The following is an 82183-nucleotide window of genomic DNA, read 5'->3' on the forward strand; positions in this document are numbered from 1 at the left end:
CCTCACCCCTGCTATACCTCTATTGCTACTTTGACCAAGTAAAGCGAAAAGTGGCTCCTTGACCTTCTTGAGACGCAAGATAGATGCGTCCTCCTTGACTTTCTACAATTTTTTTGACAATCGCAAGACCAACCCCAGTGTTTTCGACTTTATCACGCGCTTCTAAGGTTTGAAAGATGCCAAACACTTTTTCGTGATACACTGCTGCGATGCCTGGACCATCATCTGCTACTGTAAATTCGTAAAAATCTCCTCGATCTGTTGCAGAGATCGCGATATTGCCATCAAGTCGATCGTGATGTTTAATCGCATTACTGATGAGATTGCTGAACACTTGAAATAGTGGCATCTTTTGAGTACGCAGTGCGGGTAAATCCTTGGCGATCGCGATTGTAAATTCTGGTGGTGGTGCAAGCATTATTAGCACTTCATTGAGTAAGTTTTTCACACTGACAAATTCAGTAGGTGTTGCTATGCGTCCTACACGGGAGTACTGCAATAAACCATCAATTAATGCTTCAAGTCGATGTACGCGCCCGCGTAACAACTCCATCTGACGCCGGTTTTCGGCACTGAGTTGCTCTGCAATATCATCCTCAATCCACTGCGACAGATTAGCGATCGCTCTTAAGGGTGCTTTCAAATCGTGGGAGGCGACATAAGCAAATTGATCCAACTCTTGGTTGCGCTTTTCTAAAGCAGTATTTGTCGTTGCTAACATTTTTGTTAAATAAGTCAGTTCCTCGGCACGATGTCTCAGCGCTTCTTCATTAGATTTACGTTCAGTAATATCAATACAAGAGCCTATGTATCCCGTGAAATCGCCACTCGGTGTAAAGCGCGGTACGCCAGTATCAACTAACCAGCGATACTCGCCATCTGCACGTTGAAAGCGATATTCCATCTCAAAGCGCTGACGGGTTGCAAATGCTTTGAGGTAAATATTGAGGCAAGGTTCTTTGTCTTCAGGATGAACTCTTTGTACCCAGCCATCACCAACTTCTTCCTCCATCTTCCGTCCTGTAAACTCTAGCCACGGTTGATTGAACCAATTACATTGCGTATCAGTTCCAGATACCCAAATCATGACTGGCGCATTGTCTGCCATACTCCGGAAGCGGGCTTCACTTTCTGTGAGGGCTTCCTCGAAGCGTTTGCGATCGTCAATGTCTGTTGCAGTTCCTACCCAAGACAAGATTTGTTCGTTAGTATCGCGTACAGGTAAAGCTCTTCCTAAGTGCCAGCGATAGACACCATCTTTACGCCGAAAACGATATTCAATTTCATAAAAGGTTCCAGTACTGACAGCATGATGCCAACGATGGAGACACTCAGGTAAATCATCAGGATGAATAATTGCTTGCCACTGCGAACCTGTGTTTTGCTCAGGGGTCAATCCGGTATAGTCAAACCACCATTGATTGTAATAATCTATTGTGCCATCTGGTTGTGCTGTCCACACAATCAAAGGCATTGCATTTGCTAAATCACGGTAGCGTTTTTCACTTTTTTTGAGTTCTTCCTCCACCTGCTTGCGTTCGTGAATGTCCGCACAAATACCTACCCATTCGCGGATGGAGCCGTCTTCGGCAATAACTGGGACGCCCCGCGCCCAAAAATAACGATAGTTGCCATCAGCACCACGAATGCGATATTCAGTGTCGTAAAGCGTTTTGTGCTGTACTGCACTATTCCACGTTTGCGCAGTGCGATCGCGGTCTTCAGGATGCACTGCACTTATCCAACTCCAACCTTGAACTTCGGCAACAGTTTGACCTGTATACGCCCGCCAAGCTGGCATATCGTCTACTTTACCTCCAGCATCAGTTGTCCAAACGATTTGTGATGTTGCAATAACTAACGAACGATATCGCTGTTCGCTTTCTTGCAAAGCTTTTAAGGGTTCTTCTAATCCATTCTCCTTGTCAACAGGAGTGCAACTGACTATCCAATCTTGAATTTGACCTGCTGCAATGACAGGTGTACCTTGTTCGCTGAACCAGTGATAGTGACCATCCGCAGCTAGTAATCGGTATTTAATTTCGTATGGTTGCCCTTGTGCGATCGCAGAGGTACGTTGAGTTATCCGGTGTTGATCTTCTGGATGTAGTGCTTTAACAAAACCCCACAGCTGATCTTTTGCGCCTAACTTATCACTGTCTTCTTGTCGAGTATCCATATGTCATGTTGTTAATTTATGCAACAATATTTTGCGGTACTGGCATTTCTAAACCACTTTTTGGAGTCATGTTCTACTTTTATAAATAACGCTGCTGATACTCGCTGGCAGGTTGAGTGTGAAGCTCTAAGAAACTACTACATTTGGCATTAACAAAGTAGGATAGCGAACAATACAACATAGACGCCCGCTTGCTTCTCTTGAATACTGAAATCTGAGCCTCTCCAATTGATACAATAATCTCCACAACCCTTAGTCGCAAACATAAGAGCCTTATTAAAAATTAACTATGGCGAATTGAGATTATTCCACAAATTGAGCTAATGAATTGACGATGTTAGACAAGCCTCATGTGTTTGTGTACTTGTATGTATAGCTAGGAGTAACAAAGTATACATTTTTCTGGTTTTTTTGAGCAGAGATTTTAAGCGATCGCTTATTGAGGAGACGTTTCAGAAAAACTAAAAAAATTTGCCATTAAATTGCTTTAGATTAGAGAAATCTCTACTTCTGTTAATGGGTGATCTTAACTAAACTAATCCTGTCAGATTAGTAAACTCGGTTTTAAATTTAAGAATTGTACAAGCGGTTATTGACAATGAATAAAATTCGTGTTGCTTTAATTGAAGACCATGACCTCACCCGTGTAGGTATTCGTACAGCCCTGCAACAGCGGCAAGAGATTGAAGTGGTTGGGGAAGCTGCTAATGCTAGTGAAGGGTTGAAATTATTACAAATCAGCCATCCTGATATCGCAATTGTTGATATTGGCTTACCTGATAAAGATGGCATTGAACTGACACGGCAAATTAAAGCAAATCAAGACGGTGATGATGATAGCAACACCAAAGTATTGATTTTAACGTTACGCGATAACAAAGAAGCTGTGCTAGCAGCGTTTGCTGCGGGTGCTGACTCTTACTGTATGAAGGATATTAGTTTTGACAACTTACTAGAAGCATTACGAGTGACACATGGTGGTAACTCTTGGATTGATCCTGCGATCGCACGGATTGTTCTCCAACAAGCCAAAGAAACTCCTGAAGCTATAGAGCCAGTCACTATAGATAGTAAAACAGTTGCAATTAATGCTGCTGATGCAGAATATGACCAAATGATTGCTGCTTACCCCCTCACAGAAAGAGAACTTGAGGTGTTACAACTGATTGTTGAAGGTTGCAGTAATGCAGTAATTGCAGAAAAGCTGTATATCACTGTAGGTACAGTGAAAACTCATGTACGCAATATCCTCAATAAGCTTTGTGCCGACGATCGTACTCAAGCTGCCGTTCGCGCATTACGTTCTGGTTTAGTAGGATAATACGATTAGGACGATCAGCAGAGTTGTGTGGGCAGGCAAGACGCCTATCCCACATCTCCTATTAATTTTTTTTTAATCTAGTTAGATACAGTATGAGAGTTTAAAGTTTTCCTTTGCTTTTGCTAACTAGCTCTGTTTCTATCTCTCCGTATAGCTTTCTTAAGCTTTTAGGTCACTATTTATTAGAATAAGTTTTCTATATTACAGTGACTCTTTATTAATTATTATTATAACTTTTATTAAAAAGAGTTTATAAACACAAGTTTTTATTGAAAACTTGATCTTAATAGTTACACGGTATGGTAAAAAACGTCTTTTCCATAAAAAGAAAAATTTGCTTTACCTGCGGTTGGTTGTAGATCGAGTTCATTAAAGCTTTTGTTATGACACCATCAATTTCTTTAGCACCTCGTTATCGTCTGGATGATGAATTGCCTTGGTTAGTAGGAATTGACCCAGCACGGTACTACTGGATTACAGTCAATGGTGATGTAAATACACCGGTTGCACTTCCAGGATTAATGGTGTCTCCGGTCAGTGAGTTGAAACAGACAATTCGCAGATTTCGTTCGTTGCAACCGCAACAGCAAATGCAAGTAGCGCGGACGGCTAGCAGCTTTACAATTCACTGTATTAACTCAAACTGCTATGCAGTAGAAGTTGATGGTGAAATACCTGTGTGGCATTTGTTTGACCAAGAAACCCTAGAAAGTTTATTAATGAGTGCCCATCCCGACTGGCAATGTGCAGAGCGAGATATCGATCTCGGACGTCAGATGCTCATGCGATCGCTCGAACAATCACTTGTAGCTTAAGAATAAAAAAATGTGGGCTGATTATTTCATCAACTTTGAGGGCGCTGCATATTGAGTAATTCTTGGGGTGAAGCAAGAAGTTTTACTGTAGCTGCAAGAATTTCACGTTGTTGATTGAGTAAAAATATCCAAGAGACGTTAACACCACACCAAGAAGTTTGTACTTTTCCAGCAACTTGAACTTTAAATGCGTCGTCTTGTGGCTCAATGATGCCTTGAGTGGGTGCAAGACTCATGCCTTGTGCTTCTTGATGAAGGTAAGCAGCGATCGCCTCTTGCCCTACAATAGGAGATTCAAAAGGTGCTTTGAGTGTTCCATCAACAGCAAACAATGCGGCTGTTTCATCAAACTTACTTGCGTTTAAAGTTTCAAAGTAATTTAATATCGTTGGCTCAGTAATACCTTCAATCCGCATCGAGTGTTCAATAGAACCTTGGGTTGAAGAGGGAAATTTAGGGTTCATAAGCAGGCAGTCTAGGAGCAAGGTAATACAAAAAAGAACAGGATAGTAACCTGCTCTTTTAAAAGATTGTATTAGAGAACAGTAATGGAAAGGGAAGAAAATTAACGTTACATCAAGTTAGTCGGCTAAAGGATCGACCCCCATGTCAACTACTGTGTTACGAAGCACTGTAATTTGTTGACCAAAATCAAGACTCTTGATAGCCTCTAGAACTTCTGTTACATCTGAGGAAGGTTGGTATCCAGGGGGCATCGGGATAACAATGCCTTGTTCCATCAGCACAGAAAGCTCGTACCAAAAAGCTAGCTTAGTATTTGTGCTCAAAACTCCGTAGCCACGGCTGATTGCAGTATTTCTATTGGCTGCCAAATCGCGCATGACCTGCAACTGCTCAGCATGGGACATTTTTTTGATCTGACTTAGTAGACCTTCAGCTAACTGCAAACGCGCAGCACCAGGGGCTGCAGGTGTGATTGAGCCTCCCATTTCAGTGTACGCGTACCAAAGCAGTGCTAGCTGATCGTCCACACTGAGGCGCTTAAATAAAGCTACGGTGGCAGGCACGGCGTCAGCGAACTGAGTGCTGGAATCGAAGCGGTTAGAGAAAGTTGTTGAAGCTGACTCTGTTGTGTATGTCATGTCTGCTCTAGAGATTCTTGACAAGAGTTGGTTCGTATGCATGAATCTCTCCTCCTTGATTTCTAGTATGCAACGTTTCTTTACAAATTGCAAATAAAATTTACCAATCAAACTATTAGGCAATGTTAAACAGACAAACAAAGCTTGCAATCTAGCACAAGGGAACTTATGAACTGGAAAATATTGGCTCTTTATTGATTAGCAAAATGAATCAATCTCCAATTTCTTTTCTCTTTCAGTCTCCCAGTCTCATTTGTAGCAACTTGCAAGCAAAACAGTATGAGATGATAGCGTGGATGTAAGGCTTTGATATAGGAGAAGGTTGATATAGATACGTCTTGGATCAAGCAGAAAGCCTTAGAGTTAGGATTTCATCGAGTCGGCATTGCCTCTGTTGACGATGACGCAACAGAGAGTCAACGTTTACAAGCATGGCTAGCACTTGGGTATCAAGCAGATATGGCATGGATGGCAAACCCTAAGCGACAAAATATCCAATTAGTTATGCCAGACGTGCGATCGCTAATTTGTGTTGCATTAAACTACTACACTCCACACCAGCGCCCTCTAGATCCTAAATATGCCAAGCTATCCCGTTACGGCTGGGGTAGGGATTATCATAAAGTTTTACACAAAAAGCTAAAGTTGCTGAGTCATTGGTTAGAAGCACAAGTACAAGGAATTCAAGTACGATACTATGCCGATACAGGTCCAGTACAAGATAAAGTCTGGGCACAGAAAGCAGGGATTGGTTGGATTGCCAAGAATGGCAATGTGATTACACGCGAATACGGTTCTTGGGTGTTTCTGGGCGAAATCTTGACCAACTTAAACTTAACTCCAGATCGCCCTCACACAGAACATTGCGGCAACTGCACCCGCTGTATTGATGCTTGTCCGACAGGTGCAATTACACAGCCGTTTGTTGTAGATGCAAATCGTTGTATCGCTTATCATACAATTGAGAATCGGAGTGAAAAATTACCTGAGGCAGTAGCATCGCAACTCAACGGTTGGGTTGCAGGTTGTGATATCTGCCAAGACGTTTGCCCCTGGAATCAGCGTTTTGCTAAAGAAACAGATGTAGCAGAATTTCAGCCTTATCCCTGGAATATTGCCCCTACATTAGCAGAACTTGCTGAGATTTCTGATACCGAGTGGAACAAGCAATTTCCAGCTTCAGCACTACGGCGTATTAAACCAGAAATGTTACGGCGAAACGCTAAAGCAAATCTGCAGGGCACAGCGAGAATGTCCACAAGCCAACAATAAATGCGCCCTACAATGACAGCAAAAGTGATTATTTTTGATTTTGATGGTACATTAGCCAACACGATTGACGTTATTGTTGATATTACAAATCGTTTGGCATTGGAGTTTGGCTATAAACAAACAACTCAAGTCGAACTTGAACAACTAAAAAAATTGAGTTCCAGAGAAATTGTCAAGCACTCAGGAATATCAATTTTAAAGCTACCTTTTCTGATTAGAAAAGTTAGAGCAGAACTTAATAAGGAAATTAAGAACATTAGACCAATCTGTGAAATTACAGACATCTTGAGCGAGTTAAGTTCTATGGGACATCGATTGGGAATTATTACGTCTAATTCAAAAGAGAATATTGTAGAGTTTCTCGAAAAAAACGATTGGCAACACTTATTTGATTTTATTTACTCAGAAACAACTCTTTTCGGTAAGAGCAAAGTAATTAATAATCTTATTAAACAGGAAGACCTTAACCGCGAACATATTGTTTATATAGGCGACGAGACAAGAGATATTGAAGCAGCGAGAAAGAGTAACATTAAGGCGATCGCCGTGGCTTGGGGATTTAATTCTCCAGATGTTTTAGCACAACAAAACCCAGATTTTTTAGTGCATCAACCACAAGAATTATTATCAGCAGTCATAGCCTTAAATTCTAGCGAGATTCAGTTAAATTCTGATTTGAGTAATCAAGGCACATTGAAGATATAGCTACATTATTTCTTTTACATAAAGTAGCTCTCTTACACAAATATTGAAAAGCCCCCTTTCCCCTACGCTAGTTTCTACAACGGGAGAAACTAATCCTTTAAAAGTCTCCCTCTTAGTTCCCCTTAATTCTGGTGGGGATGACAAGGGAGAAGATCTGTTCGCGAGGTTAGGGGGCTTTAATTCATGCAGGAAATCTGATTAATGCTCAACTACAGTCAGTTGAGCAAAAGATTATAAGCTGTGATATCGATATAGTTTGATAAAAAGATTCACTATGAATTCCCAGCTTTACCCTTCTCCATAGCTTTCTTCATTAAATCGTCAGAAACTTCTGTTACAGGTTCAGCTACACTTTCTTGTGCCATCTGCTTGTAATCATCTGGATTACCTGTCGTTGCTTCAGTATTAGTTTCTTCTTGTTGAGACACTTCAAATTGTGGTGCTGTTGCTTTTTGTGCAGCCTGTGCTCCTGCTTCTGTACGATCTACATCACTCACACTCATTTGCTGCGCAGCTGCGTAATCGGCATCAAAATCTATATTTGTTGCTTTCTCTTTGCCTGCAGCTATGTTTTCTGCTGCAAGTTGTGCTTCTTGAGTGGTTGCTTGCTCAGGGTTAGATTTGATTTCTTCGTCAGCCATAAGTGTCTCCTATGGAATTTTTTTATTTATGCTGCGATCGTATCAGAGGGCGACTACACTGCCATAACCTCATTGAGATAGATCTTGCATCTCTGTTATAAGAAGTATTCGCAATTAATAACTCACAAAACTAAACTCTCTCTCTTGGAGGGCGAATTAAAGTTGCAAACTTTGATACTCCTGATAGCTAGAACGTTTTCTCTGGAGATAAGCTATGACTTCTAGCCCAAATACCAATCAGCCCCAAGCATTGAGTGATGAAACACAAAAAGTTGTTCAAGCTTTCGATGGGTTAGAAACTGATGCAAAACTAGCTTGGTTTTACCTGGTTTATAAAAAAATGGGTAGTTCTATTACTCCCGCTGCGCCAGCCGCAACTGATCCAGAATTAGCACCAATGCTACTAGGAGACTACTATGAGTTATCGGATAATGAGCAACTTGCTGTTATGCGGCAAATTGTCAACCGAGAGGAGTCAGAATATTCACGTGCTTACGGTGCATTAAAAGAAAACAATCAACTGATGGTTTGGTATGCTTGGGCACAAGCTATGGGCGATAGTGTAGTAGGAATGCCTAACGACTATCAACCAACGGAAGCTATTAACAGCTTGTTGTCGCAAATTGAAGGGCTTGATTTTGACGATCAAATTTCAATTTTCCGAACAATTGCTAGCCAAATGGGTTACACCGACGTCAAACCAATTGAAACTCAAGCACAAACTGGAAAAACGTCAAGCCTTTAAACTAGTGAGATTTAAGTCACAACTAGTACTTGCGTTTGAGCTTAAGCCCGTGTCAGCGGGCTTAGCTTGTATTTAAAAACATATTGATTTGTACTGAATATGAAGTTTGTGGTTTGACTCTAGAAAAAACATTAGCCACTAGTAAATATGCGATTAAGATGAGCGACGAGTAATCAATGATAATGACCGTGCAAGGTAAAACGCAATTTTGGATAACTCAAATTGCAGCTATTGAACAGATGTCAACTTCTGAATATAACCTATCCAACTTTTCTGGTTCACAAGGTTTTTTAGTTTTAATTGCAGGAGTATTACTAGCTTTTGCCTTTCAAATATTGCTAAGTAATTTCTTCATTGCTTTAGGAATTTCCTATTCAGACTCAACACCGTTAGATTCTGATGTTAACAATGACTCAAGCTTAGACAACAAGATAGATAAGATTGGCACGGTAGTTGGGCTGAGGACTTTAGGAACTATCAGCATTACACTATTCGCAGCTTGTTTTTTGGCAGTCAAACTCAGCTTCACACACGATCAGTTCTTGGGAGTGATTCTTGGGCTGATTATTTGGGCAGCTTACTTATCGTTACTTATCTGGGTTAGTTCAACTACTGTCAGCTCTGTCATTGGTACACTTCTTAAAACAGCAACTTCGGGTTTGCAAGGTATTGTAGGAACAGCAGCAGTAGCTATTGGTGCTAAAAATGTTAGCGAGCAGCTTGTTTCCACAGCAGAAACTGCTGCTACTGTTATTAGACAAGAGTTGAGCTTAGCGGTAGATGCAATCAGTCGCCGCGAGGCAATCGACAACTATCTCAAAAAGTTACAGTTGCCAGAGGCAGATCGCGAAGAAATTCAAGAACAATTTGAAAGATTAGTTGCTGATCCAGCGATGAAATCTATTGCCAGAGAAAATCATTTGCGACAAATGGGTCGTCAAACTTTTGTAGACTTAGTAAATAGCCGTACAGAATTCTCAAAACAATCTATTCATCAGGCTTTAGACACTTGGGAAGGTTTTTGGCAGCAAGCTTGGAGTCAGCAACAACCGCAAGGATTTCACAGTGGATTTTTAGATGAACTCAAGTCTTCGCAATTAGAATCAAAGCCTAGTCAATTAACTCCTAAGCTAGAACAATTGATCGAAGCTACTCGCAAACAACAAGCCCAACAACAAGTAGAAGCGGCTCAAAAAGTTGCAAAAACTGCAGCTTGGTGGTTATTTGGCACAATATTTTTTTCTGCAGCTGCCTCAGCGATCGCCGGATCTCTAGCAGTTTTACACTAACGCGATCGCTTGGCGACTAAAGTCGCGGTTAAACGAACGTAGACGTGAAACGGCCTCCCGCAGGGTAGTCCACCGACGTGGACTAATAACAGGGGTTAGAAAATAACCCTAAACTTGACTTCTTGTCTAGGATGTTGCCACTCTATTAATATCAGATGGAGTCAGATGGGAGTGAATAACTTGACCATCTTTAAACCAGACAATGCGTTGAGTTTTACGAGCTACATCAGGTTCATGCGTTACCATGACAATCGTGATCCCACTGGCATTAAGTTCGCCAAAAATTTCTAAGACTTCTTGAGTTGTTTTAGAGTCGAGTGCGCCTGTAGGTTCATCTGCAAGCAGTAGCACGGGTTGATTGACAATTGCTCTTGCGATCGCAACTCGTTGCTGTTGTCCACCAGAAAGCTGATTTGGTTGATTGTTCAGGCGATTTCCTAAGCCGACGCGTTGTAATGCTTCAGTAGCGCGATCGCGTCTTTCTGATGTCGAAATCCCTGCATAAACCATCGGCAGCATCACGTTTTCTAAGGCTGTTGATTGAGGGAGTAAGTGAAATTGTTGAAAGACAAATCCAATTTTGCGGTTGCGGATGTGCGCTAACTCGGTATCATTTAAATTTGCAACATCAACGCCATCTAAGTAGTAGTGACCTTTAGTTGGGCGATCGAGACAGCCGATGATATTCATTGCTGTCGATTTGCCAGAACCTGACGCACCCATGATCGCGCAATACTCACCTTGTTCTACGGTCAAACTAACATCTGCTAATGCTTGAACTTCAGTTTCTCCAGCACCATAGATTTTAAAGACATTTTCTAGGCGTACTATCGTAGTTGCTACAGCATCGTCATCACGCTGGGCAATTCCTATAGGAGAGTGTGAGGAGTAGTGTTCCATGCAGAGTACTTATCCTAAACGCTAAATTAATGAGTTGAAATCTTCTCAAAATCAAAATTGGTAAAGCTGTTCTCTATTTCCTTGCCCCTTTTATTGCCTACGATCGCCAACGCAGAACTTGGGTTTTAACTGGGTTGTTAAAAGGGCGTTCTTCGGCTGTAGCGCGGGCAAACTCAGCTTTTAACTGATAGTACCAACGTGCTTGAGTATCCGCATCGCGAATGAGTAGTAAAGTCGGATCGTATTTCAAGCCCTCTTGCTGCTTAATCACGACTTGACGATCTTGATCGAGAAAGGCACGGACAAAAGGTCTAATCAGTGGTTTAATTGCTGTAATCCAGGGTGTTGTCCAATAAAGCAGAGTTGTCACCTCTGTTTCGGTTTCCGATATGGGAGTAACTGCTGTTAGGTTACAGACATTATGGTGTGCTGTACTAACGTGTTCAATTCGTACACCAGGAAGACGAAACGAGATTTCAGTTTCTGGTGCGCCACCACCAATGAGTCGATAGCCCAGTGCGACATTAGGAATTTGATGCCGCCGCATGGTAAAGCCATAAGGCGAAGGATCAAAAGCTTTGACTTCTTCAAATTGCGATCGCCCTGATTTCCACCACCAGGAACGATGGACATACGGTAGATGCGCTGGGTCCATTAAACCAATAATGGCATGATCCACATAACAGGGGAAATGTAGTGTGACGACCATTTGATAGGATTTGTCACCAAAAAAAGGAACGACAGGAACTTCCATATTTGGTTCCTGCGGTGCATTTCGCTCATTGGATGTCATATAAATCCAAATGTTGCCCTGCACCTCCCGCACAGGATACTGCTTAACTTGAAAGCGACTGAGATCGAGTGGATCGCCTTCAACTAAGGCGGGAATCTCAGTACAGCGTCCTGTTTGATCGAAACGCCAACCATGATAACAACACTCAATTTCTTGTCCGTCGAACCGCCCACAGCTTAGCGGTACTGCACGATGAGGGCAGATGTTGCGTAGCGCAAACACTTTACCTTCACGGCTACGTGCAAAAACCACTGGTTCACCTAGCAAAGTCTTTGCCACCATAGCTCCCCGTTTGAGTAAGCCTCCAGGTAAAGCGTAGTACCAAACATTGCGTAAGAAATCGTTTTTTGCCATCACAGGTTGAAGTAATTTACTAATCAGTGCTCATCCAGAATCTAGAATTGTATGGCTAGGCGCTTCTTAGGGCAACAATTGGATCGAGTTGAGCAGCGCGACGGGCAGGAACTACACCAAAAATAATGCCAATACCACCAGAAACACCAACCGCAAGGGCGATCGCAATTGGTGAAACTCCAGCTTGAAACGGTGTAAAGGCTCCAATCAAAAGGACTCCACCAACTCCTAGGGCTGTACCGAGTAAGCCCCCAGCTGCCGAAAGAATCACAGCTTCAATCAAAAACTGAATTAAAACATCATCCTGAGTCGCACCAATTGCTTTACGCAGCCCGATTTCTTGCGTTCTTTCAGTGACAGACACGAGCATAATATTCATCACGCCAATACCACCTACTAACAAGGAAATACCAGCGATCGCCGCTAACATAATCGTCAAAGCACCTGTTACTGTTCCTGCAATCTCTAAAACGTCTTTTTGGCTTTCCACGCTAAAGTCATCTTCGCGCGTAATCTTGTGCCGTAACCGTAGCAAGTTTGTAATTTGAAACTGCGCTGCATCAACACTTGCTTCATTTTGTGCCGACACCGAAATAAAAGTTAAATTTACGCCATAAGGAGAATTTTTACCGATAATTCGGCTTGCCATTGTGGTAATGGGAATGTAAGCACTGTCGTCATAGTTTGTCCCTAAGACTGAGCCTTTCGCCTCCATCACACCGATGACTAAGAAACTAACATTTCTGATTCTGATCTGCTGACCAATTGGATCTTGATTTCCAAAGAGGCGTTCGGCTAAATCGACACCCAAGGTAACAACTTGGTTATTTCGCTTAACGTCAAGGTCGGTGATAAATCTACCACGCTCAGTATCAAAACTACGTACGATAGAAAAGTCTGGGTTTGTTCCCACCATCAAGCTGTATGTATTGCGGTTGCGGTAGGTGACGAGTTCGCGAGAGTGTAATTGCGGTGCAACTGCGGCGACTGTTGGGACCTGTGTGGCGATCGCTTCAGCGTCTTCTAAAACTAAAGTTCTTGGCAAATCAACAGTTGTCCGCTGCGCGTCACGGTTCCCTGGAACGATAAACAATACATTAGTTCCTAGAGATTCAAACTGTCCTGAAACGAATCGCTGAGCGCCTTCACCGATACCCACCATTGCAATCACCGACGCGTTACCGATGATTATGCCTAGCATTGTGAGTGTACTGCGTAGCTTATTTGCTAGCAGCGTTTTTGATGCCATTTTGACGCTTTCTAAAATATCCATTACTGATAATTTGATAATTTTGAGTGTTGAGTTTAAGAGAGTCGTGAAGTGTTGAGTTATAAAAAGTCTTTTAATTCAAAATTCAAAACTCTTTCACTAGCCACTATTCACTCAACACTGATTCATCTTGTCTTTGTTGTTGCCTTTCTGGGAGGTCGATAAATACGCGATCGCCTTCGTCTAAACCGGATAAAACTTGCGTGCGATCTTGAAGGCTTGGTCCAATTGTTACCGGACGAAAGAGCGGCTGATTGTTTTGCCCTGGAACAAGGACACCAGTTTCACCACGTTCTGTGACAATCGCCACCGTAGGAACCATCAGGGCATCAGATAGTTGTTCGCCAAGAAAGGTGACATCTACATTCATCCCTGAACGTAACTCTTGCGTGCCAGTTTCCAAGGCAACTCTTACTTGAAACGAAGTCACATTTTGTTCAACAACGGCTTCTGGAGCAATTAAACGAACGCGACCTTGAAAAACCTGCTCAGGGTAAGCATCAGCGATAATTTCCACCGGTTGCCCTTGCTTAATTTGTCCGACGTCTACTTCAGGAACTTGTGCCAAGATTTCTAAACCTCTGGCGATCGCAACAATCGATGTTGAGGTCGCTGATGCAGTGCTAGAAGCTGAGGTTGTTGGCGTGACAAAAGCTCCTTCGGTTGCGTATTTTTGGGTGACAATCCCATCAAATGGCGCGCGAATGATCGTGTCTTCTAGTTGTACTTGAATTGCTTGGACTTGACTAGCAGATGCAGCAACTGTGGCGCGGCGTTGGGCAATTTCTTCCGGACGCGAACCACTTTGAGCCTGTTGAAGGGCGGCGCGGGCTTCATTCACTGCGGCTTGACGCTGAGTGATTTCCTCAGAACGGCTACCACTTTGTAATTGTGCTAATCGCCTTTGGGCTTCTTGTAATGCAGCTTGCGCACTACGATCATCGGCGATCACCTCATCGAGACGATCTTGTGATATTGCTCCTTCTTGAGATAATACGCGATTGCGTTGAACTCGGCTACTTGTCAAACTAACCCTAGCTTGGGCTGCATCTACTTGAGCTTGGGCTTGGGCAATTTCTTCTGGACGATTTCCAGTACGCGCTTGGGCAAGTTGGGCTTCGGCTTGAGCTAGACGCGCTCTTGCTTGAGCAATTTCTTCAGGTCGGCTACCCGCAAGTGCTTGGTCGAGTTGGGCTTGAGATTGAGCTAAGTTAGCACGCGCTTGGGCAAGTTGAGCTTGAAGTTCGGCGTTATCCATCCGCGCAATAATTTGTCCTTGTTTAACTGAATCGCCTTGTTCAACACTCAACTCTGTAAGCCGCCCAGAGGTTTTGGGGCTGAGGTTCACACTCTGAAAAGGAACAACTTTACCGCTGGCAGTGATGCGTAATGTTACATTTTGTGATTCTACGGGTACAGTCAGTTCTGCAACATTAATTCTTGGTGTTGTTCGACTCATAACTGCATAAGTACCACCGCTGACCACAACACCAGTTGCTAATAGCCCCATTAGCCAGCGACGTGGATGCTTGACTTTGCCAATTAAGGGAATTTCCATGTATGTGGTCATATGAGTGGGCAGATTATGCCAAGTAATAAGAAGGTCATCTTCGTTAAGTTGTTGCGAGCGATCGCGCTGACAAGCTAAAAATTGATAATAAACTTAATCTTTCTTGATCTTAACGACTAGCAGCCGGCTCTAGACAATTTTTAAAGTAGTATTTCCCTCCCAATAACCGATTTAGTCACAGTTAAGATGAGGGTGCAGAGGAAACTGGGGGAGGCGAGGAGTTATGAGAATTCTTTTAATAAATGAAATGCCTCCGGCACCTTTGTTCGCTTTCCAAAACTTAAAATTCAAAACTCATCATTAGCTACTCGCTTTGTGTAATTAAAATTCTTGCTATTACCAGTGAGGCGGGTAAACTTGCTTAAGATATCCACATCAACAGCTATACAAGATGAACACACTGATACCTGTGATTTTAGCTGGGGGTAAAGGAGAGCGATTTTGGCCCCTCAGTCGCAAACAACGTCCTAAACAGTTTTTAAGCTTGGACGGCAGCGGAAAAAGCTTGTTACAAGCAACTGCCGATCGACTTTTACCATTAGCAGGAGATTGGCAAAATCTCTGGGTGGTGACTTCTAGTCAACTTGTACAAGGTGTGCATGAACAGCTACCAGATTTGCCAACGCTAAATTTATTAGCAGAACCTGAAGGACGTGATACAGCCGCAGCTGTGGCATGGAGTACACTAGAAGTTGCCAAGCGTTACGGAGAAGACGCAGTTATTGGCTTTTTTCCCGCCGATCCTTGGATTGACAACCAAGCCAACTTTCACAAAACGCTTTGTGCTGCGACATTATTAGCATCGTCAGAAAAGGCGATCGCAACTTTAGGTGTTAAGCCTACCTATCCTGCGACAGGTTACGGTTACATTGAGCAAGGAGATTTGGCTGGTTCCTTTGGAGGTTTACCCGTCTACCGCATCAATCGGTTTACTGAAAAACCGGATCGCGAAACAGCCGAGTCTTTCTTAGTGACAAATCGTTTTAGCTGGAATAGCGGCATGTTTGTTTTTCGTGCTGGTGTTGTGCTAGAAGAACTACGGACATACGCTCCAGAAATGATGCGATTACTAGAAACTGAAGGAGTATCGGCTTACGCACATTTACCAAAAATCAGTATTGATTACGCTTTGATGGAGAAAACCCAAATTGCCTATGTTTTGCCCGTCGATTTTGGTTGGGATGATTTGGGAGATTGGAATGCAATTGAGCGATTACTCAAAAAAGACGCCCTGAACGTTGAGTTAGCCAATCACATTGGGTTAGATACTAAAGATACGCTGCTTTATGCCACGAGTGACGATGATGTGATTGTTACTATTGGATTAGAAGATGTCGTGGTGGTGCGCGATCGCAATGTCACTCTGATTGCGAGAAAAGATCGCACTCAAGACATTAAACAAGCACTCAAACTTTTGCAGGATAACCCCAAATTCACGGATCTGTTATAAAACGTCTGCACTACCTTATAAAAAGCTGTGTTTCTAACTCAAACAACATCTCGGCAAAGAGAAATTCTGGAAGTTTTCCTGCGTAACGGCTGGGACTATATGCGACGGCTGTTGACTGGAGGAAAAACTGATGAACCCCAATTACCTACTCCTGCTGTTCTGCGAAACATCTTGGTCGATCTTGGACCTGTATACGTTAAGTTTGGGCAGTTACTAAGTACTCGCCCTGACTTGCTTCCTGCAGCTTACATTGATGAACTGTCAATGCTGCAAGATGATGTACCACCCGTTAATTGGGCAGATATTGAAGTTGTCATTCGTCAGCAACTACCGCAGTCACTTGAATCTACCTTTACCACAATTGATCCGCGACCTGTTGCAGCAGGATCAATTGCTCAAACACACAAAGCTATCTTAATTGATGGGCGAGAAGTTGCAATTAAAGTTCAACGCCCTGGAATTGATGCGATTGTTGCACAAGATATCTCACTCATTCGCGGTGTAGCCGACTTGGTATCGCGAACTGAGTTTGGGCAAATGTACGATATCGACTCTTTGGCTGAAGAATTTACCAAAGCGTTAGAGGCAGAGCTAGACTTTATTCGGGAAGCAAGTTTTACAGATCAATTACGGCGTAATCTTACTAATAGTCGCTGGTTTGATTCTTCGCAGTTAGTCGTAGCAGAAATCTACTGGGACTTAACAACAGCCAAGTTGCTTGTTATGGAGTGGCTCGATGGAGTGCCAATTCTCTCAGGAGATTTTGGGAGCGCGCAAAATGGTCAAGATCCCTATAAAAAACGAGCTGCTGTGACAAGCTTGTTGTTTCGTGCGTTCTTCCAGCAGGTTTATATTGATGGCTTCTTTCACGCTGACCCGCACCCAGGCAATCTATTTTACCTCAGAGATGGTCGCGTTGCATTGCTCGATTGCGGCATGGTAGGACGTTTAGATCCGCGATCGCAGCAAATTTTGACGGAAATGTTACTAGCGATCGTTGATTTAGACGCCCAAAGATGTGCGCAATTAACGTTGCAACTTGCTGATTCTGCCCAACCAGTGATTTTATCGCGTTTGGAGAATGATTATGACCGAATGCTACGCAAATATTACAATTTAAGCTTGTCACAAATTAACTTTAGTCAAGTATTTTATGAAGTATTACAAGTAGCACGTAACAACAAGATTCGTTTACCAAGTAATTTGGGTTTATATGCAAAAACATTAGCAAATTTAGAGGGAGTTGCTCGTTTAGTTAACCCAGAAATTAATCTTTTAGATGAAATCAAACCACTGATTACAGACTTGTTTCGACGTCAGTTATTCGGTGCTAATCCTGTGCAATCTTTGTTAAGAACTGCACTAGATTTGAAAAGTCTGTCGCTACAATCACCTCGCCAAATTGAGTTACTTTTAGATCGAGTAACGTCAGAAACACTTCAGTGGAATTTATCAGTACGCGGTTTAGACAACATACGCCGTACAATGGACGAGGCAGCTAATCGTCTGTCATTCAGTATTTTAGTTGGCTCTTTAATTATTGGTGCAGCACTTATTTCCAATAATGCCCAAACTACTGAATTATCTTGGTTGAGTACTATTTTATTTGCTACTGCCAGTTTGTTGGGACTGTGGCTAGTTTTTAGTACAATTCGTTCAGGAAGGTTGAAGTAAGTTACTAATGAGTATGATCGAGAGCTTCCATCCAAATTCTGTCAAAAGAAGATAGTTTTTGAGTTTGCTCTTGTAACCAAGCTGTAAATAGTTCCTGTAATAACTTCCGGCGCATCATCTCGTCTAATTGTGCCGGAATTATCCTTTCTAATCGCACAATAAAAGACCATTCTCCTAATAATATAGGGCGCAATAGCTTTCCTGGTTGACTTGTTTTGAGTATTTTTGACAACTGTGGATGCAGTGTACCTAACTCTACTGGACCAACGATACCTCCAGTTTGTGCTTCTAGTCCTACAGAGAATTTCTTTGCTAATTCCGTAAATGATTGCTCTTTTTCATAAATTCGGAAATAAATCTCTTCAGCAATTCCTCCATCCTGAACTCTAATCAACGAACAAATGACTCGATCTAACTGTCCTTTACGCTGGAGAAAGTAAGTTTCTAATTTACTACCCCAAGTTAATTGTTTAAATTTTTCAATTTTGAGTTGGCGTGTTGCCATAGAGATTAATTGCCTTTGAGTTATACCATAATGCTCTAGCCAAGCTTGCTGTTTAGCAACGCTATCAAGGTGATGTTGCTGATAAAATTGCTGACAAGCACTCATAGTTTCCTCTGGAGTACAATCAATAGCGGCGATCGCCTGCTCAATAATCTTCTCACGCCACAATTGTGGCAATATTTGGCAACTCTTTACTAAAGACATGATTTCTTCAGCAGTGATGTCGGTTTCATTAGCGTGTAAAGTAGTTGTCATCGCTACTAAATCTTCTTTGCTCTATTCGACAATAGAAAAATATCTCTACAGTTTGTATCAATGCAGCCAGTTGATAAACAGTTGACTGCATTAAATACTCTCACTGTCGTCTTAAACGAGGAAGGTGGACGTATCAACAGGAGATGGAGGTAAAGTTTGGTCGTACACCAGTGTATAAGTACCAGTACTTCCGATCGCATCAGCAACCCCAATGTAGTATGTCCCGCTAGTGGGTGCAGTAAATTGCAGCATAGGGTCATAACCCAATGCCCAGCTGTCGTCTTGATAAGCTAATAAGTTACCAGCACTATCAAAGATGCCAACTACAGGATCTGCTAAAGTTCCACCAGCATTTGAGGCACCAAGTACTGATATTGTGTAATCCACTTCTCCAATAAACTCTACAGGAAAGAAATCCACTTCATCAGAGGTGCTAATACTATCTACAAAACTTGCCATGTCGTTTCTCCTGAAATAGGTGTTCTATGCGAGTATCCTATTGAAGCAACAACGGCAAAACTTTTCAGATTTAGATAATTAATTTAAATGACCTACTTTGGTCGAGTTCTTTGCACTTCTGTGCAATTAGCTTCTCTACTAGCATCGATGGCGTACAAGGTCAAATGACTCTGATGCTATCACTTGAGTCTTTCCTTTCAGAATGTTAGTTATACGAAATATGAAACATGGACAATTCAATAGTAAAAAACATACTCTTTCCGTAGCAAATTGATAATTTACTGATTCAATTTAAATTGAAAATTATAAATAGATGACTTCGCTAAAAATAAATCTCTTGCAGAAATCACAGATGCTCTTCAAATAAAGTCAAAGCTACTCAAAGGCAGTGCGCAGAAACACAATTTTGGTAAGAGTTTTATAGTAAGTTCATAAAGGTAGGTAGAGTTTATTTAGTTGCAAATTTATTTATGATGGCATTCATACAAGCTGTCTAATGTACAAATGGGAAGTCTTAAATTTACTGGATAAAGTGATATCTAACTTAGCCCTAATTTTGATGATAAATCACACACAATCGCAAATTTAATGCTAATAGCGCTACCCTTCCATTTGGATAATTGAGTTAAAGACTATAGAATTGCTCCCAAAATGCAACCAATGGTCAAAATCAACGTGGTAATCTTTATTTTGGGTAATAAGAGTAGTCATATGCCTTTTAGTAGAGATAGTAACAAGCTTGTTAATGCTTAGGAAAAGGTAAGATAACTAAAGACAGCGATCGCGATGTAAGCAATATGACTACAAGTTTGTTAAAAAAAGAAAATACAATTTTCACAAAAGTTACGGTTAGTCGTTTGGATGAGAGTTATTTCATTTGCCTGCAGTAACCAAGGTAAGCTGTAAACAACTTTCACGAAAAACAATTAACTATCTCTAGTATAGAGATGCTTTTTTTGATAAATTTTTAGTAAGTAAAAGTTAGCCCATATGTTTTTTTAAATAAAGATTTCATGAAGCAACTGCTAAATTTTTAAAGAAAGTTTAAAGTTTAAGCAAATCAATTAAGTTGCGTTAGTGTTCTTTTTTGGGGTTAGCATCTCTGGCAAATGTAGGAAATTATAATGGCTAAATTTGCACTACTTATTGGAGTTAGCCGCCACGGTACTGGCTTTAACACCTTACCTGGTGCAGTAAAAGATGTCGAGGCAATGCAACGTGTTCTGCAAAACCCAGATTTAGGATTTGATGAAGTAGAAATTCTACAAAACCCTGAACCTCTGAGCATGCAAGCAGCACTTGAGGCTTTATTTCGAGATAAGGCGCGTCAAAGTGATGATTTAGTATTACTTTATTTTTCTGGCTACTGTATCAGAGACTACAGTAATAAATTATATTTTGCGACAAATAGTACTAGTAAAAATCCTCAAAGGGAACTTATTAAATCAACAGTAGTACCGGCTGGTTTTATTCAAGATGTTATGAATGACAGCCGAGCGACGCAGCAAGTAGTTATTTTGGATTGTTGCTTTATTCAAGCTGCAGTGAATGTCGTTGCAGCACAGGCTCGTATCTCTGATGATGTTGCTAGGCAACTTGGAGGTAACAATAGAACTATTTTCTTATCTTCTGTAACTCAATCATTCTTTCAAAATAAAGGAAATGACCTTTCTACTTATACGCGTTACCTTGTTGAAGGTTTAGAAGGTGCGGCTGATTTAGATGGCGATCGCCAGATTGCAGTTGATGAGTTGCACGAATATGTCAGTCGCAAAGCAGAAGCAACTGCAGCTAATATAGAACCAGTAATTCTGAGTACACACAATAGCAGAATCTTACTTGTCCCTATATCAGAGATACACTCACGCCGCGAAGAACTACAAATACATCAAGCTAGTAGGGCAATCTTTGCACCAATACTCCAACATAGAAGCATCCGCCTGCTTTTAGGGGTTAGCTTGACAACGCTTGTCACTTTAGTGGGAGCAACCTATATTCTGCAACGACAACAATTGTTACAGTTGCCTTTTGGTGAATCTCTCGTTGCTGCACCCAGAGACTACAATCAAACTGCTCAAACACGCCTCGATCACTCCAAGACTGTTTGGTCACTGGCGACAACTCAGGATGGTCAAACCCTCGTCAGCAGCAGCGGCGACACAACAATTAGAATTTGGCATTTGCCAAGTGGCAGACCATTGCGTACGTTATCTGGACATACTGCTGCAGTTTGGTCAGTTGCGATCGCTCCTGATGGTAAATCATTAGTGAGTGGTAGTGGCGATAAAACAATTAAAGTATGGAACCTGGAAACAGGTGAACTGATCCGAACTATGAATGGATCGCAAGATACCGTTTGGGCAGTTTCAATTAGCCAAGATGGTAATACTCTATTGAGCGCTGATGGTAATAACACTATCAAAGTTTGGAATTTACAGTCTGGAGAGTTACTGCGAAGCTTTGCAGCAGAGACACCGCGGTTGAGAACAATTGCACTGAGTCCTGACGGACAAACCTTAGCGAGTGGCGGTCAAGGTCAAGACATTAACATTTGGGATGTTAATACAGGTAAACTAATTCGCACTCTGGCTGCACACAAAAGTAAGATTATTACTGTTGCCATTAGCCCTGATGGACAAACATTAATCAGTGGTAGTAATGACGAAACTGTTGAAGTTTGGAACATACACACAGGTAAATTAGTACGAACTTTGCACGGACATACAGATCATGTAAACTCAGTAGCAATTAGCGCTGATGGTCAGTTTCTAGTCAGTGGTGCTGAAGATCGCGAAGTCAAATTGTGGAGTTTGCGTACAGGTCAGTTATTACATACCTTTCAAGGACATCCTGAGGATGTTTACTCTGTGGCAATTAGCCCTGACGATCAAACGATAATTAGTGGCGACAAGGAAGGTCAAATTAAATTTTGGCGGTAGTTTGATCCCTAACTTTTCGGCAGCGGGACACCTATGCCACACAAGAGTACACACTGATTTTTGGAGATTTTCGCTACAATCTAGTGCTGGAACTTATAAATGCTAGGAGAAGTTAGATTGCCTACATTGGGAGTCAATATCGATCATATTGCAACAATTAGACAAGCACGACGAACTGTAGAACCCGATCCTGTCGCAGCAGCAGTCCTTGCCGAATTGGGAGGCGCTGACGGGATTACTGTACATTTACGCGAAGATAGACGACATATTCAACAAAGAGATGTGCAGTTGTTGCGGCAAACTGTACGAACGCACTTAAATTTAGAAATGGCAGCTACTGATGAAATGGTGGCGATCGCACTTGATATTAAACCGGATTACGTGACTCTTGTTCCCGAAAAACGCGAGGAAGTTACAACTGAAGGTGGATTAGATATTGTTGGTCAACTCGAACGTATGAACGAGGTCGTAGACAAGTTACAGTCTGCCGATATTCCTGTTAGTTTGTTTATTGATGCTGATCGCGCACAAATTGAAGCATCTGTCAAGACTAAAGCTCAATTTATTGAGTTACATACTGGGCGTTATGCAGAAGCCCACAACGAAGCAAATAGACAACAAGAACTTACAGTCCTTTCTCAAGGTGCCGAACAAGCGATCGCATCGGGGTTACGCGTCAATGCTGGACATGGATTGACGTATTGGAACGTCTATGCCGTGGCTTGTATTTCAGGTATGGAAGAACTCAATATTGGTCATACAATTGTTAGTCGAGCAGCTTTAGTTGGTTTAGAACGTGCTGTTCGTGAGATGAAACAAGCAATTCGTGGAGAGTTATAAAGTTCTCCTTAAATCAGTAAATGAAAGGTGAGATAATAACTACTCCCTGCGTCCTATTTTCTAGTCTCCAATATGCAAACTTACTACTACGTTCTGGCAAGTCAGCGCTTTCTCGTAGAAGAAGAACCATTGGATGAGGTTCTCAGAGAACGCACGCGCAATTATCACGAACAAGAAAAAGAAATCGATTTCTGGTTAGTCCTGCAGCCAGCCTTTTTAGAAGCACCTGAAATGGCACAAATCAAAGCTAAATGTCCTCAACCTGCTGCAGCGGTGATTTCTACGAGTTCTCAATTTATTACTTGGCTGAAATTACGATTAGAGTACGTCATCACAGGAGAATTTCAAGCACCGTCACAGACAATTCCTAATCCCTTAGCTTCGCTGGCGTCAATGTCGTCATAAAATGAAAAGCAATATCAGTGAGGAGGCTATGTACCAACGTGGAGCGATGCCACTACTCGGCTTAATTGTACTCTCTGCTGTCCGTTGGGTTATGAGTATGAATGTGGCAGTGGCTCAATCAACTCCTCCTGATTGCCAGCCACCAAGAACGGGCGAATATCTTGTATTAGTGCGATCGCCAACGCCAGCAGCACAAGAAAAACTACGTCGTGCTTTGCCACCTAATACTAATACTATCGTTTGCCGCTATCTCAACGAGACAGTAACGCGCACTGGCACTTTTACACAATTAGACAATGCCAACTCGCAAGTACAATCGATTCGCTCCTTAGGGGTAGCAGCCTTTGTTGTCCGTCCTAGTACAAACCCACAAGCATCAACACTAGCAGATCCCCAGCCTTTAGGTGCAGGATATGCGGTGTTAGTTGAATATTTCAACCGTCCCGAAACTGCAGCACAGGTACAGCAATTTTTAGGGACTGACGTCGGTTTAACTTCATATGTCCAGCGCCCTTACTTACTCGCACTACATACAAGCGATCAAAACAAAGCGACTGAAACGTTAAAAAGACTCAGCGATCAGGGCTTTTATGCTTTGTTAGTCAATAGTCGCCAAGTTACCCTCATCCGCCCCAAAGCTTCACCGTAAAATTTTACTTTCAATTAGAGAGTACTATTAATAATTCCCTCGCTCCTCACTCCTCACTCCTCGCCCCTACTAATATGCCGGACTTGCTAACCAAGAAATTGTTACGCCGAGAACTGATCCAACAATCACTTGAAAAGGTGTATGTCCAAGTAATTCTTTGAGTCGGTCTTCATTAAATTCTTTGTGTTCGTGGAATAGTTCGTCAATCATTTGATTCAAAATGCGTGCTTGTTTACCTGCCGCTTGACGAACTCCAGCAGCATCGTACATCACGATAATGGCAAAAATGGTAGCGATCGCAAACTCACTACTTGCCCACCCAGAAGTTTGACCAATACCTGTAGCTAAGGCTGTAACGAGTGCTGAATGTGCGCTAGGCATTCCGCCAGTTGTGACAAGAACGCGCATATCAAACTTGTGATTTTTGATTAATTCTATGACGAGCTTTGATGCTTGAGCGATGAGACAAGCTATTACAGCAACCAGCATTACACTGTTGTCTAGAATGTCGCCAAAGTCCTGCATGGTGTTTTGATGTCGGTTAAAAGATAGGCTGATAGCTGATAGCTTTAGTGCGTGCGGCTAGTGATAAATTTGGCGATCGCTTGTAGCGGAAGTGCTCTTTCTCCAAAAGAATCAAGTTCCGCAATTGCCGCTTGAATCAGTTGTTGTGCTTGACGCTGAGATTCCTCCAAGCCCCAAATACTCGGATAAGTTGCTTTTTGTGCTTGTAAATCTTTACCAGCAGTTTTACCGAGTTCTTCTTGAGTCGCAGTAATATCCAAAATATCATCAACAATCTGAAATGCTAACCCAATATTTTGTGCATAGCGCGTTAACCGTTGCAAATCTGCTTCTGGCGCACCCGCTAAAATCGCCCCACAAACAACACAAGCTTCTAACAAAGCTGCAGTTTTGTGATTGTGAATAAAGTTTAGCGTGTCAATTGAGACATCTGCTTTGCCTTCTGATTCTAGATCGACAACCTGACCGCCAACTAGACCTGCAGCACCAACAGCACGTCCTAGGCGACTAATCACTTGTAAAACTTGCTGTGCTGGCACATTTTCTGTCCTAGCCGCAACGTACTCAAATGCGTAGGCTAATAAACCATCTCCTGCCAGAATTGCAATGTCCTCTCCATAAACTTTGTGATTTGTCAACCTCCCGCGTCGATAATCATCATTATCCATTGCTGGCAGATCGTCGTGGATTAATGACATCGTGTGAATCATCTCCACAGCACAAGCTGTTGGTGTTGCCATTTCTGCTGTACCTCCAGTAAGTTCGCAGGTTGCAAGACACAGAATTGGACGTAGCCGTTTACCGCCAGCTAATAGTGAGTAGCGCATTGCCTCATAAATCTTCTCTGGATAAGTGACTGGCAGGGCACGATCAAGCGCTGCTTCAACTTGAGATTGCCGCTGTTGTAAATAAGCTGGTAGGTCAAATGGTACTTTTTCTTGAGGCGTTTGTAGGTTATCCGTTACTACCATTCCTGAGTTCCTTCAGCTGCTGTGGTATCCGTAACAATTTTACGGGGCTTTGGGAAGTTTATGAATGACAAATTCAGCATTTGTCATATCATCTCTGTTCAAATAACTAAGCTATCGGCAATACTGCTAGTGGTTAGTCGATAGTCACTAATCACTAGTCACCGCTTTAATCATCGGTAACTAGCTAAATTTGATGTTGTTCACTGATGGCGTTGCAGATAACTTGTAACCGTATTTTGTAATAACATCGCTACAGTCATTGGGCCAATTCCCCCAGGAACAGGAGTAATATACTCTGCCACATTCTGCACGGCATCGAAGTCTACATCGCCTACCAAGCGGCTACTACCACTTCCATCAGTAACGCGATTAATTCCTACATCGACAACAACCGCCCCAGGTTTTACCATATCCACTGTAATTAGTCCAGGACGACCAACAGCACCGATTAAAATATCCGCAGACCGCGTTATTGCACCTAAATTTTGCGATCGGGAATGAGCGATTGTCACTGTAGCATCTTCTGCGAGTAGCATCAAAGCTAAAGGCTTCCCAACTAAAATACTACGCCCAACAACAACAGCTTGCTTACCTTTTAGCGGAATTTGATATTCTTGCAACAACCGCATCACTCCTGCTGGAGTACAGCTACGTAAACCTTGTTCTCCTCGCACAAGTTTTCCTAAGTTAGTGGGATGCAGTCCATCTGCATCTTTGTCAGGATCGATTTGGAGTAGCAGCGCAACTGCATCTAAGTGTCCTGGCAAAGGTAACTGCACTAAAATGCCGTCAACTCGTTCATCTTGATTAAGACGGTGAATTGTCTGTTCTAATTCTGCCTGCGTCACTTCAATTTCAAAATGCTGCCCAAACGAAGCAATTCCTACATTAGTGCAAGCGCGTTCTTTGTTACGAACATATGCAGCACTCGCAGGATTATCTCCTACCATCAATACTGCTAAGCCAGGTGGACGATTAAATTGATTTTGAGTTTGAATTTGTTCTTTGAGTTCGCTTTGAAGACGTTGCGCCAAAGCTTTACCATTCAACAATTGTGCTTGCTTCATAACCATTCTTGGCACCTTCCTTTAGCAAAGCTACATTGAGTAACCTTGTACTCGCATCAAAAGTATTATGGCAATGGTCAACACGGTTAGGATCTTCAAGATGCTCAAAGCCATTTCCAAATCTCGCTTTTAACCCTGAACCAAAGGTCTGAGAAAAGCGCGTCCTCTGACCCCTGACCCTGCCATACGTCTAATCGAAACTAATTTTTTCTAACAATACTGGGCGATCGCAATTTCTCCGCATACGATTGAAATCTACTTACTTCATTAGTTGTGATGGTGCCAATGACTATGCAATTTCTTCGTCAGGCGATCGCGCCACAACTGAAACCTCTATACATTCTACCTTCTCTCTTGCTGACTGGTCTACTTGGCTGTAGCGGTGTACCTTCTGCACTCAACAGCATTAATGTAGGTTTTGGAGTTGATGTTTCTCAAATTGGTGATATTGAACCAACGCGCGATCAAGACAAAACAATCTATGTTCAGGGTAAAGTTGCGGCGCTGGTTCCTTTAGTCGATTGGTTGGCTTACCAAGTTCAAGACTCTAGTGGCACAATTTGGGTGTTAACTAATCAACGGAACATTCAACTTGCAGATCGAGTTTTAATTGAAGGAAAGCTACGCTATCACAGTATTCCTGTTGCAGAACAAGATTTTGGTGAGGCTTATGTCGAAGAACACCGCCAACTTGAACGTATTCCTTCCCAGTAAACTAACGTATGAACGATCAGAAAATTCATGTTGCGATCGCTGTTCTCTATCGCCAGAATCAATTTCTCATGCAATTACGCGATAATATTCCTGGAATTCTTTATCCAGGTCATTGGGGTTTATTTGGCGGACACATTGAATCTGGAGAAGTCCCCGAAGTTGCAATAATACGAGAACTACAAGAGGAAATCAACTACACTCCACCAGCGATCCTAAACTTTAGCTGCTATTACGATGAAAAAGTTGTACGTCATGTTTATCACGCACCATTAACTGTAGAACTCGATCAACTTGTTCTCAATGAGGGATGGGATATGGGTTTGCTAACACCTCAACAAGTTTTACAAGGTGAATGTTATTCTGCAAAAGCTGGCGAATATAAGCCTTTAGGCGCTCCTCATCAAAAAATCTTGCTAGACTTTATTAAGCTTAAGCCTTATTCGTAAGCAATACTCCTACCACTACTAAAGCACCCCCCATTAACAAGCTAAGAGTGATTTCTTCTTGTAATAGAACTGCTGCTAGCAAAATTGCTGATACGGGTACTAAATTGATAAAAATTGCAGCTTTAGCAGGTCCAATCGCTTTTACGCCTTCAGAATACCAAATAAAGCCAAGCGCAGAACTTAAAAATCCTAAATATAAAATAACTAACCAAGTTGCCAAATCAATCTGAATCAATTCTTGAAGAAACCCCTCTATTGCAGCTGGAATAAATAAGGCAACTGTACCAATAAGACAAGCATAAGTTGTTGCGACTAAAGGAGAAAGCTGCTGCATCGCAATTTTACCAATTAGCGTATAAGCAACCCAGCTAAATACGCATCCAAAAAGAAAAAAGTCTCCCAAACTTAAATTATTATCTAAAGTATCTAGCATTCCTCTACTAATTGCTAGAGCTGCTCCTAACAGAGAAGTAATAATTCCTATTGTTTTTAAAGTAGTAAGTTTCTCTTTAAAAAACAAGACAGAACCAAGCGCAATAAAGGTAGGATTTAAGGCAACAATTAATGCAGCACGACTAGCTGCAATAGTTTGTAAGCCAAAAAAAAAGAATGCATTATATGCAAAAACTCCTGTCATTCCCAGTAGAAAAACTTGCAAAAGTTGCTTCTTTTGAAGTTGAGGTAGGTGTCCCTCTATTTTTAATGTGAGTAGTAGCAGACAAATTGAGGAAACAGCAAAACGACAAAATGCTGCTGAGAAAGGTTCTAAACTTTGTACTACTAGCCTTCCTGCAATAAATGTACTGCCCCAAACTACCGCAGTTAGTACCAGTTTGATATAAACTATCAATATTAAAACCCAAATATTAGCATTTGTTTTCTATTGTCTCATATATTTAAATATCAAGCACAGCAGTATTTTTACCTAAAAAAAGTTCTTGTGATTTTTAACTTTTATTAGAATCAAATGCTAAATTGAATAATTGGAATTAGCTATAAGTAAGTGAAAATAAACATAGCTTAAAAGCTGTTAAAGAGGAAATTGATAATAGTTGATTAGCTAGCTATTAATCACGAATTAGTATAAAAAATGTGAAGAATTATCATGCCCACTTACTCAAATACCAAAAATGAGGTGGATATTTTGCTTGATTGTACTTAATTCAACAAAGTTTTTAAAAACTCAATGCGGTTTTAATATTTATATATAAATAAGAACTAAATAAGATAGTATAATATGTTCGAGTATTAATAAAATTTTCTAACTAAAAACTGAATGTGCAGATACTGTCCTAAGCTAGGATAGCTATCAGTGAACTGATTAACTACCTGTATTAAATTAAACGAAGACCAAGGCACACAACTGATTGCGATGAACACCTCCTCCTCTGCATCTACTTCCGTGGAATTTAATGGTAAGCCGATGCTGCGTAACGCTGACTATCGGAAATTGGATATTACCAAACTTTCACCAATGTACCAGCACTTTGTAAAAGTGAAAGAACAGTATCCAAATACAATACTACTGTATCGATGTGGAGATTTTTTTGAAACCTTTTTTCTTGATGCGCTGACGGTTTCGCAGGAATTAGAACTTGTCCTGACGAGTAAAGAAGGAGGAAAGGAAATCGGGCGAGTGCCAATGACAGGAGTGCCGCATCATGCACTAGAGCGGTATTGTGCAATGTTAGTTGAGAAGGGCTATGCGATCGCAATTTGCGACCAAGTTGAAGATGCAGAAGTTGCCGCAGCCCAACATCGTCAAGTGCGTCGAGAAGTCACGCGGGTACTTACTCCAGGAACACTTTTAGATGACGGAATGCTGCAAGCACGGTGCAACAACTTTTTAGCAGCAGTTGTCATTGCAGGCAGTCATTGGGGATTAGCCTATGCAGATATTTCTACAGGGGAATTCTTAACAACACAAGAAAGTAACTTAGAGCAGCTAACGCAAGAATTAATGCGGCTACAACCTTCAGAGGTGCTAGTGCCTACTAATGCTCCAGATTTAGGAAGTTTACTACGTCCTGGAGAAACTTCTGAACATTTGCCATCTTGTTTGCCAACTTCATTTTGCTATGCGCTGCGATCGCACACTCCATTTACTCCAGCAGAAGCGCGACAGCGTTTAGTCCAAAAATTTCGAGTGCGATCGCTTGAGGGCTTGGGTTGCGAACATCTTCCTCTAGCAGTGAGGGCTGCTGGTGGTTTATTACAATATCTAGAAGAAACGCAAAAAGAAAATCCAATTGCGCTACAAACCTTACGCACCTATACAATTACTGATTACTTAATATTAGATCACCAAAGTCGGCGAAATTTAGAAATAACGCAAACAGTCCGTGATGGTACGTTTCATGGTTCATTACTATGGGCATTAGACCGCACTAGCACAGCGATGGGTGGACGAACCTTGCGTCGCTGGTTTTTGCAGCCACTTATAGATATTAAGGGGATTCGTGCCCGACAAGATACGATTCAAGAATTAATCGAAGATAGTTCGCTGCGTCAGGATTTACGTGCCTGTTTGCGACAAATTTACGATCTAGAAAGATTAACAGGTCGTGCAGGTTCTGGTAGTGCAAATGCTAGAGATCTTGTTGCTTTAGCAGATTCGCTGGCAAGACTGCCTGAGATTGCTCGTCTTGTAGAAACGGCAAAATCGCCATATCTACGGGCTTTACAAAAAGTCCCATCGATACTGCAAGAATTAGGTGTCAAACTTCGCAACCATCTTGTTGAGTCACCGCCGATTTTACTTTCTGAAGGCGGCTTAATTCGCCCTGGCGTCGATTCACAACTTGATGAGAGACGCACCACCGTAGAAGCAGATCAGCAATGGATTGCGAATTTAGAAATAGAGGAACGCGCTAAGACAGAAATTCCCACATTGAAGGTAGGTTACAACAAAACCTTTGGTTATTACATCAGTATTTCTCGCAGCAAAGCCGATCAAGTTCCCAAGCATTACATCCGCAAGCAAACACTAACGAATGAAGAACGATATATCACTCCTGAGTTGAAAGAACGCGAAAGTCGCATCCTTAGTGCTAGAGACGATTTGAATCGCTTAGAGTATGAAGTGTTTACGCAATTGCGTGGTGAAGTTGCCGAACACGCTGAATTGATTCGCAATATTTCGCGTGCTGTAGCAGCGGCAGATGTATTGTGTGGTTTAGCTGAAGTAGCAGTTTATCAAGGCTACTGCCGACCAGAAATGGTGGAAGGGCGAGAAATTATTATCAAAGATGGGCGTCACCCTGTTGTCGAACAGTCTTTACCTGCAGGCTTTTTCGTTCCCAATTCTGCCTGTTTAGGTAATACACCATCAAACCAATTTCCCGATCTCATTATTCTCACAGGTCCGAATGCAAGTGGCAAAAGTTGCTATCTGCGTCAAGTAGGATTGATACAGTTAATGGCACAGGTGGGTAGTTTTGTTCCAGCCAATTCTGCACGATTGGGGATTTGCGATCGCATTTTTACGCGGGTCGGTGCAGTAGATGACTTAGCAACAGGTCAATCAACTTTTATGGTTGAAATGAATGAAACAGCCAATATTCTCAATCATGCTACTTCGCGATCGCTCGTGTTGCTAGATGAAATTGGCAGAGGAACTGCAACATTTGATGGTCTTTCAATTGCGTGGGCAGTAGCTGAATACTTAGCCTCAGAGATTCAAGCGCGGACGATCTTTGCAACACACTACCACGAGTTGAATGAACTCGCTTCAATTTTGCCGAACGTTGCTAATTATCAAGTCACTGTGAAAGAACTACCCGATCAAATCATCTTTTTACATCAAGTACAACCAGGAGGCGCAGATAAATCTTATGGCATTGAGGCAGGACGTTTGGCAGGATTGCCACCAGTGGTGATTCAACGCGCCAAACAGGTCATGGGACAAATTGAAAAGCATAGTAAAATTGCTGTCGGACTGCGTGAGGGTGTAGATGTCAAACAAGCGTTAAAGGCAAACTAACTTTTGATGCGCATTTTATGCCAACGATCAATATGGTTAGGACGTTATTAAAGTCTTGAGTTTTGGAAAGCGAACAAAGATACCGGAGGCATTTATTAAAAGAAGTGTCTTAACTCAACACTCAACACTTATAATTCATAACTCATAACTCTCCGTTCCCCTAATTTGTGAACCGTAGGTCTGAGAAAAGCGTGTCCTCTGACCTCTGACTTCTGACTTCTGACCCCTGCTATAAGTATCTGACTTACCTGGTATTAAAACGTTTCCTGCTTGATCGCTGATGCCAGCTTTTGCAACTCCATGAACCAGAATCTTACCGCCACTAATTGTTTTAGTATATTGCTCGTGGTGATGACCGTGGAACACAGCTTTTACTCCTAGTGCCTCAGCAAGTTCGTCAAGTTCTTTAAAGCCGTAGCAATGGCATGAAGGCGCTTCATGAGTCACTAAAATATCTGCTTGTTGATTTGATAGCGCTTTGTAGTGTTGCCAAAAAATGCTGGCATGATGTTTGCGAGGAATACCACCCCGCCAGCGTTCGCCTTTACCACAAATTGATAGTAAGTGATGATGGCTAGGAAATCTCGGGGCAGCAGGAGGACGCCAGATTTTGGCACGAAATACACCGCCTAATCCAGCAACTCGCTGACCAGCAATTTTAACAACACGACCGTGTAAATTACGATGCGCTAGCTGCGATGAAAACAAATGGTCGTACCAACAATCTTGATCTGCGTCGTGGTTACCGTGAATGAACCAAACTTCGGTTTTATCCAAAATGGCAGCTAGTTCTTCCTCTAGCGATCGCGCTAAGTCAAAATCGCCTAGCAAAATAACTGCTTGCGGAGAATATGTTTTTACTGCCCGAAGCACGGGTCTGAAATCACCATGCGGATCTCCACCGAATAAAATCATTAATTAAGTTGAAAATGCAACTCTTTATGATAATAAGGATCGCATATCTAGAACCTATGTTCCTTACCCAAAAGACGGATCGACACTGAAACACAACTATCGATAGGAAAGAAATCAAGCAGTTGCTTTGCATTTGAAAAGGCAACAAATTGAAAATTGAGCCTTTCTCCTCAATGTTTTTCTTCCCCTCACTCCTTACCCCTCACCCCTCGCCCCTTCTTTCGTAACTATTCTTAATACACTACGGCATAAAGCATTACACTTCATTGCAAAGTGAAAGATAATGTGAGATAGCGCGTGATAATTGCGGATGTGGATGAACCCGCACAGAATTTAGGAAAGGAGAACCCCGTGGCAATGCAATCAAAGGAGCTAAAACAAAATTCGGTGCATGAAGATTTCAGTGAGTATGTAGCTCATCTTCAACTTCATATGACTTTACAAGCTCGGAATTTAGTTCCCACCCTCAAGCCAAAGGTAATTGATAGCCGCGAACAGTTACTCCATCAAACTCAAGCAACTGTTGAAAAGTTGATTTCTCGCCAGAGAATATTCTAGATAGTACTGCGCTGCTGTCTAACACGAAAAGCAACCAGTTTCTAAAGATTATCAAATAAACATAATTCAGAAACCTTGAAGCACGCAGAACGCGCATCAAGGTTTTTATTTAGGCTGAGAACTAATAAATTTTTGTGGCGGATAACTAGCAAAAATGTCTTAGAAAGCAGACATAGCAGGCATTTTGCTGTTTTCTGTTTGTATGGTTAAGAAATCCGTACTTAAGCTGAACAGCGATCGCTGAGCTTTTGCCGTTAAGATAATGGCAGCGAAACCTTTTAATTTCAGGCTGAATGGCGGCCCGATCTAACATGACTTCCATGCCTCCCCAAAACCAAAGCCTAGTCATTAGACCAGTTCAATACCGAGACCTTGAGGGCATTGAACGGCTTAGTGCCGAGTCATTCGAGGTGGATCAATCAAGTCCTGCCGAAACGCCAGGGCGATCGCATCTAAGCTTACTGCGCCGCTGGTTTGGGTTAATCAAGTGTTTGAGCATCTTTCCCAATCCGCTACAGTACCGTTTCTGCATTTACGTAGCTGAGCAATACCGTCAGGTTCAAGGGATGATTCAAGTCACCCCTTTTAATCGTACCCGCAGTACTTGGAAAGTTCAGCAAGTCGCGGTAGACACCAAAGCTCACACCCAAGGAATTGGTTCCCAACTTTTGCGTCACTGTTTTGAAGCGATCGGTGAAGCTCGCACGTGGTTATTAGAAGTCAATATTAATAATAAAGATGCCTTGGCTCTCTATCGCCAAAATGGTTTCCAAACTTTGGCACAGTTGACTTATTGGAAAATTAAGCCGAGCTTATTACAAGAATTAGCTGCTAGAGAACCAGATTTGCCAAACTTGCTGCCTGTCAGCAATGCTGATGCTCAGTTGCTCTACCAGTTAGATACTGCCTCAATGCCGCCTCTGGTTCGCCAAGTCTTTGACCGCGAAATTCATGATTTTAAGACTAGTCTTCTTGGTGCACTGATTGAAGGACTAAGACAATGGCGGAGTAGAACTGAAGTCGTCAGCGGCTATGTATTTGAACCACAGCGCAAAGCAGCAATTGGTTACTTTCAGCTGAAAATATGCCGTAAAAGCCAAAAACCACACGTTGCAACATTAACAGTACACCCTGCCTATACTTGGCTTTATCCTGAGCTACTATCTCAACTTGCACGAATCGTTCAAGATTTACCACCACAATCTTTGCAACTAGCTTCTGCTGATTATCAACCAGAACGAGAGGAATACTTAGAGCAAATAGGTGCTGAGCGTGTAGAACATACACTTATGATGTCGCGCTCAGTTTGGCACAAAATCCGCGAGTCTAAGTTTGCATCTTTAGAAGGCTTACAATGGCCTGAAGTGCTTCAAGGTCTGCAACCAGCACGTAAACCTGTCCCAGGTGGTATGTCTTGGATACCACAAACTTCGTCTGCCCGCTCAAAGATAAAAATGAACTCGCAATACCAATTTGTGAATAAAGTAAGTTCTTCATCAGAATCATTACATCCGAGTAGTAGCACTGAAGAACATTCCTTGCAACAACATCACCTTGACAACGAAGGAGAAACAAAAAACACGAATGTCTAAAGCTACTCAGCAGCAAGCCACTGACACTCACGAAAATCCCAACAGTGTTGTTGTGAGTTCGCAACCGAAAAAGCAATCTTTTATTTCAGCTTTAGGCTTAGATATTGGTCGTAAGCGAATTGGTGTTGCTGGATGTGATGGCACAGGTTTGATTGCCTCAGGATTGACAACAATTGAGCGCAAATCTTTTGAGTTGGATCTAGCACAACTCAAAAGATTTGCCAAAGAGCGTCATGTTCAAATATTGGTTGTTGGTTTACCATATTCTATGGATGGCTCTTTAGGTAAGCAAGCTCAAGAAATTCAAAAATTAGCGACGAGGTACGCTCAAGCTTTACAGTTGTCGCTAGAATATGTAGACGAACGACTCACTTCATTTCAAGCTGAGCAGCTACTGCACTCACAAAATATTTCGCCATCTCGGAACAAAGGACTTATTGATCGTAAAGCCGCTGCTTTGATACTGCAGCAATGGTTAGACGAACGTCGTGCTTCTTTAACAGCACAGAGAAAGTCTGAAAAGAAATTACCTTTTTAATTTTGTTTGATTCTGTTTGGAAAAAAGCCTGTAAATCTAGTAGTTGGTTGAGTGCACTAGCGTGATATTCTGAAAGCTAACCAACAGTGCCTAGAAAAAAGTTGCATTAGCAGGTTTTGTCTAGTATAGGTAAACTAATTTACCGACGATTTTCTTGTTAGATAAGTTGACGGTTCTTACTATCGACTATGTTTCCATCCGAATTTTCTGAAGATAATGAGCAATCCCCTGCTAGCTCCGTCACGCTGACGGATGATACAGGGCGTGAATTGAATTGTTATGTAGAGCGATCGCTTTATGTAGATAGTCAAGAATATCTATTACTGATCCCTGTAGATTCCGCAGTAGAAATTTTTGCTTGGCAGGGTGATGGCGATGAAGAAGAAGCTGTTCCTGTTGAAGATGAAGAAACTATTGAGAGCATCTTTAGCACAGCAGAAGCTGTCCTTGCTGAGCAGAATTTAGTTCTGAAGCACAGTGCTTTTGCCTTGACAGTTGCTGGCGAGTTACCGCCTGTTGAAGAAACTGAGCTATTTACGCTGGAAATCGAAGAAAACGGAACAGAGTTAGAACCTGAACAATTGCAGCTATTAGCAAGTTTTTATCATGAAGAACAAGAGTACGCGATTTATACTCCTCTAGATCCGTTGCTGTTCTTCGCGAAAGCAAATGGTTCTGGTAAGCCAGAGTTGCTTTCTCCGGAAGAATTTCGTAAAGTACAACCACAGTTAGAAGAACAGCTATTTGACGAAATGGAATAGTGCATAGTTGACACGTAGGCACATAGCAAACGTTTTAAGCTGTTCGTAGCTACCAGCTCAATTAGCAAAGATGGTGCAAAGAATATTCAAGTGGTCGCTTATTTTAGGTCTGCCAGTAGCATTAGGATTGAGCCTGTTGGCTGGCAAAAATTGGTGGAACTCTGTAAGTTCACCACCGCAGCTGATAGAAGCATCTGCTGTACCCGAAATAGCTGAAGCTAGGGTAGTACAGTTTCGCATTCCTCAAGGTACACCAACCCAGCAAATTGGACGCGATCTTGAAGCAGCAGGGTTAATTCGTTCAGCAAGGGCATGGGATTTATGGGCACGGTGGCTAAGATGGCAAAATCCCGATGGTGGATTTAAAGCAGGCACATATGCACTGTCATCAACGCAGCCATTAACAGCGATCGCAGAGAAAATTTGGCAAGGTAGAGTTGTCGAGCTAAGCTTTACAATTCCGGAAGGTTGGTCGATACAGCAGATGGCAACTTACTTTGAAACGCAGGGCTTCTTTCCTGCGGCAGATTTTATTGCGGTAGCTAGTACTGTTGACCGAAGTAAATACTCTTGGCTTCCTGCAGACTTACCTCATCTCGAAGGCTTTTTATACCCAGATACCTATAAACTAAATGGCGATCAAGTTACGCCGCAAGCAGTAGTTGATCAGATGCTGCAACGATTTGAGCAATTAGCACTGCCAGTGTATGAGCAACACCGCAATCAAACACAGTTTGATATCCGCGAATGGGTTACTCTAGCAAGTATTGTTGAAAAAGAAGCCGTTGTAGCTGACGAACGTCAACGCATTGCTGGAGTTTTTGTCCGGAGATTAGAAGAAGGACTGTCTTTAGGAGCAGATCCCACAGTAGAGTATGGTTTGGGTATCCGGCAAACTGCCGATCAACCTTTGACCCTTGCTCAAGTCAATACGCCTTCTCCTTACAATACATATATCAATGCAGGGCTACCACCAACTCCGATCGCTAGTCCTGGAATTGCCAGTTTGCAAGCAACACTTGCTCCTGAAGAAACTCCTTATCTTTATTTTGTTGCTCGCTATGATGGCACTCATGTCTTTAGCCGCACTTTATCGGAACACGAAGCAGCACAAGCAGCAATTCGCAGGCAACAGCAATCAAGAAGTCAATAATGCGCAAAATCAAGGGAAGATGGCTAAAAAAGATACTTTGCTTACTGTAGCTGATTATTTTCTAAAGAAAGTATACTTGACTTCTTTATCTTCACCTTGAGCAGAATATGGATTGGAACAAACTATTACAGCCAGATCTCATTCTTGAAGGTTCTGTTCTGTGTTTAACACCTGATGTTCTGCAGCAGCATCAAATCAAAGGGCTAGTGTTAGACGTTGATGACACTCTTGTGCCTTTTAAAGTAACGGAAGCATCTCCAGATTTGCAGCACTGGGTTACACAAACTAGAGAAGTTGCCCAAATGTGGTTAGTTAGCAACAACACTAGTAATACGCGCATTGGTAGTATTGCTCGTTCTTTGGATCTTCCTTATATCTATGGTGCAGTGAAACCTTCTCGCCGCAAATTAAGGCAGGCGCTAGCTGCTATGAATTTACCTGTTGAGCATGTTGCTATGGTGGGCGATCGCTTATTTACTGATGTGTTGGCAGGAAATCGCTTGGGAATGTTTACGATTTTAGTAGAACCATTTGTGACTCCTGGTGAAGCCGTTCGTTCTCATCCAATACGTAACTTTGAAGTATTGCTGTCACAGTTTATTGGCATGTCACTACCAACCAAAAAACAGCCGGTGAAAAAATAAGCTGCTTTCAAAAGAACAATCTTAAGAAAAAATTAAATTTCTGCAGTTAGCTGTCAATATCTGAAAATCTAGAAGATAGTTCAAAACGGGTCAGCCCCATAAAGACCTTGCCATAATACATATCTATATAATTATGTGGAGCGTCAGCCTTCAATGATATGAAGTTCTGGCGCTTTACAATTTATAATTAAAATACTCGATCGAGCCTCTCTTCCTGAATGCCACAAACATTGGTTGTCAAAATTGGCACTTCAAGTCTGACACAACCTGAAACAGGTCAACTAGCGCTTTCCACGATCGCTATGTTGGCAGAAGTTTTAACTCAATTGCGACGGCAAGGTCACAAAGTTGTTTTGGTATCATCTGGAGCAGTAGGAGTAGGTTGTGCGCGATTAGGTTTAGTCGAACGTCCACGAGCGATCGCAACAAGACAAGCAGTCGCCGCAGTTGGGCAAGGACGTTTAATCCGCGTATACGATGACTTATTTACAACTCTACAACAACCAATAGCGCAGGTGCTATTAACCCGTAGTGACCTAATGGAACGGAGTCGCTATCTTAATGCCTATAACACTTTTCAGGAACTGCTGAGTTTAGGAGTCATTCCTATCGTTAACGAAAATGACACAGTTGCTGTCGAAGAACTCAAGTTTGGCGATAATGATACGCTGTCTGCGTTAGTTGGAAGTTTAATTGAAGCAGATTGGCTATTTTTACTAACAGATGTCGATCGGCTATATTCTGCCGACCCGCGTTTTGTACCAGACGCTAAACCAATTATTCTGGTTGAAAATATTACACAGTTAGCTCATCTACAAGTAGGCGATCGCGGTTCGCAATGGGGCACAGGTGGTATGCTTACTAAAGTCTCAGCTGCAAGGATTGCTACTGCTGCGGGTGTTCGTACTGCAATTACTGATGGCAGATCTCCTCATAACATCAAACGAATTTTGCAAGGCGAACCGCTAGGGACACAATTTGAACCACAACTTCAACCAACGAATGCCCGCAAGCGCTGGATCGCCTATGGTTTAATTCCTTCTGGTAAGCTTTACCTAGATTCAGGCGCTCTTACAGCAATTTGTCAAGGTGGAAAGTCTTTACTAGCGGCAGGAATAAGTGCCGTTGAGGGAGAATTTGATAGCCAAGAAGCAGTGCAGCTATGCGATCAGTATGGTAATGAAGTTGCTAGAGGCGTTGTTAATTATAGTAGCAATGAACTCCAGCAAATCCGTGGGCGACACTCTAGAGAAATTGCCACAATTTTAGGATATGAAGGTGCAGAAACTGTGATCCATCGTGATAATCTTGTACTTATTTAGATTCTAAAATGAATATACTTCTTGCAAAAGTACTTAAACTGTCCTGTTGACCCCTTCACTTCATTCGAGGGTGAACTCCGCGAAACATCTTTTAAGATTCTGCACTTCACTGCATTTCGTTGGGAATGACATCACCGCTTTTCGACTTATGCAAGAGGTTTAATGAATTGCGTGTTTAAAATTCGTTCAGGCGCAACAATCGCAAAACGCACGTTTAACCCTTTCATTGCTGAACTTATGTATGATAATAATGCGTAAATAAAGACAATAATACCAAGCATTTCTAAAAATTCTTCAATACCTGCTATCATCGCATAGACCATACTTTGTTCGCCGTGAAGATCTGCATAGTATCCACCAACGGCTTCTACACCAAGTGCACCACTTATAAATATTGTGCCTGCTAACAAAATTAGTTGACGAGTCTTGCTTGGTAAATTTCTGAGAAACCGTCTAAAGACCAATAAGCACAGTAAGACAAATATAGCGCCAGGAATTATCCAAGTATAATAAAGCAAACCGCCAGTATTGAGTTTAGAACGCAAAGGCTCTACTGTTCGCTCGTGAAGACTAATAATCTCATCAGTAGCAAGATAAAGAAAAATTATCGATAGTGCCATCCAGTAACGAACGAAGCGATCGCCTCTTACTTGCTTAGCATAAGCAATGATTGCTAATAAAATTGAACTAGTTAACAGTAGACTCGTTGCATAAAGTGTTGGAATATTGAATTCTCGATTTAAGTTAAAAAGTTCGGCAAGAAAATCTCTAGAAAAGTAATCAGGTAGAAAGTACTCAGTAAATTGCCCTAATAAATGAGCACATAGAAGGGCAACTGCAATATAAAGGAGTATCCGAAAGGTTTTTTGAGGAAGAACAGAAATTTCTAATACTTGATGTGGTACATATACCTGTTTTTGTGCGTCTATTTGTTGTGGAATTTGATGATTTTGAATTACATCAAAGTTTTTCTGAGAATTACGCTCTGGTAAAACAACTTTTTCAACTAGGTACTCAAGCGTTTGCCGTTTAACCCAACCTTGATTTACTAAGATTTCTCCTATGCGCTTTTTTTCTGACTGCTGAGCCACAAGTGCTGCTTGCAATTGCTCTGAATTGATAAAACCGGCTTCAATGAGATATCTTCCCAGCAGTTTCTGCTGCTCGCTATTTTTCTTAACCCTGCTCACTATTAGCAATTCCTCATCCTAATGATTACGTTGCCACTGACTGTTACATGGCAACGCATTCTCTTTATCAAGAGCCTTTATAATATCATTGGCTTAAGCTTTGGTTAAGAGTAGTTTAAGAAAAATTGTTCAAAGCAGGCTAAAAATAATATTTACTTAAAGATTGATGCACCTCGGCTCTTAAGTGTTACTTTAGGTGAGAAAATATTGCTACTTGAGTAGATAGCCAACCTCAGCAAGTCATTTATCTACTTGAAACGATTCTGTAAGTAGCATTCCATAATCCAACAGCTTTCCAACATTTCTACTCTATATACGTACTGAAATCGTCGTGGATTTAATATCAATTCAGTAGTAGAATCGAATAAAGGTTGGTTTAAATATTGCAAAATTGGAAATTTTGTAATTGTATACTTTAAATTCATAGCTAATTTTTTTTGGATGTATATGACAATAAGCAAATTTTATTGAGAATAAAGAACTCAAATACAATTTGCTGCTGATTCAACAGTGCCATAACTCCAAATTATTTTTCCTGGTGAAGATTACTGAATATTAAAATGATTTTGAGCTTACATCTGTAATTTTGCGGTTGTAGATAAGCTTGAGTTGTGTTTTAAATAATTAGTTGAATAATAAAAATCAAAACTTTGCTGCTCTGGTAAGAAGTATCTTGAGAAAATAGGTGTAAGTCGTCAGTACAATTACTTTCTACTAACGAAGTGCTACTTTTAAAAAAAAGCGAATATTGTCAAAACCTCGGTGTAAGCGGGCAGGCTGTTTGTATAGGCGTTCCATCAAAAGAACACCTTCAATCATCGCGAGTAGTTGTTCTGCTAGTTCATTAGGGTTAATATTTGGTTGGAGTTGAGTTTGTCCTGCTTGTAGCAATTGTGCGATCGCATTTTGCCATTCATCAAAAACCTGCACCAAATGTTCTTGAAAAGAGCTATCGTGTGCTACTAAATCTACGATCAAATTACCCAAGAGACAGCCTGCACAATTAGGATCGGTAAGATGCTTTTCTTCTAAGCGATCAATCATCCAAAAGAGGTTAGCGATCGGATCTTCAGAAGCATTCATTGCAGGGATGAGGATAGCAGCTTTAAGCTCATTCCATTTAAAGTCAATAAGCGCGTGAGCAAGTTCGTCTTTTGACTCAAAGTAGTTATAGAAACTACCAGAAGACACCTGACTTACTGCAAAAAGTTCCTTCAGTCCAGTTGATTGAATACCTTGGCGATGAATCAGTTCTCCCACGGAGGACAGTATGTCCTCACGAGTACGCTTGAGATTGACCATAAATGTAAGTAGCCGCTATTCCACCATTTTCTATCTTATTTCTGTTATTTCTGTTACAGCAAATGTCACCACTTCTTATAAGGCAAAAATTTGCCATTCATAATCACTTTGACGCGATCGCCTTTGGGGTCTTCTTCTTTTTCCACCTCTAGCGTAAAATCAATAGCACTCATAATGCCATCACCAAACTTTTCATGCACTACCTCTTTGATAGGCATTCCATAAACTTGCATAATTTCGTAGAAGCGATAAACCAGCGGATCAGTAGGTACGACTGGACCTAATCCCTTTGCTGGACAAGCTGTAAGTTCTGGCAATAAATCTTGACTGAGATTTAAGGCGTGTAGGATTTTACTTGCTTCATCTTCCGAAGCGCTAGCTTGACGGTAAAGCACTGTAGCAATCCAGACTTCGTCACGTCCAACAGCTTTTTCAAGATCGGCAAAGCTGATGCCTTTTGCTTGCTTTGCAGCTAGTAGTTTTTTGGTAATTTCAGGAATCTCAACTGACATTACTTACTCCTTGCATTTTATTAAGGTTTAACTTTGATGCGTGCTTCCTCCACAGCACGAGTTTCCTGGGATAAGTGCATTTCTAACTCAGCTTTTAGCTCGTGGTAGGCTGGGTATTGATCTAAGGATTCACGCCTGCGCGGTCGTGGAAAAGGAATATCTAAAACTTCAGCAATTCGTGCCGCAGGACCTCTTGTCATCATGACAATCTTGTCAGAGAGTAACAATGCTTCTTCGATACTATGAGTGATGAGAATAACGGTTTGTCGCTGTTGTTCCCAAATTCGAGCAACTTCGTCTTGCAGAAAACCACGAGTGAGTGCATCTAAGGCGCCAAACGGTTCGTCCATGAGCAAGATTTTGGGGTTAATAGCCAATGCACGAGCAATGCCTACCCTTTGTTTCATTCCTCCTGATAGTTCGTGAGGATGCTTACGTTCAGCACCGCGTAGCCCTACTAAATCAATGTACTCGCGGGCAATGTTTTTCTGTTCAACAATAGTCATGTGTGGATACACTGTCTCAATTGCAAAGCGAATATTCTCAAAAACAGTCATCCACGGCATTAATGCGTAGTTTTGAAATACAACTCCGCGATCGGGACCAGGTTTAGAAATTTCAACTTCATTGAGTTTGATTGAACCGCGAGTTGGTGGGGTAAGTCCAGCGATAATATTTAGTAGAGTCGATTTGCCACAGCCGGATGGACCAATAATTGACACAAAAGTGTTAGCTTCAACTTCTAGGTTGATGTCTGCAAGCGCTACAAAATCTGGTGAAGTCTGTCGTAGTAACTTGTCTTGCCAACTTTGCCGCCCAGGATAAATTTTGAAGACATGATTCAATGCAAGTTGAGCAGAAGTAGAGCTAATGTCAACAGGATCAACGTGTGAAGAAATCATAGTACGTCAATTGACTTAATTAAAAATTGCAGAGTTAAGGCTACCCAAGCAAAGTTTTAAGTTTTGAATTCTAAAGAATTTTGAGTTTTGGAAAGCGTAGCATGCACAGAGGCATTTATTTTTAATTTTCTTAACTCATAACTCAACACTCTTTACGAGTAACTCATAACTCTAAATTGGTGGACTTTGTTTGTGTAGCAGCGAATTCATCCGCACTCGCATTCATGGTTATCGTTGTCCAAAAGAAACCCAAGTTTGTAGTAATCCAAATAGCCGATCTAGCAGTAACCCAACTAGTCCAATGACAATAATCGCGGTGAGGATGCTAGTAATTTCTAAGTTGTTCCACTCGTTCCAAATAAAGTAGCCTACTCCAGTTCCGCCAACCAAAATTTCTGCTGCTACGATAACTAACCAAGCAATTCCAATACTGATGCGTAATCCAGCAACAATACTAGGTGCAGCCGCAGGGAGAATGACTTTCCAAATCGTTCGCCAGCGCGAAGCGCCCAAGGTACGCGCTACATTAAGTACCGCAGGATCGACATTGCTCACTCCAAATTTAGTATTAATCAGAGTAGGCCAAAGGCTAGTAATCGCGATGACGAATAAAGCAGTGTTTTCTGAGTCTTTGAGTAAGCCAAGTCCTAATGGCAGCCATGCAAGAGGAGAGACTGGTTTGAGAACTTGAATGTAGGGATCTACAGCCTTAGAAATAACGTCAGATAGTCCGATTAAAATACCCAAAGGAATCGCGATCGCAGAACCAATTAAAAATCCTGTCACAACCCTTCTCAAACTTGCCAGGACGTGCCAGCCAATGCCTTTATCATTGGGACCGTAGTCGAAGAATGGATCAGAAACCCAACCCCAAAACGCTTGTAATGTTCTACTCGCAGATGGCACTAGTTGAGAAAAGACATTTAACTGAACTCCTAATTCCCAAGCGCCCAGAAACACAATCAACACAACCAAGAACAAAGCCAATGCTTGTAAGTTGCTGTTCCAGATGGGTACGAGTTTACGGCGTTGTGGTAGTGAATTAGCCATGAATCTAACAAATGGCATCAAGCTTAAACGTTGAATTTTTGATTTTGTTGTTCTAAATAAGCAGCAGGATTTGCTGGATCAAAAGTGTCAAACTTCAGATTTTCTACTCTGGTTTCTTCATTCGGAGGATTTTGCCCTAATTCTTGGGCAAGTTCTCTTGCTAAATCAGTCATGTAAATCTGTTCGGCAATCTGAGGATAGTCGGCTTTCTCAGTTGGCATCAAATCCCAGCGCACTAACTGCGAGGAGATCCACTTAGCAAAGCTTTTCCAAGGATAAGGATCAAACCCAACGCGATCCGGCACATTTAACGTATTTCCCAATCCATCTTCAAAGTTACCTGTCATCACTGCTTGCAACACAGGTTCGGGCTGGTTGAGGTAGCGACGTTCTGATAAGACTTTGGCAATTTCTGTACGATTTTCAGCAGCGTTGGCGTGTGCAGCACCATCAATAATTGCTTTGTTGACTGCACGGAAGGTGTTAGGATGCGCATCAATCCACTGTTGGCTAGCAGCAAAAGCACAACAAGGATGACCATCCCACAGATCTTTTGTCAACATATGGATGTAACCAATGCCTTCAAATACTGCACGTTGACCGAAGTTATCAGGCATCAGAAAAGCATCAATCTGCCCTGCTGACATTTGGGCAACGGAGTCTGGTGGTGGCACAATCTGGATAGCAACATCGGTGTCTGGATTCAAGCCTCCAGAAGCTAAATAATAGCGTAATAGTAGGTTGTGCATGGAATAGGGAAAAGGAACTGCAATTGTCATTCCCTTAAAGTCCGCAGGACCTTGAATTTTGTCTCGGTGTTTAAGAGCAACAGCAATCGACTGTCCATTAATGTTTTCGATGCTTGCAAGTTGAATTGGGAAAGTTGTCGAACCTAAACCCAGCGTCACGGCGATTGGCATGGGTGAAAGCATATGATAAGCATCAAGTTCACCTGCGATCGCTGACTCTCTTACTGCTGCCCAGTTAGGCATTTTCCGCAAGGTTACGTTTAAGCCATGCTTTTGATAAAAGCCTAAGGGTTCTGAAATGACAATCGGAGTTGCACAGGCAATTGGAATAAAACCAATATTTAAATCTGTTTTTTCTAAGTTTCCAGGAGTGCTTGCTTCTGGTGACGATTGTGAAGTATTAATATTATTCTCGCCCGCACAGCTTGCTAGCGTTACAATCGCTGCTGTTGCTGCCACTTTGATTAAAAAATCTCTGCGCCGAAATTTACTCGCCCGCAAAGTATCATTAAAAAAAACTGTCGCATGAGAACCAAATGCAGCTGCGAATGCTTCTTCTAATCCTCCTGCTTGTTTGATCAGCTCGTTACATATTTGCTGCTGTTTTGGTTCAGCTTTAGCAAGTATTTGCTGCACTAAAGCTTGTCTGAATTCTGCATAAATATTTTTTTCGGCTAGCTTTAACGTTTCAGGTTTGTATTGCCCCATTGCAATTAGATCAGCAACTAAATCTACTGGATCTTGAGGCATTCCTTCCATAAATCTCCAATGTTCTTCTGATGTATGAAAGCCACCACAAGAGCATCTTGACATGAAGCTATTTAAATTATAAGTCTTTCTAATTTTAGTATTGAGAAAAGCTACCATGATTTATTTTTATTTAGTTATTTTTTTATGTTGCTTTCTGTCGAAGTCTTGAATACGTAAACTTCTCTATCTTCAAATATTTTTGAAACAATGACTCTATTCAATTGATTAAACAGCAGTATCTTTCATTTGAGACAAAACTTTTCTTAGATGCTTTAATGCAGGAGTTACCATTGCTACAAAATAAGCTTCTCGCAGCTTTCTAGAAACGGTGCTACCTTCTAAATAAGCTTTAGCACCTAAATGTAACATTGCAGATTGCGCAGCACGTAAAGCAAGTTCTGAGGCTGTTGCACGAGCTTGGACAACTTTTTTAAAGAAATCATTTCGGATAGATTCAGGTGACTGTATCTCTGTTGCCAAGATATAAGTATGTAAGCGTAGAGATTCAAGTTCATTTTCTAAATTTTCTACGCAATCATCAAGAAAACAATTGACATGAGCTAGACGTTTATTTGCTTCTTGCATCAACTCAATACAGCTGGAGACTAATCCTAAACCCATTCCTACCTGAGTTAAAACGAAACCAGCTCTAATTTGTTCAACATACTCTTCACAAGGTGCTGCTAAAACAAATGTATTAGGTACAAAAACATCTTTGAAAATACAGGCGTAAGTATTGCTACCTTCTAAGGCAATAAAATGAGAATTGCAACGTAAAGTTAATCCTGGGAAACTGTCAGTAACAATTGCCATTAAGTAGTCATTGGAATTAATTATTTGAGCTGCGATCGCAAAGTAATGCTCTGAACCAATATTGGATACCCAGGGTAAAGTACCATTGAGTATATATCCACCTTTCTTACGTTGCGCAACTAAAGCAATTTTCTCAATTCCAGCAAAATGCTTCATTGGGTTAGATAACCCTGTACCTGCTATGATTTGTGCGCTTGCTACTTTGGGTAAAACGTTTCTTAGCAAGTATTCATTATCACTATTTTGTAGATACCACGTACAGGCAAACTGACACCAAGTAATAAACCCTGTGTTTAGGCATTCTTGAGAAATTGCCTCAATCATCTGTACCGGAAATTTTAGCCCTTGATGTCCAGCACCACCGTATTGTTTGGGAACACTTTGCCCAAATCCACCAATCGCACCAAGGTTTTGTAAAAACGCTTTTGGATATTCACCTTTCTCATCAATATCTTTGACTCTAGGCTTTAATTCTAAGTTAATGAGATTTTGAAGATTTTGAGCGATCGCATCACTATTTGAGTCTGGTAATGGCGTATTTTCAACTAGCAGATCTTGAACCGTATGAATATGGGAATGCATCGCAAATTCTCTTTCAAGTTGATTACAAAATATAGGCTCAACCCCAATATTTATTTTGTTGCTACTCATAGGATTGAGCCTCATGCGACTAATCAGATAAAATATCTACGCCAGAGTAACTTCCATATTGACAGGAAGCCTTAGTGTATTAGCAACTGGCGACCAAACATTAGCATGGGCAACAAGTTCCTCTAACTCTTCACGACTAGCATCACCGTCTAGTTCAACTTTGACTCGAACATCTGTAAATCCCAACCGCTTGTCTGACAAGTCACCAATTCCCCAAACACCTGTAATATTGATATCTCCCTCAAGTTCCAATTCCAACTTTGTCAAGGTAATACCACGCATGGCTGCATTAGCATGAATCCCAACCGATAGACAGGAACCTAGGCAAGCTAGTACGGCTTCAGAAGGATTGGGTGCTGTGTCTTGTCCTAATAAAGTTGGTGGTTCGTCAATAACGTGTGCAGGTAAATCGCGTACGTAAGTTAGATTGCGAAACTGTCCTTCGCAAACTGTCTTGACCTTGAGGGACTTAACAACATCTGGGTTTGCTTTGGCACTAGTGGCGAGTTTTTCTAAGCCCTCTTTACTGATTGGACGTAGTGGGGATTTAAGTTGTGTTGTCAGTGTAGTTTCAGCCATTTTCTTAAATAGAATGTTCTATCTAATTCAATCAGTAGTAACTGTAAAAAACAGTAAATTGTGTTACGCTATGCAAGTTTTCGCAGCATAGTAAATCCGCATTTACTTCACGATGATACATAGAGAGGTTTACTATTAGCTTTCTTACAGTACTCTTTAGTCGTTAAACTGATGCAGGAATCTTGCGATCGCTGGGTTCTCCTATCTCAATTGGTAATGATGCATCGCGCGACCATTCATTCCAAGAGGCAAAATAATTGCGCACATCCTTGATTCCAGCTTCCTTTAGTGCAATGAGTGTATTAGAAGCTCGCGAACCTTTAAAGCAATAAATGTATACTGTGGAATCAGGTGTAATACCAACCTCTTGACACATTGCCATAATTTCATCGGTAGAGCGAAACATGGGTATTTCAGAATTTAGTTCCATCATCTGATACCACTCGATCCAAACTGCCCCAGGGATTCTACCTTTACGCGGACAAAAATCTACACCATACGGGGAAGAACTTTCTCCTCGCCATTCATCGGCATCTCTGACATCAAGTTTAATAATTGCTGGATTGTCTAGTACTTGCAGCATTTGTGCAGTAGTTACCATCATTGAAGAATCAATACTAACTGTGAAAACTTTGTTTTCAATTACAGGAACTTCTGTTGTAGTTGGTAAACCTGCTGCCAGCCAAGCTTGATAACCACCATGTAACACAGAGACAGAAGGACAGCCAAAGTACTTTAGTAAAAAATAACCGCGACAAGATTGCCCGTATCCAGTATTCAAGGCATCTTCGTATATGACAATGCGTTCTGTACCACAGATTCCTACTGCACTCAGAAGTTCTACAAATTGCGATCGCAACTCAGCTAATCCTTCAGGTGTAGAAGTTGCTAGGTAAGTAAACATCTCTCGTAGATTAACTGCACCAGGAATGTGAGAAACAGCATACTCTTCAGCTACGCGAGTGTCTATCACGACAACAGATTCTTGTGAAAGACTTGCAAGTTCTGAAGGAGAAATCAGAGGTTTAACTTCCATAAAATCTATCTAAGTTGGTGAATTAGCCCTAGCAAAGTTGATTCGCTAGAACGACTGTGCAAGTAAAGCAGTTTTCTCAGCTATACAAGAATAGAAACACTCTTGCTGCGGAAAACATAGCTGGAATAAAAAGCTCTAAATTTCGGTGTTCTACTTCAAGCTATTATGTAGAACGTTCTGTTTAATTAATAGAACAGTTGATTGTGAGAGACGGTGTCTTTTACTACTAATTAAGGCAATTGTCTTTAAATGCTCACATACAACATTAGACAGCAAAAAAGCCTGCCTTTTTCACGAAAAGACAGACTTCTAAGCAATTAGAGTAATGGAGCTGGGCAGGATCGAACTGCCGTCCGTAATGGGTATTAACCCCCCGTTCATTCACAGGCTTAGCCTTTCTAATCCTCAAGGCGGGAACCACCCATTATCCCGAGTGGTAGGATGCAGTGGTTAAGTCTTAGCTAGCAAGTAACCAGAGAAACCTCACTAGAGCATCCGTTGGGGTTGGTCTATAGCCCTTAACGGAGTCAGACTACAGACGCTCGAATCTTTAAGAGATTGTTATGCAGCTACTAGAGCTTGCTTACGAGCAAAAGGAACGATGTTGTTCGCAGTTACATTTTTTTCGAGTCCGGTATTAACGAGAGAAGACTCGCTCTCGACCTGTATCACAGAGCAGCGTTCGCCAACACGTCGAAACCATTACAGCCCCATGCATTTATACTCCCATTATAGTCAGCTATATGGGAATTGACAAGTGATGAGAGGTCAGGAGAACACCCTAGAGAAATTTCTTGCAGCTATCCTCTGCCTTTTTTTTATCCCAGCGCTTGAGCACCGCCAACCACTTCAAGAATTTCTTGGGTAATTGCAGCTTGCCGTGCTTTATTGTAAGACAGCGTGAGAGTGTCAATTAATTCGCTAGCATTATCGCTGGCATTATTCATTGCTGTCATTCTTGCTGCAAGTTCGCTGGCTGCTGATTCTTGCAGTGCGCGCAAAAGTTGGTTGTTCAGGTATAGAGGCAATAGTGCATCTAGAATTTGGACGGGATCTTGCTCAAAGAGCATATCTCGTGGAAAACTGCGGACAGTAGTACTTACTTTTTGACGTTCAACTTCAAATTCGCCACCGCGAGTAGTTAAACGAAAAATTTCATCATCAGCATCTAGACCTTGAGCGTCAAGCGGTAGTAAGGTCTGCACAACTGGTCTAGAACTTACTAATGAAACAAATTTAGTATAAACTAGCTCAATTCGGTCTACACTTTCTGATAAAAATAGAGAAAGAAGTTCATCAGCTATGCTAGAAGCTTCAGCGGCAGTAGGAATTTGCTCTAAGCCTGTATAGGTAGCGTCAATTGGTTGGTCGCGACGTTGAAAGTACTGATTAGCTTTACGTCCTACTAAAACGTATTTGTAGTCTAGACCTTCAGCTTTCAACTCTTTCGCACGATTTTCTGCACGGCGGATAACATTAGTATTGTAAGAACCGCATAAACCGCGATCGCCTGAGATAACTAACAGCCCTACTGATTGAACTTCCCGCTTTTTCAGTAAAGGTAAATCGACATCTTCAAACTGCAATCGACCTTGTAGGTTATAGAGTACTTGTGCCAAGCGATCTGCAAAAGGACGAGTTGCCGTTACTTGTTCTTGGGCACGGCGTACGCGTGCCGCAGCCACTAGACGCATGGCTTCAGTAATTTTTTGAGTGTTCTTGACCGACTGGATGCGATCGCGAATTGCTTTTAAGTTAGCCATAGTTTTCTCAACTGTCAGTTATTAGCGATCAGTAGCAACTAGAGCATTACTGATCGCGGATCAAGAACAAGTTAGGCAGTTGCCAAGAATGTTTGCTTGTATTCTGTAAGTGCTTCTTTCAGCAGCTTTTCTGCATCATCAGTTAACTGCTTTTCTTTTTGGACGATTTCACCAAACTGTGGCTTGCCCGTTTTCAAGTAGTCGCGCAGACCTTTTGTAAAAGTTGTTACTTTATCTGCAGAGATATCATCTAGATAGCCATTAATTCCGGCATATAACAAAGCAACTTGCTCGTAGACTGCTAGTGGTGAATACTGCGGTTGCTTCAACAATTCGCGCAAGCGCTCGCCACGGGCTAACTGGTCTTGTGTTGCCTTATCCAAGTCAGAGGCAAACTGTGCGAAAGCTTGTAAGTCGTCAAACTGTGCTAGTTCTAGCTTTAGTTTACCAGCAACTTTTTTCATTGCCTTAGTTTGAGCAGCAGAGCCTACGCGCGATACAGAAATTCCAGGGTTGATTGCTGGGCGAATACCAGAGTTAAACAAGTCAGCAGACAAGAAAATTTGTCCGTCTGTAATTGAGATAACGTTTGTGGGGATGTATGCTGATACGTCGCCTGCTTGGGTTTCAATAATGGGTAGTGCTGTCATACTACCTCCGCCTAGATCGTCACTTAGTTTCGCTGCTCTTTCGAGTAACCGCGAGTGGAGATAAAAGACATCTCCTGGATAAGCTTCCCGACCTGGTGGACGACGCAGTAATAATGACATTTGACGATAAGCCTGAGCTTGCTTGGAAAGATCGTCGTAGATGACTAGTGTGGCTCTACCTTTATACATGAAGTACTCAGCCACACTCGCACCAACATAAGGAGCTAGCCACTGCAGCGGGGCTGGATCGTTGGCATTTGCTGCAACGACGACAGTGTAATCCATTGCGCCTCTTTCTTGTAGCACGTTGACGACATTCGCTACAGTCGAAGCTTTCTGACCAATGGCAACATACACGCAAACAACGTCGCCGCCTTTCTGGTTAAGAATTGTGTCTACAGCAATCGCGGTTTTTCCTGTTTGGCGATCGCCGATGATTAGTTCGCGCTGTCCTCTACCAATGGGAATCATGGCATCAATTGCAGTAATTCCTGTTTGCATTGGTTCATAGACTGAGCGGCGTTCCACAATTCCTGGTGCAGGAGATTCAATCAGGCGGCTTTCAGAGGTTTGAATATCTCCCTTACCATCAATAGGACGACCTAAAGCATCAATGACGCGCCCAATCATGGCTTCTCCTACTGGTACCTGAGCGATTTTCCCAGTTGCGGTTACGGAGCTACCTTCTTGAATTTCGCGACCTTCTCCAATAAGTACTGCACCTACGTTATCTTCTTCTAGGTTCAGTGCAACGCCAACAGTACCATCTTCAAATTCTAATAGTTCACTTGCCATGGCTTTTTCTAAGCCATAAATCCGAGCAATACCGTCTCCTACTTGCAGTACAGTACCAACGTTAGCTACTTTAACTTCTTGGTCATACTGCTCAATTTGCTGTTGAATTATGCTGCTGATTTCGTCAGGTCTAATGCTGATCATTTTGGGTGTTAGGTGTTGAGGAATTAAAGGTTATGAGTATGATTTAGGAGTTGCGGGTTAGGAGTCACAAAGTGCCATTGCGAATTTTTCTAGCTTCTGCTCCTAGTTCCTCACCCCTTATATTTATGTATTACCGCTAAGGCGTAAAGAAAGGCGGCGTAGTTGACCGCGGATACTTGCATCAAAGACTTGAGAGCCTACTTTAATGATGACACCGCCGATCAAATCAGGATCAATTTTGGTGTTTAATTCAACTTCTCTTGCACTTGTCATCGCGATCACTTTCTCACGAACAGCTTGTTGCTGTTCATCTGTAAGATCTACGGCAGAAATCACTTCTGCTAAAACTGTTTGATTTAACTGACGTAGAATCGCGAGAAACTGCCGACAAATTTCTTCTAGCAAAAGAATCCTGCGGCGATCTACTAGTAACATGAGGAAGTTTCTCAGATACGGATTAACTTCACCAGCTACGCGCTGTAGCACAGCTTTTTTGTCCTCAACGCTAACAAATGGATTGGCGAGGAAATCACGCAGTTGCTCAGAATTCTCTAAAATATCAAGTAGAGCACGGATATCTCCACCAAACTGCTCGGTTAAATTGTTGTTACGCGCTACTGACATCAACGCTTGAGCATACGGTTCAACAATTTGGGTTGCGGCACCACCTTTCATGAACGACCTCCCAACAGCGCGATACTGCGGTCAATAAGTTTTTGCTGCGTATCACTGTCTACGCCAGTTTGCAACTGAGATTCAACTTTTTCTAGCGCCATCGCGACGACCCGCTGACGCAACTGGGTGATCGCGCGATCGCGTTCTGCATTCAAGTCTTGACTTGCATTTTCTTTCATGCGTTCAATATCAGTTGCCGCCGTTGCGAGAATTTTTTCTCTGGCGACTTTGGCATTTTCTTGGGCATTATTGCGGATTTTTTCAGCTTCCGCTTGTGCTTGAGCCAGCTTCTGTTGTTGTTCTTCTAGTGCCGCTTTTGCATCGGTTGCGCGCTTTTGTGCATTAACAATTGCTGTTTCGATACGTTCGCGGCGATCGCTGAGAGTTTTTCCGACAACTTTACGCCCGAAGAAAAACAGCACGCCAATAATAATGACAAGGTTAATCAGGTTTGTTTCTAAAATGTCAAAATTCAACCCAAAACCGTGATTTCCCTCTGCCAATTCAGCATTCACAGCGCTGGCTTCTGCCATCAACAATAAAAAAGTTTCCATTGTACCCGTCCACATCTGCGCTGCTTGAGTTCGTCTTGTGAATGATTGCCTTTCCCAGTTTCGGCATTAAGCTTCTACTCTAGTTTTTTGTCATTTGAACTACAACTAGCGTTGACCGACAAGCTGTGTCCCTAGCAGTTTTTCCATAATTTGCTGGCTGAGGGTATCAACTTGTTGTTCTAATGATGCTAAAGCTTCTTGCTTTTGTTGTTCAATCTCTTGCGCTGCTTGTTCTCGCTGAGCTTGTGCTTCTTTAACTGCTGCGGCAATTTTTTCTGCGGCAACTTTTTCAGCTTCTGCTTGAGCATCAGCGACAATTTGTTGCGACTGTCGGCGTGCTGTAGCGAGTTCTTGCTCGTATTGAGATGCTAGTTGCTCTGTTTTCGACAAGCGTTCCCGTGCATCCAATTGATTTTTACGGATGAATTCATCCCTCTCATCAATTGCTTTACTCAGTGGCTTGTAAAAAGTAGCGTTCAGAATCAAAACCAAAAATAGAAACTGTATAGCCATCAAAGGCAGGGTGGCGTCAATATCAAATAGCCCGCCTTCTTTACCTGCTGTTTCTGCTGCGAGTAAGATTATTGAATGTGTCATAGTCTCATACCCCTTTGATGTCATTCTAAGGGGCTATGTAGGTTGAGCAGAAGTTAAATTAGTTTATATCGTGGCAATGTAGAGACACTTTACAAAAAGCGCCTCTACACTTTAAAACACGAGCAATTACGAGAATGGGTTAGCAAATAGCAACACAAGAGCAACAACCAGACCGTAAATTGTCAACGCTTCCATAAATGCTAAGCTCAACAGCAAAGTACCGCGAATTTTGCCTTCTGCTTCTGGCTGACGAGCGATTCCTTCAACAGCCTGACCTGCTGCATTTCCTTGACCAATTCCAGGACCGATAGCAGCTAATCCTACAGCAAGAGCAGCAGCTATAACTGAAGCAGCAGAAATCAATGGATCCATGATTTATCTTCCTTACTTGACAAAACTGAAATTACAAATTTATTTGAACTAACTCGCGTGAGTTGCGTATGAGGTAATGGGTGTACAGGTACTTCCCTATTCCATATTCTCTCCGTTTTATGCATGTTCCCCATGTTCTTCGCCATGCCCATGATCTTCCATCGCTTCGCCGATGTAAGCTGCGGCGAGTGTAGCAAAGATCAGTGCTTGAATTGCACTTGTAAACAGACCTAAAGCCATCACTGGCAAGGGAACAAATAATGGTACTAGTAATACCAACACACCCACTACTAGTTCATCAGCGAGAATGTTACCAAATAATCGAAAGCTCAGGGAGAGGGGCTTAGTAAAATCTTCGATAATTTTAAAAGGCAGCATAAAAGGTACAGGCTGCACGTAATTACCAAAGTACCCTAAGCCCTTTTTACTGAAACCGGCATAAAAATATGCTAATGATGTCAGCAAAGCCAGCGCCACAGTGGTATTTATGTCGCTAGTAGGAGCTGCAAGTTCGCCTTCTGGTAAATGAATAAGCCTAAAAGGAACGAGTGCCCCTGACCAATTTGACACAAATATGAACAAGAATAAAGTGCCAACAAAAGGCACCCACGGGCGGTATTCCTTCTCCCCTATCTGATTTTTTGCCAAATCTCTGATGAATTCTAGGGCATACTCCATGAAGTTCTGTAGCCCACGGGGAATTCGGTTGATATTTCTGGTAGCAGCAATTGACACAATGACTAGCAAGGTAATCACGAACCATGATGTCAAAAAAACTTGACCATGAACTTTGAGATTACCAATCTGCCAATAGAGATGTTTGCCTACTTCTAATTCGGCAAGGTGAGCAAAGTTGGTGATGCGCAAAATATTCAGCATTTTCCCTTCAACTGGATTCCCCAAGTGAGAATAAAACTCTTCTAGGATTGCCCGACTTTGTGAGAGTCAGAGACAAATGCCGTCCGCAGTACGTAGATGATGAGCGAAGCTTTATAGGTGAGAAAGCCCAGAAATATAGGCAGTATTTGCAGTTGATTCCATCGACTTGCGAGTAGAATTAACCCAATTAATAAAGCTAACCGAGTTTTGCTCAGTTGTCTTTTTTCTCCACCTAGTCGCTCAACATCTTTTGCTAACATCCTCAAGTAAACCACACCTGTGCATGCCCCGATCAGGTAGTTCAGAGCAATATTAAGTGAATAGAACATCCAGACAAAGACAAAGATCATCCCTGTCAATGTGAGAGTCCAAAATAACAACTCTTGAGCAAGCTGATAGAAATCTTGCATTGAGCTGCCTGGCTTTGACGAAGCAAAACCAGTGGGAGAAATATCTCCCTGGAGAGGTGCGGGTTCTGAGGAGTTGTTTGCCAAGTTCACGGGAAACGCAAACCAGTACGGTTGATTAACTTGACTCATATGAGCCAGTTGAAATCATAACATGTTGTGGTAACAATACTTAAAAAACAATTAACTCGGACTTAGAATAATTAGTCCAGATTTCAGGAGCGATCGCACTTCAGCTAAATCTAGCTTCACTTGAGACAAAATTTCACTTACGCTTTGTTGCAAGTTGTCATCACAAGCTTGCAGAAATTCAAATTCTGCTTCGGATAAATTGACAATTTGGTAGTCGTAGTTGAATAAACAACGACTTGCCCATCCTTCTATGCATGGATGACGTTCGGGAATCGCCGCAAGCACTGTCTCGTCAGCTGACCAGTCGGCTTTAGGTAAGGGAGGGCGTCCGAGGAAAAATTCATAATGCGTAGCGCCTGCGGGGTCTAGCAGTTCAATTAAACGATACAACGCGCGATCGCTCAAACCTTGTGCGCGTTGCATCAACGTTGGGTCTTTTCCCAAAAGGCGCTCTAATTGCCAGAAACTCGGATTGGAAAAGCCTAAAAAAGCTAAACCCGAAGCATCAATCAGTTCAAAGAGTGTCTCGATATTGTAGTCAATCTCTTGAGGATGAACGTACATATCTGCAAAATTTGCGTCCCGCTGATTTTCTAACGACCAGCGTTCTTTTTCGCGTTTGACAAGGCGATTATCATCCGGCAGGGCAGCAAAAATTTTTCGTCCGATTTGGACACCATCTTGATAATTTGCACTTTGTTGAAGAAGAGCGATCGCTTTTTGCATCAATTGAATTTCCCAACGTCCCAGTTCTCCGTAAACAAAGACGTGCAGTAATCCACCAGGGGCAAGTTTAGCGGCTAAAGCTTGGATTCCTTTGATGGGGTCTGCGAGATGGTGGAGTACACCAACACAGTTAATCAAATCAAATTCACCCGGTACTTGTGCGACATCATACAAGCTGAGGTGATGAAATTTGACCTGATCAGCACCAGAACGTTGAGTGCGATCGCGCGCTATTGCTAATGCCCCTGCACTTAAGTCAATTCCGACGACAGTAGCCTGCGGGTTGAGGTGTACAAGATACTCTGTTCCTACTCCTGTCCCACATCCTGCATCGAGAATACGGACATCTTGCTTGTCAGGTTTTTGACCCGTACAAAAGTTATAAGCAGCCGTCCAATTCCAGCGCCAGTTGTAACCAGGAGGTGGGCTATCTAAAAGTGGTTCTGGAGGAAACGGATATGTATCATATAACCGCTGTACGGCAGAACTAATATCTTGAGCTTCCATACGCTAAAAGTAACAAAACTTATCTTTTTTCTCAGGCGTTCTGCCTATATCCACTATGATCTCCTACGTAACCTCTATAAAGTTACGTATAAATCTAAAGCAATAGTCAACTCTCTGCCTGCCTTGGTAGGTATGAGACTGAATAAACAATTACAGTTTGTTAAGTAAATAGTTGACTGCGAAAATCTCCTTCATCCTTTACCATAGGGCACACTTGACCGTTATAGCAGCGAATCGAGTGGCAACTGGCTTGATAGAAGTCAGGATAGGTTGGGAAGGCAACAGGAGAAGCAATTCAAGTTTCAGCTTCGTTCTTGGCTGTTCAACAATAAAAAACGAACATCATAAGTTCTGTGGGACAGTAGTACCACTCCTGCTTGACTTTCTTTACCAAAAATATTTTGGGTGGAAGATCTAGTGGGAAAATAGTAAGCAACAGAAACTAGTACTCTAGTCAGATTGATCGCTGTGTTGTGATCTCAAGGGAGTTTTAGGAATAATAATGAGTGTTAAAGCAAGTGGTGGAAGCTCAGTTGCACGCCCGCAACTATATCAAACACTAGCAGTCGCCACAATTTCCCAAGCGGAACAACAAGACCGCTTTTTGGAACGTGGTGAACTAAATGAATTAGCAAATTATTTTGCATCAGGCACAAAACGATTACAAATTGCCGAGACACTGACCCAAAACTCAGCATTAATTGTGTCTCGCGCCGCTAACCGCATTTTTGTAGGCGGTTCGCCAATGGCGTATCTCGAAAAGCCACGAGAAGCTGAGATGGCGGCGGTAGGTGCCCAAGAAGCAGTACAAGATGCATCTCGACTAGGAAATATCACTTACGTCGAAAGCCGTGGAGGATTTCTAGAAGGGTTGCGATCGCTGTTTAGTGCTTCGCCCAGTGGGGGTGGTGCGACACCACCAGGATTTCGCCCAATTAATGTGGCGCGGTATGGACCTAGCAATATGCAAAAGTCACTGCGCGACTTATCGTGGTTTTTGCGTTATGTCACTTATGCGATCGTGGCTGGCGATCCAAACATCATTGCGGTCAATACGCGTGGTTTACGCGAAATCATTGAAAATGCCTGTTCTGGTGAAGCAACAATTGTAGCTTTACAGGAAATGCGACAAGCCGCAGTCTCTTACTTTCGCAGGGACCAAGAAGCAACAGACATTGTGTCGCAGTACATGGATGTCTTAATTACAGAATTTAAAGCCCCAACGCCTTCAGATAAGCTACGCCAAACTGCTTCGTCTGATAAGCAAGGCTTGCAACTGCCACAAATTTACTTCAATGCAGCGGAAAGACGCCAAAAGTTTGTCATGAAACCAGGTCTTTCTGCCTCAGAAAAACAAGCGGTGGTCAAAGCAGCCTATCGACAAGTTTTTGAGCGGGATATTACTCGTGCTTACAGCCAGTCGATTTCTTACCTAGAATCTCAAGTCAAAAACGGCGACATCTCAATGAAAGAGTTTATTCGCCGTATAGGTAAATCACCACTGTATCGGAAACAATTCTACGAGCCGTTTATTAACAGCCGCGTCGTTGAATTAGCTTTTCGCCACTTTTTAGGTCGCGGTCCATCAAGTCGTGAAGAACTACAAGAATACTTTTCCATCATCTCGCAAGGTGGTTTATCTGCTTTAGTTGATGCATTAGTAGATTCTCAAGAATATTCGGACTACTTCGGTGAAGAAACAGTTCCTTATATTCGCGGTTTAGGTCAAGAAGCCCAAGAATGCCGTAATTGGGGAGCACAACAAGATCTCTTAAATTACAGTGCGCCATTCCGCAAAGTACCGCAGTTCATCACGCTATTTGCAGATTACAATCAGCCGCTACCAGATCAGCATCCTTACGGTTCAGGCAACGATCCGCTAGAAATTCAGTTCGGTGCAATCTTCCCGAAAGAAACTCGGAACCCCAGCACGCGACCAGCTCCTTTTGGCAAGGACACTAAGCGGATCTTGATTCACCAGGGACCTGCAACTAACAACCAAAATAGTAATCCTAAAGCACGCGGTGAATTTCCTGGAACACTTGGACCCAAAGTTTTTCGTCTCGATCAGTTACCTGGTATTGGTAGCAGAAGAGCACCAACAACTTCGAGTGTCAAATTCTCGGAAAGCTCGACACAAGCAGTAATTCGAGCTGCGTATTTCCAAGTCTTTGGACGCGATGTTTACGAAGGACAGCGCCTGAAGGTGTCAGAAATCAAGCTAGAAAACGGCGAAATTAGTGTTCGAGAATTTATTCGCCAATTAGCAAAATCAGATTTGTTCCGGAGTTTGTACTGGACTTCTTTGTATGTAACAAAGGCAGTTGAATACATTCATCGGCGCTTACTGGGACGTCCTACCTACGGTAGGCAAGAAACAAATAAATACTTTGATATTTGTGCCAAGAAGGGCTTCTACGCGCTCATTGACGCCTTAATTGACAGTCCAGAGTACAATGAGACCTTTGGAGAAGATACTGTTCCTTATGAGCGTTATTTAACTCCTGCTGGTGTGGCATTGCGATCGCTACGTGTTAGCAGTATTCCTGAAGATATTGTTAGTGCTAAGGTCGAGACGGAAGAGACACCACGCTTTGTTGAATTGGGTGCGGTAGCAGAAACTCGCTCTGAACCGAATATTCAATTCCGAGTTAATCAAGGTGTTTCGCGACAACGCGAGCAAACCAAAATTTTCAAACTGGGAAGCACTACGGATAAGACTGATGTTCAAATCATTATTCGGGCTGCCTACCGACAAGTCTTTGAGCGCGACATCGAACCGTATATTGTTGAGAATGAATTTACCTCATTAGAAAGCCGACTCGGTAACGGTGAAATTACTGTTAAAGAGTTTATTGAAGGGTTAGGTAGTTCTCAGCTTTATATCAAAGAGTTTTATACACCTTACCCGAACACTAAGGTGATTGAGCTAGGAACCAAACATTTCTTAGGTCGCGCACCAAAAGACCAAGCCGAGATTCGCAAGTACAACCAGATCCTTGCTGCTCAGGGTATTCGTGGCTTTGTAAGTGTGATGGTAAATAGTATGGAGTATCTTCAAGTGTTTGGAGAAGATACAGTGCCATATCGCCGTTTCCCAACACTACCAGCCGCTAATTTCCCTAATACAGAGAAGCTCTATAACCAGCTGACTAAGCAAAATGATGACTTGGTTGTGCCCAGCTTTGAGCCAGTTAAACCAAAAATGGATGCGGCGAAAATGCCATTAACTGCGAAGGCGATCGCTGATACAGCAGCAAAAGCCCGACAAATGGATCGCACTCGTCCATTATTTATTGAGCTTGGTCGTTCCTTCAATGATGGTCGCGGACAATCAGTTGAGGTTGGTGTGGGAACAACTCGACGCAGACCTGCACGGATTTACCGCGCTACTCAAGGAGCGAATTCGGCTGAAATGGCGCTCGTTGTTGATGCGATCTACTGTCAAGTGATGGATTTGTTTAGCGGTCAAGTCCCAGACAGCTTGCGACGTTCTGATCTAGATAGCAAGCTGAAAAACGGTGAAATCTCAGTTAGAGAATTTGTCCGGACTCTAGCAAGTTCAGATATCTACGTGCGGCGCTTCTACACGCCATACCCAAACACTAAGGTGATTGAATTCTTATTCCGTCATATTTTGGGTCGAGCACCAGCAACGCAGCAAGAAATTCGTCAATACAATAAATTATTAGCTGATGGCGGTCTGAAAGCTGCTGTTGATGCAATGGTAGACAGTGCTGAGTACGCTCAATTCTTTGGCGAGGATGTTGTACCTTATCGTCGCTATCCCTCTTTACCAGCCGGTAACTATTTGGGTAGTGTGAAGGCTGCTGCTGATCTGGTTAAGCAATCTTGGTCTGATTTGTCTCCTTCGATTTTAAACCGCTCCTAGAGTCTAAGCTTCATTTAGTCTGAGTAGGCTACTAGTATCCTCTGACCAGTCAAGACAAAATGACTGGTTAGAGCTTCTTGTCTGTCAGAAAACTGAAAAGTAATGTTAAAAACTGTTAACAGGTGACTCAGAAGATGAACTAAATGCCGCAAAATATTTGCGGAAGGTAACTGTATCTGCAAGCTTAATGTATCTCTAGTTACGCAGGTAGCTGGTAAATGTCTAGACGAAAGCAGTGAATTAGCTGGCAAGTCAAAGCAAAAAGCTTAAGCATAGATACAGCTAGCCAAGGTAATACTACTGTTATAAAAAACACCTTGGAAAAACTGGGAACTCTCCCCAAATGGAGTGCGCAAGTAGCGGAATTCCGCGCAGTGGCATCCAGAAAGTTGAGTAAATTTCTACTAGCAATACCCAGCACTTGAGTTACTCAAGGTGTGTGCTAGCAGTCTCGAATTACTGTCAAAGTAAGTACGGGAAACTAAATAAACCTGGTTTCATTAATTTTTGGAGGAATCGGTTAATGAGTATCGTCACGAAATCGATCGTGAATGCGGATGCCGAAGCTCGCTACCTCAGCCCTGGTGAGCTCGATCGGATCAAGAGCTTTGTTACTAGTGGTGAGCGCCGTTTACGGATTGCTCAGACCCTAACAGACAACCGCGAGCGTATTGTTAAGCAAGCCGGCGATCAATTATTCCAAAAGCGTCCTGATGTTGTTTCCCCTGGTGGAAACGCCTATGGTCAGGAAATGACTGCAACTTGCTTGCGCGATATGGATTATTACTTACGTTTGATCACCTACGGAGTTGTCGCTGGTGATGTTACACCAATTGAAGAAATTGGTGTTGTTGGCGTCCGCGAAATGTATAAGTCACTCGGCACTCCGATTGAAGCAGTTGCTGAAAGTGTCCGAGCAATGAAGAATGTTGCTACCTCGATGATGTCTTCGGAAGATGCTTCTGAAGCTGGCTCTTACTTTGACTATCTAGTCGGTGCTATGCAGTAGGGTGTGAGAACCTACTTCTCAAACTAACAATTGCAACACGGTGGGAAATAAGGAATTAAAACCATGCAAGACGCGATTACATCAGTAATTAATGCTTCAGACGTACAAGGTAAGTACCTTGACAACTCCGCTATGGAGAAGCTAAAAGGCTACTTCCAAACAGGCGAACTACGAGTGCGTGCTGCTACAACAATCAGTGCTAATGCAGCAGCAATTGTTAAAGAAGCAGTAGCAAAGTCTCTACTTTACTCTGATATCACTCGCCCAGGCGGCAACATGTATACGACTCGCCGCTATGCTGCTTGCATCCGCGACCTTGACTACTACTTGCGCTACTCGACTTATGCCATGTTAGCGGGAGATCCTTCTATCCTTGATGAGCGCGTACTTAACGGTCTTAAAGAAACATACAATTCTTTGGGTGTTCCTATCGGCGCAACAGTACAAGCTATCCAAGCAATGAAAGAAGTAACTGCTAGTTTAGTAGGTCCTGATGCTGGTAAGGAAATGGGTGTTTACTTTGACTATATCTGCTCTGGCTTGAGCTAAGCTTTGTTCCTCTTGATAACAGAGAATAGCTAAAGCTTCAAGGTAATTCTCCTTAAATTAAGGTCTGGAAGTTGATCGTGAGTGTTCAGACATGTTACCGCTTATTCAAAGCCTCAATGTGAGGCAATAAGTGTTAAGAGGTTTGGCATTGACGCTTTACTTCCAGCCTTTGAGCAATTAACTGAAATTGTTCGCTTATTAAAGAATTGTGTAAGCAAAGCATGAGAAAATAGGGTAGCAGTGGTATTTTGTTGCCCTCAAATCAATTGAAATCAAAAATTTTTCTAATTCAATAATCCAGGAGAGAGTTAACCAATGCGGATGTTTAAGGTTACTGCCTGTGTTCCTAGTCAAACACGGATTAGAACACAGCGGGAGTTGCAAAACACCTACTTCACTAAGCTCGTTCCTTACGACAACTGGTTTCGGGAACAGCAACGGATCATGAAAATGGGTGGCAAGATTGTTAAGGTGGAACTGGCTACAGGAAAACCTGGAATGAATACAGGGCTGCTGTAATTAATTTTTAAATTTATAATCAGTGTTAAGAGGTCTTAAAAGACCTCTTTATTTGTATCTGTAGCAAGTTAACAATTCTTATAAAAACTTTTGACGTGGTATTGAATAATGCGATCGCATTATTCAAATAACCGCTATACTCCTAATGTTATAAATTCGACTTAATTGCCGTGCAGATCCGTCAACTCATTCCTTTCTTTGACAAATCTGTGGCTGGATGGGTCAACGAAGCCCGTCTATTGCGCTGGCTAACTTTACTGTGGTTATTCATGGGGTTAGTCATTCTGTTTTCTGCGTCCTATCCAGTCGCTGATATAAAGTATGGAGATGGGCTGTATTTCCTCAAGCGCCAACTAATAGGGGCAGCTATTGGTTTGGTAGCATTTAACTTTCTTGTCCATTCACCTTTACGTTCAGTTTTGAATATCGCGCATTGGGGTGTATTAGTTCTTTTAGGATTAATTTTTATGACACTTATTCCAGGCGTGGGAGTAGAGATTGAGGGGGCTAGACGTTGGTTATCTGTTATGGGGATTTTGATTCAACCTTCTGAGTTAATCAAGCCGTTTCTAATCTTACAAAGTGCCCGTGTTTTTGGGCAATGGCATAGAATTCGCTGGAATGCCCGCTTATTTTGGCTAATAGTTTTTGCGCTGATGTTGGCAGGAATTCTCCGCCAGCCAAATTTAAGTACAACAGCGCTTTGTGGAATGGCACTTTGGTTAGTAGCACTTGCAGCAGGTTTACCTTATTTTCAGTTAATAGGAACCGCTTTACTCGGTATATTAGTAGCTGTAACAAGCATTAGCTTAAATCCTTATCAACTTGTGCGAGTCATTTCCTTTCGCAATCCTTGGATAGATCCGGCAAAGAGTGGCTATCAGTTGGTTCAAAGTCTGCTTGCAGTTGGTTCTGGTGGAACTTGGGGTGCTGGATTTGGACTGTCGCAACAAAAATTGTTTTATTTGCCAATTCAAGATACTGACTTTATTTTTGCAATTTTCGCAGAAGAGTTTGGCTTTGTTGGGGGCGTGTTATTGTTGTTTCTTTTGGTTGTGTATGCAACGATCGCTTTAGTTGTGGCACTCAAAGCATGGAACCCAGTAAATAGATTAATCGCAATTGGCGCAATGATTTTCTTAGTAGGACAATCAATGCTTCACATCGGCGTTTCTACAGGAGTTTTACCTACAACAGGTTTACCACTCCCCTTCATTAGCTACGGCAGTAATTCAATCATTGCTAGCTTGATGATTGCCGGATTATTGATCCGTGTTGCAAGAGAAAATGCGGACACTCAAGTTGTGACACTACCAGGACGTGCCACGAGTAGACAACTTTAATGCCTTACTTAGATGTGACTAAGCTAAGATTGAAGCAGAATCAGCCTTTCAATGTATCTGCTCCATGCTTGAGATTTGGCAAACTCGGTTATATGAACTCGAACATTTTGCAAATACACTAGTATCCAACCAATTGACGCATCTTGGTTGGTTGAGTGTTGGTATCATTTTTACTGCTGGCTTATTGACTAGCTTGACACCGTGTATGCTATCGATGCTACCGATTACAGTGGGCTACATTGGTGGTTATGAAGCAGAAAGCCGCTGGCACGCCATGCGAATGTCTACTTGGTTTGCTCTGGGTTTAGCAACTACCTTAGCAGCATTAGGCATTGCCGCAGCTTTTTTAGGACGAGTTTACGGACAAGTAGGTATTGGGCTGCCCATTGTTGTCAGTATTGTCGCAATTTTAATGGGGTTGAATCTACTTGAAGCATTGCCCTTACAATTTCCATCATTCGGGAGTGTGGAATGGTCGCAAGATTTGCCTCCTGGAGTTCGTTCATACCTTGTTGGTTTAAGCTTTGGTGTGGTTGCTTCGCCGTGTAGTACACCCGTATTAGCCACTTTGCTTGCTTGGGTGGCAACAACGCAAGATTTAATGCTTGGTGCTACTTTACTTCTTGCATATACAGTTGGTTATGTCATGCCATTAATCTTGGCAGGAACTTTTACAGTTGCTATCAAAAAACTGTTAGGATTGCGCCGCTGGTCAAGTTGGATTACACCTGTAAGTGGAGCGCTACTTGTTGGTTTTGGTGTTTTTTCGCTTTTGTCTCGCATTCCAGTAGGAATTATTTAAGTCGATGTCTTTGGATTCTGCTAAGTCAAATTTGTGGTTGTCGCTGCGGCGCTTTTTTCGGCGTGAGTTTTTACCTGTACTGACGGACTTACGTTTGGCAATTGTCTTGTTGCTAGCGATCGCCGTTTTTAGTATTTCTGGTACTGTCATTGAACAAGGACAATCAGTTCCGTTTTACCAGGCAAATTATCCTGAAGAACCAGCATTATTTGGCTTTCTTAGCTGGAAAGTCTTGCTGAGTTTAGGGCTAGATCATGTTTATCGAACATGGTGGTTTTTGGCACTGCTGATTTTATTCGGTTCCAGCTTAACTGCTTGTACATTTAGACGCCAATTACCTGCACTGAAATGGTTCGCGCGGACTTGGAAGTTTTACAAACAACCACAGCAGTTTCGGAAGTTTGCATTGAGTGCAGAAGTTGACCGCACACCTCTGGATAACTTAGTACCTTTTTTGGAAAAACGCTATCAAGTCTTTCGTGAAGGAGACGCGCTTTACGCTAGTCGAGGTCTTGTTGGACGTGTTGGACCAATTGTTGTCCATGCTAGTATGATTTTGATTCTTGTGGGCGCAATTTGGGGAGCGTTGACAGGCTTCATGGCGCAAGAAATGGTTGCGAGTGGAGAAAGTTTTAAAGTTCAAAATATTGTTGATGCTGGTCCTTGGGCAACACCACAAATTCCTCAAGATTGGTCTGTACGAGTTAATAGATTTTGGATCGACTATACGCCTACTGGCGGAATCGACCAATTTTATTCAGATTTATCTGTGATTGACAATCAAGGGCAAGAAGTTAAGCACAAAAAGATTTTTGTTAATGAACCGCTACGTCATCGTGGTGTCACTTTTTATCAAACTGACTGGGGAATTGCAGCGATTCGCATTCGACTGAACAAAAGCCCCATTTTGCAATTACCAATGGCACGGTTAAACACCAATGGACAAGGACGTCTTTGGGCAACTTGGATTCCCACAAAACCTGACTTGAGTGCAGGGGTTTCACTTGTTGCTAGAGATCTACAAGGAATGCTACTGCTATACGACACAACAGGGCAATTAATCAATACTGTGCGCCCTGGAATGGCTGTTGAGGTCAACGGTGTTAAGTTGAAGATCGAAGAAGTTGTCGGTAGTACAGGGTTACAGATTAAAGCCGATCCAGGAATTCCCTTTGTTTATTCAGGTTTTGGCTTGCTGATGTTAGGTGTCATTATGAGTTACGTCTCTCATTCACAAGTTTGGGCATTACAAAAAGATGGCAAGCTTTACATCGGTGGTAAAACAAATCGCGCTCACGTTGCTTTTGAACGAGAGTTCTTGACACTATTAGAGCAGTTAGGACAAAAACAGATAATAGAAGAACACAACTCTGTGCAGGCGATCGCCAATCAGGATGCTTAGTTTTTTACAGTTAATGTATTACTCGACTCACGTTTATGAGTTACTTCGATAACGGTGTGAACGTTGCCGCGAGGATTAAAGTCACCCTTAATTGAGATTTCCAACGGATCGCAGGCGGCGACAAAGTCATCTAAAATTTGATTAATAGATTCTTCGTGTGAAATATAGCGATCGCGGTAACTGTTGATATATAGTTTAATCGCTTTAAGTTCTACGACTCGCTCGTTAGGAACATAAGTAATATAGATTGTGGCAAAGTCAGGATAGCCAGAGAAAGGACATTTACAAGTAAACTCCGGTAAAGTAATGTGAACGTGGTACCAGCGTCCAATACGAGGATTAGGAAACGTAATCAGCTTTCCTTCAGCGATTTGACGTTCGCCATACTTTTGCTCAGTAGCTTCATTACTCTCTGCTAAGCTCGAATCTGATGCACTTTGCACTAAGCTTGAATCATTACTCATAGTTTTTAATACTGCTCCCAATCTGGACAGTTATTATCATCCCAACCATAAGGATGCATTGCACAAACTAATAAGTTTCCGTTGTACACTTGACCGTGGTAATGATGACAACCGATACAGGCAGGATTTTGCTCTGGACTAGGCTCAACTTCGTACGGAAAAGAATGTTCAGCTTCTCCCACAAAGTCTTCTAATTCCCAGTAAACTTCAAGCAATGGATCAGCTAAATCATTTAAATATTGGTCAATTTCTATGGCGATCGTGTTGTGTACTTGCTCAGTTATTTCTTCAGAAATCTCAAATACTGAATCTACAGCATCTGACACTCCTTGAAAAAACCGTTCTACTTCATCTGCTACCGTCTCTAGCATTTCAAAAAGGTCTTTTTGCCACTTTTCCATAAACGAGTACGTCCTTGCTTACTCCCAAAGGGACGCGATCAGCTACCAATTTAGTTAAGTCAGCCTGCCCTATTCAATTTATAGTTTACAAACAATAGTGAACAAAAGCAGTCATCAATTTTGTACGTTTATTGTTGTCGCTTAAGTCTTTGTAGTTCTTCTTGTAGTCCTAACACTTGCTGACGCAGGCTATCTACATCTTGGTCTTCCTGCTGCACTGTAGTTGGTTCGTCGTCGGTCAAAATTTCAATGCGGCGTGGTTCTCTATTTTGGGCACTAGAGCTTGGTTCATTTGCAGAGGGTTGTTGTGCTTGTTGCATCAAATCTTCTACAAATCTTTTGGCTTCATCAGTGGTCATCTCACCACGAGAAACCATTTCATCGGCTAACTTTTGTGCTTGCGATCGCAACTCTGCTAATTTGACACCTGCTTTCTCACCTGCATAAGAAGCTAGCCCAACGCCGAGATAAAAAGCTCTTTGTACTACATCTCCAAATCCAGGCATGGCAACGATCTGCTCCCTAAACTAAGGCGACCCGGAGTCCACGCCTATCACAAGCATCCCGTATTGCTGCTACCTTCCGGTCCTGACAAGGTTTGGGCGTTATAATCGCATGGGTCCAGGTCTAAACCTAGCATAACACGGAGTTTTGAGTTTTGAATGTTGAGTTTTGATTGAAACTGTTCTGGATGATGGAGTTTTGAGTGTTCTTTGTCAATAACCAATTAGCACTTAGCAATTACCTTCTTGAACTTAGTTTTTATCTATCTACTCAATTCCTACTCAACTACAACTTGCCATTGGTAAAGCTTATATTGCACACAACCGTTTTGAATTAAAGGATCTTTTGCCACGATTGCTTTTGCTTCTTCCAGTGATTCGGCTTGAAAGATCATCATGCCGCCGCCGCGCTGTGCCCAGTAGCCACTACGGGCTTGATGTCCGTTGGCAATTAATTCTTTGACATAAGCTTTGTGAGCAGGTATGTGTTGGTCAAACTCTGGCTTTTCGACTATGCCCTTTTCAATTTTGACAAACCAAGGCATTTATGTTACTAATCCTCAGCATTAATATAAAAAAGAAGTTTTTGCAGGTTATCAGAAACCTTGGCTCAAATAACCAATCGCTATTTTATTGCTTTATTGCCACCACTGGAAATTCAAACTTCTGTGCGAGACATCCAGCAACATTTTGCTGAACATTATAGTAGCCGAGGTGCATTACGATCGCCACCTCATATTACATTACAGCCACCATTTCTTTGGGAAGTTGAGCGTGTTAATGAACTAGAAAGTCATCTCAAAAATTTTGTTCAGCAGCGATCGCTAGTACCCGTTGTCCTAGACGGATTTGGTGCTTTCTCACCACGTGTCATTTACATTAATGTACGCAAATCTCTAGAACTACTAAATGTACAAGCTGACTTAATGATACATTGTGAATTATTAGGAATTGTCGATCCTGTTTCTAAAACACGTCCTTTTGCCCCACATATGACTGTTGCATTTCGAGATTTAACGCGGCAGAACTTTAAAGCAGCATGGACACAGTTTCAACACCAGCAGTTGTATTTCGAGTTTACAGCAAGTGGTGTGACGTTATTAATACATAATGGCAAACAGTGGATTGTGCGTACTATTTTTCCATTTACTTTCAACAATTAGCTAATTGCTAATTATCATCTGGTCTTTGTACAATTGTTTCCATAATCCGACGCTTGTTTTTAGGATCGACACCAAAGATCCGCACATAATCGCCGTTATGCTCATCCAGACAGGTTTCTAAGGCAATTACAGCTTCTGATTCACCAAAAATTGCAGGGCTACAGCTTTGCCATGAGTTAGTACGAAAGCGTCTTTTATCTACATATTCGATACCAATATGATACCCTTGAGCAATTAAGTTTTTGACTTGTTCTAATGTTGCTAAACCAACTCTTCGTGTCAATACTTCGTTATGACGGTTCATTGAAGTATTAAATCCGTTGTAACGCGGCGGATTTAAAGAGCTAGGTTCGTATTGCTTTGGTTGAAAATACGTTAGCTTCCTTGAGTTTTCAAGGGTGGGTTGTGAAGATTGAGGTTCTGCAGCAGGCTGTACAGACGTTTTGTTTTCTGGTGCTGAAGGTGCTGAGTTCATTAGAGGAGGTGTTTGTCCTCGGTTAGCACTAATCGGATTGCGATTTGCATAATACAAAGCTTGGTTATATTCATGAACTAGGCGCGAATTGTCTACACGTTGCTGTTCTTGAACCATGAAATTGCCTTGTTCAATCAGGCGTGACAAACCAAACTCAGGTTTTTTGAATATTGGCGATTCTTCGGTACTATTTACCACTCGTAATGACACATGTTCTACACCAATCTCATGGATAAAGCGACGAATTTGTTCGTCATAAATACGCGATCGCAACGCACTGAAAAAGTCCACTGCCTGACTGGAAAAGGTATCAACAAGTCGGGCGATTTCTTGAGAAGATAGTCCATCGTTGGAGAAAATTCCTCCAACAATGCCAATTTTATCGTCGCGATCTGGTTCCCAATAGAACTTTTCCATGCGCCCTTCGCGAATTAGTGGTGCATACAAAGTAGAAAAGTCATTGCCTGTAACGATAATTGGGACGCGGTGCAGTGGCGTAGAGTCGTAGCTTCCAGGAAGTTGTACATCAGTAGGATTATCAGCAATATTCATCAATGTAGCGTTCACTAACTGCGTGTTGACTGTATACTGTGTTCCTTCGTCAAATCTTCCCGCACCAGCATCGAGATCGTTAATCATTAAAGTAACCATTTTGCCACGCACTTTAATTAATTCTGCGGCTTCACGATAGCGTAAACGGATCAACCTCGCTGGATCTCCAGCATCTGGACTTTCAAGTTCTCCGCCTGAAATGTGGATAACCTCAATTCCCATACGCTCAAAAACCAATCCGCATTGGAATGTTTTACCTTCTCCTTTACGTCCATGAATACCTAAAATCACTGGTACTCGAACTCCTGGAAGATCGAGAAAGTTCTTTGTGATGTGAACTGCAAGCTTATCTAAAAAACGAGGAGAAATATAGTAACTCATAAATTTACAGTATTGTGCAATTGACTTTTGGAACTCATCCTAACTTTCACTATAATAAATGCGGCTCTCTATCAAAGCAGCTTCACTAAAGCATTTTAACTAACTTAAGCTATTAATATTAGCTGCTATAAACTACGATATTTCTGAAGATTTATGAGAGCAACTACTATAAATTTAAGTTAAGTTCTATCCCAGTTAAAATTATTTGTTATGTGTATAACAAACTCAACTAATCTATCTTCACCTAAAATACTTTTAGGTGAGCTTTAAGTTTCTATTGATTTAGATATTGCTATAGTTATTTTGACAGAGTTTGTAGAATTGGTCATCAGTTAGCTCTAAAGTAGGTTTTAAATTAAGAACTTCTGCAGGCATATAGCGTGCCATGCTCTAAACATGATGACTTAATCGTAGCTCGTCGTAGTAATAATAATTTAGAGTTGAATTCAGCAAAAAAAGAGGCAGGCTTGCTACCTCTTTTGCAAGGGGATAGACGACTCAGTTACAGCTTCCCCATGTACTCAGAAGAGAATTTAGTACCTACCGCCGTAGCTGCTATTTTGATTTGGTTTGTGCACGATAAAGCTCAGAATTTGACATTGCTTAACGTTATCAAAGCCTACTACGCGAATGTAGCAATTGCTGTACTGTGAACGACAAGCTTGAACTTCGTTAAGTACTTCTTGAGTACTTTTAGCACCAAATAAAGGTAATTTCCAAAGTGTCCAATAGTGTTGCTCTGGTTCAGAAGATTCGTTGAACTCAATTCCTGGAATATAACCTTGATTCAGAATGTACTGGATCTGCTTATTAATCTGAGCATCGCTTAGAGGTGGGAGATAAGACAGGGTTTCGTAGCGACGCTCTTTGGGTAAAGTTTGCATATCTTCAAAAAAAGTGTTTTGCTCTGATCGATTAGGGTGTTGTACTAATTGGAGGGATTGTCCAAATTAGTCTCAGTTGTTGCTTGTTCCTCATAGCTGGGGTTAGATTCAAGTTGCGTAATCCGCTCTAAATGCTGTCTGCGGTGTTCCATGTTGGCTTGTTGAATGTCAAGCAGAACCATTTCAGGAAGAAAGTTAACCACTTCCTGTGCTATATGTTCCCTGACAACCATGATCCGCAAAGCTAAATCTGGTTTCTCTTGAAACAACTTATTGATGTATGCTTCTCCATCTTGAATGACTTCTTGAGAAGAAAAGCGATGCAGCCAAAATGCTAGAGGCGGATTAGTTTCGCTGATCTGAGCTAGTACCGTTCTCATTGCCTGATAAGTCAGGTAGCTTGAGAGCGTTTTAGCTGTATCTTTCGCAATTTTTTTTAAATCCATGCTTGACCCCAGCCGGAAGGCTTTGAGACTTTAGATTAAGAATTTAGATCTTAGATTAATCCAAAATTCAAAATCTGCCTCAAATTATTAGAGTGTATCCATTGCCTCGAATTCAAACTTGATTTCCTTCCATAGTTCGCAAGCAACAGCAAGTTCAGGACTCCACTTAGCGGCTTCGCGGATAACATCATTACCTTCACGAGCCAAACTGCGACCTTCGTTACGAGCTTGAATACAAGCTTCTAATGCGACGCGGTTAGCAGTTGCACCAGGCGCGTTACCCCAAGGATGTCCCAGAGTACCGCCACCAAATTGCAAGCAGGAATCATCACCAAAAATTTCTACTAGCGCTGGCATATGCCAGATATGGATACCACCAGAAGCTACAGGCATAACACCAGGCATAGAAGCCCAATCTTGAGTAAAGAAGATACCGCGATCGCGATCTTGCTCTACATAGTTTTCGCGCATGAGGTCAACGAAGCCCATTGTAATACCGCGCTCGCCCTCAAGTTTACCAACTACGGTACCGGAGTGTAAGTGGTCCCCACCAGACATCCGCAAGCATTTTGCCAATACGCGGAAGTGCATGCCGTGGTTCTTTTGACGGTCGATGACTGCGTGCATCGCACGGTGGATGTGTAGTAACACACCGTTATCGCGACACCAACGCGCCAAAGTGGTATTAGCCGTAAAACCACCAGTTAAGTAGTCGTGCATGATAATGGGCATATCAAGTTCTTTAGCGAACTCAGCCCGCTTCATCATTTCCTCGCAGGTAGGAGCAGTAACATTGAGGTAGTGACCTTTAATTTCACCTGTTTCTGCTTGAGCTTTGTGGATTGCTTCTGCTACGAACAAGAAGCGATCGCGCCAGCGCATGAAAGGCTGCGAGTTAATATTTTCATCGTCTTTGGTGAAGTCTAATCCACCACGCAAGCACTCATAAACTGCACGTCCGTAGTTCTTAGCCGATAGACCAAGCTTTGGTTTAATCGTACAACCTAGTAATGGACGACCATACTTGTTTAGTTTGTCACGCTCAACTTGAATACCATGCGGGGGTCCTTGGAAGGTTTTTAAGTAAGCAACAGGAATCCGCAAGTCTTCCAAACGTAATGCACGTAGTGCTTTAAAACCAAATACGTTACCTACAATCGAGGTCAACATATTGGTAACAGAACCTTCCTCAAACAGATCCAATGGGTAAGCAACGTAGCAGATAAACTGGTTGTCTTCCCCTGGAACCGGTTCAATATCGTAGCAACGACCTTTGTAGCGATCTAGGTCGGTTAATAAGTCTGTCCACACTGTTGTCCATGTACCTGTGGAAGACTCAGCAGCCACAGCAGCTCCAGCTTCTTCTGGAGGAACTCCAGGCTGAGGAGTGACGCGGAACGCCGCTAGAATATCCGTATCTTTAGGTGTGTAATCTGGGGTGTAATAGGTTAGTCTGTAATCTTTAACCCCTGCCTGATACCCAGTCTTTGTCTGAGTCTTTGTTTGAGCGTAAGACATATTTTCTTCCCAAGAAGTCACTCACTTCCACTTGCTAAGTAGCAAGCTTCCTTAGGAAAACTATACCAAGGATTCAATAAGTTAAGATTTAAATCTGCTGTATAGTTTGATAATTAAACTTTATAAATCTTACGAAATATTAATTTTTGTGATATAATATATAAAATGTAGTAAGAAATACATTTTCCAAATTAAATAAGAAATCGTTGGATTTGGGAAAAATATCACTAAAAGTAGTAAATCTCTTTCTAGAGTGCTAGCGTAGCGCAGTGAAGTTTAGTTCTATTTATAGACAAACTAAAAACAAAAAGAGATATCACTTAACAAAACTCAATAGTGTAGTGAGATGTGGACAGCAGCAATTTGCCATGACTGCTCCAAGAGCAAGTAGCTAAATTTAATCTGGCATACTTAAGATATTGCTCGTTTCACTCAGTATATTTCTGATTGCCTTTCGCCAACGACTAGTGACATATGCCCATCACTACCCAGCAACTTAGCCAATGGAAACAACAAGGGCGAACAATTGTCGCTCTTACTGCTTGGGATTACACGACAGGAAGGTTGTTAGATGGATCTGGCGTAGATTTGATCTTAGTAGGTGATTCCTTGGCAGGTATGCTAGGTTACGAGACAACTATACCTCTGACACTAGAAGAAATGTTGCATCACGCAAAAGCTGTACGCCGAGGTGTGAAAAATGCGCTAGTTGTGTTCGACTTACCTTTTTTGACTTATCAAGAAAGCTTTCAGCAAGCGATGCATTCAGCGGGTAGGGCTTTAAAAGAAACAGGGGCACAGGCTGTAAAGATTGAAGGTGGGTATCCGGCAATTGTAGAGACTGTAGCGCATTTAGTCCAAGCTGGAGTTCCCGTAATGGGACATATTGGTTTGACCCCCCAATCAGTTCATCAATTAGGGTTACGTCAACAAGGTAAAACACCGACAGACAGTGAAAGATTGATTACTGAAGCGATCGCATTGGAAGCTGCAGGCGCATTTAGTATTGTCTTAGAACATATTCCCTCAGAGTTAGCTATTCAAATTACGCAGAAACTCACAATTCCCACGATTGGAATTGGTGCTGGTTCTGGATGTGATGGACAAGTATTAGTCACGTCTGATTTGTTGGGTTTATCCGAGAAACAACCGCCTTTCGCCAAAATGTATGTCAATTTGAGTGCGGCGATCGCCCAAGCTGTACAGAGTTTTGCAGTAGAAGTACGCGATCGCCAGTTTCCTAAAAAGTGAATTATAAATGCCCTTCGAGATTGCCCAAACGAAGTGAACGAGTGCACATTCAAGAGTTGGAGTTTTGTTTGTAAGTCCGCAGAGGTAGACTTTAATTTATATAGCAGCGAATTTATTCGCTAATCATTTATGCTATCGAGCAATTGATATTGACTCTTCGATTGCCACAACAGATTCGTTAGTTACTTTGTGCCGTGCCAGAACGTATAAAGCAAGGTTACCGCAAAGAGTACTTAGAGTGACAACTAACCATGAATGGTGAGAAATATTTTGTGGTTGATCTATTGCCCAACCCCCAACAATAGGACCAAAAAAATAACCAATAGACCAACATTGGTAGCTGATCGCTAGATACACTCCTCGTAGTGAAGGCGGTGCTAACTCGGCAACAATTGCTGGAGCAAAAGGTTTATAGATGATGGAGGCAATTGATAACACGCTAAATGCAGCAACTATCAATGCAAACCGGATTGATGAATCTATTCCAGTAGCCCAAACTAAGAAAAACCCTGTCCCCCACAGTAGCATAGAAATCATTAAAACTTTGATTTTTACTAATGAGCCTAAAATTTGGACAAGGGGTAACTGTAAAACTGCGCCCAAACCGACATAACACCATGTAAATAAATTGGCAACACTTGTTAATGAGCTTGCTGTATTTTGAGTTGTATTCTGCGGTAGCAATGTGAAATATAGAGGTAAAGTGCTGCTGACTAAAGCAACATAAGTAGTAAACAGGACATTAATAACAACAAATAGCCTCAAAGCGCGATCTTTGAGAGCGATCGCAAATCCTTGAAGTGTGTTGGTATCATTGGAAGCGTCATGCCGTGTTTCGATAATCGCAACTTGAATAAGCACCAGAAACACAAGAAACAAAACTCCACTCAAAACAAAAAGTGCTTCAATGCGATGAACTAGGGTAAGCAATAATCCCCCGCTAAAAACTCCTAGGCCATTACCAATACTGTCTGCTAGAACTAAAATTGCGAATGCATGGTGACGCTGTTCTGATGTTGTTACATCAATCACTGCAGCATCAGCTGCAGTCCAATAACAACCCGCACTCAAACCCATAATTAAGTTTGCAACAACTAGCAGTGGTAAATTGTGAGTCAGTACTAAAACAAGTGCAGCAAAGATTGACAAAATAGCAGAGATTAAGAGTGTTTTTTTACGACCATACTGAGAATCTGCTAAATAGCCACCCAAGAAATGACCGATAACACCCGCCAGGGAACCACTACCAATTCCAATTCCGACTGCAGTTGCAGATAAACCTATTTGTTTAACGAATATCAGCGGAATGTAAAACTGAATCAACCCATAACCTGTTTGGTAGAGTAATCGACCGATCGCTTGAAACCAAACTTGACGGCTTGATAGTTGAAAGAAATGGGGCAAATAAGTCATGTGGCTAGTTGATAGTTGCTAGTGACTAGTTGCTCATCACTCATTACTAATCACTAACCACTCTAGATATTAGATACTACCTATCTACCCTAACTTCTTATGATTATCGCGATTGTATTTGAGCATTGAGTGTTTTTTCGATGCGATCGCGTGTTTCTTCTAAATGGGCTTTTGTATATTCATCAAACTTATTTGAACGCGATAAAGTTCGATTCAAGTGACCGCGAAGTTGTCTTAGTTTATACCAAGCAAGTGTTCGGGCATCTTCTGGTACAGAGGAGTTACGTAGCACCATTGCCGTGAGAATCTTCAGGTGTTCTCGTTGTAAAGCACGACGTAAACTATTAATATCAGGATTGCGTCGGTCTGGTTCGATGACTTCTGTCCAAATATCATTTTGGAGAGTATCAAATAACTCTGGTAGCGTTAATACAGTTTCAGCTTCACTTTTGAGTTCAATATCACGCAAACGAACTAAGCGATCGCCTGAGAGTAACTCTTTGAGTACTAAGCTTTGCATCAAGTTCACACTATCGTGAATTGGGTAATCGAGACGCCCCAGCATGACATCGCTACCCCAGTGTCGCCATCGTGACGGTGCTAATTTGTTGAGTAAATCGGGTGGAAAATTAAAAGCATCCGCTGCAAAGATGTATTTCTCTAATGTTGCTAACGCTTGACGCTGTTTTTCTACAGGTACAGGTTCAAATGGTAGTCTTCCGTTAGGATCTCCAGCATGGTTGCGTGAGAAAGTCTGCCCACCAATGTATTTTGTTGTGTAGTAAGTATGGCGCAGGTAGTGTAGAAACACCGCATCAAATAACTCACTCAATTTAGCATAACTTTCTCCTGTTTTCGGATAACGTTTGTGCAAGCGATCCCACATCACACGCGAGTTTTCCAATTGCCACTGTGAGTAACGCAGCACATCACTACTATTATCCCAAGCATTCACTTCGGGGTCGAGGTCAAACAAATCTTCATCAGTAGCATAGGCGAGTTCTGATTGTGCGGAACGCTGTGCGATTTCATCCAAAAACGGCTTTTCAGCGATTGGGTGTGCTGCATCAGTTGGTGTATAACCATACTGAATTGCCCAAATATCATAAGGACCAACAACTGAGGGAAAATAATCTCCTTGCTGCATTCCTTGTGGTGCTAAATTTGGTGGAATATAATCCATCACCGAGGTTGTCAAACCCCTAATTTGGGTAACAGTTGTATTATTTAATTCTTCTGGTTGCAATAATGTGCTACCACGGAAATTGTGCCGTAGACCTAAAGTGTGTCCTATTTCATGGGCGATAATGAGTCGTAAGTATTGATGAATATACTCTTCCATCTGATCGCTGTTTGGCGCTGTGTCTTGAAACAGCGATAGTGCTAAAGACCCGATCGCAAACTGGTTGAGTGCCTCAATGCCGTAACACAGGTCATACTCTATTGCCATTTGTGATAGCGGTGAACGCGAAGGAACTGGGCTAGCAATACCAGCGGCATTTGCTAAGGTTGGTTGTGAGTCACCCTGGCGTAACTCGTTGGTGCAAAGATTACCAGAAGCCCCCATCATATGAGATAGTAATGATGTTGGTTGTGTTTGATGTTGTTGAATTAAATTACGGTATTCGTGCTTCAGTCGGCGGACAAAGCTAGCATCAACTAAAATATCGGCATCTAAGATTTCTCCCGTTAAAGGATTAACGCGAGATGGTCCTAAAGCAAAAAAGCCATCGACGGTGTTAATCCAGCGAATTGTGTTATAGCGCACATCAGCAGGGTCCCACTTAGCATCATTAGGCATTTGCTTGACTTGTATAGCATCTTTAAATCCTGCTTTTTCAAAAGCTTGGTTCCACATCAAAACACCTTCTTTGATCGCTTCGTGGTACTCTAGCGGAACAGCATTTTCAATCCAAAAGACAATCGGCTTTTTGGGTGGTGATAGCGGGGCATTGGGATCTTGTTTTTCGAGATCCCAGCGATTAATGTAACGAACGAAAGGATCGCTGCGATCGTCATTAGAAAAGTCTTGATAAGCTGTAATAAAATAGCCCACACGTTCGTCAGCTAGACGCGGACGATAGTTGCTGTTTTTGGGTAATTCAGAAAAACTGTAGCGGACGCGCAGAGTTAAAGCGCGACTATCTGGTATGGTCGATAAATTTGCCGGATTACTACTATTAGTTGAAGAAAAGCCATAGACTGACTCTATCTCAACATTTAAGGGAAAAGCTTTAGCATCACCAAAATGTGATTTTTTGCTGTCAAGTTGATAGGGAACTGACAGCATTGTTGACAAGTGCGACGATAACCCTGGAACATCACTAAGGAGAAGATCTCCTAGATCTACAAGAACTGTTTGGCGTTGGGGGTGAATGCTTTTGATCGGTAAAGCGTAAAGAACTGAATCGCTAAATGAACGTGCTAGCGATCGCGCTTGCGGATCTCCAGGACTTGTCCGAAAGTTTACGTTACGTACTACAAAATGTAAGTTATTGTTAACACGACGAAAATAAAATAAGAAGTCTTGTAAAGGCATTCCACTATAAATTCCGCGTTCGCCAATACCCGATTCCATAGTAATTGTGCCTAAGAAGTTTTGATTTAACTGCTGCGGCTTGATCTCTAAATAAATTTTGCCTGTATCTTTGTGCGTGTAGAGAGTATACAACCCTTCTACTTTTGTTGTATCTTTAACAACCTCATGAAACGGTTGTAAGTCAGCTTGCTTATTTGTATTTTTTGTAACTAAATATTCTGGAATATTAGGTTTGTTTTCGTCTTTGACAGGTTGTAAAAATGGCTGTTTTACCTTTTTGTCATTATCTACTATCCAAACAAATGGTTGATGCTGCGGCTTGTCATCTTGGAGTACCCATACTCCTGATGGTAACTTATGTAAAGGGTTGTCCTCTGTTAGTTGTGACTGCGAAGGTATAGCAGCGATCCCAGCGATCGCCGGTTTAATTCCAACAAATAATAAACTTTGTAGTAATACAATATATAATGGTAGCCTCTTCATCCCACCAATTCCTTCACTGGTTTCTCAGCGTTTAAATTTATATAGCAATGTCTACTGATTCCTTCATCACCCCACCACCACAAGCTATCTTGTTATCCTGAGTTCACACGAATATTAGACTAGAAGCCTTGCTTGCTAGTGTGTATTATTCCCAGAAATTGTTATTTTATTAACGGTCATATCTTACTTTTGCATTTAATTCAGCAGGATGCTGAGAAGTTATGTACAAAATTAATTGTTATTAGCATTAATGTTAAATTCTGCAACTCATAACCTCTACGACGCGTGCAAGCAGTTTCTCCAAAAAGATAGCTATCAACGTTCACTACAACTTCAGCAGCTTGGTTTAGCACGTTATGCTGATTTCTTAACGCAAATACACTTAAATGAAGCAAATATAGCTTGTGTTATGCGTTTTTTTCAAAACCCTAGTCGTGTCAAATTTCCTCAGCTTCAAGGTGCAGATCTATCTAATTTAATTTTAGATCGCAGCAATTTGATTCGGGGCGATTTATCTAGTGCAAACTTGCAAGGTAGTAGTCTTGTTAATGCTGATTTAATATTTGCCAATTTTACGAAGGCAAACTTGAGAAATGCTAATTTGACTGGTGCAACATTAAATGCAACGATTTGGCTGGGGACGACAGTTGAGAACTGTAACTTTGGTATGGGTATTGGACTAACTGATATTCAGCGACAAAATTTAATAATACGTAACGCTCAGTTCGATTGAATTATGTTTAAAACATTTCAATTACTTAAAGTATAAAAAAACACACTAAGATATTTTGTTTCAGTGCATATGCTTATATATCCTTTGTTTATTAGATAGCAACTTCAGAATTGTGAAGAGTATTTTTAGCTTATCTTCAATAAAAAATGAATGAGTAATACAGAGGGTTTCACTTTTGGCGTAAAGTGTTTTTAGTAAAAAGAATCCTCAAGCAAAAGGCATGGTTTTAACACTTCCGCGAAAGTTTCTATTACTTGGTTCAGGTGAACTAGGCAAAGAGTTTGTGATTGCAGCGCAACAGCTAGGAAATTCTATTGTTGCGGTTGATCGTTATGCTAATGCCCCAGCAATGCAGGTTGCTGATAAATGTGAAGTTATTTCTATGTTGAATGGTGACGATTTAGAAGCTGTTATAGAGAAACATCAACCCGATTTCATTATTCCAGAAATTGAAGCAATTAGAACTGAAAAATTACTTGAATTTGAACAACGCGGGATTACTGTTATACCAACTGCTAAAGCAACTAATTTTACGATGAACCGCGATCGCATTCGCGAACTAGCACACACTCAACTTGGAATTCGGACTGCCAAATATGCTTATGCGACTAGTTTAGATGAGTTAGTTACGGCTGCTCAAGATATTGGTTTTCCAAATGTAGTTAAACCAATTATGTCTTCATCAGGAAAAGGTCAAGCAGTAGTTTATCAACCTGAGGAAGTAGCAACAGCTTGGAATTATGCCATAAAAAATTCTAGAGGAGATAGTCAGAAGATTATTGTTGAAGAATTTATTCAATTTGAAACTGAAATTACACTCTTAACAATTAAGCAGTGGAATGCGCCAACAATTTTTTGTCCAGCAATTGGACATCGGCAAGAAAATGGAGATTATCAAGAATCTTGGCAACCTGCTAAAATCTCAAATGAGTTGTTAGTTGAAGCACAGGCGATCGCCCAAAAAGTTACGGATTCCTTGGGTGGTGCAGGAATTTTTGGAGTAGAGTTTTTTGTTACCAAAGATGAAGTTATATTTTCAGAACTTTCACCTCGACCTCATGATACAGGCATGGTGACATTAATTTCGCAAAATCTTAATGAGTTTGAGTTACACCTGCGGGCTGTTTTAGGATTACCGATACCGCAAATTGAATTATTAACACCTTCAGCAAGTGCAGTTATATTAGCTCATGAATACGCTGATCGAGTTTCATATACTGGTGTTGCAGAGGCTTTGATAGAAAACGTTGAATTGCGCTTATTTGGCAAGCCAGATGCACGCCCAGGGCGACGAATGGGATTAGCCTTGGCTAAAGGCATAAATGTAGAGGAAGCGAGAAAAAAAGCACTACAAGCTGCCAGCAAAGTTAAAGTTGTTTAAAAATATGTTTCCTACCTTTCTACCATCGCAAGTACAGCTACTTAAGGAAAATGCAGCAATTACTTTAGCTCAAAGCATTCAGCGTAAGTCGATTATAACTTCGTTAAGTAAACAGGCGATCGCGACAGCTTATGTGTGTCAAGGTACAGGTAAGCCAATTTTATTACTGCATGGATTTGATAGTTCAGTATTAGAATTTCGCTATCTTCTACCATTACTGGCTAAATCTCATCAAACTTGGGCAGTTGATCTACTTGGATTTGGTTTTACTGAAAGAATGACAGAAATTGAATACAATCCAAACTCAATTAAAGCTCATCTTTATAGTTTCTGGAAGCTAATCGATCAACCATTGACATTAGTTGGTGCTTCGATGGGAGGTGCGACAGCAATTGATTTTGCGTTGGATTATCCACAAGCTGTAGAGAAATTAATTTTAATTAATAGTGTAGGTTTTAGTGGTGATTTTCCCCTTGGCAAATTCTTATTTCCGCCCTTTGATTATTTAGCAATAGAGTATTGGCGACAGCGTAAACTTCAAGCACTTTACTGGGAGAATCATTTGAATTCTCTAGAAGCAGTACGTTGTGCATCACTACATTTAGATATGCCTTACTGGTATGAAGCAATGCTGAGTTTTATGAAAAGTGGTGGGTATAGTAACTTAGTAGATAAGATTTATAGAATTAAGAAACCAACACTTATTTTATGGGGCGATCGCGATGATACTTTGAGTGTAAATGATGCAACGAAGTTTCGACGGGCGATCGCACATTCTCAACTAATTTGGTTAAAGAATTGCAGTCATGTTCCCCAATTAGAACAACCAGAAGTTTTAGCTAATTATATTCAAGCCTATTTAAATGATGTATAGCCTATGTAATAACTATTTAATATTACAGCCTATTGCAAGTTTATGAGGTACAGTAAGAGGAGTACACAAATGAAGTCTAATGAAACCGTACTCGCTCGACTTGCGAGAAAAAATAGTTAAGGCATACACACAAGGTGACACCTCAATCAG

Annotated in this window: 76 protein-coding genes, 2 other RNA genes and 2 pseudogenes; 35 read left to right on the plus strand and 45 right to left on the minus strand. The window is 41.8% G+C overall.

All coding sequences use genetic code 11. The features are described from left to right. Positions 1-25 precede the first annotated feature (25 nt). Complete coding sequence (locus IQ230_RS08330; RefSeq protein ID WP_193931559.1) at positions 26-2179, minus strand: PAS domain-containing sensor histidine kinase; 2154 nt, start codon at positions 2177-2179, stop codon at positions 26-28. Positions 2180-2777: 598 nt separating this feature from the next. Between IQ230_RS08330 and IQ230_RS08335 the strand changes: the two genes are divergently transcribed. After that, a complete protein-coding gene (locus IQ230_RS08335; protein ID WP_099701830.1) occupies positions 2778-3500 on the plus strand; it encodes a response regulator transcription factor in 723 nt (240 codons plus the stop codon). Positions 3501-3883: 383 nt separating this feature from the next. Further along, positions 3884-4315: a hypothetical protein gene (locus IQ230_RS08340; RefSeq protein ID WP_193931560.1), complete on the plus strand. Its 432-nt coding sequence runs from the start codon at positions 3884-3886 to the stop codon at positions 4313-4315. A 29-nt stretch (positions 4316-4344) separates the two neighbouring features. Here IQ230_RS08340 and IQ230_RS08345 read toward each other — a convergent pair whose 3' ends face one another. Next, positions 4345-4779, minus strand: a complete 435-nt coding sequence (locus IQ230_RS08345; protein WP_193931561.1) for a ketosteroid isomerase family protein — start codon at positions 4777-4779, stop codon at positions 4345-4347. A 117-nt stretch (positions 4780-4896) separates the two neighbouring features. Next, the gene (locus IQ230_RS08350) at positions 4897-5460 is read right to left on the minus strand and encodes an orange carotenoid protein N-terminal domain-containing protein (protein ID WP_322742338.1); all 564 of its coding nucleotides are present in this window, start codon (positions 5458-5460) and stop codon (positions 4897-4899) included. A 285-nt stretch (positions 5461-5745) separates the two neighbouring features. Here IQ230_RS08350 and queG point away from each other — a divergent pair, with 285 nt between their 5' ends. Further along, positions 5746-6690, plus strand: coding sequence for a tRNA epoxyqueuosine(34) reductase QueG (gene queG / locus IQ230_RS08355; RefSeq protein WP_193931621.1), 945 nt, complete (start codon positions 5746-5748; stop codon positions 6688-6690). Between the two features lie 12 nt (positions 6691-6702). After that, entirely contained in the window at positions 6703-7395 is a 693-nt protein-coding gene (locus tag IQ230_RS08360; protein ID WP_193931620.1) for an HAD-IA family hydrolase, read from the plus strand. Positions 7396-7667: 272 nt separating this feature from the next. Here IQ230_RS08360 and IQ230_RS08365 read toward each other — a convergent pair whose 3' ends face one another. After that, positions 7668-8036, minus strand: a complete 369-nt coding sequence (locus IQ230_RS08365) for a hypothetical protein (RefSeq protein ID WP_193931562.1) — start codon at positions 8034-8036, stop codon at positions 7668-7670. A 214-nt stretch (positions 8037-8250) separates the two neighbouring features. Between IQ230_RS08365 and IQ230_RS08370 the strand changes: the two genes are divergently transcribed. Beyond that, positions 8251-8781 (plus strand): orange carotenoid protein N-terminal domain-containing protein, encoded by a 531-nt coding sequence (locus tag IQ230_RS08370; RefSeq protein ID WP_193931563.1) that lies wholly within the window; start codon positions 8251-8253, stop codon positions 8779-8781. 176 nt (positions 8782-8957) lie between these two features. After that, positions 8958-10070 carry a hypothetical protein gene (locus tag IQ230_RS08375; protein ID WP_228054691.1) on the plus strand — a complete coding sequence of 371 codons (1113 nt, stop codon included), beginning with the start codon at positions 8958-8960 and terminating at the stop codon, positions 10068-10070. A gap of 126 nt (positions 10071-10196) precedes the next feature. On the opposite strand, the gene IQ230_RS08380 is transcribed toward IQ230_RS08375, so the two are convergent. The 4 genes from IQ230_RS08380 to IQ230_RS08395 form a co-directional block, all read right to left on the minus strand. Then, the gene (locus IQ230_RS08380) at positions 10197-10970 is read right to left on the minus strand and encodes an ABC transporter ATP-binding protein (protein ID WP_228054692.1); all 774 of its coding nucleotides are present in this window, start codon (positions 10968-10970) and stop codon (positions 10197-10199) included. Between the two features lie 97 nt (positions 10971-11067). Beyond that, positions 11068-12117 (minus strand): aromatic ring-hydroxylating oxygenase subunit alpha, encoded by a 1050-nt coding sequence (locus IQ230_RS08385; RefSeq protein ID WP_193931564.1) that lies wholly within the window; start codon positions 12115-12117, stop codon positions 11068-11070. Positions 12118-12172: 55 nt separating this feature from the next. Further along, complete coding sequence (locus IQ230_RS08390; protein WP_193931565.1) at positions 12173-13390, minus strand: ABC transporter permease; 1218 nt, start codon at positions 13388-13390, stop codon at positions 12173-12175. A 103-nt stretch (positions 13391-13493) separates the two neighbouring features. Further along, complete coding sequence (locus IQ230_RS08395; protein ID WP_228054696.1) at positions 13494-14945, minus strand: efflux RND transporter periplasmic adaptor subunit; 1452 nt, start codon at positions 14943-14945, stop codon at positions 13494-13496. 403 nt (positions 14946-15348) lie between these two features. Between IQ230_RS08395 and IQ230_RS08400 the strand changes: the two genes are divergently transcribed. After that, positions 15349-16407: a mannose-1-phosphate guanylyltransferase gene (locus IQ230_RS08400; RefSeq protein WP_193931567.1), complete on the plus strand. Its 1059-nt coding sequence runs from the start codon at positions 15349-15351 to the stop codon at positions 16405-16407. Positions 16408-16434: 27 nt separating this feature from the next. Further along, positions 16435-18081 (plus strand): ABC1 kinase family protein, encoded by a 1647-nt coding sequence (locus tag IQ230_RS08405; protein ID WP_193931568.1) that lies wholly within the window; start codon positions 16435-16437, stop codon positions 18079-18081. Positions 18082-18085: 4 nt separating this feature from the next. Here the strand turns inward: IQ230_RS08405 and IQ230_RS08410 are convergent, their stop codons facing one another. Together IQ230_RS08410 and IQ230_RS08415 are read right to left on the minus strand one after the other, a co-directional pair. After that, a complete protein-coding gene (locus IQ230_RS08410; RefSeq protein WP_193931569.1) occupies positions 18086-18841 on the minus strand; it encodes a peptidylprolyl isomerase in 756 nt (251 codons plus the stop codon). 111 nt (positions 18842-18952) lie between these two features. Continuing rightward, positions 18953-19300: a DVUA0089 family protein gene (locus tag IQ230_RS08415; protein ID WP_193931570.1), complete on the minus strand. Its 348-nt coding sequence runs from the start codon at positions 19298-19300 to the stop codon at positions 18953-18955. Between the two features lie 1124 nt (positions 19301-20424). Between IQ230_RS08415 and IQ230_RS08420 the strand changes: the two genes are divergently transcribed. From IQ230_RS08420 to IQ230_RS08435, 4 genes are all read left to right on the plus strand, one after another. Next, entirely contained in the window at positions 20425-22239 is a 1815-nt protein-coding gene (locus tag IQ230_RS08420) for a caspase family protein (RefSeq protein WP_193931571.1), read from the plus strand. 117 nt (positions 22240-22356) lie between these two features. After that, positions 22357-23079 carry a pyridoxine 5'-phosphate synthase gene (locus tag IQ230_RS08425; protein ID WP_193931624.1) on the plus strand — a complete coding sequence of 241 codons (723 nt, stop codon included), beginning with the start codon at positions 22357-22359 and terminating at the stop codon, positions 23077-23079. A gap of 72 nt (positions 23080-23151) precedes the next feature. Then, a complete protein-coding gene (locus IQ230_RS08430) occupies positions 23152-23484 on the plus strand; it encodes an MgPME-cyclase complex family protein (protein WP_193931572.1) in 333 nt (110 codons plus the stop codon). Positions 23485-23512: 28 nt separating this feature from the next. Next, entirely contained in the window at positions 23513-24133 is a 621-nt protein-coding gene (locus tag IQ230_RS08435; RefSeq protein ID WP_228054693.1) for a hypothetical protein, read from the plus strand. 69 nt (positions 24134-24202) lie between these two features. Here IQ230_RS08435 and IQ230_RS08440 read toward each other — a convergent pair whose 3' ends face one another. From IQ230_RS08440 to folD, 3 genes are all read right to left on the minus strand, one after another. Further along, positions 24203-24658: a divergent PAP2 family protein gene (locus tag IQ230_RS08440; RefSeq protein ID WP_193931573.1), complete on the minus strand. Its 456-nt coding sequence runs from the start codon at positions 24656-24658 to the stop codon at positions 24203-24205. 44 nt (positions 24659-24702) lie between these two features. Then, positions 24703-25629, minus strand: coding sequence for a geranylgeranyl diphosphate synthase CrtE (gene crtE, locus IQ230_RS08445; RefSeq protein ID WP_193931574.1), 927 nt, complete (start codon positions 25627-25629; stop codon positions 24703-24705). Positions 25630-25829: 200 nt separating this feature from the next. Beyond that, the gene (gene folD / locus IQ230_RS08450; RefSeq protein ID WP_193931575.1) at positions 25830-26702 is read right to left on the minus strand and encodes a bifunctional methylenetetrahydrofolate dehydrogenase/methenyltetrahydrofolate cyclohydrolase FolD; all 873 of its coding nucleotides are present in this window, start codon (positions 26700-26702) and stop codon (positions 25830-25832) included. 279 nt (positions 26703-26981) lie between these two features. Between folD and IQ230_RS08455 the strand changes: the two genes are divergently transcribed. Then, complete coding sequence (locus IQ230_RS08455; protein ID WP_193931576.1) at positions 26982-27410, plus strand: hypothetical protein; 429 nt, start codon at positions 26982-26984, stop codon at positions 27408-27410. An 8-nt stretch (positions 27411-27418) separates the two neighbouring features. Beyond that, the gene (locus IQ230_RS08460; RefSeq protein WP_193931577.1) at positions 27419-27856 is read left to right on the plus strand and encodes an NUDIX hydrolase; all 438 of its coding nucleotides are present in this window, start codon (positions 27419-27421) and stop codon (positions 27854-27856) included. Here the strand turns inward: IQ230_RS08460 and IQ230_RS08465 are convergent. Beyond that, entirely contained in the window at positions 27840-28706 is an 867-nt protein-coding gene (locus IQ230_RS08465; RefSeq protein ID WP_193931578.1) for a DMT family transporter, read from the minus strand. The genes IQ230_RS08460 and IQ230_RS08465 overlap by 17 nt on opposite strands. 573 nt (positions 28707-29279) lie before the next feature. On the opposite strand from IQ230_RS08465, the gene mutS reads away from it, so the two are divergent. After that, entirely contained in the window at positions 29280-31838 is a 2559-nt protein-coding gene (gene mutS / locus IQ230_RS08470; protein WP_193931626.1) for a DNA mismatch repair protein MutS, read from the plus strand. A gap of 135 nt (positions 31839-31973) precedes the next feature. Here the strand turns inward: mutS and IQ230_RS08475 are convergent, their stop codons facing one another. Continuing rightward, positions 31974-32753 (minus strand): metallophosphoesterase family protein, encoded by a 780-nt coding sequence (locus IQ230_RS08475; RefSeq protein WP_193931579.1) that lies wholly within the window; start codon positions 32751-32753, stop codon positions 31974-31976. 357 nt (positions 32754-33110) lie between these two features. Between IQ230_RS08475 and IQ230_RS08480 the strand changes: the two genes are divergently transcribed. From IQ230_RS08480 to proB, 7 genes are all read left to right on the plus strand, one after another. Further along, positions 33111-33311 carry a hypothetical protein gene (locus tag IQ230_RS08480; protein WP_099701983.1) on the plus strand — a complete coding sequence of 67 codons (201 nt, stop codon included), beginning with the start codon at positions 33111-33113 and terminating at the stop codon, positions 33309-33311. A 311-nt stretch (positions 33312-33622) separates the two neighbouring features. After that, positions 33623-34903, plus strand: coding sequence for a GNAT family N-acetyltransferase (locus IQ230_RS08485; protein WP_407646629.1), 1281 nt, complete (start codon positions 33623-33625; stop codon positions 34901-34903). Beyond that, positions 34896-35441 carry a Holliday junction resolvase RuvX gene (gene ruvX, locus IQ230_RS08490; RefSeq protein WP_193931581.1) on the plus strand — a complete coding sequence of 182 codons (546 nt, stop codon included), beginning with the start codon at positions 34896-34898 and terminating at the stop codon, positions 35439-35441. The genes IQ230_RS08485 and ruvX overlap by 8 nt, the downstream gene beginning before the upstream one ends. A 188-nt stretch (positions 35442-35629) precedes the next feature. Continuing rightward, positions 35630-36202, plus strand: coding sequence for a DUF3727 domain-containing protein (locus tag IQ230_RS08495; RefSeq protein WP_193931582.1), 573 nt, complete (start codon positions 35630-35632; stop codon positions 36200-36202). A gap of 70 nt (positions 36203-36272) precedes the next feature. Further along, entirely contained in the window at positions 36273-37355 is a 1083-nt protein-coding gene (mltG, locus tag IQ230_RS08500) for an endolytic transglycosylase MltG (protein WP_193931583.1), read from the plus strand. A gap of 107 nt (positions 37356-37462) precedes the next feature. Beyond that, positions 37463-37999 carry a YqeG family HAD IIIA-type phosphatase gene (locus IQ230_RS08505; RefSeq protein ID WP_193931584.1) on the plus strand — a complete coding sequence of 179 codons (537 nt, stop codon included), beginning with the start codon at positions 37463-37465 and terminating at the stop codon, positions 37997-37999. A 218-nt stretch (positions 38000-38217) separates the two neighbouring features. After that, positions 38218-39321, plus strand: a complete 1104-nt coding sequence (gene proB, locus IQ230_RS08510) for a glutamate 5-kinase (RefSeq protein ID WP_193931585.1) — start codon at positions 38218-38220, stop codon at positions 39319-39321. A gap of 146 nt (positions 39322-39467) precedes the next feature. Here proB and IQ230_RS08515 read toward each other — a convergent pair whose 3' ends face one another. The 19 genes from IQ230_RS08515 to IQ230_RS08605 form a co-directional block, all read right to left on the minus strand. Continuing rightward, entirely contained in the window at positions 39468-40511 is a 1044-nt protein-coding gene (locus IQ230_RS08515; protein WP_193931586.1) for a hypothetical protein, read from the minus strand. Between the two features lie 714 nt (positions 40512-41225). Beyond that, positions 41226-41813 carry a TetR/AcrR family transcriptional regulator gene (locus tag IQ230_RS08520; RefSeq protein ID WP_193931587.1) on the minus strand — a complete coding sequence of 196 codons (588 nt, stop codon included), beginning with the start codon at positions 41811-41813 and terminating at the stop codon, positions 41226-41228. Between the two features lie 65 nt (positions 41814-41878). Continuing rightward, the gene (gene cynS, locus IQ230_RS08525; RefSeq protein ID WP_193931588.1) at positions 41879-42325 is read right to left on the minus strand and encodes a cyanase; all 447 of its coding nucleotides are present in this window, start codon (positions 42323-42325) and stop codon (positions 41879-41881) included. A gap of 20 nt (positions 42326-42345) precedes the next feature. Then, positions 42346-43227: an ABC transporter ATP-binding protein gene (locus IQ230_RS08530; RefSeq protein WP_193931589.1), complete on the minus strand. Its 882-nt coding sequence runs from the start codon at positions 43225-43227 to the stop codon at positions 42346-42348. A gap of 228 nt (positions 43228-43455) precedes the next feature. After that, on the minus strand, positions 43456-44277 hold the full coding sequence (gene ntrB, locus IQ230_RS08535; RefSeq protein WP_193931590.1) for a nitrate ABC transporter permease: 822 nt from the start codon (positions 44275-44277) through the stop codon (positions 43456-43458). Between the two features lie 23 nt (positions 44278-44300). Further along, complete coding sequence (locus tag IQ230_RS08540; RefSeq protein WP_228054694.1) at positions 44301-45839, minus strand: ABC transporter substrate-binding protein; 1539 nt, start codon at positions 45837-45839, stop codon at positions 44301-44303. Positions 45840-46001: 162 nt separating this feature from the next. Continuing rightward, positions 46002-47240 (minus strand): acyl-CoA dehydrogenase family protein, encoded by a 1239-nt coding sequence (locus tag IQ230_RS08545; protein ID WP_228054695.1) that lies wholly within the window; start codon positions 47238-47240, stop codon positions 46002-46004. Between the two features lie 36 nt (positions 47241-47276). Further along, positions 47277-47819: an OsmC family protein gene (locus tag IQ230_RS08550; RefSeq protein WP_193931593.1), complete on the minus strand. Its 543-nt coding sequence runs from the start codon at positions 47817-47819 to the stop codon at positions 47277-47279. 163 nt (positions 47820-47982) lie between these two features. After that, positions 47983-48855: a sulfurtransferase gene (locus IQ230_RS08555; RefSeq protein WP_193931594.1), complete on the minus strand. Its 873-nt coding sequence runs from the start codon at positions 48853-48855 to the stop codon at positions 47983-47985. Between the two features lie 323 nt (positions 48856-49178). Beyond that, positions 49179-49567, minus strand: a transfer-messenger RNA (tmRNA) gene (ssrA, locus tag IQ230_RS08560). Between the two features lie 106 nt (positions 49568-49673). Continuing rightward, positions 49674-50618, minus strand: a complete 945-nt coding sequence (locus tag IQ230_RS08565) for a F0F1 ATP synthase subunit gamma (RefSeq protein WP_193931595.1) — start codon at positions 50616-50618, stop codon at positions 49674-49676. A 71-nt stretch (positions 50619-50689) separates the two neighbouring features. Beyond that, the gene (gene atpA / locus IQ230_RS08570) at positions 50690-52207 is read right to left on the minus strand and encodes a F0F1 ATP synthase subunit alpha (protein ID WP_193931596.1); all 1518 of its coding nucleotides are present in this window, start codon (positions 52205-52207) and stop codon (positions 50690-50692) included. 123 nt (positions 52208-52330) lie between these two features. Beyond that, positions 52331-52882, minus strand: coding sequence for an ATP synthase F1 subunit delta (gene atpH, locus IQ230_RS08575; RefSeq protein WP_193931597.1), 552 nt, complete (start codon positions 52880-52882; stop codon positions 52331-52333). Further along, complete coding sequence (locus tag IQ230_RS08580; protein ID WP_193931598.1) at positions 52879-53436, minus strand: F0F1 ATP synthase subunit B; 558 nt, start codon at positions 53434-53436, stop codon at positions 52879-52881. The genes atpH and IQ230_RS08580 overlap by 4 nt, the downstream gene beginning before the upstream one ends. Before the next feature lie 105 nt (positions 53437-53541). Continuing rightward, complete coding sequence (locus IQ230_RS08585) at positions 53542-54033, minus strand: F0F1 ATP synthase subunit B' (protein ID WP_193931599.1); 492 nt, start codon at positions 54031-54033, stop codon at positions 53542-53544. Between the two features lie 126 nt (positions 54034-54159). Beyond that, positions 54160-54405 (minus strand): ATP synthase F0 subunit C, encoded by a 246-nt coding sequence (gene atpE / locus IQ230_RS08590; RefSeq protein WP_006102085.1) that lies wholly within the window; start codon positions 54403-54405, stop codon positions 54160-54162. A 117-nt stretch (positions 54406-54522) separates the two neighbouring features. Beyond that, positions 54523-55284, minus strand: a complete 762-nt coding sequence (atpB, locus tag IQ230_RS08595; protein ID WP_099701787.1) for a F0F1 ATP synthase subunit A — start codon at positions 55282-55284, stop codon at positions 54523-54525. Positions 55285-55325: 41 nt separating this feature from the next. After that, on the minus strand, positions 55326-55694 hold the full coding sequence (locus IQ230_RS08600; protein ID WP_228054698.1) for an ATP synthase subunit I: 369 nt from the start codon (positions 55692-55694) through the stop codon (positions 55326-55328). 180 nt (positions 55695-55874) lie between these two features. Continuing rightward, the gene (locus IQ230_RS08605) at positions 55875-57056 is read right to left on the minus strand and encodes a class I SAM-dependent methyltransferase (RefSeq protein ID WP_193931600.1); all 1182 of its coding nucleotides are present in this window, start codon (positions 57054-57056) and stop codon (positions 55875-55877) included. 502 nt (positions 57057-57558) lie between these two features. On the opposite strand from IQ230_RS08605, the pseudogene IQ230_RS08610 reads away from it, so the two are divergent. The 8 genes and pseudogenes from IQ230_RS08610 to IQ230_RS08640 form a co-directional block, all read left to right on the plus strand. Then, a pseudogene (locus IQ230_RS08610) lies at positions 57559-60252 on the plus strand (phycobilisome rod-core linker polypeptide); the annotation flags it as partial. A 222-nt stretch (positions 60253-60474) separates the two neighbouring features. Further along, positions 60475-60948, plus strand: a pseudogene (locus IQ230_RS26485) (phycobilisome rod-core linker polypeptide); the annotation flags it as partial. 523 nt (positions 60949-61471) lie between these two features. Further along, positions 61472-61957 (plus strand): allophycocyanin subunit alpha, encoded by a 486-nt coding sequence (gene apcA, locus IQ230_RS08615; RefSeq protein ID WP_015187506.1) that lies wholly within the window; start codon positions 61472-61474, stop codon positions 61955-61957. A gap of 63 nt (positions 61958-62020) precedes the next feature. Beyond that, complete coding sequence (gene apcB, locus IQ230_RS08620; RefSeq protein ID WP_099701784.1) at positions 62021-62506, plus strand: allophycocyanin subunit beta; 486 nt, start codon at positions 62021-62023, stop codon at positions 62504-62506. Positions 62507-62821: 315 nt separating this feature from the next. Next, positions 62822-63025, plus strand: a complete 204-nt coding sequence (locus IQ230_RS08625) for a phycobilisome linker polypeptide (protein ID WP_099701783.1) — start codon at positions 62822-62824, stop codon at positions 63023-63025. Positions 63026-63195: 170 nt separating this feature from the next. Next, positions 63196-64368 (plus strand): FtsW/RodA/SpoVE family cell cycle protein, encoded by a 1173-nt coding sequence (locus IQ230_RS08630; RefSeq protein WP_193931602.1) that lies wholly within the window; start codon positions 63196-63198, stop codon positions 64366-64368. Positions 64369-64432: 64 nt separating this feature from the next. Next, positions 64433-65170, plus strand: a complete 738-nt coding sequence (locus IQ230_RS08635) for a cytochrome c biogenesis protein CcdA (protein ID WP_193931603.1) — start codon at positions 64433-64435, stop codon at positions 65168-65170. 4 nt (positions 65171-65174) lie between these two features. Beyond that, positions 65175-66572: a cytochrome c biogenesis protein gene (locus IQ230_RS08640; protein WP_193931604.1), complete on the plus strand. Its 1398-nt coding sequence runs from the start codon at positions 65175-65177 to the stop codon at positions 66570-66572. On the opposite strand, the gene queF is transcribed toward IQ230_RS08640, so the two are convergent. The 5 genes from queF to IQ230_RS08665 all read right to left on the minus strand — a co-directional run bounded on the left by queF (position 66569) and on the right by IQ230_RS08665 (position 68485). Then, the gene (gene queF, locus IQ230_RS08645; RefSeq protein ID WP_193931605.1) at positions 66569-67036 is read right to left on the minus strand and encodes a preQ(1) synthase; all 468 of its coding nucleotides are present in this window, start codon (positions 67034-67036) and stop codon (positions 66569-66571) included. The genes IQ230_RS08640 and queF overlap by 4 nt on opposite strands. Before the next feature lie 5 nt (positions 67037-67041). Further along, on the minus strand, positions 67042-67437 hold the full coding sequence (locus tag IQ230_RS08650) for a hypothetical protein (RefSeq protein ID WP_193931606.1): 396 nt from the start codon (positions 67435-67437) through the stop codon (positions 67042-67044). Between the two features lie 128 nt (positions 67438-67565). Then, positions 67566-67943, minus strand: a complete 378-nt coding sequence (locus IQ230_RS08655) for a phasin family protein (RefSeq protein WP_193931607.1) — start codon at positions 67941-67943, stop codon at positions 67566-67568. Positions 67944-67968: 25 nt separating this feature from the next. Further along, positions 67969-68065, minus strand: an RNA gene (ffs, locus tag IQ230_RS08660) — signal recognition particle sRNA small type. 153 nt (positions 68066-68218) lie between these two features. Further along, positions 68219-68485: a YciI family protein gene (locus IQ230_RS08665; RefSeq protein WP_193931608.1), complete on the minus strand. Its 267-nt coding sequence runs from the start codon at positions 68483-68485 to the stop codon at positions 68219-68221. Between the two features lie 60 nt (positions 68486-68545). Between IQ230_RS08665 and IQ230_RS08670 the strand changes: the two genes are divergently transcribed. Further along, complete coding sequence (locus tag IQ230_RS08670) at positions 68546-69103, plus strand: 2'-5' RNA ligase family protein (protein WP_193931609.1); 558 nt, start codon at positions 68546-68548, stop codon at positions 69101-69103. Positions 69104-69110: 7 nt separating this feature from the next. On the opposite strand, the gene IQ230_RS08675 is transcribed toward IQ230_RS08670, so the two are convergent. The 4 genes from IQ230_RS08675 to IQ230_RS08690 form a co-directional block, all read right to left on the minus strand. Further along, positions 69111-70511, minus strand: coding sequence for a ribulose bisphosphate carboxylase small subunit (locus IQ230_RS08675; protein ID WP_193931610.1), 1401 nt, complete (start codon positions 70509-70511; stop codon positions 69111-69113). Positions 70512-71044: 533 nt separating this feature from the next. Further along, the gene (locus IQ230_RS08680) at positions 71045-71395 is read right to left on the minus strand and encodes a ribulose bisphosphate carboxylase small subunit (protein ID WP_099701773.1); all 351 of its coding nucleotides are present in this window, start codon (positions 71393-71395) and stop codon (positions 71045-71047) included. 44 nt (positions 71396-71439) lie between these two features. Further along, positions 71440-71841: a RuBisCO chaperone RbcX gene (rcbX, locus tag IQ230_RS08685; protein WP_193931611.1), complete on the minus strand. Its 402-nt coding sequence runs from the start codon at positions 71839-71841 to the stop codon at positions 71440-71442. 87 nt (positions 71842-71928) lie between these two features. Continuing rightward, positions 71929-73359 carry a form I ribulose bisphosphate carboxylase large subunit gene (locus IQ230_RS08690; RefSeq protein ID WP_193931612.1) on the minus strand — a complete coding sequence of 477 codons (1431 nt, stop codon included), beginning with the start codon at positions 73357-73359 and terminating at the stop codon, positions 71929-71931. A gap of 474 nt (positions 73360-73833) precedes the next feature. On the opposite strand from IQ230_RS08690, the gene panB reads away from it, so the two are divergent. Beyond that, the gene (panB, locus tag IQ230_RS08695) at positions 73834-74610 is read left to right on the plus strand and encodes a 3-methyl-2-oxobutanoate hydroxymethyltransferase (protein ID WP_193931613.1); all 777 of its coding nucleotides are present in this window, start codon (positions 73834-73836) and stop codon (positions 74608-74610) included. A gap of 132 nt (positions 74611-74742) precedes the next feature. On the opposite strand, the gene IQ230_RS08700 is transcribed toward panB, so the two are convergent. Further along, on the minus strand, positions 74743-76023 hold the full coding sequence (locus tag IQ230_RS08700) for an MFS transporter (RefSeq protein ID WP_193931614.1): 1281 nt from the start codon (positions 76021-76023) through the stop codon (positions 74743-74745). A 103-nt stretch (positions 76024-76126) separates the two neighbouring features. Next, positions 76127-79045, minus strand: a complete 2919-nt coding sequence (locus IQ230_RS08705) for a zinc-dependent metalloprotease (RefSeq protein WP_193931615.1) — start codon at positions 79043-79045, stop codon at positions 76127-76129. A gap of 250 nt (positions 79046-79295) precedes the next feature. Between IQ230_RS08705 and IQ230_RS08710 the strand changes: the two genes are divergently transcribed. The 3 genes from IQ230_RS08710 to IQ230_RS08720 all read left to right on the plus strand — a co-directional run bounded on the left by IQ230_RS08710 (position 79296) and on the right by IQ230_RS08720 (position 82033). Further along, on the plus strand, positions 79296-79778 hold the full coding sequence (locus IQ230_RS08710) for a pentapeptide repeat-containing protein (RefSeq protein ID WP_193931616.1): 483 nt from the start codon (positions 79296-79298) through the stop codon (positions 79776-79778). 220 nt (positions 79779-79998) lie between these two features. After that, positions 79999-81159, plus strand: coding sequence for a formate-dependent phosphoribosylglycinamide formyltransferase (gene purT / locus IQ230_RS08715; RefSeq protein ID WP_193931617.1), 1161 nt, complete (start codon positions 79999-80001; stop codon positions 81157-81159). A 4-nt stretch (positions 81160-81163) separates the two neighbouring features. Next, the gene (locus IQ230_RS08720; RefSeq protein ID WP_193931618.1) at positions 81164-82033 is read left to right on the plus strand and encodes an alpha/beta fold hydrolase; all 870 of its coding nucleotides are present in this window, start codon (positions 81164-81166) and stop codon (positions 82031-82033) included. Positions 82034-82183: the final 150 nt, after the last annotated feature.

The organism is Gloeocapsopsis crepidinum LEGE 06123, from assembly GCF_015207655.1.
In the GTDB taxonomy this organism is placed as follows: domain Bacteria; phylum Cyanobacteriota; class Cyanobacteriia; order Cyanobacteriales; family Chroococcidiopsidaceae; genus Gloeocapsopsis; species Gloeocapsopsis crepidinum.

Coding starts and splice junctions, on each gene's coding strand:
- cynS (WP_193931588.1), bottom strand. CDS start 42,325: ATGTCAGTTGAGATTCCTGAAATTACCAAAAAACTACTAGCTGCAAAG.
- IQ230_RS08605 (WP_193931600.1), bottom strand. CDS start 57,056: ATGGAAGCTCAAGATATTAGTTCTGCCGTACAGCGGTTATATGATACA.
- proB (WP_193931585.1), top strand. CDS start 38,218: ATGCCACAAACATTGGTTGTCAAAATTGGCACTTCAAGTCTGACACAA.
- IQ230_RS08340 (WP_193931560.1), top strand. CDS start 3,884: ATGACACCATCAATTTCTTTAGCACCTCGTTATCGTCTGGATGATGAA.
- IQ230_RS08675 (WP_193931610.1), bottom strand. CDS start 70,511: ATGAGTTACTATATTTCTCCTCGTTTTTTAGATAAGCTTGCAGTTCAC.
- IQ230_RS08580 (WP_193931598.1), bottom strand. CDS start 53,436: ATGGAAACTTTTTTATTGTTGATGGCAGAAGCCAGCGCTGTGAATGCT.
- IQ230_RS08625 (WP_099701783.1), top strand. CDS start 62,822: ATGCGGATGTTTAAGGTTACTGCCTGTGTTCCTAGTCAAACACGGATT.
- IQ230_RS08410 (WP_193931569.1), bottom strand. CDS start 18,841: ATGACAACTACTTTACACGCTAATGAAACCGACATCACTGCTGAAGAA.
- IQ230_RS08555 (WP_193931594.1), bottom strand. CDS start 48,855: ATGGAAGTTAAACCTCTGATTTCTCCTTCAGAACTTGCAAGTCTTTCA.
- panB (WP_193931613.1), top strand. CDS start 73,834: ATGCCCATCACTACCCAGCAACTTAGCCAATGGAAACAACAAGGGCGA.
- IQ230_RS08335 (WP_099701830.1), top strand. CDS start 2,778: ATGAATAAAATTCGTGTTGCTTTAATTGAAGACCATGACCTCACCCGT.
- atpE (WP_006102085.1), bottom strand. CDS start 54,405: ATGGATCCATTGATTTCTGCTGCTTCAGTTATAGCTGCTGCTCTTGCT.
- IQ230_RS08385 (WP_193931564.1), bottom strand. CDS start 12,117: ATGGCAAAAAACGATTTCTTACGCAATGTTTGGTACTACGCTTTACCT.
- queF (WP_193931605.1), bottom strand. CDS start 67,036: ATGAGTAATGATTCAAGCTTAGTGCAAAGTGCATCAGATTCGAGCTTA.
- IQ230_RS08530 (WP_193931589.1), bottom strand. CDS start 43,227: ATGATTTCTTCACACGTTGATCCTGTTGACATTAGCTCTACTTCTGCT.
- IQ230_RS08650 (WP_193931606.1), bottom strand. CDS start 67,437: ATGGAAAAGTGGCAAAAAGACCTTTTTGAAATGCTAGAGACGGTAGCA.
- mltG (WP_193931583.1), top strand. CDS start 36,273: ATGGTGCAAAGAATATTCAAGTGGTCGCTTATTTTAGGTCTGCCAGTA.
- IQ230_RS08415 (WP_193931570.1), bottom strand. CDS start 19,300: ATGGCAAGTTTTGTAGATAGTATTAGCACCTCTGATGAAGTGGATTTC.
- IQ230_RS08505 (WP_193931584.1), top strand. CDS start 37,463: ATGGATTGGAACAAACTATTACAGCCAGATCTCATTCTTGAAGGTTCT.
- IQ230_RS08710 (WP_193931616.1), top strand. CDS start 79,296: ATGTTAAATTCTGCAACTCATAACCTCTACGACGCGTGCAAGCAGTTT.
- IQ230_RS08435 (WP_228054693.1), top strand. CDS start 23,513: ATGTACCAACGTGGAGCGATGCCACTACTCGGCTTAATTGTACTCTCT.
- IQ230_RS08480 (WP_099701983.1), top strand. CDS start 33,111: ATGCAATCAAAGGAGCTAAAACAAAATTCGGTGCATGAAGATTTCAGT.
- IQ230_RS08430 (WP_193931572.1), top strand. CDS start 23,152: ATGCAAACTTACTACTACGTTCTGGCAAGTCAGCGCTTTCTCGTAGAA.
- atpB (WP_099701787.1), bottom strand. CDS start 55,284: ATGCTGAATATTTTGCGCATCACCAACTTTGCTCACCTTGCCGAATTA.
- IQ230_RS08680 (WP_099701773.1), bottom strand. CDS start 71,395: ATGCAAACTTTACCCAAAGAGCGTCGCTACGAAACCCTGTCTTATCTC.
- IQ230_RS08440 (WP_193931573.1), bottom strand. CDS start 24,658: ATGCAGGACTTTGGCGACATTCTAGACAACAGTGTAATGCTGGTTGCT.
- IQ230_RS08635 (WP_193931603.1), top strand. CDS start 64,433: ATGCTTGAGATTTGGCAAACTCGGTTATATGAACTCGAACATTTTGCA.
- IQ230_RS08485 (WP_407646629.1), top strand. CDS start 33,623: ATGACTTCCATGCCTCCCCAAAACCAAAGCCTAGTCATTAGACCAGTT.
- IQ230_RS08350 (WP_322742338.1), bottom strand. CDS start 5,460: ATGCATACGAACCAACTCTTGTCAAGAATCTCTAGAGCAGACATGACA.
- IQ230_RS08495 (WP_193931582.1), top strand. CDS start 35,630: ATGTTTCCATCCGAATTTTCTGAAGATAATGAGCAATCCCCTGCTAGC.
- atpH (WP_193931597.1), bottom strand. CDS start 52,882: ATGAAAGGTGGTGCCGCAACCCAAATTGTTGAACCGTATGCTCAAGCG.
- ruvX (WP_193931581.1), top strand. CDS start 34,896: ATGTCTAAAGCTACTCAGCAGCAAGCCACTGACACTCACGAAAATCCC.
- IQ230_RS08700 (WP_193931614.1), bottom strand. CDS start 76,023: ATGACTTATTTGCCCCATTTCTTTCAACTATCAAGCCGTCAAGTTTGG.
- folD (WP_193931575.1), bottom strand. CDS start 26,702: ATGGTTATGAAGCAAGCACAATTGTTGAATGGTAAAGCTTTGGCGCAA.
- atpA (WP_193931596.1), bottom strand. CDS start 52,207: ATGATCAGCATTAGACCTGACGAAATCAGCAGCATAATTCAACAGCAA.
- ntrB (WP_193931590.1), bottom strand. CDS start 44,277: ATGGCTAATTCACTACCACAACGCCGTAAACTCGTACCCATCTGGAAC.
- IQ230_RS08520 (WP_193931587.1), bottom strand. CDS start 41,813: ATGGTCAATCTCAAGCGTACTCGTGAGGACATACTGTCCTCCGTGGGA.
- IQ230_RS08395 (WP_228054696.1), bottom strand. CDS start 14,945: ATGGAAATTCCCTTAATTGGCAAAGTCAAGCATCCACGTCGCTGGCTA.
- IQ230_RS08600 (WP_228054698.1), bottom strand. CDS start 55,694: ATGCAAGATTTCTATCAGCTTGCTCAAGAGTTGTTATTTTGGACTCTC.
- IQ230_RS08375 (WP_228054691.1), top strand. CDS start 8,958: ATGATAATGACCGTGCAAGGTAAAACGCAATTTTGGATAACTCAAATT.
- IQ230_RS08460 (WP_193931577.1), top strand. CDS start 27,419: ATGAACGATCAGAAAATTCATGTTGCGATCGCTGTTCTCTATCGCCAG.
- IQ230_RS08420 (WP_193931571.1), top strand. CDS start 20,425: ATGGCTAAATTTGCACTACTTATTGGAGTTAGCCGCCACGGTACTGGC.
- IQ230_RS08455 (WP_193931576.1), top strand. CDS start 26,982: ATGACTATGCAATTTCTTCGTCAGGCGATCGCGCCACAACTGAAACCT.
- apcA (WP_015187506.1), top strand. CDS start 61,472: ATGAGTATCGTCACGAAATCGATCGTGAATGCGGATGCCGAAGCTCGC.
- IQ230_RS08345 (WP_193931561.1), bottom strand. CDS start 4,779: ATGAACCCTAAATTTCCCTCTTCAACCCAAGGTTCTATTGAACACTCG.
- IQ230_RS08665 (WP_193931608.1), bottom strand. CDS start 68,485: ATGCCTTGGTTTGTCAAAATTGAAAAGGGCATAGTCGAAAAGCCAGAG.
- IQ230_RS08370 (WP_193931563.1), top strand. CDS start 8,251: ATGACTTCTAGCCCAAATACCAATCAGCCCCAAGCATTGAGTGATGAA.
- IQ230_RS08365 (WP_193931562.1), bottom strand. CDS start 8,036: ATGGCTGACGAAGAAATCAAATCTAACCCTGAGCAAGCAACCACTCAA.
- IQ230_RS08330 (WP_193931559.1), bottom strand. CDS start 2,179: ATGGATACTCGACAAGAAGACAGTGATAAGTTAGGCGCAAAAGATCAG.
- rcbX (WP_193931611.1), bottom strand. CDS start 71,841: ATGGATTTAAAAAAAATTGCGAAAGATACAGCTAAAACGCTCTCAAGC.
- IQ230_RS08400 (WP_193931567.1), top strand. CDS start 15,349: ATGAACACACTGATACCTGTGATTTTAGCTGGGGGTAAAGGAGAGCGA.
- IQ230_RS08585 (WP_193931599.1), bottom strand. CDS start 54,033: ATGACACATTCAATAATCTTACTCGCAGCAGAAACAGCAGGTAAAGAA.
- IQ230_RS08720 (WP_193931618.1), top strand. CDS start 81,164: ATGTTTCCTACCTTTCTACCATCGCAAGTACAGCTACTTAAGGAAAAT.
- IQ230_RS08640 (WP_193931604.1), top strand. CDS start 65,175: ATGTCTTTGGATTCTGCTAAGTCAAATTTGTGGTTGTCGCTGCGGCGC.
- IQ230_RS08390 (WP_193931565.1), bottom strand. CDS start 13,390: ATGGATATTTTAGAAAGCGTCAAAATGGCATCAAAAACGCTGCTAGCA.
- IQ230_RS08540 (WP_228054694.1), bottom strand. CDS start 45,839: ATGTCAAGATGCTCTTGTGGTGGCTTTCATACATCAGAAGAACATTGG.
- apcB (WP_099701784.1), top strand. CDS start 62,021: ATGCAAGACGCGATTACATCAGTAATTAATGCTTCAGACGTACAAGGT.
- IQ230_RS08360 (WP_193931620.1), top strand. CDS start 6,703: ATGACAGCAAAAGTGATTATTTTTGATTTTGATGGTACATTAGCCAAC.
- IQ230_RS08545 (WP_228054695.1), bottom strand. CDS start 47,240: ATGAGTAGCAACAAAATAAATATTGGGGTTGAGCCTATATTTTGTAAT.
- IQ230_RS08565 (WP_193931595.1), bottom strand. CDS start 50,618: ATGGCTAACTTAAAAGCAATTCGCGATCGCATCCAGTCGGTCAAGAAC.
- crtE (WP_193931574.1), bottom strand. CDS start 25,629: ATGGTAGTAACGGATAACCTACAAACGCCTCAAGAAAAAGTACCATTT.
- mutS (WP_193931626.1), top strand. CDS start 29,280: ATGCTGCGTAACGCTGACTATCGGAAATTGGATATTACCAAACTTTCA.
- IQ230_RS08655 (WP_193931607.1), bottom strand. CDS start 67,943: ATGCCTGGATTTGGAGATGTAGTACAAAGAGCTTTTTATCTCGGCGTT.
- IQ230_RS08475 (WP_193931579.1), bottom strand. CDS start 32,753: ATGATTTTATTCGGTGGAGATCCGCATGGTGATTTCAGACCCGTGCTT.
- IQ230_RS08550 (WP_193931593.1), bottom strand. CDS start 47,819: ATGGCTGAAACTACACTGACAACACAACTTAAATCCCCACTACGTCCA.
- IQ230_RS08380 (WP_228054692.1), bottom strand. CDS start 10,970: ATGGAACACTACTCCTCACACTCTCCTATAGGAATTGCCCAGCGTGAT.
- IQ230_RS08705 (WP_193931615.1), bottom strand. CDS start 79,045: ATGAAGAGGCTACCATTATATATTGTATTACTACAAAGTTTATTATTT.
- purT (WP_193931617.1), top strand. CDS start 79,999: ATGGTTTTAACACTTCCGCGAAAGTTTCTATTACTTGGTTCAGGTGAA.
- IQ230_RS08690 (WP_193931612.1), bottom strand. CDS start 73,359: ATGTCTTACGCTCAAACAAAGACTCAGACAAAGACTGGGTATCAGGCA.